Source organism: Lutibacter sp. A64 (assembly GCF_022429565.1).
Lineage (GTDB): Bacteria > Bacteroidota > Bacteroidia > Flavobacteriales > Flavobacteriaceae > Lutibacter.
Map to the genome: position 1 here is coordinate 438,358 of NZ_CP092487.1, position 115,343 is coordinate 553,700.

The 115,343-nt window shown below is 30.1% G+C and carries 85 protein-coding genes, 1 tRNA gene and 1 pseudogene (2 of these 87 only partly in view); 60 read left to right on the forward strand and 27 right to left on the reverse strand.

The features are described 5' to 3' along the window. The 14 genes from MKD41_RS01605 to MKD41_RS01670 all read left to right on the forward strand — a co-directional run. Positions 1–976, forward strand: the 3' portion of a protein-coding gene (locus MKD41_RS01605) for a type IV secretory system conjugative DNA transfer family protein (RefSeq protein WP_240243704.1). It extends 464 nt beyond the left edge of the window; the window shows 976 of its 1,440 coding nt (coding positions 465–1,440); the start codon falls outside the window, past its left edge; it ends in the stop codon at positions 974–976. A 306-nt stretch (positions 977–1,282) separates the two neighbouring features. Then, positions 1,283–5,464, forward strand: coding sequence for a hybrid sensor histidine kinase/response regulator transcription factor (locus MKD41_RS01610; protein ID WP_240243705.1), 4,182 nt, complete (start codon positions 1,283–1,285; stop codon positions 5,462–5,464). A gap of 209 nt (positions 5,465–5,673) precedes the next feature. After that, the gene (locus MKD41_RS01615) at positions 5,674–8,733 is read left to right on the forward strand and encodes a SusC/RagA family TonB-linked outer membrane protein (RefSeq protein WP_240243706.1); all 3,060 of its coding nucleotides are present in this window, start codon (positions 5,674–5,676) and stop codon (positions 8,731–8,733) included. An 18-nt stretch (positions 8,734–8,751) separates the two neighbouring features. Next, entirely contained in the window at positions 8,752–10,239 is a 1,488-nt protein-coding gene (locus MKD41_RS01620; protein ID WP_240243707.1) for a RagB/SusD family nutrient uptake outer membrane protein, read from the forward strand. Positions 10,240–10,475: 236 nt separating this feature from the next. Beyond that, positions 10,476–11,765: a hypothetical protein gene (locus tag MKD41_RS01625; protein ID WP_240243708.1), complete on the forward strand. Its 1,290-nt coding sequence runs from the start codon at positions 10,476–10,478 to the stop codon at positions 11,763–11,765. A 58-nt stretch (positions 11,766–11,823) separates the two neighbouring features. After that, on the forward strand, positions 11,824–12,873 hold the full coding sequence (locus MKD41_RS01630) for a glycoside hydrolase family 130 protein (protein ID WP_240243709.1): 1,050 nt from the start codon (positions 11,824–11,826) through the stop codon (positions 12,871–12,873). 2 nt (positions 12,874–12,875) lie between these two features. Further along, on the forward strand, positions 12,876–14,150 hold the full coding sequence (locus tag MKD41_RS01635) for an MFS transporter (RefSeq protein ID WP_240243710.1): 1,275 nt from the start codon (positions 12,876–12,878) through the stop codon (positions 14,148–14,150). Between the two features lies 1 nt (position 14,151). Beyond that, positions 14,152–15,882 carry a hypothetical protein gene (locus tag MKD41_RS01640; protein ID WP_240243711.1) on the forward strand — a complete coding sequence of 577 codons (1,731 nt, stop codon included), beginning with the start codon at positions 14,152–14,154 and terminating at the stop codon, positions 15,880–15,882. Positions 15,883–15,915: 33 nt separating this feature from the next. Then, positions 15,916–17,544 carry a glycoside hydrolase family 13 protein gene (locus MKD41_RS01645; protein ID WP_240243712.1) on the forward strand — a complete coding sequence of 543 codons (1,629 nt, stop codon included), beginning with the start codon at positions 15,916–15,918 and terminating at the stop codon, positions 17,542–17,544. A 929-nt stretch (positions 17,545–18,473) separates the two neighbouring features. Next, positions 18,474–18,677: a helix-turn-helix transcriptional regulator gene (locus MKD41_RS01650; protein WP_240243713.1), complete on the forward strand. Its 204-nt coding sequence runs from the start codon at positions 18,474–18,476 to the stop codon at positions 18,675–18,677. A 1-nt stretch (position 18,678) separates the two neighbouring features. Then, complete coding sequence (locus MKD41_RS01655) at positions 18,679–21,222, forward strand: ATP-binding protein (protein WP_240243714.1); 2,544 nt, start codon at positions 18,679–18,681, stop codon at positions 21,220–21,222. Positions 21,223–21,288: 66 nt separating this feature from the next. Further along, the gene (locus MKD41_RS01660; protein WP_240243715.1) at positions 21,289–21,963 is read left to right on the forward strand and encodes a hypothetical protein; all 675 of its coding nucleotides are present in this window, start codon (positions 21,289–21,291) and stop codon (positions 21,961–21,963) included. Next, positions 21,953–22,519: a hypothetical protein gene (locus tag MKD41_RS01665; RefSeq protein WP_240243716.1), complete on the forward strand. Its 567-nt coding sequence runs from the start codon at positions 21,953–21,955 to the stop codon at positions 22,517–22,519. Before MKD41_RS01660 ends, MKD41_RS01665 begins: the two co-directional genes overlap by 11 nt. Before the next feature lie 4 nt (positions 22,520–22,523). After that, positions 22,524–24,368, forward strand: a complete 1,845-nt coding sequence (locus MKD41_RS01670; RefSeq protein ID WP_240243717.1) for an Eco57I restriction-modification methylase domain-containing protein — start codon at positions 22,524–22,526, stop codon at positions 24,366–24,368. A gap of 189 nt (positions 24,369–24,557) precedes the next feature. On the opposite strand, the gene MKD41_RS01675 is transcribed toward MKD41_RS01670, so the two are convergent. Then, complete coding sequence (locus MKD41_RS01675) at positions 24,558–24,800, reverse strand: helix-turn-helix domain-containing protein (RefSeq protein ID WP_240243718.1); 243 nt, start codon at positions 24,798–24,800, stop codon at positions 24,558–24,560. A 989-nt stretch (positions 24,801–25,789) separates the two neighbouring features. Here MKD41_RS01675 and MKD41_RS01680 point away from each other — a divergent pair. The 3 genes from MKD41_RS01680 to MKD41_RS01690 all read left to right on the forward strand — a co-directional run bounded on the left by MKD41_RS01680 (position 25,790) and on the right by MKD41_RS01690 (position 33,099). After that, positions 25,790–28,810: a SusC/RagA family TonB-linked outer membrane protein gene (locus tag MKD41_RS01680; protein WP_240243719.1), complete on the forward strand. Its 3,021-nt coding sequence runs from the start codon at positions 25,790–25,792 to the stop codon at positions 28,808–28,810. 87 nt (positions 28,811–28,897) lie between these two features. Then, entirely contained in the window at positions 28,898–30,259 is a 1,362-nt protein-coding gene (locus MKD41_RS01685; RefSeq protein ID WP_240243720.1) for a RagB/SusD family nutrient uptake outer membrane protein, read from the forward strand. Then, a complete protein-coding gene (locus MKD41_RS01690) occupies positions 30,259–33,099 on the forward strand; it encodes an alpha/beta hydrolase family protein (RefSeq protein WP_240243721.1) in 2,841 nt (946 codons plus the stop codon). The genes MKD41_RS01685 and MKD41_RS01690 overlap by 1 nt, the downstream gene beginning before the upstream one ends. Positions 33,100–33,155: 56 nt before the next feature. Here MKD41_RS01690 and MKD41_RS01695 read toward each other — a convergent pair whose 3' ends face one another. The 5 genes from MKD41_RS01695 to MKD41_RS01715 form a co-directional block, all read right to left on the reverse strand. Continuing rightward, positions 33,156–33,404: a hypothetical protein gene (locus tag MKD41_RS01695; protein WP_240243722.1), complete on the reverse strand. Its 249-nt coding sequence runs from the start codon at positions 33,402–33,404 to the stop codon at positions 33,156–33,158. A gap of 108 nt (positions 33,405–33,512) precedes the next feature. Continuing rightward, positions 33,513–34,607 carry a hypothetical protein gene (locus MKD41_RS01700; RefSeq protein ID WP_240243723.1) on the reverse strand — a complete coding sequence of 365 codons (1,095 nt, stop codon included), beginning with the start codon at positions 34,605–34,607 and terminating at the stop codon, positions 33,513–33,515. Further along, a complete protein-coding gene (locus MKD41_RS01705) occupies positions 34,604–35,053 on the reverse strand; it encodes a MauE/DoxX family redox-associated membrane protein (RefSeq protein ID WP_240243724.1) in 450 nt (149 codons plus the stop codon). Before MKD41_RS01705 ends, MKD41_RS01700 begins: the two co-directional genes overlap by 4 nt. Before the next feature lie 168 nt (positions 35,054–35,221). Next, positions 35,222–36,151, reverse strand: a complete 930-nt coding sequence (locus tag MKD41_RS01710; protein WP_240243725.1) for a helix-turn-helix domain-containing protein — start codon at positions 36,149–36,151, stop codon at positions 35,222–35,224. A 34-nt stretch (positions 36,152–36,185) separates the two neighbouring features. Beyond that, positions 36,186–36,563 carry a DUF7793 family protein gene (locus tag MKD41_RS01715; protein WP_240243726.1) on the reverse strand — a complete coding sequence of 126 codons (378 nt, stop codon included), beginning with the start codon at positions 36,561–36,563 and terminating at the stop codon, positions 36,186–36,188. Positions 36,564–36,803: 240 nt separating this feature from the next. On the opposite strand from MKD41_RS01715, the gene MKD41_RS01720 reads away from it, so the two are divergent. From MKD41_RS01720 to MKD41_RS01740, 5 genes are all read left to right on the forward strand, one after another. Further along, positions 36,804–39,227 (forward strand): aminotransferase class I/II-fold pyridoxal phosphate-dependent enzyme, encoded by a 2,424-nt coding sequence (locus tag MKD41_RS01720; protein ID WP_240243727.1) that lies wholly within the window; start codon positions 36,804–36,806, stop codon positions 39,225–39,227. Positions 39,228–39,317: 90 nt separating this feature from the next. After that, positions 39,318–40,157 (forward strand): RteC domain-containing protein, encoded by an 840-nt coding sequence (locus MKD41_RS01725; RefSeq protein ID WP_240243728.1) that lies wholly within the window; start codon positions 39,318–39,320, stop codon positions 40,155–40,157. A gap of 276 nt (positions 40,158–40,433) precedes the next feature. Beyond that, complete coding sequence (locus MKD41_RS01730) at positions 40,434–40,712, forward strand: helix-turn-helix domain-containing protein (protein ID WP_240243729.1); 279 nt, start codon at positions 40,434–40,436, stop codon at positions 40,710–40,712. Positions 40,713–40,719: 7 nt separating this feature from the next. Further along, positions 40,720–41,259, forward strand: a complete 540-nt coding sequence (locus tag MKD41_RS01735; protein ID WP_240243730.1) for a hypothetical protein — start codon at positions 40,720–40,722, stop codon at positions 41,257–41,259. Positions 41,260–41,295: 36 nt separating this feature from the next. Further along, on the forward strand, positions 41,296–41,958 hold the full coding sequence (locus MKD41_RS01740; protein ID WP_240243731.1) for an ATP-binding protein: 663 nt from the start codon (positions 41,296–41,298) through the stop codon (positions 41,956–41,958). 311 nt (positions 41,959–42,269) lie between these two features. On the opposite strand, the gene MKD41_RS01745 is transcribed toward MKD41_RS01740, so the two are convergent. Beyond that, positions 42,270–46,229, reverse strand: coding sequence for a hybrid sensor histidine kinase/response regulator transcription factor (locus MKD41_RS01745; protein WP_240243732.1), 3,960 nt, complete (start codon positions 46,227–46,229; stop codon positions 42,270–42,272). Positions 46,230–46,686: 457 nt separating this feature from the next. Here MKD41_RS01745 and MKD41_RS01750 point away from each other — a divergent pair, with 457 nt between their 5' ends. From MKD41_RS01750 to MKD41_RS01805, 12 genes and pseudogenes are all read left to right on the forward strand, one after another. After that, entirely contained in the window at positions 46,687–49,617 is a 2,931-nt protein-coding gene (locus MKD41_RS01750) for a SusC/RagA family TonB-linked outer membrane protein (RefSeq protein WP_240243733.1), read from the forward strand. A gap of 16 nt (positions 49,618–49,633) precedes the next feature. After that, the gene (locus MKD41_RS01755) at positions 49,634–51,163 is read left to right on the forward strand and encodes a RagB/SusD family nutrient uptake outer membrane protein (protein WP_240243734.1); all 1,530 of its coding nucleotides are present in this window, start codon (positions 49,634–49,636) and stop codon (positions 51,161–51,163) included. Between the two features lie 90 nt (positions 51,164–51,253). Beyond that, on the forward strand, positions 51,254–52,384 hold the full coding sequence (locus MKD41_RS01760) for a cellulase family glycosylhydrolase (protein WP_240243735.1): 1,131 nt from the start codon (positions 51,254–51,256) through the stop codon (positions 52,382–52,384). Positions 52,385–52,469: 85 nt separating this feature from the next. After that, a complete protein-coding gene (locus tag MKD41_RS01765) occupies positions 52,470–53,474 on the forward strand; it encodes a glycoside hydrolase family 43 protein (protein WP_240243736.1) in 1,005 nt (334 codons plus the stop codon). Between the two features lie 3 nt (positions 53,475–53,477). Beyond that, positions 53,478–55,241, forward strand: a complete 1,764-nt coding sequence (locus MKD41_RS01770) for a sugar-binding protein (RefSeq protein WP_240243737.1) — start codon at positions 53,478–53,480, stop codon at positions 55,239–55,241. A 6-nt stretch (positions 55,242–55,247) separates the two neighbouring features. Next, positions 55,248–56,282: a glycoside hydrolase family 43 protein gene (locus MKD41_RS01775; protein WP_240243738.1), complete on the forward strand. Its 1,035-nt coding sequence runs from the start codon at positions 55,248–55,250 to the stop codon at positions 56,280–56,282. A gap of 4 nt (positions 56,283–56,286) precedes the next feature. Then, positions 56,287–57,342 (forward strand): glycoside hydrolase family 2 TIM barrel-domain containing protein, encoded by a 1,056-nt coding sequence (locus tag MKD41_RS01780; protein ID WP_240243739.1) that lies wholly within the window; start codon positions 56,287–56,289, stop codon positions 57,340–57,342. Between the two features lie 8 nt (positions 57,343–57,350). Further along, positions 57,351–58,547 (forward strand): aldose epimerase family protein, encoded by a 1,197-nt coding sequence (locus MKD41_RS01785; RefSeq protein ID WP_240243740.1) that lies wholly within the window; start codon positions 57,351–57,353, stop codon positions 58,545–58,547. Continuing rightward, positions 58,547–59,602 carry a glycoside hydrolase family 43 protein gene (locus MKD41_RS01790; protein ID WP_240243741.1) on the forward strand — a complete coding sequence of 352 codons (1,056 nt, stop codon included), beginning with the start codon at positions 58,547–58,549 and terminating at the stop codon, positions 59,600–59,602. The genes MKD41_RS01785 and MKD41_RS01790 overlap by 1 nt, the downstream gene beginning before the upstream one ends. A gap of 87 nt (positions 59,603–59,689) precedes the next feature. Then, positions 59,690–60,550 (forward strand): glycoside hydrolase family 43 protein, encoded by an 861-nt coding sequence (locus MKD41_RS01795; protein WP_371824277.1) that lies wholly within the window; start codon positions 59,690–59,692, stop codon positions 60,548–60,550. A gap of 250 nt (positions 60,551–60,800) precedes the next feature. After that, positions 60,801–61,007 (forward strand): annotated as a pseudogene (locus MKD41_RS01800) (ATPase); the annotation flags it as partial. Positions 61,008–61,276: 269 nt separating this feature from the next. Continuing rightward, positions 61,277–62,395 (forward strand): ATP-binding protein, encoded by a 1,119-nt coding sequence (locus MKD41_RS01805; RefSeq protein ID WP_240243743.1) that lies wholly within the window; start codon positions 61,277–61,279, stop codon positions 62,393–62,395. Positions 62,396–62,481: 86 nt separating this feature from the next. Here the strand turns inward: MKD41_RS01805 and MKD41_RS01810 are convergent, their stop codons facing one another. Next, positions 62,482–63,066, reverse strand: a complete 585-nt coding sequence (locus tag MKD41_RS01810) for an N-acetylmuramoyl-L-alanine amidase family protein (protein WP_240243744.1) — start codon at positions 63,064–63,066, stop codon at positions 62,482–62,484. Between the two features lie 237 nt (positions 63,067–63,303). Here MKD41_RS01810 and MKD41_RS01815 point away from each other — a divergent pair, with 237 nt between their 5' ends. The 8 genes from MKD41_RS01815 to MKD41_RS01850 are packed head-to-tail and all read left to right on the forward strand — an operon-like array spanning position 63,304 to position 70,151. Next, positions 63,304–63,591: a hypothetical protein gene (locus MKD41_RS01815; RefSeq protein ID WP_240243745.1), complete on the forward strand. Its 288-nt coding sequence runs from the start codon at positions 63,304–63,306 to the stop codon at positions 63,589–63,591. 37 nt (positions 63,592–63,628) lie between these two features. Continuing rightward, positions 63,629–63,907 (forward strand): hypothetical protein, encoded by a 279-nt coding sequence (locus tag MKD41_RS01820; protein ID WP_240243746.1) that lies wholly within the window; start codon positions 63,629–63,631, stop codon positions 63,905–63,907. Continuing rightward, positions 63,900–66,305, forward strand: a complete 2,406-nt coding sequence (locus MKD41_RS01825) for a TraG family conjugative transposon ATPase (protein ID WP_240243747.1) — start codon at positions 63,900–63,902, stop codon at positions 66,303–66,305. The genes MKD41_RS01820 and MKD41_RS01825 overlap by 8 nt, the downstream gene beginning before the upstream one ends. Positions 66,306–66,332: 27 nt before the next feature. Continuing rightward, a complete protein-coding gene (locus MKD41_RS01830; protein ID WP_240243748.1) occupies positions 66,333–66,920 on the forward strand; it encodes a conjugal transfer protein in 588 nt (195 codons plus the stop codon). 9 nt (positions 66,921–66,929) lie between these two features. Beyond that, positions 66,930–67,760 carry a hypothetical protein gene (locus MKD41_RS01835; RefSeq protein WP_240243749.1) on the forward strand — a complete coding sequence of 277 codons (831 nt, stop codon included), beginning with the start codon at positions 66,930–66,932 and terminating at the stop codon, positions 67,758–67,760. A gap of 21 nt (positions 67,761–67,781) precedes the next feature. Further along, positions 67,782–68,408: a conjugal transfer protein TraK gene (locus tag MKD41_RS01840; RefSeq protein ID WP_240243750.1), complete on the forward strand. Its 627-nt coding sequence runs from the start codon at positions 67,782–67,784 to the stop codon at positions 68,406–68,408. After that, entirely contained in the window at positions 68,389–69,327 is a 939-nt protein-coding gene (gene traM / locus MKD41_RS01845) for a conjugative transposon protein TraM (RefSeq protein ID WP_240243751.1), read from the forward strand. The genes MKD41_RS01840 and traM overlap by 20 nt, the downstream gene beginning before the upstream one ends. A gap of 11 nt (positions 69,328–69,338) precedes the next feature. Then, positions 69,339–70,151, forward strand: coding sequence for a DUF4138 domain-containing protein (locus MKD41_RS01850; RefSeq protein ID WP_240243752.1), 813 nt, complete (start codon positions 69,339–69,341; stop codon positions 70,149–70,151). On the opposite strand, the gene MKD41_RS01855 is transcribed toward MKD41_RS01850, so the two are convergent. Together MKD41_RS01855 and MKD41_RS01860 are read right to left on the reverse strand one after the other, a co-directional pair. Continuing rightward, a complete protein-coding gene (locus MKD41_RS01855; protein ID WP_240243753.1) occupies positions 70,148–71,401 on the reverse strand; it encodes a site-specific integrase in 1,254 nt (417 codons plus the stop codon). The two genes, MKD41_RS01850 and MKD41_RS01855, sit on opposite strands and share 4 nt — an antisense overlap. Positions 71,402–71,641: 240 nt before the next feature. Further along, a tRNA-Ser gene (locus tag MKD41_RS01860) sits at positions 71,642–71,726 on the reverse strand. Positions 71,727–72,057: 331 nt separating this feature from the next. On the opposite strand from MKD41_RS01860, the gene aroC reads away from it, so the two are divergent. The 5 genes from aroC to MKD41_RS01885 all read left to right on the forward strand — a co-directional run bounded on the left by aroC (position 72,058) and on the right by MKD41_RS01885 (position 77,217). Further along, a complete protein-coding gene (gene aroC, locus MKD41_RS01865; RefSeq protein WP_240243754.1) occupies positions 72,058–73,107 on the forward strand; it encodes a chorismate synthase in 1,050 nt (349 codons plus the stop codon). Between the two features lie 105 nt (positions 73,108–73,212). Further along, positions 73,213–73,695: a MarR family winged helix-turn-helix transcriptional regulator gene (locus MKD41_RS01870; RefSeq protein ID WP_240243755.1), complete on the forward strand. Its 483-nt coding sequence runs from the start codon at positions 73,213–73,215 to the stop codon at positions 73,693–73,695. A gap of 728 nt (positions 73,696–74,423) precedes the next feature. Continuing rightward, positions 74,424–75,230, forward strand: coding sequence for a pyrroline-5-carboxylate reductase (proC, locus tag MKD41_RS01875; protein WP_240243756.1), 807 nt, complete (start codon positions 74,424–74,426; stop codon positions 75,228–75,230). 1 nt (position 75,231) lies between these two features. Continuing rightward, positions 75,232–76,002: a glutamate 5-kinase gene (proB, locus tag MKD41_RS01880; RefSeq protein ID WP_240243757.1), complete on the forward strand. Its 771-nt coding sequence runs from the start codon at positions 75,232–75,234 to the stop codon at positions 76,000–76,002. A gap of 15 nt (positions 76,003–76,017) precedes the next feature. Next, complete coding sequence (locus tag MKD41_RS01885) at positions 76,018–77,217, forward strand: glutamate-5-semialdehyde dehydrogenase (RefSeq protein WP_240243758.1); 1,200 nt, start codon at positions 76,018–76,020, stop codon at positions 77,215–77,217. Between the two features lie 93 nt (positions 77,218–77,310). Here the strand turns inward: MKD41_RS01885 and MKD41_RS01890 are convergent, their stop codons facing one another. The 4 genes from MKD41_RS01890 to gltB all read right to left on the reverse strand — a co-directional run bounded on the left by MKD41_RS01890 (position 77,311) and on the right by gltB (position 84,610). After that, positions 77,311–77,868 (reverse strand): PepSY-associated TM helix domain-containing protein, encoded by a 558-nt coding sequence (locus MKD41_RS01890; RefSeq protein WP_240243759.1) that lies wholly within the window; start codon positions 77,866–77,868, stop codon positions 77,311–77,313. Between the two features lie 10 nt (positions 77,869–77,878). Continuing rightward, a complete protein-coding gene (locus tag MKD41_RS01895) occupies positions 77,879–78,406 on the reverse strand; it encodes a hypothetical protein (protein WP_240243760.1) in 528 nt (175 codons plus the stop codon). 230 nt (positions 78,407–78,636) lie between these two features. Beyond that, positions 78,637–80,097 carry a glutamate synthase subunit beta gene (locus tag MKD41_RS01900; protein WP_240243761.1) on the reverse strand — a complete coding sequence of 487 codons (1,461 nt, stop codon included), beginning with the start codon at positions 80,095–80,097 and terminating at the stop codon, positions 78,637–78,639. A 4-nt stretch (positions 80,098–80,101) separates the two neighbouring features. After that, entirely contained in the window at positions 80,102–84,610 is a 4,509-nt protein-coding gene (gltB, locus tag MKD41_RS01905; RefSeq protein ID WP_240243762.1) for a glutamate synthase large subunit, read from the reverse strand. A gap of 497 nt (positions 84,611–85,107) precedes the next feature. Between gltB and acs the strand changes: the two genes are divergently transcribed. Then, on the forward strand, positions 85,108–88,932 hold the full coding sequence (gene acs, locus MKD41_RS01910) for an acetate--CoA ligase (protein WP_240243763.1): 3,825 nt from the start codon (positions 85,108–85,110) through the stop codon (positions 88,930–88,932). 59 nt (positions 88,933–88,991) lie between these two features. Here the strand turns inward: acs and MKD41_RS01915 are convergent, their stop codons facing one another. After that, entirely contained in the window at positions 88,992–90,020 is a 1,029-nt protein-coding gene (locus tag MKD41_RS01915; protein ID WP_240243764.1) for a putative manganese transporter, read from the reverse strand. A gap of 12 nt (positions 90,021–90,032) precedes the next feature. Further along, positions 90,033–90,971: a radical SAM protein gene (locus tag MKD41_RS01920; RefSeq protein ID WP_240243765.1), complete on the reverse strand. Its 939-nt coding sequence runs from the start codon at positions 90,969–90,971 to the stop codon at positions 90,033–90,035. Positions 90,972–91,209: 238 nt separating this feature from the next. On the opposite strand from MKD41_RS01920, the gene MKD41_RS01925 reads away from it, so the two are divergent. From MKD41_RS01925 to MKD41_RS01940, 4 genes are all read left to right on the forward strand, one after another. Further along, positions 91,210–92,061 (forward strand): PPK2 family polyphosphate kinase, encoded by an 852-nt coding sequence (locus MKD41_RS01925; protein WP_240243766.1) that lies wholly within the window; start codon positions 91,210–91,212, stop codon positions 92,059–92,061. Between the two features lie 123 nt (positions 92,062–92,184). Further along, positions 92,185–93,003 carry a 3'-5' exonuclease gene (locus MKD41_RS01930; RefSeq protein ID WP_240243767.1) on the forward strand — a complete coding sequence of 273 codons (819 nt, stop codon included), beginning with the start codon at positions 92,185–92,187 and terminating at the stop codon, positions 93,001–93,003. Between the two features lie 2 nt (positions 93,004–93,005). Then, positions 93,006–93,494, forward strand: a complete 489-nt coding sequence (locus MKD41_RS01935) for an ABC transporter ATPase (protein WP_240243768.1) — start codon at positions 93,006–93,008, stop codon at positions 93,492–93,494. A 30-nt stretch (positions 93,495–93,524) separates the two neighbouring features. Continuing rightward, positions 93,525–96,443 (forward strand): glycoside hydrolase family 3 N-terminal domain-containing protein, encoded by a 2,919-nt coding sequence (locus MKD41_RS01940; RefSeq protein ID WP_240243769.1) that lies wholly within the window; start codon positions 93,525–93,527, stop codon positions 96,441–96,443. Here MKD41_RS01940 and MKD41_RS01945 read toward each other — a convergent pair. From MKD41_RS01945 to MKD41_RS01975, 7 genes are all read right to left on the reverse strand, one after another. Beyond that, a complete protein-coding gene (locus MKD41_RS01945) occupies positions 96,433–97,485 on the reverse strand; it encodes a lysophospholipid acyltransferase family protein (RefSeq protein ID WP_240243770.1) in 1,053 nt (350 codons plus the stop codon). The two genes, MKD41_RS01940 and MKD41_RS01945, sit on opposite strands and share 11 nt — an antisense overlap. A 4-nt stretch (positions 97,486–97,489) precedes the next feature. After that, positions 97,490–98,395 (reverse strand): bile acid:sodium symporter family protein, encoded by a 906-nt coding sequence (locus MKD41_RS01950; RefSeq protein ID WP_240243771.1) that lies wholly within the window; start codon positions 98,393–98,395, stop codon positions 97,490–97,492. 1 nt (position 98,396) lies between these two features. After that, entirely contained in the window at positions 98,397–98,978 is a 582-nt protein-coding gene (locus tag MKD41_RS01955; protein ID WP_240243772.1) for a DUF4159 domain-containing protein, read from the reverse strand. Between the two features lie 153 nt (positions 98,979–99,131). After that, complete coding sequence (locus MKD41_RS01960) at positions 99,132–99,338, reverse strand: hypothetical protein (RefSeq protein ID WP_240243773.1); 207 nt, start codon at positions 99,336–99,338, stop codon at positions 99,132–99,134. Between the two features lie 26 nt (positions 99,339–99,364). Continuing rightward, the gene (locus tag MKD41_RS01965) at positions 99,365–100,075 is read right to left on the reverse strand and encodes a 16S rRNA (uracil(1498)-N(3))-methyltransferase (protein ID WP_240243774.1); all 711 of its coding nucleotides are present in this window, start codon (positions 100,073–100,075) and stop codon (positions 99,365–99,367) included. Then, on the reverse strand, positions 100,075–101,193 hold the full coding sequence (locus tag MKD41_RS01970; protein WP_240243775.1) for a GTP cyclohydrolase: 1,119 nt from the start codon (positions 101,191–101,193) through the stop codon (positions 100,075–100,077). The genes MKD41_RS01965 and MKD41_RS01970 overlap by 1 nt, the downstream gene beginning before the upstream one ends. Positions 101,194–101,208: 15 nt before the next feature. Further along, complete coding sequence (locus MKD41_RS01975; protein WP_240243776.1) at positions 101,209–102,141, reverse strand: transporter; 933 nt, start codon at positions 102,139–102,141, stop codon at positions 101,209–101,211. A gap of 103 nt (positions 102,142–102,244) precedes the next feature. On the opposite strand from MKD41_RS01975, the gene MKD41_RS01980 reads away from it, so the two are divergent. Both MKD41_RS01980 and MKD41_RS01985 read left to right on the forward strand, forming a co-directional pair. Continuing rightward, positions 102,245–102,508, forward strand: coding sequence for a DUF4834 domain-containing protein (locus tag MKD41_RS01980; RefSeq protein WP_240228077.1), 264 nt, complete (start codon positions 102,245–102,247; stop codon positions 102,506–102,508). Positions 102,509–102,593: 85 nt separating this feature from the next. Then, positions 102,594–105,023, forward strand: a complete 2,430-nt coding sequence (locus tag MKD41_RS01985) for a YfhO family protein (RefSeq protein WP_240243777.1) — start codon at positions 102,594–102,596, stop codon at positions 105,021–105,023. 40 nt (positions 105,024–105,063) lie between these two features. On the opposite strand, the gene MKD41_RS01990 is transcribed toward MKD41_RS01985, so the two are convergent. Further along, a complete protein-coding gene (locus tag MKD41_RS01990) occupies positions 105,064–106,110 on the reverse strand; it encodes a glycosyltransferase (RefSeq protein WP_240243778.1) in 1,047 nt (348 codons plus the stop codon). Between the two features lie 150 nt (positions 106,111–106,260). Here MKD41_RS01990 and MKD41_RS01995 point away from each other — a divergent pair, with 150 nt between their 5' ends. From MKD41_RS01995 to MKD41_RS02020, 6 genes are all read left to right on the forward strand, one after another. After that, a complete protein-coding gene (locus MKD41_RS01995) occupies positions 106,261–107,421 on the forward strand; it encodes a polysaccharide pyruvyl transferase family protein (protein ID WP_240243779.1) in 1,161 nt (386 codons plus the stop codon). Further along, positions 107,418–108,689 carry a glycosyltransferase gene (locus tag MKD41_RS02000; protein ID WP_240243780.1) on the forward strand — a complete coding sequence of 424 codons (1,272 nt, stop codon included), beginning with the start codon at positions 107,418–107,420 and terminating at the stop codon, positions 108,687–108,689. Before MKD41_RS01995 ends, MKD41_RS02000 begins: the two co-directional genes overlap by 4 nt. Before the next feature lie 76 nt (positions 108,690–108,765). After that, the gene (wecB, locus tag MKD41_RS02005; protein WP_240243781.1) at positions 108,766–109,845 is read left to right on the forward strand and encodes a non-hydrolyzing UDP-N-acetylglucosamine 2-epimerase; all 1,080 of its coding nucleotides are present in this window, start codon (positions 108,766–108,768) and stop codon (positions 109,843–109,845) included. A 3-nt stretch (positions 109,846–109,848) separates the two neighbouring features. After that, positions 109,849–111,300 carry a lipopolysaccharide biosynthesis protein gene (locus tag MKD41_RS02010; protein ID WP_240243782.1) on the forward strand — a complete coding sequence of 484 codons (1,452 nt, stop codon included), beginning with the start codon at positions 109,849–109,851 and terminating at the stop codon, positions 111,298–111,300. 102 nt (positions 111,301–111,402) lie between these two features. Beyond that, positions 111,403–112,017 (forward strand): hypothetical protein, encoded by a 615-nt coding sequence (locus tag MKD41_RS02015; RefSeq protein WP_240243783.1) that lies wholly within the window; start codon positions 111,403–111,405, stop codon positions 112,015–112,017. Between the two features lie 35 nt (positions 112,018–112,052). Continuing rightward, positions 112,053–112,544, forward strand: a complete 492-nt coding sequence (locus MKD41_RS02020; protein WP_240243784.1) for a DinB family protein — start codon at positions 112,053–112,055, stop codon at positions 112,542–112,544. Here the strand turns inward: MKD41_RS02020 and MKD41_RS02025 are convergent. The 3 genes from MKD41_RS02025 to MKD41_RS02035 form a co-directional block, all read right to left on the reverse strand. Beyond that, complete coding sequence (locus tag MKD41_RS02025; protein WP_240243785.1) at positions 112,537–113,592, reverse strand: D-alanine--D-alanine ligase; 1,056 nt, start codon at positions 113,590–113,592, stop codon at positions 112,537–112,539. The two genes, MKD41_RS02020 and MKD41_RS02025, sit on opposite strands and share 8 nt — an antisense overlap. Beyond that, positions 113,593–113,817 carry a DUF6095 family protein gene (locus MKD41_RS02030; RefSeq protein WP_240243786.1) on the reverse strand — a complete coding sequence of 75 codons (225 nt, stop codon included), beginning with the start codon at positions 113,815–113,817 and terminating at the stop codon, positions 113,593–113,595. A 113-nt stretch (positions 113,818–113,930) separates the two neighbouring features. After that, positions 113,931–115,343, reverse strand: the 3' portion of a protein-coding gene (locus MKD41_RS02035) for an NADP-dependent isocitrate dehydrogenase (protein WP_240243787.1). 813 nt of this gene lie beyond the right edge of the window; the window shows 1,413 of its 2,226 coding nt (coding positions 814–2,226); the start codon falls outside the window, past its right edge; it ends in the stop codon at positions 113,931–113,933.

The window sequence follows — 115,343 nt, forward strand, 5'->3', positions numbered from 1 at the left end:
GTCAGAAACAACAGGAAGTTCTAAATTTTTCACCGATGCAGTAGAAGGTTTACTAAGTGGACTTATTTGGAAACTCAAAACCAGTCATCCCAACTATTGCACACTACCACATTTAATTGCTTTATTTCAACAGATGGATACAAAAAAAATAGTAAAATTTTTAAGTACAGATTTAACTTCTAAAAGCATGGCAAGTGCTTTTATAAATGGGATTGATTCTGAAAAGCAAACAGCAGGAGTGAAGAGCACATTGGCCAATGCGTTTAAGAAAATTGGTTCTCAAAAAATATTTATGGCATTGTCAAAAGATGAAGTACCACTCAATATCAACCACAAAGAAAACCCAGCTGTAATTTCTATAGTCAACAATCCTAAATACGAATCGGCATATTCACCTATTGTAGCTATGATAATGCATACAGTTATTAAGCAAATGAGTGACAGAAATCAACTAGCATCTTTTATATTGATGGAAGAAGCACCCACTATAAAATTACTTAACATGCATCGTATTCCTGCAACATTAAGAAGCTATGATGTTACAACAATTTATGTAATGCAAGATAAAATACAGAATGATATGCTCTACGGTGAAAAAGCAAGTAAAGCAATTTTGAGTAATCTATCCTATCAGTTTTTTGGAAAGGTTAATGATCCAGATACAGCAAAATATTATGAACGCTTTTTTGAGCTCATAAAAATGAAAACGACAAGTATCAACAAAGGGTTTAATTTAAATTTTGACACGAGAGTTACCAAAGGAGAAAAAGAAGTTTCAAAACGAAGAGCAGACGTTTTTTTTAGATTAAAGCAAGGAGAATTTATTGCTTTTGCTGATGGCAAGGATAGAAGGATACAATTCAAATTACAAGCTATTAAAAGGGAAATACCTAAAAAAAACTATAAATACTCAGATGCCGAATTACGATTGAATTTTGAACGAATCTATAGGGAAGTTAATACTGTATTTTGGTAATTGTTATGATGGCCTTTCTCTTAGTAAATAATTTGGAATACATTTTTTAAAGTGTAAAAATGATATCTTATTTTAAAGAGTTAAAGATACCATAGAATTTGAATGAAATAAAGTCGTTAATGATAAGTTTATAAATTTGACAGAATGTTATTATCTTAAAAATTTCTTTACGACATAATATAAATTTAGTTTAAAACTTTAAATTATGTTTCTTAATTGAAAGATTAAAAAAATATGAAAGTAAATTTAAAAGTTGATTTATTCTAGAAAAGGGAATACATTTAGGTCATCTTAAAATTTAGAAAATTGAAAATAAATTTATTCCTTTTAGTAATTATATTAGTAATTATTAGTTCTTGCGGTGAAAAGAAAGAATCATTTCCTTTTGTTAAAAATACAGAAAGTTTAGAAACTAATAATGATAATTTAAAATCTACTTCAAATAACGGTGATGAAAAATATTTTATTGAACAATTAGATAATACTATTGGACTTTCCAATAGTTCTATAAATACAATCTTTCAAGATTCAGATGATTTATTATGGATAGGTACTTGGGATGGGTTAAATAGGTATGACGGAACGAGTTTTAAAATTTTTAGACCAGAACTAAATAATGAAAATAGTTTAAGTAATCAGGTAATATTGAAAATAGGTCAAGATTCCATTGGAAATCTATGGATTGTAACGATGGGAGGTATAAATAGTTATAATAAAAATGAAAACAGTTTTCAGCGCTATGAATTTTCAAACAAAAACGAATTTACCTTATCTGAAAATGAATTCAATATGGCTATTGATACTTCTAAAGTTGTTTATTGTTCAGTTAAAGGATGGGGTTTAGGTTATTTTAACGGAAATAAATTTAAAAAAATTATAAATAAAAATATTCCTGAGTTAGCGGCAAAGGAAATGATCTTTTTAAACTCTGGTGAATTATTAATTTTGTACGAAAATGATGAGTTATATTCAATTACTTTCGAATCAAACAAGTTAGATGAAGAAATTATATCTAAAACAAAAGTGATTGCAAAAAATATTAAAACTTTTAAAAAGTATACAAAACAAATAGCGTATTTAATAACAATTGAAAATAAAGTTTTAACATATAATGGTCAAAATGATAAAATTAATAAAGTTGAAAATTTTAAAGCTACTAATATTATCGGTAATACTTCAAGTGATTTAATTTTATCAAACAATGCTACTTATACAAGTATATCTTCTAGTGGTGAGTTTTCATCAAAGTCATATTTTTCAAATTTTGAAAAATATAAAATTACAACAATAGTTCAAGGTATTGATAATGTAATTTGGGTTGGAACAGATGGTGATGGCCTTATTAAAATGTATCCATTTAGAAAAGCATTCAATTTAGTTTCTATTGACAAAGTTCCAGAGTTTGAAGGCGGAATTGTAAGGTCTTTTGCAGAAACTGATGATGGTGATTTATTTGTAGGTACAAAAGGAAAAGGATTGTTTCAATTCAAATCAACATTTAGCAACGAAATTGAAGAAAAGCTAACATATAATATTTATGATGAAGAAAATAGCGAAATTAACAATGCAGTTTTTTCTTTATATAATGGGAGTAACAAATTAATTTTTATAGGAACAGATGGAGAGGGTTTAAGTATTTTTGATGAAGAAAATTCAAAATTAACTAATTGGAAAAATATTAGCAATGCAAAAGATTACCCATTATTTAAATCAATTTATGCAATTTACCAAGATAGTGATGATTATATTTGGTTAGGAACAAATGGATATGGATTGATCCGCTTAAAAATTAAAAGAAAACAAAATAGATTTTACATATCTGATTTTAAAAATTATGTTGCAGGTGGGGGGGGGAATAAGGCATTAAGTAGTAATATAATTTTTTCTATAATTTCAAAAAATGAACAAGAATTATGGATTGGAACAAGATTAGGAGGGCTTAATCTATTTGACAAAAAACAAGAAACTTTTACGATTTTTAAAAATGATAAAGAAAACATTAATAGTTTGTCAAATAACGATATTTTAAGCCTATACAATGACGAGTATAATAAATTGTGGATTGGAACTAGTTTTGGATTGAATGTTTTAGATAGTTATAATAAAAATGAAGCTGTATTTAAAAACTTTACTGTAAATGATGGGTTACCAAATAATACAATTCACGGAATTATTGGAGGATATAATGAAACACTTTGGCTAAGTACAAGTTTTGGAATTTCAACTTTTGACACAGTTAAAAATAAATTTGTCAATTTCACAAATCAAGAAGGACTTCAAAATAATGAGTTTTCTGATGGTTCATACTATGAATCTAAATTCACAAATAGTGCTTTTATGGGAGGGATTAAGGGGTTTAATTATTTTTCTCTCGAAAAAATTAATGAGTCAAATAAAATACCGAGTCTCCTTATTAATAAAATAAGTGGTCAAAATCAAGAAAAACCTTATTATCAGAATCTTGTTATAACACCAAATTCAAAAATAGCTCCTAAAATTATATTAGACCACAATCAGAACTTTATAGATATAGAATTGGCAGCCTTAACATATATAAATAGTGAAAAATGTAAGTATGCATATAAACTAGATAATTTTGATAAAGAATGGAATGAGATAGATAATAGAAGAATTATTTCATTTACAAATATTCCTAATGGTTCTTTTTCATTATGGGTTAAATGGTCTAATAGTGATGGAATATGGAGTAATCCTGTACATGCAATTGATATTAGAATTAAACCTGTTTTTTGGCAATCAAATGTAGCTTTTATAATTTATGCTGTATTATTTTCGCTTTTTATTTTATTTGTTTGGAGTTATTACAAAAAGCAAAATTCATTAAGGCAGAATATTATTTTTAGAAAACGAGATGAAAAGATTCATCAAAATCGTCTTACTTTTTTTACAAATATTGCACATGAATTTCAAACACCTTTAACTTTAATTGTTGGACCAGTTCAAAAACTTACTGAATCAGTAAACCTTGACGAAAAAAATCAGAAGTTTATTAATATGATTCAAAGAAATTCTTCAAGATTGCTTTTTCTAACGCAACAATTATTAGAGTTTAGAAAAGCCGAATATGATCATTTGGGAGTTTCTGTTAAACAATTTGATCTTGTTAATTTAATAGAACAAATTGCTGAGCTTTTTGATGAATGGGCATTGGATAAAAATATAGAGTTTAATGCAGAGTTTCCTTCGGGTTTGATAGGTTGGTTTGACAAAGATAAAATTGAAAAAATTATATTTAACCTACTGTCAAATGCATTTAAATATACACTTCCAAAAGGGAAAATTAAACTACAATTTGGTTTTGTAGATACTAATAATAATTTACTTTATATTAAAGTTTCTAATTCAGGAAAAGGTATCTCTAAAGAAAAGTTAAATTCTTTATTTGATCGTTTTTTTCTTGCTGACGGCGGAGAAAAAGCTGATACAGATTTGTTTAGGACAGGAATTGGATTGGCATATATTAAACGACTGGTTACAGTATTAAAAGGTGAAATTGAAGTTTCAAGTAAAGCTAATAAATTTACAACGTTTACAATAATACTTCCTTGTAGCAAAGAATCATTTAATGAAAAAGAATTGGACCTAGAGGGTAGTCAAGTTTTAATTTCTCATCACCTTAAAAATATATTGAATGATATAGAGAATAAACAAGAAAATACTCCAAACAAGATGTCTTCAATTGAAGAACTTTTAGATAAACGTAAGGTTATATTAATTGTAGAGGACGAAAGAGAAATACAACTATTTCTAGATGAATTATTACGAGAGAATTATAAAATTGTTACTGCAAGTAACGGTTTAATAGCTCTAGAAATTATGAAAAAGATGATTCCAGATTTAATTATTACAGATGTAATGATGCCTGAAATGGACGGAATAGAACTATGCAAAAGAACTAAAAGCGATAATAAAACATGTCACATACCTGTAATAATGCTTACAGCAAAAAGCTCAATTTCACATCGAATTGAAGGATTAGAGAGCGGGGCAAATTCTTATATCCCAAAACCGTTTTATCCAGATCATATTTTAATTAGAGTTCAAAAGCTTTTAGAAGAAAGAGAATTGATATTAAAACATTTATCACAAGATACTTTTGTAGAAAATTTAACAAGTCTACCTGTAGATAATGATGAGAAGGAATTGTTGAGAAAAGTAATTGAATTAATACGCAATAATATAGAAAATGAAAAATTACAAAGTTCGTTTATAGAAGAAAAACTAGGAATTAGTAGCTCTCAATTATATCGAAAAATCAAACAAATTTTCGGCTTTTCTCCTGGAGATTTAATACGAACTATTAGGTTAAAGCATGCAGCCGAATTATTGCGCAAAAGCAATTTTACAGTATCTGAAGTATGTTACCAATCTGGTTTTAATAACCGTTCTTATTTTTATAGGGAATTTAAAAAGGTGTACGATAGTACTCCTAAAAATTATCAGTTAAAATTTAAACAGAGTAATTAAAATATTTAAAAAACTTAATTACAGTGGTTTAAAGTTGAGTGTACACTTTTGGTTAAATAGTGTACACAATTCATTGTATTGCTTAACTACCTTTATAATATGGTTTTCGAATCATAGAAACTTAATCAAATCTTATTAACTTATTTAACTCAATTATTTAGTATCATGAAAAAAAACACTCAAATTACTAACAATTTTAATTCTTTATTATGATGAAAAAAAACATTCTTTATAACTTATTTTTAGTTTGGACACTGTTAGTAGGAAGTACTTTATTTGCTCAAACTATAACTGGTGTTGTTTCCGATGTTAATGGAGTATTGCCAGGCGCAAATGTTATTGTTAAAGGAACTTTAACTGGTACTTCAACAGATTTTGATGGAAAATATACTATTGAAAATGTAGATTCAGAAACCATTTTGGTTTTTAGCATGATAGGGTTTACATCAAAAGAAATTTCTGTGAATGGTAAGAGCATTGTAAATGTTGTATTGCAGGAAGATGCACAAACCTTAGATGAAGTTGTGTTGGTAGGATATTCATCTAGAAAAAAATCTACCTTAACAGGTGCTGTTTCTGTTGTAGATATGGCAGATTTGGAAAAAACAAGAGTGACCAATGTTTCTCAAGCTTTACAAGGTCAAATTGCAGGTGTACAAGTTACATCAAGTACCGGTGCACCTGGAGATCCTATTGAAGTACGTATTCGTGGAGAAGGAACTATAGGGAATAACAATCCACTATATGTTGTTGACGGGATCCCTTCAAGAGATATCACCTTTTTAAATCAAGCGGATATTAAAACAATGACCGTTCTTAAAGATGCATCAGCTGCAGCCATTTATGGTTCTAGAGCTTCTGGAGGTGTTGTTTTAATTACAACCAAAAGTGGTGTAAAAGGAAAAATTAGTTTTGATATAAGCTATTATACAGGGATTCAAAAAGCTACAAATTTACCTAATATGTTAAATGCAGAGCAGTATATGAATACAGTAGAGAAAGCTTGGAATAATTCAGATAGATCGGGCTCAAACCCATATACTGCAGATAAAGGAAGATCTGATTTTTCAGATACAGATTGGCTTGATGAATTATTTGAAGCAGGAAAATCTCAAAATTTGCAATTAACAGCAAGTGGAGGAAGTGATAAAGTTCAATTTTTAATGTCATTGGGTTATTATGGTCAAGATGGGATTGTAATATTTGACAATGATAAATATCAAAAATTAAATTATAGAACTAATATCAATGCTGATTTAACAAATCGTTTAAAAATTGGAACAAATCTTCAATTATCGTATGCTACTCAAGATAAATTATCGTCAAAAGGAGATGCGCCTGGTATTATCAGACATGCATTATTAAGGTCTCCTGTAATTGGGGTTTTCAAAGATGTTAGTGATCCTACATATTCTTCACAGGATCCATTCACGGATTTACCATTTTATGTACATAATAATAGAGATAATGGAGGCTGGGAAAGCGATAAATACGAATGGACTTCTAATCCAATAGCTCTGGCATATTTTACGGATGATGTAAGGAAAGATTTTAGAACGTTTGGAAATGTTTATGCAGAATATGCTTTTTTGAAAGATAAAGAATTAAAATTAAGAACCAATGTTGGAGTAGATTTATCATTTATTCATAATAAAGCTTTTGGAGAAAATTTTGGAGATGATGATGGTGGAGGTAATGAGACAGACAAAGGATTAGGAAGGCAAAATAGACCAAATAGTTTGAATGAGGAAAGAGGTGAAACACGGACAATAACTTTTAATAATACGCTTAACTACGTTAAAAATATTAATGATTTTCATGATGTTAGTTTTTTAGTTGGTACAGAGTTTATAGATAATTATAGTTCTTCAGTTGGAGCAAGTAGAGCACGTTTTGCTATTACAGAAGAGACTTTTAGATATATAGATTATGGAGGGACAGAAGTTGATTTATGGAATGGAGGAAGTGCGTCGGAATGGTCATTGTTCTCTTTATTCGGGTCTGCATCTTATGTGTTTAATGATAAATATATGGTAACAGCAAATGTAAGAGCTGATGCTTCATCACGTTTTTCAGAAAAAAATCGTTGGGGTTATTTCCCTTCTGTTTCTGCAGGTTGGAAAATTTCTGATGAGGATTTCTTGAAAGACGTAAAATGGTTATCTAACTTGAAATTAAGAGCTGGTTGGGGAAAATTAGGAAATCAAGAAATTGATAATTATGCCTTTTTAACACTAATTAGCCAAACAGATGGTAAAGTTGTAGTAAACCGCTATGGAAATGAAGATCTAAAATGGGAAAGTTCTGAATCCACAAACATTGGAGTTGATGTTGGTTTAATGGATAATAAATTGGCAATTTCAGCCGAATATTTTGTTAAAAACACTTCAGATATATTATTACCCATTGGACTGCCAAGTATTGTTGGTAATGTTGCTCCAACAATTGTAAATGCAGGAGAGGTAAGTAATAAAGGTTTTGAACTATCTTTAAATTATAGAGAGTCGAGTAACGAATTTAAATACAGCGTAAACGCTAATATTGGAACGTTAACAAATAATGTCGAGAAATTACATCCAAATGTGCCAAATTTAATAGGGTCAGTAACTCGGACAGAGGTTGGACAATCATTAAACGCTTATTATGGTTATAAAATGATTGGAATTTATCAAAATCAAGGAGAAATAAGCAGTCATTTAAGTAATACTCCAAATCCGAGTGTTAAACCTGGAGATATTAAATTTGATGATATAAATAATGATGGAATCGTTAATTCTGATGATAGAACATTTATTGGAAGTCCAATACCAGATTTTACGTATGGACTTTCTTTTTCATCGTCTTATAAAAACTTTGATTTTTCAATTCTTTTTCAAGGAGTTGAAGGAGTTGATAGATATAACGAAGCTAAAAAAATTCTTGACTACGACACACGTCCATTTAACTATACTACAAATGTTTTAGGAGCCTGGGACGGAGAAGGTAGTAGCAATACAATACCTAGAGTTGCTTTTGAAGACAATGGAAGTAGTAAAACATCAAGTGTTTTTGTTGAAGATGCTTCTTATTTTCGTCTTAAAAATGTAGAAGTAGGATATTCTATAAACTCCATAAAAGGAGTTAATGACGTTCGTCTATATGTATCGGGGCAAAATTTATTTACAGCAACAAATTATACAGGCTTAGATCCTGAATCTACAGACCTAATAGATATGGGAACATACCCATTATCAAAATCAGTTTTATTTGGTGTAAATGTTAAGTTTTAAAATTTAAAAACATTATTTATGAAAACAATATATAACAGTATAATAATAGTATTCTTGATTGGAGCTTTTGTAAGTTGTAATGATGAATTAACACAAGAACCTATTGGTCTTCTTACTTTAGATCAAATCGATACAAGTCCAACAATTAACACTTTAGAATCATCGGTAAGTTCATCATATCAGTTACTTGCAAGTAGTTTAAACCTTATTGGAAATTGGGATTGGACTGGAGGAACAGTACTAAGAAACGATTTCATTTTGCAAGATATTGCATCTAATGATATGAATAAGAAATGGAATCCAGATGGTGATCAAGCTTGGATAGATGAATTAGGAAGTTTTAATTTTACACCTTCAAATGGAGCTTTTAATGGAATATGGCTTTACAATTATGAAGGTATAAATAGAATAAACCTTGCAATTAGTTATTTAACAAATAGTGAGATAACTCAAATGATTGGAATTAGTGATTCTCGAAAAAATCAATTATTAGGTGAAGCTTATTTTTTAAGAGCATTTTATTATTTCGATTTGGCAAATAATTTTGGAGATGTACCATTATTGCTAACCCCTCTAAAGTCTTTTGAAGAAGCTTTTGATGTTGCCATTAGAGTTTCTAAAGATGAAATATATAACCAAATAAATTCAGATTTATCTGAGGCAAAAACATTACTTCCTAATATAAAATATTCAAATACATCCGAAAAATGGAGGGTTTCTATAGGTGCAGTAATTGCTTTACAAGCCAAAGCAGCTTTATATGCTGAAAATTGGAGTATGGTAACTAACTACATATCAGAATTAGAAGGGTTAGGGTTTTATAGTTTAAATTCTAACTATTTTGATAGTTTTGATGTGACCAAAGAGTTTTCTGAAGACGAAGTAATTTTTGCTTATGATCATATTTCAGATCAAAATCCTAGAAATGGAAATGGACTTTGTGCATTGATAGGCTGGGGTTTTATAGCTCCAAGTTCAGACTTTATAAGCGCGTTTGAAGCAAATGATCCAAGATTGCTTTATACTGTAGATGTACCTAATCAAAATGTTTCAAAATTATTAGGAAATACAAAAGGAGATTTTAAAGGTAATGATGATTCTCCAAGTAATAAAGTTTTTATCCGCTATGCAGATGTACTACTTTGGAAAGCAGAAGCTTTAAATGAAACTGGAGATTATGCTGGTGCAATTGCCATAATTAATCAAATTAGAGAAAGAGCTAGAACAAGTCCTACTGCAGATGGTTCTGTTACGCCTATTGGAACACTTCCAAATAGAGGGAGTTCTACTAATTCTGAAGAAATTAAAGGTTGGATAATGTCTGAAAGACGCGTTGAATTAGGTTTTGAATCTCAAAGATTTAACGATTTAAAAAGATGGGAAACGGCTAAAACAGTACTTACAGGACTAGCAAGAAATTTTCAAGATTATAATTATTTATACCCAATTCCTCAAGGAGAAATTGATAAATCTGGAGGGACAATTACACAAAATACAGGATATTAAATTCTTTTAATAACATATTTATTTGAGTTTGTTTTATGTTAATTGATAGAGAAGTAGTTATTTATTTGCTACTTCTCTTTTAATCAATTTGTTAAAAGAAATATTCTTCAACGTAAATAATTTATCACAATGTACTTAATGCAAATATATGAACCTTTCTGAATTTTAGAATAGTATTAATTATTACCAAAAAAATGGCAAAGATGTTGTTTGTAATTAGAAAAAATATAATTTTTTTGATAGTATCATTTTTATTATTTTCATGTAATAAAAGTGAACACATATTTCCTGATAAAATCCAAGAAGAAACCACTTTACCTCCAAACGAAGAGATTATTCAATCTCCTCCTATTGAGAATGAAGCTATAAATTTTAGTCATTTTAATCATCTTTATAAAGAAATTATTTTTAATGAAAAAAAAGTTGGAATAGTTCATATCTATAGTGAATATCCAAGCTATAATTATGCAATAGAGCCTAATGAAGGTTTTACTTGTGTAGATGATGTGGCTAGGGCAATTGTAATGTTGTCAAAATATTTAGAAGTATTTGGTACTGATGAAGTTGCTTTGAGAAAGATAGAAAACCTTACTGAATTTGTATTGCAAATGCAAAATGAAAATGGGTATTTTAATAATTTTTTATGGGGAGACCTCTCTATAAATAAAACATATTCCACTTCAATTGCAATACTTGATTGGTGGTCTCTCAGGGCTTTATGGGGGTTAGAAATGGTATATCCATTTTTAAAATCCAATAAAGAAATAGCTGATAGAATTGAATTAGCTATTGAGAGATTAATAATAAATATTAAACGAGATCTTCCTATGACGGCTTTAAATACTGAATTTATTGATTCTATAGAGTTTCCTACTTGGTTAGTAGGAAGAAATGCTTCAGATAAATCGGCGTTGTTGATACTAGGACTCTTAAAAAATATTGAAAGAACAGCAGACAATGATGTTAAATTAATGATTGATGGTTTGGCAAAAGGAATAATGATTATGCAAAAAGGCGATAAAGATAATTATCCATATGGAGCTTTTTTAAGCTTTGAAAATTTATGGCATGCTTGGGGAAACAACCAGGCTTATGCATTATTAAAAGCAGGAAAAGAATTTAACAATCAAGAATATATTGATAGTGCGTTAAATGAAATTGAAAATTTTTATCCTAAGATGATACAAAATGGTTATGCTGAAGCTTTTTGGATACAAAAATCAGATGATTCTTTTATTGAAAAAGAAAGAAATAAGTACCCTCAAATTGCGTACGGAATAAGACCTATGCTTTGGGCAGCATCTGAAGCATATAAGTATTCGAATGATGAAAAAAATTTAATTATTGCTAAACAGTTAGGGGCATGGTTGTCTGGTATAAATGATGCTAATAATACCATTTATAACCCAAGTAACGGAGTTTGTTTTGATGGTGTTACAGGTCAAAATGAAGTGAATAAAAACTCTGGGGCTGAATCAACCATAGAAAGTTTATTGATTTTACTGGAACTAGAAAAAGTTAAATAATTCTTTAAAAATAAATTAGAATTACAATTAAAAAAATTAATTAATATAAAATAGGAATATGGCAAATATTGCAAAAAGATATAAACACAATCCTTTATTAGCTCCAAAAGATTTGAAACCTAGTAATAAAAGCATGATTATTGAGTGTTTATTAAATCCTGGTGTGTTTGAATTTAACGGGAAAATAGGACTTCTTGTTCGTGTCGCAGAACGAACAATTCAAAAAGAAGGAATGTTATCTGTTCCTATTTATAATAGTAAAGGAACTGTTGAAATTATAGATTTTAAACTAAATGATCCCAAATTAGATGCCTCAGATGCTAGAGTGATTAATTATGATGGAATGGATTATTTAACAACAATTTCTCATTTAAGATTGCTTTTTAGTGATGATGGAATAATTTTTAAAGAATCTAAAGAATATCCTTCACTTTTTGGAGAAGGTGAATACGAATCTTATGGGATTGAAGATTGCAGAGTTTCAAAAATTGAAGACATATATCATTTGACTTATACAATGGTTTCTGTTAATGGAGTTGGAGTAGGTTTAAGAACCACAAAGGATTGGAAAAATTTCGAAAAAAAAGGAATGATTTTCAGCCCGCACAATAAAGATTGTGCCATTTTTGAAGAAAAGATAAACGGTAAATATTATGCTTTACATAGACCTAGCAGTCCTGAATTGGGCGGTAATTATATCTGGTTAGCTGAGTCTCCGGATGCTATTCATTGGGGTAATCATAAGTGTATAGCAAAAACACGACAAGGAAAATTTGATAGTAAACGTTTAGGGGCAGGAGCAGCACCTATAAAAACTGAGAAAGGTTGGTTAGAAATTTATCATGGGGCAACAGAAAAAAACAGGTATTGTTTAGGCGTGATTTTATTGGACTTAGAAGATCCTTCTAAGGTGATTTCAAGATCTGAAGAACCAATAATGGAACCATCAGCAGTATATGAATTAACAGGCTTTTTTGGAGAAGTAATTTTTACAAATGGTCATAAAGTTAACGGAGATTTAATTAATATGTATTACGGAGCTGCAGATGAATTTGTAGGATTGGCAACTTTCTCTATTAAAGAAATTTTAAAAACACTAGGACAATAATTATGGATTTAGCTAAAGTAGGTTTAAGAGATTTTACAAGAAGTGCAAAAATATTAATAATTACCAATACAATTTATGCGTTTGTACTACCAGTCATAGATATTTTTGTAGCTTCATATATTATGAGGAATTCAAATGATCCATCAAAAGTTATTTTATATCAATTGGCTATTTATATTGGAATTCCAATTACATTTTTAATTAATGGGTATTTGTTAAATAAAATTAATGTAAAAAGATTGTTTTCATTAGGTATGTTACTTAGCGGAGTTTCAATGGTATTTATGATGTCTCTAGATGAAATTAGTTATTTTGGGTTGATGTCTGCTGGTTTAATTATGGGAATGTCTTTTGGATTGTATTGGGCGAATAGAGATTATTTAGTACTTTCAACTACAAAAGATAGAACCCGGAATTTTTATTATGGGTTAGAAACCTTTATTTATACAATTATTGCATCAACAGTACCTGTTTTAATTGGGTGGTATTTAATGAAAGGTAATAGTGATTCTGGTATTGGTTCAAATGAAGCCGTAAATTCTGGCTACAGAGTTATAACAACTATTGTTTTTATTATTACTATTATTGCTTCCATAGTATTTCATTTTGGAACTTATGAAAAACCAAAGAGCGAGAAGTTTCTATATTTTAAATTTCATAAACTTTGGGGAAAAATGCTTCAACTATCTGTTTTAAAAGGGTTAGCCCAAGGTTTTATAGTAACTGCACCGGCTATGTTAATGATGAAATTTTTTAATTCCGAAGGAGCATTAGGTTCGGCTATTTCGATAGGGGCAGTTATTGCAGCTGTAATAATGCTTATTTTAGGAAAACTATCAAAACCCAAACACAGATTAGTTATTTTTTCAGTTGGTTTAATTTGCTTTTTTATGGCTTCATTTTTTAATGGATTACTTTTTAACTCAACAGGGGTCATCCTTTTTATGTTCCTTTTGTTAATAGCGAGACCAGTTTTAGATATTGCCTATTTTCCAATTCAGTTAAAAGTAATTGATGTATTGTCAAAAATTGAAAATAGAAATGAATTTTCTTATATCTTGAATCATGAATTTGGATTATTTGTCGGGCGTTTTATTGGTGCAGGTACTTTTTTGATAATTGCTTTTTTTATAAATGCAGATATAGCATTAAGGTATGCTTTATTAATTATTGGGGTACTTCAGTTGTTTTCAATAATTATAGCAAAACAACTTTTAAAACAACAAGAAACTTTGGAAAAAGAAATAGTTATAACAGAAAATAAAATCACTCAGTAAAATGTATAAAATAATATATATAGTAATTTTAGTACTTAGTTTAGGTCTTAATTCTTGTACAACTAAAGAGTCTAAATTAAAAATAGAGAATCCAATTCAACAACTTACATTAGATCGTGTTGATGCGATGCCTGACATTCCACAACCTTTTAAAATAATTGACTTTAAAACTTTAGCAAAAGGTTATGATTCTTTGGTCTTCGATGATACTCAGATAGGAGATTATTGGCCATTAATTTGGAGTGATAATACACGAAAAAATTTCAATCAAGAAACTTTTGGAATATACACAGCTATGGGAGATTTAAGACAAGGACCCGAAAATAATAATGGTATTTTTCACGAATCGCTAGCAACTATTGGTTCTGTGTTTGGAGCATCACTTGTTGGAATTGATAAATCAAATCAAAATGGTAAAAATTATGTAGGTATGTTAAAGAATTATTTTAATTCTGAAACAGGTTGGGATATTGTAATGAATAATACCAGTCCAGAAGTAGCTTTATTAGGTGGTGGTTATGCAAGAGATTGGTGGTATGATGTATATCCAAATGTTTTATTTTACGGAGTAGCTAATTTTTATCCTGAAGAAAAAGATTATACAATTATTATGAAATCTGTTGCAGATAAATTTTACAAGGCAGATTCTATTTTAGCTGGTAATTATCAACATTCCTTTTTTGATTATTCAACTTTAGAACCTAAGGATAATTGGATTTGCAAGCAAGAGGATGCAGCAGCAGGTCATGCGTATGTTTTGTATGCAGCGTATCAGAAATTTCAAGATCCTAAATATTTAGAAGGAGCTAAATCATCTTTAGAAGCACTTTTAGCTCAACAAGACAATAGGTTTTATGAAATTTTAATGCCATTTGGAGCTTATGTTGCAGCACGTTTAAATGCTGAGGAGGGAACTAATTATGATTATACCAAAATTATTGAATGGACGTTTAACGGAACGCCAGATTGCAGAGAAGGTTGGGGAGTTTTAGCCGATAATTGGAATGGATATGATGTGTCTGGAATAGTTGGAAGTACAGTTGATCACGGAGGATTTGGTTTTTTAATGAATACGTATGATACCATGTGGCCAGTGGTTCCAATGGTTAGATATGATTCGAGATATGCCAATATTATTGGAAAATGGATGTTAAATGCAAGTAATGCTTTAAAACTTTTTTACCCTTATGAAATTGCAGATGAACATCAATCAATTCCAGAGCTTAAACATCATACAAAAGGTGTAATAGCTTATGAAGGTATAATAAAAGAATCTCATTTTGAAGAATATGAAAATTTGAAAGCTCCAATAGCTATTGGTGATGGGCCTCATTGGGTAGAAGGAAACCCAGATGTTTCTCAATTTAGTGTTTATGGAAGTGGACATGTAGGTATTGCAGGTGCAATAATTGAAACAACTAATGTGCCAGAAATTTTAAAATTAGATTGTTTGGCAACTGATTTTTACCGTAATGATGCCTATCCTACATTTTTACTTTACAATTCTAACCAACAAGAAAAGATAGTAACTTACACAACTAAAAATACTAAAAAAATAGATTTATACGATGCTATATCTCATCAAGTAATTGCTAAAAATGTGTATAAATCTATGGAAATAACAATACCACTAAAATCTTCAAGGTTAATTGTTGAAATTCCAACCGGTTCAAAAGTAGTAGTTAAAAATGGAAAATATTATGTAAATGAAATTATTGTAGCATATATGTAAACATTTTTTCTAAATCATTAAAATTATAAATAAATGAAATCATTAAAATTATCCATATTTACATTGTTCTTATTTATAACATTTTCTTGTAGCACAAAAAAAGCTGAAAGCACTAAAGAAACTTGGTGGAAAGAAACGGTCTTCTATGAAATTTATATGCCGAGTTACAAAGACAGTAACGGAGATGGTTATAGCGATTTTAAAGGAGTAACTTCAAAATTAGATTATATTCAAAATTTGGGAATTAAAGGGATTTGGTTAACACCTTTCTTAAAATCTCCAATGGTAGATAATGGTTATGATATAAGTAGTTATAAGCAAATAAATGAGACGTATGGTGATTTAAATGATTTTAAGAAATTTATTTCTGAAGCGCATAAAAGAGATATTAAAGTAATAATGGATATGGTTGTTAATCATACTTCTACGGAACATAAATGGTTCCAAGAATCCAGAAAATCTAAAGATAATTCTTACAGAGATTATTATATTTGGAAAGATGCACCCAATAATTGGGAATCTTTTTTTGGAGGTTCAGCTTGGCAATTAGACAGTGTTACAAATCAACATTACTACCATCAATTTGATGTAAAAATGGCTGACCTTAATTGGCAAAACCCGAAGGTTGTAGAAGAAATTCAAGATGTTTTTAGGTTCTGGTTAGCGTTGGGTGTTGATGGATTTAGATTGGATGTAATTAATTTTTTAACTACTGAAGGCATTACTCTCGACAATCCAACAGATGAAAATGGAAATCAAAAACACCTGTATGATATTAATCAGAAAGGTGTTAAAGAAGCTATGAAAACCATTAAAAAAACTATTAATGAATTCGATAATCGTTTTATTGTTGGTGAAATTGGAAGTGATAAAATTGAAGTGCTAAAGCAATACCAAGGTACAGAATTATTAGATGTAGTATTCAATTTTAATTTTGGAAGTATTTCTGAATTTTCAGCGCAACGGATATTTGATGAATTACAAAGTATGGAAAATAATATGAGCAATTATCCAACGTTGTTTTTCGGAAGCCATGATATGCCACGTTTAATAAGTCGTTTAGCTAATAATAATTTAGAAAGAGCTAAAACTTTAGCAGCATTAATGCTTACGGCAAAGGGAGTTCCTTTTATATATTATGGAGAAGAAATTGGAATGAAAAGTATTAATGCCAATTCATTAGAAGAAATGATGGATGTTCAAGGTCGTACACACTTTAATTTAGCTATTAATGAAGGGAAAACTAAAGATGAAGCATTGAAAATTGGAAATGAATTCAATAGAGATAAATCTAGAAGTCCAATGCAATGGGGTAGTGAAAAGTATGCTGGATTTTCAATTAATAAACCGTGGATTAAGGTTCATGAAAATTACACTTACTTAAATGTTACTACTTTAGAGAAAAATAGAAATTCGTTGTTAAATGAGTATAAGAAACTAATTTTATTGCGAAATTCAGAGCCAGTTTTACAATACGGTACGTATGAACAATTGTCGTTTTCAAATAATTTGATTTTATTTAAAAGAGCATATAATGGTGAAACTATTAAATGCTATTTCAACTTTAGTGAAAACAACGTGGAAATTAGTTTAGAAAAGAACGAAAAAGTTTTACTTGGAGCAATAACAATTGAGCCTAATAATTATGTAATTATTAAATAGTTAAAAATAATAATTATAGAATTATATGCATTAAAACTAAATAAGTAAATCCTTATTTATTTAGAATTTTAACAAAGTTGAAATAGTTGTAAGCGAGAGGGAAAGAAAATATTAAAGATTTTGATCAATCGATTTAATGAGGAGTTTGTTGTTAATAGGGTATATGAAACCTTCTGTGTTAGTTTTCTGCAATTGATTAAATTTATCTATGCTGATAAATCATTCTAAATTAAATTTCTTAACATCAATGAATTAACAATAACGTTAGAGTTCAATTGGGAGAAATGGAAGTTTGTAGGTTGTGATTACAGAAGGAATTTATCGCTTTTACTGATGGTAAAGGTAAAAGGGTACAATCTAGATTACAAGCTGTTAAACGGAAAATGCCTGAAAAAAATACAAACTATTCAGATGTAGAATTACGATTGAATTTTGAACGAATTTATAGGGAAGTGAACTCTTTATTTGGGTAATTATAATAATGAAAATAGGTGTTTAGTGACAATCAATATCTCATACAGTTAATTTTTTTTATCAACAGTTCTATGTTAAATTTAAGTTACATACCGTAATATGCCTTTTTATTTCTGACTCTTTTTTTAGCATAACAATTTAAATTAACTATCCAGTATCTAATTATTATATTATATTTGATTTATAGAGTTTAAATACTCTATCTTTTTCATAGCAATTTTTTAAAGGCTTTCATTAATTTGAGAGCCTTTATTTGTATAGAAAATAAAGAAATGTTGATTGGATTTTTTATTGTAGCAATCTGTAAAAGTTTTAAAAGGTTGCTCTAATTTTTTTCTTTCTTTTAATGCGTTAAATAAAGTTTTGGTTCTTAATTCGAAAATAACATAATATATCTTTGAAAATGTAAATATTATTAGCAATAAGTTAATATATTTACACAATATGCAATTTATATGAGTAAAAAAGTCAATATCAATCGATTAAAAGTTGTACTAGCTGAAAAAAACCTAAGTAGTAAATGGTTAGCTGAACAATTGGAAAAAAATGAAGCTACTGTGTCTAGATGGTGTACTAACGATGTTCAACCACCAATCAAAACTTTTTTAAAAATAGCTGAAGTTTTAGATATTAAACTAACTAATCTATTCAACGAATAAAATGGATAATCAGAACGCAAATAGAATTCCATTTAAAGTTTCTGCAAGAACCGCTAGGTTGATTGGGCGAGAAAATATTGCTAATTCAAAAGGAGCCATTATTGAATTAGTGAAAAATGGATATGACGCAGACAGTAAAATTTGTATCGTATACTTTGACAATAAATATTCCACATTATTAAATGAAATTGATGAAGCACATTTTAATGAGCTTATAAATAAAGGAATAGAAGAATCTTTAATTTCAGATATTTACGAGTTTCAAGAAGATTTTGAATTGTATTCTATAAAAAATGATGTTGATGATAATAAGAAAAGTCAATTCAAAACTTTAATTTCAAAATTCTCCTCTCTTTATATAATTGATGCAGGAGAAGGAATGACTCAAAATATTATACGTGATCATTGGATGACTATTGGTACGGACAATAAGGCAAATAGCATCTTCACTAAATCAGGCAGAGTAAAGGCAGGTGCTAAAGGAATTGGGCGTTTTGCACTAGATAGATTAGGAGGTAAATGTGAAATGACAACCATATTTAATTCAAATCCTGAAATACAAGCACCTGACACTGATATTGATGGAAATCCCACAGATAACAATGGTTATAAATGGATAGTAAACTGGGAAGATTTTGAAGGGGATTATAAAACAATAGACTCAGTAGGAGCAATTTTAATAGGATTGGATACTGACAACTTGAAAGAGGAATTATTAAAAGTGATTCCTGCAGAGTATTTGTCTAAGATTGAATCAGAAGAAGAATTTAAATTCGGAACAATATTAAAAATCAATGACTTAAGAGATAACTGGGAAGATTATTTTGTTGACCAAGTATATTCTGATTTAGAAGTTCTAGTTCCACCAAAAGAAAGTGGAGGTTTTGAAATTTATGTTTTTAGTTCTTTACTTCCTGAAAAATATGGAGAAGTTCTAGGTTCAATTTGTGATGATTTTGATTACAAATTGGTTGCCTCAGCTGATGAAAATCAAAATGTAAAAATAACAGTTTATAGAAATGAGTATAATGTAGAGTTGATTCCAAACGGTTTTTTCCAAAGGGAAGCGATGCTAAAAGAAAATTACAAAAAATCAGATTTTATTAAGGGATTTTGGTCTAAAACAACAACTTTTTCAAATTTACTAAAAGGCTTTAAAGAAATTGATGAGGATAATATCTTTGATAACATTGGTCTTTTTGACTTTACTTTTTATTTTTTAAAAAGAGCAACTAATTCAGTTGATTCCAAACGTTTTTTTAACAGAAACTTTATGTCTCACAATAGAAAAGATTGGCTGAATAAATTCGGAGGAATTAAGCTTTTTAGGGACAATTTCAGAGTAAGACCTTATGGAGAAGTTAATAATGTAGCTTTCGATTGGTTAGGTTTAGGTAATAGAAAATCAACAAGTCCAGCAGGTATAGCAAAAAAAGAAGGCGGATATAAAGTTGAACCAGAAAATGTTGCTGGTGCAATAAGTATTTCTAGACTAACAAATGTAAACTTCGAGGACAAATCAAGTCGTGAAGGGCTTCAAGAAAATAAAACATTTAAAATTTTCACATTATTGATTGCAGAAATTATTTCCGAATTTGAAAAAGACAGGTCATATATTGCGAGAGAAATGGATGAGTATGACAATATTTTATATGGTCCAGAACGAGACAGAGAGAAAGCTGAAAAACTCAAAAATGAAATAATCGCAAAAAGTAGAGCAAAAAAAGAATCAAAAGATAATAACTCTACGGAGAACAAAGCACAGGAAGAACCTCAAACAGAATCAGATAAAGAAAAAGAAATTCTTGCAAGTGAATTAAATAGAAAAGAGGAAGAAATTGAAAAACTAAAAGACGAACAAAAAATTCTAAGAGGATTAGCCAGTAGTGGAATTGTTCTTGCTTCTTTTAGTCACGATTTAAGCAAATTAAATGATGTTTTAGCATCTAGAACAGAAAAGCTTAAAACTCTGATGTTGGAAAAAATATCAGAATCAGATTATACAGAAATTAGAGATAGTAAAAATCCATTCAAACAAATTGAAAGGATAAAAAAACAAGATTTAAAACTCCAAAACTGGTTGAATTTTTCGTTAGGTGCTACGCGGAAAGACAAAAGAAAACGAAAACAATTATTCTTAAAACCTTATTTTTTAAATTTTAAAAATGACTGGGACACAGTTTTAAGTGACAGAGGGATTTCTATGGATATTACCGAAATCGAAGATCTCGATATGCGTGTATTTGAAATTGATATAGATAGTATTTTTAACAATTTGTTTGTGAATTCCATTGACGCATTTATAATATCGAAAGAAGAAAGAAGTAGAGTAATTAAAGTTAAAGTTTCGAGCACGTCAAAAGAAATAATAGTAGATTATTATGATAACGGTCCTGGATTATCAAAGGATATTAGCGAACCTGAAGTTATCTTTGAACCTCTTTATACAACAAGAAGAAATCTACACACTGGAGAAGAAGAAGGAACTGGTTTAGGAATGTGGTTAATAAAATCTATAGTAGAAGAAAATGATGGCAAGACTTAACTTTTATACCCAGAGATAGGGTTTGGCCTTAGAATAACATTTCCAATAAAATATAAAAGATAGATTATGTATAAATTATTGTTTATCGATGAAGAAAAAGAAACTTTGGAGGACTTCGAAGATTTTGTAGAAAATTTTCCAGCGAAAATAGAACTACAAGCTATTACACAACTTCCTTTAGCGGATAAAGAAGAGATGATTGATTATATCATCAAATTAGCACCAGATGCGCTCATTTCGGATTTTCGATTAAACGAAATGAAAACAGATATTGATTACAACGTTCCTTATAACGGTGTTGACTTAGTTGAAGAATTTGAATCAATTAGAAATCATTTTCCTTGTTTTGTTCTAACGGCATTAGATGATGAAGCTGTAAACCAAAGTGATGATGTAAATATTGTATACGTTAAAAACATTCTTTATAAAAAAGAAGAAGGAGAAGGAAAAGCAAAAGCTCAATTTCTAGACAGAGTAATTAGCCAAATAGAACATTATCAGAAGAGAATTGACAATTCAAAAAATGAATTAACGGAGTTAGTAAAAGTAAGAGAAGCAGGCGAAGCTGATATTGAAATCGAAAATAGAATAATTTTTCTTGATGATTTTCTTGAAAAATCAATTGACGCGAGAAATTCAATTCCTAGCGAATTTAAGACATTATCTAACTCAACGAGATTAGATAATATTTTGAATAAAGTAGATACATTATTAAATAAGCTAGGAGACAATGCCAAATAAATTTAGAAATATAAGCCCAAAAAGAACTTGTTCTAAAGTTTATAAAAGCTACAGAAGTTTTAAACCTTTTTTAGCAGATGATTTTAATAAAAGATGTGGTTATACTGATTGTCCAGATTTTTGGTTCGGAGGCAAAAATAACTTTCATATAGACCATTTTAAACCATTTTCTAAAAACCCTAAATTAGCAACTGAATACTCGAATCTTGTATATTGTTGTTCTTATGTTAATATACTAAAATCTGATGATGAAGGTGATTATATCGACCCTTGTGATGTAGATTTTAATGACCATTTTAAAAGAGGCAAAGGTGGCGAAATTTTGCCTAAAGACAGTTCCAAAGAAGCATTATATATGCATTCTAAACTTAATTTAGGCTTATCTAGATATAGCCTAATTTGGAAATTAGACGAAATTTATGACAGGTTATTTAAACTCCAAAATGAAATAAAGAATCCTAAAAATAAAGATATAAAAAACGACCTAAGAATAATACATAGTGAACTAGCAGAAGAGTTTATTACTTATTTGAAATATCTAAAAGTAAACCAATAATTAAGTGAAACAACAAGTTTTTAAATATTTAAAATCCTATTCCACTACTCCAATTGATGTGGACAGGCTTATTGTGTCTGCTTTTTTAAAAATAAATAAAATTAATGTTCTTAAAAATTCATTTATAAAATCATTGATAATAACTAATGAGAACATTGATGAATACAAAAAACTAAACAATTTTATTCTAGTTATAAATACTGAAATTCCAAAATTTGATTTAGAAGCATTGATTGAGTTATTTGAATTTGTGATTTCTCCATCAGACAGAATAATTAATGGAGCTATTTACACTCCAAAATACATAAGGGAATATATTACAAATCGTGCTTTTTACACTTCAAAAAGTAATATTAATAACTTGAAAATTGCTGATATTTCTTGTGGTTGCGGAGGATTTCTTCTTACTGCTGCCAAAAAACTAAAAAAAATCACCAAGTTGTCATATAAATCAATATTTGAAAATAATATTTATGGCTTAGATATTCAAAATTATTCAACTACAAGAACAAAAATTCTTTTGTCTGTTTTGGCTCTTTCTGAGAAAGAAGATGAAGAATTCTCACCAAATCTATTTACTGATGATGCACTAACATTTAATTGGAAAAATCAATTAGAAGATTTTAATGGATTCGATATAATTTTAGGAAATCCTCCATATGTCTGTGCAAAAAATATGACCAGAGAAACAATTGATAAAATTCAAAAATTTGAAGTTAGTAATTCTGGTAATGCCGATTTATATATCCCGTTTTTTCAATTAGGAATAGAAAACTTAAATGAGAATGGAGTTCTTGGTTTAATTACAATGAATACTTTTTACAAGAGTTTAAATGGTAGAAACCTTCGAGAGTACTTTAAAACTAAAAGTTTAAGTTTCAAAATTATTGACTTCGGTACAGAACAAGTTTTTAAGTCCAAAAACACCTATACTTGTGTTTGTCTTATTGAAAATAAGACTAAAAACTATATCAAATATTACAAGGGAGAAAGTAAGTCTCTTCCAACTAGAGAAAAAGAATTTAATAAAATTCCATATTCAGGACTTGAATCAAAAAGTGGTTGGAATCTTAATGATTTTGAAACCATTTCTAAAATAGAATCAACAGGCATTCCATTTGGAAACTTATTCAATACAAGACACGGAATAGCTACACTTAAGAATGACATATTCATATTTAATCCTGTAAGAGAAGATGAGGATTATTATTATCTTCAAAATGGAAGCTTATTTCAGATAGAGAAAGGGATTTGCAAAGATATTATCAATGCTAATAGATTAAGTCGAGCTGTTGAGTTAGAGAATTTAAAAGAAAAGGTGATATTTCCATATGACAATAATACCAAACCAAATTTACTAGATGAAGATTATGTTAAGGAAACCTATCCAAAAGCTTATAATTATCTCGAACAGAAAAAGAAAATTCTAGCTAGTCGAGATAAAGGAAAAGGAAAATATGAAAATTGGTTTGCTTTTGGAAGAACCCAGTCATTAGAAAAAGTTGAAAACAAATTGTTTTTCCCGAAAATGTCAGATAGAATTCCAAGTTTCGTAATGGAATCCGATGAAAATTTACTGTTTTACAATGGACAGGCTGTAATTGGACATACTGGTAGAGAAATGGTTTTTGCAAAAAAAATAATGGAATCAAAACTTTTCTGGTATTACATCAAAACTACCAGCAAACCTTATACTTCGGATTATTATTCATTTAATGGCAATTATATTAAAAATTTTGGTGTTTGTGATTTAAATGAAACGGAATTAGAATTTGTTATCAATGAAAATGACAAAGCTGAATTGGATAAGTTTTTTGAAGAAAAATATGATATTATTATTGCTAAATAAAAAAAGCTAATGCAAGTTCAAGCACATTTAAAGTTTGCTCGTGTTTCACAAATTTAAAAGAGTTTTCACGCCAACTCTTCTTCTGAACTAATTTATAACTTGAATGACAAGTTAATTTATTTATATCAGCTAAAAAAACGTTCATTTAAAATAAATAATTTCTATATAAGTTAATCTATGTTTGGTTTCTCATTTTTTTGACTTCAATTCATTTATAAAAAAATATTTTTCTTCAAGAATTGGTTTGTCTGGCCAAAAATCTTTTGAAGAACATCCAAGCGCCATAGCAATAATGTTTAAATGGATAACGTTGTATTTAGCTTTTTTTGAAGGAGCCTCAATATCAGATATAAATGTAGTTCCTTTGCCAATGGCTAGAGATAAATCAACTTGGGTAAGTCCTTTCTTTTCTCTAGTTTCCCTTACCTTCATTATTATAAATCGTTCTATTTTATCAAGTGAATCATGCATATGAACAAATTGAGTTAAAAAGCAAATAAAAAACTAAGGACTATAGTCCTGTATTTAAAATATTTTATTATATTAGCCTAAGAAATATTAATTTTGCAATTCTTCATATAGAAAATATTTGAAGCTGTTGCTTTGAATCTCGTATCAGAAAATTGGCGTTTTTAAAACCACGAGACGATAAGTAAGATGCTCGCGACCTAGGCGTGGGCTCTCTTATTCGTGGTAAGGTATGCCAATACCTCTGATACAATAAGTTGAGTTCCATGTCTTTTTGTTTTATGAAGGCAACTACTTCGCTTTTATTCTTAGCATTGTTTAAATTGTTTTTATTTTTTGAATTACATGGTTTAAAAATTAATTAGCATGCAACAAGCATTTTGTACATCAAAACATTTAATAACCTATAGGTATATGCATATACTTGAGGTTTCTGTGTTCGACATTCTTTTTATAAAAAAACCAAAGAACCCAATATAGGCACTTTGTTATGAGATTGACGTTATACACAATTTCGGATTACGCAATCATTTTTATCTCATAACCACACGAATCTTCATTTTTAAATTGTATCCGAGCAAATCACGTTTTAAAAGCCTAATATATAGATGCTTTAAGGCAGTCTATTGTCTAATCTGATTATATCAGATAGTACAAATACTAAATAATTAGTAGTAAAAATAGATTGTTAAAAGCTATTTCTAGAGTTAAACTAACAAACAAAATATGCCAATGAATACATAAAATTCATAAATACCACCAAACTAATATAGTTCAAAATCACAAACTAAATACCTGAACTACCTGCTATAAAAAACAGTTGTTTTTCATAGAAATTGAAACAGTCTTTTGCAGTATCAACTACTATAAAAAGGCTGCACAATCCGCTGTACGCTTAATTCAGCGAATTAAAATACTAAAATGAATTGTTAAAAACAACAAAATAGTTACAAATGAAAAATAGATTAATAAATAAACTAATACAAATAGTTGTATATCCCCTTATTTTTGGATGCTACTTATATTTTGGACCAATTCAGGCTCACAATAATAAGTTAGTTTCAAATTTACAACAACAATCCTTAAAAGTAAGTGGTACTGTAACCGATGCAAATGGAGTGTTGTCTGGAGTCTCTATACTTATCAAAGGAAAGGCTATTGGTGTTAGCTCTCATTTTAATGGGAATTATACCATAGAGGTTGCTCCAAATGATACCTTAGTCTTTTCTTTTATGGGGTATAAAACAATAGAAATTCCCGTTGAAGGACGTACCGAAATCAATGTGCAATTACACGAAGATACTACAACTTTACAGGAAGTACAAATAAATGCAGGTTATTATTCCGTAAAGGAAAGTGAGCGTACTGGGAGCATTGCAAAAATAAAAGCTACAGCTATAGAAAAACAACCAGTAACCAATGTGTTAGCTAGCATGCAAGGGCGTATGGCAGGTGTAAATATTACACAAACAACTGGTGTACCTGGTGGAGGTTTTGAAGTTCAAATTCGTGGACAAAATAGTTTAAGATTCGATGGAAACAGACCTTTGTATATTATTGATGGAGTTCCTTATGCTTCAGACCCAATAGGAACTGGAATCAATTCTCCAGTATTACCAACGCAACCTTCACCACTTAGTAGCATTAATCCGAGTCAAATAGAAAGTATAGAAGTATTAAAGGATGCAGATGCAACAGCCATTTACGGTTCTCGAGGTGCTAATGGAGTGGTATTGGTAACAACTAAAAAAGGAAAAGAAGGTGAAATGCGATTTTCAACGAAGTTTTCTCAAGGAGTTGGTAGGGTAACTCAATTTATGGAGCTATTAAAAACCCCAGAATACATTGCAATGCGAGAAGAAGCTTATGCAAATGATGGAGTTACAGAAATCCCTTATTCTGCTTATGATATAAATGGCACTTGGGACAAAACCAGATATACCGATTGGCAAAAAGAGTTATTGGGAGGTACAGCATTAATTACGGATATTCAATCTTCAATTTCTGGAGGTTCAGCCCAAACACAATTTTTATTAAGTGGTAACTATAACAAGCAAACAACAGTTTTCCCAGGGGATTTTGGGTATAAAAAAGGCAATGTATTGCTAAATATAAACCATAAAACCAAAAATGAAAAGTTTACTTCTACAATATCTGTAAGCTATACCTCGCAAAAGAACAATCAGCCAAGAATGGATTTAATGAGAGAAGTGGTAAGTATTCCACCCAATGCTCCAGCATTGTACAATGAAGATGGTACGCTTAACTGGGAAAATAATACGTTTAACAACCCATTAAGAAATCTGGAAGGTTTATATGAAGTAAAATTCAATGATATGGTTGCCAATACCGTGCTGTCATATCAGTTTACCGATGATTGGCGATTAAGAGTAAGTGCTGGATATACAAATCTTATTAATAAAGAAACAACTACTATTCCATCTACTGAATACAATCCTGCCTGGGGTTTAGGATCGGAATACTCAAGCCTTATTGCAAGTCAAGCAACCCGAGAATCATGGATTGTTGAACCTCAATTAAATTGGAGTAAAACAATAGGAAATGGGAAGTTAACAGCCTTGCTAGGAAGTACATTTCAATCACAAAAAGGAGATCAATTAGTACAGTATGCATATGGATTTACAAGTAATAGTTTGATTTATAACCTTGCATCAGCTTCTGATGTGTATTTACTCACAAGTGAAGAATCACAATATAAATACCAAGCCTTTTTTGGGCGATTGAATTACAATTGGAAGGAAAAATATATTGTGAATCTTACTGGAAGAAGAGATGGGTCTAGCCGATTTGGTCCAGGCAAACAATTTGCCAACTTTTGGGCTGTAGGTGCAGCTTGGCTATTTTCAAAAGAAAAGGTTTTAGAAAATAGTAAAATCTTAAGTTTTGGAAAGTTAAGAGCAAGTTATGGAGTTACAGGAAGCGATCAAATTGGTGATTACCAATATTTAAACAACTATGTTTCTACAGGAGTAAATTACAATGGCGCTATTGGATTGCAGCCAGCAAGATTGTTCAATCCTGAATTCGGATGGGAAACAAATAAAAAAATGGAGCTTGCTTTAGAAACAGGGTTTTTCAAAGACCGTATCTTTTTAACCGCAGCATGGTATAATAATCGCTCTTCAAATCAATTGTCAGGAATGCCACTGCCAGGAACTACAGGTTTTTCATCCTTACAATCCAATTTGGATGCAACTGTTCAAAATAGGGGAGTAGAACTCACTCTTCGGACAATAAATATTCAAAAAAATGAATTTAGCTGGATTAGTAATTTCAATAGCACATGGGCGCAAAACAAGCTTATAGAATACCCAGACCTTGAAAGTTCCACGTATGCAAATCAATACGTAATTGGACAACCTTTAAATATTCAAAAAGTGTATCACTTTACAGGTGTAGACCCTCAAACAGGAGTCTATACTTTTAAAGACGTGAATGATGATGGAATGCTCACTGGAATTGAAGATAAAACAACCATCAAAGATTTTAATCCTAAATATTATGGTGGGTTGCAAAATCAACTAAAATACAAACAATGGCAACTAGATTTTTTGTTTCAATTTGTAAAGCAAATTAATTATAATGAAGCAATTTATTTTGGGCTTCCAGGTTCACAAGGGAATCAAACAGTTAATGTGTTAGATCATTGGCAAGAGCCAGGAGATAATGCCTCTTATCCAATTTTTACTGACGGAAGCAACAGTGAAGCTGTAGCCGCATATTACAAGTATTTTGAAAGTGATGGGGCGATTAGTGATGCTTCTTATATACGTCTAAAGAATATTTCAATTTCTTATGAAGTACCACTAAAACAGTGGCAATGCAGATTCTTTTTGGAAGGTCAAAATGTACTAACCTTTACAAAATTTGAGGGTGCTGACCCAGAATTCAAGTCAGCAGGATTTTTACCACCCCTACGTATTCTTTCTGCAGGTGTAAAATTTAGTTTTTAATTTAAAAAAGAAGAAACAATGAAAAATAACAATAAATATAGTCTTAATAAATTATATGATACTAAAGTCATTTGGAGATTAATCATATTGGGAATATTGATAGTAATTGCATTAATATCATTCTACTCATGTGATGATTTTGTAGATGTAGAGTTGCCGAATTCTCAACTTACGGCTCAAGGAGTTTATGAAGAAAAGACAACCGCCAATGCGGCAATGACAGCTATTTATTCGAAAATTAGAGATGAAGGATTGTTGACAGGAGGCTCGACTGGCTTGTCTCATTTATTAGGAAATTATACTGATGAACTAGACTTTTATGGAAGTTCTCAAAATGAAACAACCGCATTTTATAACAATACTCTACTTGTATCAAACACCGATGTAAGGCAATTATGGAATAGCAGTTATAACCAAATTTATGCTGCCAATGCAGTTTTTGAAGGTGTAGAAAATTCGATTCATTTGCCAGTAAAGGATCGTAATCAATTAAAAGGAGAAGCTTTGTTTGTAAGAGCATTAATTCATTTATACCTAGCAAATATATTTGGAGATGTTCCATACATCACTACTACTGATTATGTTAAAAATAAACAAGCTAAAAGAGCACCCTTAAACACTATATACGAACGTATTAAGACTGATTTAGCAGATGCATTATTGCTTTTGCCTGAAGATGATATTTCCTATACGCGAGTGCGTCCTAATAAATATGCCTGTTATGCACTACTTGCAAGGGTAAATTTATATGCTGGATATTGGGAGGAGGCTGTCAATGAAGCATCTATAGTACTCAATAAAACAAGTACGTATGTTTTTGAACAAGACCTCGATAAAGTTTTTCTAAAAGAGAGTACAGCAACAATTTGGCAATTGAGCCCAGCTTTTGACAGTGGGAATACATTGGAAAGTGAGACTTTTAATTTTACAGTAGGTCCACCACCTTTGTCTGCACTAAGTACACATTTTATAGATGCCTTTAATGCCGGTGATCAGAGAAAAACCCATTGGATAAAAACAGTTAGTGATGGTACTACAAATTGGATGCATCCTTATAAATATAAATACTCTAATACAGGTTCATCTGTTGAGAATTCTATTGTGTTCCGTTTAGGAGAATTATATTTAATAAAGGCAGAAGTACTGGCACATTTAGGAGAGTTATCAAGTGCCAAAGAAGCCTTAAATCAAATAAGAAATAGAGCAGGGCTAAATAATACAACAGCACAAACACAAGATGAACTTTTAGAAGCTATTTTACAAGAACGAAGATTTGAATTGTTTACGGAATTCGGACATCGATTTTTTGATTTAAAACGATTTGATAAGATTCAATCTGTTTTGTCTGAAGTTAAGCCAGGTTGGGATGCAAATGACATATTGTTCCCTATACCAGAAATAGAACTCAATCTAAATACAAATTTAACTCCCCAAAACCCAGGTTACTAATGAATTTCATAATAAACAACTGTAAAATTATTTGGATTAATTGTATGTTGTTTTTGTTAGCCTGCCCGGTATCAGGGCGGGTTTTCAAAGCAAAACAAATTAAAATAACATGTAGAATTATGAGTCTCTTACTTTTAATGATAAACATTCAAAGTTGGGCTCAATCATCTACAAATAATAGTCACATTAATAAATTGGAAAAAAAAGCAATTACTGAAAAGGATAGTTTAGAAAAGAAACTATTAACTCCCGAAGATTATAAATTGTGGAGTACAATGCATAGTAGAAATATTTTTATATCAAGCGATGCACGTTGGTACTCCTATAAACTTAACTATGAAAATAACATAGATACAATGTTTGTTGCAGCTGTTAAAAATGATAGAAAATTTAGTTTTCCCTCAGGGTCGAATTCTCAGTTTAGTAATGATGGAAAATGGTTTAGCTGTATTGTTCGGGATAAAGGATTAGCAATTTTGAATTTAAAAAATGGCAATCTGCAATGGGTTAAAGGTATTGAAAGGTTTAATTTTTCTAAGAATAACAAGTTTTTGATAGGTGTTAGAAAGAGTATGGATTCCGATACGAAGAATTCAAGTTTATGGGTGATGGATCTGGAGCAAGGAAAACATGAGATGATTCCAGGAGTAAGTGAATACCTGTTAAACCCCACGAATTCTAATATGGTATATATAATAGATACAGAAGTAAAAAAAGCAGTTGTAGTGCGTACGTTGGAAAAATATCCTGCTTCACATACAATTATAGAGAATGGTTCGAACAGCTATAAAAAATTAATTTGGAGTTCAAAAGGAGCTGATTTGGTTTTTTTAGAGGAGTTGCCATCAAAAGAGGAAAAGCAAAAAAAATATAAGATTATCTATTATACGAATAAAGGAGGCAAGACAAAAATAAGAAGTTTGAATCCTTCTATGGATAGTAACACATTAAAGGGGATGCATATAACTCAAACATTTTGGTTAGATGAGCTAAGAATAACAGATGATGAAGCTGCAATTTATTTTAATGTACAGAGTCAGGAGGAACCCGAAAACATAACAGATAAAGATTCAGAGGTTCCTGTTCAGGTTTGGAAGGCAAGGGATAAAATTATTTATCCAATGCAAAAGTTCACGATGTATAACCCTATAACATTAGCAGTTTGGTGGCCAGAGAAAGATAAAACAATGCTTTTGGAAACCCATGACCTACTTTCAGCAGCACTATTAGGAGATCAAAAACAGTTTTTGTCTTATAATTCTTTAAAAAATGCACCACATTTTAGCAACTCACCAAAAATAGATTTCTATCTCACTGATATGGAAACTGGGGAAAGCAATCTTTTTTTAAAGAATCAAGTAAATAACGAGTCTAATATGGTTAATTCATCCAGTGGAAAGTATATTAGTTATTTCAAAGACAAGAATTGGTGGGTTTATGATTTGAAAAAAAAGACGCATACAAATCTTACCAAGAATATAGGAGTTGGATTCTATCAAAGAGAAGAAGACAATGCCCATTCTGGTGCGATTATGGCTTATGGTTCTCCAGGATGGACAGAGCAAGACAGAGAATTTATAGTTTATGATAAATATGATATTTGGTTGCTTTCTCCAAATGGTACGTCCCCTCAAAAACTGACAAAAGGAAGGCAAAAACAGATACAATATAGAATATATAAACCAACTTCTCATGCATTTAAAGTCAACACATCTAATAGTGAAAAATATAGATTTGAACAGAGTACGCTCAAACCATCTGAAGGCGTTTTAATTAAATCCATAGGTGAAGATATGGCGTCAGGATTTAGTCTTTGGAAGCGAGGAAAAGAACTAAAACATCTGGTTTATAAAGATATGTATGTAAGCAATATGAAAAAAGTCCACAACAAGGACGGATTCATATATCTAGAACAATCATTTAGCACGCCTCCTAGATTACGATATTGGGAAAAGGGCATGTCTGACCATAGAATTATATTGGAGACCAATTTACAACAAAAGCAATTTCAATGGGGTTATTCAGAATTGATTCATTACAAAGGGCCAGATGGTCAAAAACTACGCGGCGCTTTGTTTTATCCTGCGAATTATAAATTGGGGGAAAAATACCCCATGATTGTTAATATATATGAACTAAAATCGAGAGACTTGCACCACTATAAGAATCCTTCAGAGTTTTTAGGAGCTGGATTTAGCCATACAAATTATACTGCAGACGGGTTTTTGGTGTTTATGCCAGATATTTGGTATCAATTTAGTGACCCGATGATCTCTGCTCTAAATTGTATAGAGGCAGGTGTGAAAGCGGTAGTCAAAAAAGGGATTGTAGAAGAAGAGCATATTGGCATAACTGGCCATTCCTTTGGAGGATATGAAACTGCATTTGTTATTACGCAAACCAATTTGTTCGCAACAGCAATAGCTGGTTCTGGAATAACGGATCTTGTAAGTTTTTATCATACCATGAATGGTCAGTATTTATGGCCACAAATGAATTCGGTTGAAAGTATGCAATTCCGTTTTAATGATTCTTTTTATGAGAATCCAGAAGCTTACTACCGTAATTCTCCAATAAATTATGCCTCAAATATTAATACACCATTATTGTTAATGACAGGAGAGGAAGATCATCATGTAAATTGGCAACAAAGCGTTGAATTGTATTTAGGTTTACGCCGTTTAGATAAAGAATGTGAGATGTTAATATATCCAGGTGAAGGTCATGTATTGTTGAATCCTAAAAATCAGGTGGATTTCACAAGGCGAATGAAAAAATGGTTTGATAAATATTTGAAACCAGATAAAAATCAGACTGGTTTGAATCTCAATAAAAATTAAATAAAAACAATGCAGTTCTTCGAGAAAGAACTGCATTGTTAAATTAATAACTAATTTTAGTTATTAATTTTATACAATGGCACATTACATACATTGACACTTGGATTCACCTTTCCCCATAATCTGCTACTTCCAGAAGTACAGATAGTTGGTTGATAGACTGTAGTACACATCTGTTCTGCATGACAAGGGTCTGCTTGTGAAACAAATCGATAGCCTTGTGTTGTAGAAAGTGATTCTGTACTACCCATAGACATAGTAACAAAAGCACCTGCGATTCCTAAAAAAACGACTGCCAATGGCATCATAATTTTTTTTAAAATTTGTGTTTTCATAATATTAAATATTTAAAATGATGACTTACTCTTTTTTACAGGTTTTCAGTCTTACCCCTGATATCGGCCGATATATTTTTAATTAGTTTTTGTGTAAGAACTTGCTGCTTTATTTTGACTTAAATGTTCCAGAAGTTTATAGCACACTATGTTATTTTCAATCAAGGCATATAAAAAATTTCCTGCTACAAGCATACTTTTCATTTTATGATTGTTGATATCATAAACTGGAAAACTAGATCGATAGGAGGCACTGGTAAGGTCATAGACATCAACAATACTCGCAATCTTCCAAATGTTTTCTTCTTCATATAAGCCAGGCAATGCTGAATTTACATAGAGTAAATTATCGGAAACAGCACTTGTTTTATTAACGACTAAAGGAGGTTCAGCAAAAGTTTTAAGCGTGCTGTTTTTCTTTTGTATTAAACTTATTTGAGCTGTACTCACAGTATCAATGGTATTTCCGCGATACATTAATTGAAGAGAAGGGGTTGCAACAATAAATTCGTTTCGATAGCGATACATGTAAATGATACGATTGAGTTCTTGATTAAAATGAAGACTGCCATCAGTATCAAAGATACCATCAAACTGTTTTTCTAAGAGATTAGAACCATAAGCTACTTTTGCGGTGTCCGTAAGGTTAAGAGTACCAATAAGACTTTCTCCACTTTTAGGTGTTAAATACCGCACAGCCATGGTAACAGAATCCACAGGCTCCAATTGAGAAAAATAATAGCCACTATTAATTTTTAACGAAGCCTTCCAATCTTTTATGTTTCCTTTAAACACATAAGGAGCAATTCCTTCAAAAACAAAAAAGTGAGTATCTTGTACTCTAATTTGTGGAGAACGGAAGGGAAGCTCATTTTCTTTCAGTTCAATATTATAAGTGGTTCTTTTTGTTAAAGTGCTGTCCAATTTCATTATTTGCAATGGCGCTGTATAATTACCGAGATAGATGTTGCCATTTCCATTTCCCGCAAAATAATAGGAGTTATAAATCAAGTCAGCTTGATAAATTTCTTGAGCAACATGTGGTGGATACCTACGGGTAAATTTATTTTTATAATGAGTGATGTTTTCCGATAAGCGAAATAGTTGAAAGATTATAACAACACAAAACACACCACCAATCAATAGCAAAAGAAGTTTTATTTTATTGTTCATAATTTCAGATTTTTATGTTTAAAAAATTGGGGATGTTCTGTTGTTAGTAGAAAGGCAATTATTGCAAAGACAATAAATATGATATTAAAAACTAGATGTTGGTTCCACGTCATTTTTTCCAGTATTCCTCCACAAGAGCAGGGAACAAAGGCGCTGTAGTTTAATATAATGTAGATATAAGCTGTAAATAACACCATTAATAAGTATGACGTAAACAAACCAATAAACCGAAACCGTGGAATAAGCAATAGTGCAGCTATACTAAATTCAGAAGCAGGAACTATTATAGCAATCCAATCTGTAAATGAACTTAATAGAGGTGATTGCCCTAATTGAATTTTGAAGGTCTCAAAATCTAACAATTTACTTGTTGCAGCATATACAAGCATAAGAACATACAAATAACAAATGGCAAGTATTATATTTTTTCTAAAGCAAAATTTCATATCAAAATAATTATAGTTTTAATTTGATATAAAATTCGCCTAAAACAAACTTATAAGTGTTATCTAATCAGTAGATTGACTTATTGATAAAGTATTGGTTTTTCTATTTGAGATTCTATGGATTTGATGTCTTTAAAAATACCTTTTTAATGGAAGGTAGTTGTGTTTTTATGGATTGGTAAAATCAGTATATTTTCTCGAAACATTGTTAGGGGAATAGCCAAATAACTTTTTAAAGGCTTTAGAAAAATTAGGATATGTAGAAAAACCACACTTAGAAGCAATTTCTTTAAGAGGAATTGTTGTTTGTTGAATTAACAAATGGGCTCTTTGTAGTCTTTTATTATTATAAAATTTGTAAATACTCGTTTTAAATAAGTATTTAAATCCATACTTGAGTTTGTATTCATTTGTTCCAAACATACGTGATAATTCTTTTATGGTTGGAAGTGGTTTGTCCAAATTATTTAAAATATAGTCATAAACGCTCTGTATCAATTGTACATCTGATAAGCGGTACAGTCCTGCTGGTTTAATAGTGTCTGTTGATGAAATTAGTTTGGCTGGGAGGCTAGTTTCTTCAACGATATTGCACACTGAACTAATCAGAATATCATTATTATGAAAAAGCCGAGAGATATTGCAAAATGATGGTTTGTGTAACTGTTTTTTTGTGATGTAAGTTAGTTGTTGAGCGGATGCTTGTATAAAATTTCGTCGTAAATCTTCTTTTATGTGATTCCATACCTGAAGAGATTCTTTCGTTAAGATTGAGGAAAATTGAGTATTTATTAAGTCTTCAGGGGTATATCCTAAATTATTGAAGACATCTGAATTGAAACTTTTAATGATAAAATTTGAATCTAAAATAAAAGAATTTTGAACAAGGTATTTGCTAGAATGATGTGGGTTAACATATCCTTTATGTGAGATTAAACCATTCAACTCTTCAGCTAACATATTAACTAAAACAGTTATAATTTCAAGATTATCATCTTCTCCTGATTGTTTAATCCGATGTGTAAAATTTCCTTTACCCATCAGAAGTAACATTTGATAAATTTTTTCAAAACGAATTTGATTTAAATCTGAATCCATAAGATTGAAAATTTGGTTCTAGCTAAAAATATATTTAACTATAGTTTGAAAGGAATTCTAATGCTTTAGTTGTATCATCAAACATTTGAGAGGGAACAGTAGGCTTACTGATAGTAACATAGAATGTTGTCATTGCCTTTAAAACTCTTTTATCAACAAGGAAACTAACAGCCTTGGTTAACACTGATCCAGATTGTGCTAAATAATCTCTAGCAGTTTTATCGATGTTTTTAATTCCTCTAACATCACAAAAAATAGGATAAGAAATTTCATTTTGGAATTGAATTCGATCAGCAACGATACATTGAGCAGCGGCTAAATCAATGACTACATCCTGTTTATATTCAAAAAAAAGGATTTGATCACTAATCCAAAATTTGGCAAATTTATTTTCAAATAATTCGTGTTCCATTTTATATTTTGTATGACTAAAATACTACAAATTTTATTGATCTGTCAATTAATGTAATTTTTAATGATTTAATTTATAGTGAATTAGCTATGTTTTTGTCAAATTAGTAGTTTAAGTTGTCATAAAAGTATTTTTATTGGAAAACACGTATTAGTATTTTTTATTTATAAAATTTTAGGGGTATACTTCTGAAATAAAAAGAATTATAATTTAAAAATCACATATAAATACTTTTAAGTTATGGCAAAAATTAAATCAAATAATTTTTTAGATACAGTAAACGACGTTTTTATTGATGCGAGGAAAGCAGGAGTAATACACTTGTATGCCGAAGATGAATCATTCTCAGGAAGAACATTGCAAATACATAATAAAAAATTATTTCATTTTGGAACAACGGGGTATTTGGGATTGGAGCAAGATGCTCGATTAAAAAAAGCTGCAATTAATGCTATAACAAAATATGGAACGCAATTTCCACTTTCCAAATCTTATATTTCTCATCCATTATATAATATATTAGAACAACTAATAAGAGAAATGTATGGGACTAATATTATTATCACCAAAAATAGCACATTAGGGCACCTTGGGGTTATTCCAAGTGCAGTAAATGATCAAGATGCAATTATATTGGATCATCAAGTTCATTGGAGTGTGCAGAGTGCAGCCAAAACATTGAAGTCTAGAAGTGTTACTATAGAAATGATTCGACATAATAACTTGCAGATGTTGGAAGATAAAATTAAAGCCTTGTCTTCAAAGCATAAAAGAATATGGTATATGGTTGACGGTATTTATTCTATGTATGGAGATTATGCACCTATCAAAGAATTATTAGAATTATGCAATAAATACCCTCAATTATTTTTGTATTGTGATGATGTGCACGGAATGAGTTGGATAGGGAAGAAAGGGACAGGTTTTGTACTTAGTCAACTAAATGAACTCCCAGAAAATATATTAATTTTTGGGACTCTTAGTAAAACTTTTGGGGCTAGTGGTGCTTTTTTAGCGTGTTCTGATACTAAAATGTATCAACGTATTAAAACCTTTGGAGGGCCACTAACTTTTTCTGCACAATTAGAACCAGCTTCAGTTGGTGCAGCTATAGCTTCTGCTAGAATTCACTTATCTCCTGAAATCTATACGCTTCAATCAGAATTAAAAGATCGCATTGATCTATTTAATGATTTACTGAGTCATACAGACTTACCATTGGTACATGAAAATAATTCCCCCGTTTTTTATATTGGGACTGGAATGCCAAAAACAGGGTACAATTTTGTTAATAGATTGATGAATGAAGGCTTTTTTGTAAATTTAGGACTTTTTCCAGCAGTACCTGTAAAAAATACGGGTGTGCGCATCACTATTTCAAGGCATAACCAGAAAGAGGAAATAAAAAGTTTGGTAGAAGCAATGGTTTATCATTTTCCAAAAGCTCTAGCTGATACCAATACGACTAAAAAAAGTGTATTTAGCGCATTTAAAATAGCAACTCCATCATTAACTGATACTGAAAGTTTAAGTACATTATCTGTTCAAATGGTAGATACGATTAAGAAAATTCAAAAAGAAGAATGGAACGCATTGTTGGGGAAACATGGTATATTTGATTGGGATGGATTATTGTTTTTAGAAAATGTTTTTAACAATAATGCAGCAAAAGAGCATAATTGGAAGTTTTACTATTTTATAATTAGAGATGCTAAAAACAAACCAATTTTAGCTACTTTTTTTACGTTTAATATTTGGAAGGAAGACATGCTTGCATCAGAAAAGGTTTCTATCAAATTAGAAGCACAAAGAGTGAAAAATCCATATTTATATACCTCCTATGTACTTAGTATGGGATCTCTTTTTACTGAAGGTCAACATTATTATTTTGATAAAACCCATCCCAAAAGTAAGCTCGCTTTTAATATGATGTTTCAAAAATTAGAAGGATTGGATGTCGAGTTCAACCCATCTATGTTAGTGTTACGGGATTTTGAAATTGATGCTGATTTAAATCAAAAATTTCATCAACAAGGTTTTATAAAAACAAATATGCCAGATTCTTGTATTATTGAGAATTTAGCGTGGAAGAGTACAGATGAGTATATAGCTACCTTATCATCAAGAAATCGCAGACATTTTAGAAAAGATATATTGCCCTTTGAATCCTGTTTTGAAATAACAATCAAATCAGAATTGAATTCTCAAGAATTATTTGATTTATATGAGCTGTATGAAAATGTACGAAAGAACAATCGTGGGTTAAATACGTTTTCATTTCCAATAAAAATGCTTAAAAATATGTCAAATCATCCAAACTGGGAATTTATTATTCTAAGTCTTAAAAAGGAGTTAAACTCACAAAACAATCATCCCGTAGGTGTTATGTTTTGTTATAAAAATGGAAATTATTCATATACTCCAGCTTTTGTAGGATTAAATTATAAATATTTGAAAAAGTATCAAATTTATCGTCAGTTATTATTTCAAACCATAAAAAGAGCTGGTGAGCTACATTTTAAAAATATAAATTTTGGAATGACAGCTGCTTTTGAAAAGAAAAAATTAGGTGCTAAAATCACATCTAAAATAGCCTATATTCAAGCAAAAGATAACTTTTCAATGGAAATGATGGATGCCATTAGTAATGAAGATTCGTATTAAACTTATATAGGTTGGCCAATTGAATTTTTTAAATAAATATTTTCCCCATGTTATAACTTGAATTTTAAACATGTTTACAAGTATAATTAAATGTTTTATAATAGTATCATATCAGAATTAGATAAAAAGCTTGAAGTTTTAGAAACGGAAAATGATGATTCCCTTTATAAATCTGAAGTAGGAATAACCTATACAGAAAATAGTATTAAAAGGTTGCAAAAACTAGTTATTGATAATGGTTTTAAAAATTTAAAATCAGAAATTTATTTCTTTAAGCATGTTAAACCTTTAGTATTTAGTAAGTTGATATATTATGTTAAACTTATTAATATTGAAAGTAAGAGGCCAAGAAGTCGTTCAAAATCCCAAATAAATTACCTCAATAATCATATAGATAAATTACAAATCTATTTTAATGATAACTTAGAGTTTTATCATTATTACCGAAGAGGGGCAACATTTTTAGATGAACAATATTTTGTCCGTGGAAAAGCTGATTTAAGATTGCATCCCGATTCTTTTCATTTTTTTACAGATGACCAGTTTTCTACGAGTCAAGATATTACGGTTGCAACTATAATGGCTTATGATATGCTTATTGTATACCTTCAACAAGAAATAGAAAAATTAGAAAACAAAACCGAAACCGTGATATCAAAATCTATGAAAAAACAATCTAAACTATTTTGGACAGGAAGTAAAACAGATCTTATTGAACTTATCTATGCACTTCAATGTAGTGGAATGGTTAATAGTGGGACTGTTGATATTAAAGAGTTAGCATCTGTATTTGAGCAAATTTTTAATGTTGAATTGGGTAATTATTATCATACTTTTATTGAAATACGCTCTCGTAAATGTAATACTACAAAGTTCTTAGATAAAATGAAAGAATCGTTGTTGAAACGGATTATAGAATTAGATGAATAGAAATTCATAGTTGAACCCAACTTGGGAAATTTAAAAAGATGAGTTCTGTTCTATAATTTGTGTTCATTTGTGAGAATGCTACTCTAAAAAAAACTATAACTTAAAGCAAAATAATGTATTTATTATTAATTAAAAAAACACCCACCTTGGGAGTAACTATAGATAAAAATCTAATATACTGTTTCAACTTTGTAGAACGAAAGTTAAATTAATACAAAGTGGTCACTAAATAAATGAAATCATTTGACGGCTTTGTTTCTAAAAAAAGTTTTACAAATGGCAGCAACAATTATTACCACAGAAGATCTTAGAGAATTTAAAATGGAATTACTCGATGACATTAAGCAATTATTACAAACAAATAGTGGACAATCCATAAAAAAATGGCTAAAATCACCTGAAGTAAGAGATTTACTTGGAATTTCTCCAGGGACGCTACAAAACCTTAGAATTAACGGAACATTGCCTTATACTAAAATAGGAGGTGTATTGTATTATGATTATCAAGAGATTTTAAAAGTATTGGAAGAGAATCGAATTCATAATAAATTTTAGGTTAGTTTTGGAAAATATAAATTATATCAAACATCTCAATGCTGTATTTATGCTATTTTCTAAAGACAAGCGTTTAAACCCGACACACATCAGTTTGTATGTGGCATTATTTCAGCTATGGAACACTAATTTCTTCAAGGGTGAATTTTTCATCAATCGAGAAGAAGTCATGTCCTATTCCAAAATAGGCTCAAAATCTACGTACCATCGTTGCATCAAAGAACTGCATTATTGGAAATACCTTTTGTACCAACCTTCACATAATCCCTTTAAAGGTAGCCAAATCAAGATGTTCAATTTTGGGACAAGTGATGGACAAGCTCTGTACCTAAGTCGTACTGATATCGAGACAAGCGATGGACAAGCATTGGTATCTATAAACAAACATATACAAACTATAGAAAACAATAAAAACAAAAACAAACCGATTTTTTTAAAAAATTTAAATTCCAATAATTCTAAAATAGCTAAAAAACAAAAATCAACTGTCCCATATCAGGACAACTTAAAGACAAGTACCGATAAAAATTATGACGAACCATTGTAACCATCGGATTTATAACTCAGAAGTTGAAAATGAAAAATGAATTTAAAAACACCACATATCATCAATGAAGGAATAGAGCAATATTCTTTGGGCGTGCTTCGAGGAAATCACATCCATTATGATTTTGAGAAGATTTTAATTTATTTGGATGTAAAAGGGAAACTGTTGTTTGGGGAAAAGTTTAAAATTTACAAAGAAGATCGAGAAATTCTTTACAAGCTTTGCAATTATCAAATTCGAGATTGGCAGAATTGCAGAAAACTCAATATAGACATTAACAAAGGAATTTTACTTTCCGGACCTGTTGGATGTGGGAAAACTTCCTTGATGAAATTGATTCGATATATTACACCCCAATATCCCACATTTGAATTAATTCCAACACGAAATGTCACTTTTGCATTTAATCATGTAGGCTATAAAATAATTGAAGAATATGGCGATAATCGATTTTATTGTTTTGATGATCTAGGGATAGAACCCATAGGTCGCTTTTTTGGAAAAAATTGTAATGTGATGGGTGAAGTTTTACTTTCTCGCTACGAGTTGTTTTCAAAATACAGATTTAAAACACATTGTACTACCAATTTAAATGCTCAAGAATTAGAAGAATATTATGGAAATCGTGTACGATCAAGAATGCGACAATTGTTTAATTTGATTGCTTTTGATAAAGGGAATACTGATAAGAGAAGATGATATAAGCTATTAAAATTTTAAAAGTCTTTAAAAATATATAATCAATTTTCCTTTCAATACAAATGGTTATTTAAAATATACTGTTCATGTATATTTAATTATTTTTAATTTATCTTAAATTAATATTAATGTAAATTAATTGTAAAATGATATTCTTAGTTATGTTGAAATTTAGATTTAAAATCAAATAAACTATAGGGGGAATTGGTTTAAAGGTTTTTATATATTGAAATTTAGCATTAACTTAAAAAATATAAATTATGTGAAAATTAAGAATATTTGATTGACACTTTTTAAAGATATATATAGGTTTAATTTTCTTCATTACTGTTTAAAAAATCTGAAGGTGTCATATTAAATTCTTTTTGAAAATTACGACCAAAACTTGTTTGAGATCGGTAACCAACTTTTTCTGCAATTTCAAAAATCTTATTATTTGTTGTTTTTAATAGATAAGCGGCCTTTTTAAGTCTGCTAATATTGATCAATTCATTTGGAGAAAGATCAGATATTTCTTTAATTTTTCGGTACAAAGTGGATCTACTCATGTTCATCATTTCAGCTAATGACTCAACATTTAAATCAGGATCCATTAAATTTTTTTCAATGATTTTATCTAATTTAGAAAGGAATTTATGGTCTATCTCAGATAACGAAAGAGATTTTAAATGTGCTAGAGGAGAGTTACTATAGTGCCCCAAAATAGTACGTCTATTTTCTAATAGATTTGAGATTTGAACTAACAAGTGTCCCATGGAGAATGGTTTGGAAATATAAGCATCTGCACCCGCTTCTAATCCTTCAATTTTGGAATTTAGAGTACTTTTTGCTGTTAAAAGAATTACAGGAACATGGTTAGTATTTATATCTTCTTTTATTTGTTTACAAAGTTGAATTCCATCTTTAACAGGCATCATCACGTCGCTAATAACTAATTGAATATCAAAGTTTAAAAAATAATCCCATGCGTCTTGACCATTTGAAGCAATAAGTACATTATAAGTTTCGGTCAACTCTGAGTAAATAAAGTCTGCTAATTCACTGTTGTCTTCAGCAATTAAAATTACGGGGACATTTTTTTTAAAACTAGTAATAACAGTTTTTTCACTATAAACTTCTTCGTTAAATGATAATTCTTGCTTAACCTCAAACTCTTCAGTTTGTTTAATTGGTATTTCTAAAATAAAATTATTCATTTCGTTTTTTATATTACAATACAGTCCGCCGTGATGTAAATCTGTAAGAGAATACGCAAGAGATAGTCCAATACCGGTACCAAGATTATGACTATCACCTTGAATTCTATAAAAGGGTTCAAATATTTTTTTCTGGAGTTCAAAAGGGATTAATTCACCATCATTCTTAATAATAATTTGAAAATTATAATTTAATTCGAAAAGTGATATTTCAACTTTAGTCTTAGAGTATTTAATAGCATTATTGAAGAGATTGCTTAGTATTTTTCGAATAGCTTCTTCATCAACAAAGGCTAAGATATTTTTTTTCGGTTTGATTAACTTAAAACTTAAGTTTTTTTCATTAATCATCTGGCTAAACCTTAAATGCGTTTCTTCTAATAGGTTATTTATATTAATTTTTTTAAAAGTGAGTTTTATGTGTTTCATTTCAGTTTTACGAAAATCTAACAGTTCATTAACAAGATTGAGTAACCTTGTCGTGTTTTTTTCCATAATTTCTAGATTCCTTGGGATTTCTGGAGATTTATAAGTGCTTTTTAAAAGTTTTTCCAACGGACTCTTGATAAGTGTCAATGGTGTCCGAATTTCATGAGCTATATTGGTGAAAAACTCAATTTTAGCTTTATAAATTTCTTTTTCTTTTTTGTTTTCAAGTTGTTTTATTTTTCGTTTTCTTTTGGCTCTGTTATACCTATGATCATATCGAAGCAATAAAAATAAAAAAAGCAGAAAAAAGATTGTATATAAAATATAGGCTATTCTACTTTTTGAAAAAGGTGGTAAAATTTTGATATTTCTGTAATTATGGCTCCATATACCATGGCTATTTAGGGCTTTAATTTTAAAGAGATAATTACCTGGGGGTAACTCGGTAAAAGCAATTTCAGGGTTTTTACCAAGACTTATCCAATTATTATTATTATTATTATTATTATTATTTAGTTCTTCTAATTTATACCAATATTTCGTCATTTTTGGAGCAGTATAACTTAAAGAAGCAAACTCTAAATTGAAAGTTGATTCTTTATTGTTCAATTGAATTTTATCTGAAAAAAGAATTGATTTTTCTTTAGAAGAGTACTCATCTACAGGCATCACTTCTTTATTGTGTATTTGAATATTTGTGATATAAATTGGTGGATGATATGTGTTTTTGATAAAAGTTTCAGGATTAAAACTTATCAATCCATTCACGCTTCCAAAATACATTTCACCTGATTCATCTTTAAAAGAAGAACTATAATTGAATTGATCACTTAATAATCCGTTAGATTTAGTAAGGGTTTTTATTTCTTCTGTATCGGGATTATATTCTACTAATCCCTGTGAAGTAGATATCCAAAGTTTTTTATTTTTATCTTCAAGAATTGAATAGATAACATTGCAAGGGAGATTATCTTCTTTGGTAATTCGGGTAAAGTTGTTTTTTTTAGGATCATACAAGTTTAAGCCATTTTCTGTGGTAATCCACAATCTTTTATTAGAATCCTCAAAAATTCCATTGATGACATTAGAACTAATACTATTGGGATCATTCTGGTCATATTTAAAAAAGTTTTTTTTACCACTATTAGGATCATAGGAGTAAAGACCATCCCAATATGTACCTGCCCATAAAACACCTTTTATGTCTTCTATTAAATAAGTATAATGATGAACTTCGGGAAACTCAGATACCACTTGAAATGAGTTGGAATATTCTAGGTATCTAAAGATACCTGAAGATGTCAAAACATAAATATCTCCATTTTTGGTTTCTTTGATATATAAAATGAAATCACTTTTTAAACCTCCCTCATTCTTACGAGTACCATAGTGATTGATGATTTTTCCAGTTTTGATATTCATTACATCCAAACCATGCTCAAAGGTACCTATCCACAGTTCATTTCCTCGAGGAAGTAGTCCATGTATATTGTAATGAGAAATATTCCCATTATTATTAATTGAAGGATAGTTTTCGAACTTCCCTGTGGATAAATTCAATTTATTAAGTCCAGCATCTTCAGTTCCTATCCATAAATCGCCATATTGATCTTTTTTAATTTCCCTCACAGCATTTCCACTAATAGAATTTTCACCCACTTTTGGAAAATACCGTTTAAAGGGGGTATACTGTTTGGGATAATAATTAACACCTCCAAAATACGTTCCTATCCATACTCCTTCTTCCTCATCTAGAACTAAAGAATAGATTGCATTATCTGAAATGGAATATGGGTTATTATAATTTTTCTTAGAATTTTTATATTTACCAGTTTTGAAATTGTAAATAAATATTCCGGATTCACTGGCTATCCATAGCTCTTTATTGTTCTTTTTTAAAAATTTTCTTACAAATAGAGGGTTCTCTTTTTCATTTAACAAAGAAGATGACTTTCCTTCAGATAACTGGTGAATTAAAGCTCCATTATTTTTTGTACCTATAAAAATTGTGTCATCTGAAATATTAGCCGCAATTTCAGTAATAATTATAGATTCATTATTTTTATAACTTAAATCAATTTTTTGGAATGAATTATTGCTTTCTATGTATTCAAATAAAATTTCTGATGAAGAAACATATATTTTTCCAGATTTACTTGTAGAGATAAATGAAAAATATGATTGCTTATAAATATCTTCCTTACCGGTGTGTAATGATCGTTTATGGAGATTTCCTGATGCAACGTACCAAATGTTTCCTTTTTTATCATTTTCAATATCAAGTATGGGCTGGTTTTTAGTGCTTTCAATTAGACTAAAAGACTCCATTTTTTCATTATACTTAAAGAGACCAGTATCTGTACCGACCCATATTACATTTTTGTATTCGTGTAAACACCGTATGAAATTACTTCCAAGACTATTAGTGTCTCCTGGTTTATGCTGAAATATTTTATAATTATATCCATCAAATCGATTTAATCCATTCTTTGTTCCAAACCAAATAAACCCCCGATAATCTTGGAGCATACTTAACACAGAATTATGGGATAATCCATCTTCTACACGATAATGATGGAATGATAAACCTTGGGCATTAACACTAAAAAACTTCAGGAATAATATAATAATTAATAAGTGTCTCATTGTTACAAATCTACATTAATTAATTAATAATTTTAAGCATCAATTCGTCTCATTGTTCAACAATTTGTATCAAATTTATGGCGAGAATTATCTTTTGTTAAAGTTGAACGATATTGTAGAATAATTGAAACCATAAATATATTAATAATCGAAATAAAATAATTTTCTTTGAAGAATAATGAATTGATGTTTATAGGTGTGTAAAATTATTTATATAATAAATTTAAACTGATTTATTTGATAAATTAAAAAAGTATAAACATAAGATAAGAGCTCTTAAAATTTATATATGAATAAGTTTGTTAGTCAATTCGTTTCACTAAACCATTCATTAACTTAAAAAATTTCTAAATGAAATTCTATTATGAGAACTAAATTACTATTTAATTTTAAGTCATTTTTTATTCTGACTTTTATTCTTCTTTGTGTTCAGCAAACCTTTGCACAAAGAATTGAAGTGACAGGAACAATTACCAGCATTGATGGAGAACCCGTTCCATTCGTAAATGTTGTGGTAAAAGGAACATCTCTGGGAACCTCAGCAGATATTAATGGAAAGTATTCCGTTATGGCTGATGGGGATCAAATTTTAGTTTTTAGCTACATTGGCTATAAAACTATTGATGTCCCAATTAACAATCAATCGATTGTAAATGTTTTTTTACAGGAAGATATTGCTGCATTGGATGAAGTTGTTGTTGTGGGGTATGGGACTCAGAACAAAAAAGATCTTACCAGTGCGGTTTCTATTGTAAAATCTGATCAAATTCAGAAACGACAATCTACTACAGTTGCAGAAAGTCTTCAAGGTCTTGCTGCAGGTGTAAATGTAAGAGGAGGAGGACAGCCCGGTCAGGAAGCAAAAATAGAGATTCGGGGATTGAAAAACCTTCAGAATGCGAATCCGTTATATGTAATTGATGGATTAATTACTACTGCAAATAGAGATTTTAATTCTAATGATATTGAGACTATTCAGATTTTAAAAGATGCTGCAGCTGCGGCAATTTATGGATCTCGAGCTGCAAATGGAGTTATAATTATCACAACTAAAAAAGGTAGAGAAGGACCTCTTAAAATAACTGTGAGCTCAAAATTAAGTGTTACCGAGGTACCACGTTATGATCTTGCAGGTCAAGAAGAATTTGTTCAACTAAACAATATGGCATATGATAATGCTGGAATACCAAGACAAAATTTGAATCTTGATGTAAATACTGATTGGCAGGATGAAGTATTCCGTACTGGACTTATTCAGGATCAAAATGTTAGTTTTTCTGGAGGAGGAGAAAATTCTTCATATTTTATGTCTGGAAATTATTTAGGGAATAAAGGAACCGTAATCGATACAAAATTTGAAAGAATCTCTTTTCGTGTAAATAGTAGTGGAAAGAAAGGAATTTTCAGTGTAGGTGAGAATCTTGCTTTATCAAATTCCAAGAATAATGAGATTGGTGGACCAGAATCAATGCGTGGAAATCCATTTATTGATGTATTAAGATTATTTCCTACGATACCAGTATATGATGAGAGCAATCCAGGAGGATATGGTTATGGAAAATCAGGTGTAGCAAATACTTTTGGCGCAAACCCAGTTGCGATATCAAACCTTATAGATCAGACTAACGAAAATTTTAGAATTAGAGGTAATGTATGGGCAGAGCTTGATCCATTCCCATTCTTAAAATATAGAATAAGTTTTGGTTATGAAACGAGTTTTGATAGTTTTAAGTATTTGAGAAAAGAAGGAAGTTGGACATTAAACCAACCTTATGATCCTTCTTCAACAAGTCAAAATAGAGCCCAGTCTCAATCAAAAATACTTGAAAATACTCTTACTTTTAAGAAAAGATTTGGTAAACACAATCTTACGGTATTAGCAGGTACAACTTACCAAAAGGACAGTTATGAACAAATAAATGGATTAAAAAGAAATCTTTTGATTAATCCAAATACAGGTGAATATTTTGATGTTCTTGATCTAGGAGATCAAGCACAAGTTGGTGGTTTTAGAAATGAAGCAACATTACTTTCTTACTTAGGTAGGCTTGAATACAATTTTGATGATCGTTATTTATTAAATGCCGTATTTAGAAGAGATGGTTCTTCAAGGTTTAGCGATGAAAATAAATGGTCAAATTTTCCTTCGCTTTCATTAGCATGGAGATTAAATAATGAATCTTTTTTTAATTTAGAAAGTATTAATGATATTAAATTAAGAGCGAGTTATGGTGAACTAGGTAGTGGAAATATAGGTAACTATGAATATCAAGGCTTTATTAATACATTTGGAGGTGCTGTATTTGGAGCTGATCAAGACCTAAACGCTTCTGCAACACAAGTAAGGCTCGCAAATTCTGAACTTAGATGGGAAACATTAAAGCAAACAAATATAGGTGTGGATTTTGGAGTGTTTGATGATAAGTTTCGGGTAACTGCAGATTATTTTATTGCAAAAACCGAAGATGTATTATTTGGATTCCCAATTCTTCTTTCAACAGGGAATGATGGTGGCAATCCAATTGCGAATGCAGCAACCGTAGAGAATAGAGGTTTTGAATTTAACGTAGCTTATAATAAGGTAATTAACGATGACTTTAGTTTTAATGCTTCGGTAAACTTTACAAAACTTAATAATAAACTTATAGAGCTGGGGAATGGTTTAAATGAAAGCATTCAGGGGAATACAATTACTCGTGCAGGAGAACCCGTAGGGATGTGGTATGTTCTACAAACAGATGGGTTATTCCAAAGTCAGGAAGAAATTGAAGGTTATACAAATTCTACTGGAGATGTGATACAACCTAGTGCGTTACCTGGAGATATTCGATTTGTTGATGTGAATGATGATGGTGAGATTACCAATGAAGATAAAGCAATAGTTGGCAGTCCTTGGCCAGATTTTGAGATGGGGCTAAATGCAGGAGTAAACTACAAAAATTTTGACTTCTCAATGAACTGGATTGGATCTTTTGGTGCAACTGTTTATGATGGTTATAGAAGTATTGTGGATCGATTTGATGATGATAGTAACTATAGATCTGGTGTACAGCCTTGGACTCCCGAGAATACAAATACGGATTTCCCAAGAGTAGTTAAAGGGACAACTCTTAACTCCAGAGGTGATAGTGACAGGTGGTTAGAGGATGGTGATTTTGCAAGACTAAAATATATAGGATTTGGATACAATCTTCCAAAAAAAATTCTTGATAAAATTGGTTTTTCAAAAATGCGTCTAAGTCTTTCAGCTCAAAATGTTATTACAATTACTGGTTATAAAGGTTTAGACCCTGAATTCAGTAATAGTAATATTTTTCAGAGAGGTGTGGATTTTGGATCTTATCCGAATGTTCAAACATATTCTTTAGGAATAGAATTTGGTTTTTAAACAAAATATAACAAAGATGAAAAAAATACTATTAATAATTACAGTTATCTGTTCGCTCGCAGCAGTAGTTTCCTGCCAAAAAGACGAACTAGATCTTAATAATCCGAATGCTCTTACTACAGAGCAATTTTGGGCAACTCCAAATGATGCCGAATTGGGGGTAAATTCCATATACGCCATGTTTTATAAAGATGGGATGTGGTCACGGTGGATGGCTTTTAGGTTAGATTTAACATCCGATGAAGGATTTAGTCAAAGTCCTTGGGTAGAACTTGCAGACTGGACAAGATTTAATTATATCAACTATAACTTTTGGGAAGGTAATTCTGTAACTTGGAGAGATTCGTACAAGGCGATTTTTAGAGCTAATCAAGTATTGGCGAATGTTCCTGATATTGAATTTGAAAATGAATCTAGGAAACAATCAATTTTAGCAGAAGCTAAATTTTTAAGAGCTTATAATTACTACTTTATTGGGTTACTTTGGGAAAATGCACCAATTATTCTTGCGCCTTCAAAACCGAACGATCTTCCTTTACAGTCAACACAGCAGGAAGTCTATGAACAGGTAGCATTAGATTTAGAAGATGCTTTTGCTAATTTACCAGTTCAATGGGATAATGAGAATGTGGGAAGACCAACAAAAGGGGCCGCTAAGGCAATGTTAGCCAAAGTTTATATGCAACAAGAAAAATGGAATGATGCAAAACTAGCTCTTGACTTTCTAGTTATTGGAGACGGAGCTAATTACAGTCTTGTAGCTAACTATAAAGACAATTTTACCGATCTAAATGAGAATAATTCAGAATCTGTATTTGAGATTCAGTTTGGTGATCAGCGTCGAGGAGGAACAGGTGAAGATGCTAATGCTTCAGTATCGAATACAAGAGCTCAATTCTTTGCACCACGAGGAATTGGATGGTCAGATGGACAAGCAAGATTCTGGTTAGTAGATGCATTTAAACAGGAAAAAACAGTTGATGGTGAAATTGATTCAAGATTAAGACATACATTATTTTATCCAAGTCTTTTTGAAGATTTTGGAGATAAAACCTATGGAAGAGATTGGGAATGGGGTGAAGAAGAAGCTTGGTTTAGAAAGGGAGCAAGAGATTATAAGAGAGATAATGAAGATTATTATTCTGCAGTTAACCTCAGAGTTATTAGATATGCAGATGTATTACTTCGTTATGCTGAAGTTTTAAATGAACTTGGAATGACCTCAGAGGCCTATCAATATGTTGATATGGTAAGAGCACGATCGAATATGTCCCCCTTAGCAGAAGCTTATCCTGAAATTGGAAATAATCAAGATAAATTTCTTGAGCGTTTAAAAATGGAAAGAGTTTTTGAACTTGCAGGAGAAAGTGTAAGATGGGAAGATTTAAAAAGATGGGGAGATTTAGATACTCAAGAATCTGTAGACGAGATTATTGAAAGAGATCCAGATTTCAATAATTTTGAAATAGGAAAGGATATTAGATTGCCTATTCCTCAAGTAGAAGTTGAAAATAATCCAAATCTGGAACAAAATCCTCAGTATTAATATTTATTCCCTGAAGCTTTTGAATTAAGTGCTTCAGGGATTTAAAAAAAAAGATAAATGAAAAAAATAATTTTATTTTTTGCAATGGTAATGGTATGTACTTTTTTCTCTTGCAAAGAATCCAATCAGAAAAATGAAAATCTAATTGTTGACACTTCAGGATCTAGAGATATATGGAGTAAGGATAAAGCAAATGCTTGGTTCGGTGAACAACCTTGGTTAGTAGGTGCAAATTTTAATCCAAGTACAGCAATCAATCAATTGGAAATGTGGCAAGAAGATAGCTTTGATTTGGAGACTATTGACAAAGAACTTGGTTGGGCAGAAGGTATAGGTATGAATACCATGCGGGTTTATCTTCACGACTTACTTCATAAAAATGATCCTGAAGGATTATATAGTAGAATGGATAAATTTCTTGAAATTGCTGATAAACATGGGATTAAAACCTTATTTGTTCTTTTTGATTCTTGTTGGGACCCTTTTCCAAAAGCAGGAAAACAGAGAGAGCCAAAACCTCATGTACACAATTCAGGATGGGTTCAAAGTCCTGGACAAAAAGTTCTTCAAGATAGTACTCAATATGGGCGTCTTGAAAAATATGTTAAAGAAACTATAGGTAAATTTAAGGATGATGATCGTATTCTCGGATGGGACATTTGGAATGAACCGGATAATATGACCGGACCATCTTATGAAGATGTTGAAATTTCAAATAAAGCTGAACTGGTGATTCCTTTATTAAAAAATGCGTTCGTTTGGGCACGATCTGTAAATCCTATACAACCATTAACATCGGGAGTATGGGTTGGAGACTGGAGCAATCCTGAAAATATGCTGCCAATGCATAAAATACAGTTGGAAGAATCGGATATCATAACTTTTCATAATTATAATACGCCAGCAGATTTTGAGAAAAACATAAAAGAATTACAGCGTTATGGCAAGCCTATTCTTTGTACTGAATATATGGCCAGACCAAACGGAAGTACTTTTCAAGGGTTCTTGCCAATTGCGAAAAAGTACAATGTAGGAATGTTTAATTGGGGGTTTGTAGATGGAAAAACTCAAACAAAATATCCTTGGGATAGCTGGACTAAAACCTATACTTCCGTGCCAAATATATGGTTTCATGAAGTTTTTAGAAATGATGGGGAACCTTATAAAAAAGAAGAAACTGATTTAATCAAAATGCTTACTTCTGAAGTAAATAAACATTAAAAAAAAATATCCCGCCATTTTATGTAATGTGGATGGCGGTTTTTTACTTATGAAAAAATATTTCATATTATTACTTTTTGTCAATATGATGTTTATGCCCGTTTTTGCGCAACAACCTAATCCTCCAGGACAGGTGAAAGAAGGAGGAAAACCTAAAAATGAGGCCTACTTGTTTGCACATATGACAAATCAGGACTATGGAAGGCTATATTATTCTGTATCCAAAGATGGTTTGCATTGGCAGAACTTAAATGATGGAAAACGAGTTTTTGAAGATTATCAAGGACATCCTGATATTGTAAAAGGACCACAAGGAAAATACTATATAGCTGGGAATACTAGTGATTCTTCACCAGACATAAACATTTGGGTTTCTGAAGATCTGATCTCTTGGAAAAAGTATTCAGTTTACACGCCAGATCTAAAGGCAACGTCTGGCTATGCAGAAGCATTACAGCGCATTGGCGCGCCAAAACTTTTTTATGACGATGACTCTTCTCAATTTATTATGACCTGGCATACACCTCATAAAGAAGGATCTAAAGAAGATCCTGAAAGTTACTGGGCAAGCCAACGTACACTTTATGTTTTGTCTAAAGATCTTAAGACTTTTGAAGGGCCTCCTCAGCGACTTTTTGATTGGGATTTGGGTACTATTGATGTTATTATCAGAAAAATTGATGGTAGTTATTATGCGATTTTAAAAGATGAAACCTATCCTACACTTTATTGGCCAACAGGAAAAACAATTCGGATTGCCAGATCTGGTTCTTTATTGGGACCATATTCCCTTCCTCAAGATCCTATAAGTCCAAATTTTAGGGAAGCGCCAACCTTAATTCCTTCACCAGATGGAGATAATTGGTATTTATATTATGAGCAATATCCAGGTGTGTCTTATGGACTTTCGATCTCAGATAACTTAAATGGCCCGTGGTATCAGGCATCAGGTTATACTTTTTTTAGTGATTGGGATAAATATAGTTTACCATCGAAAGTTAGACATGGTTGTATGATTACGATTTCAAATGAGGAATATAATAGTTTGGTTAGTGAATTTGGAATTTCACAAGAAATAGAAAAAAATTAGCTTATGAAATATCTACAAAAATCAATAATAATTATGTACGGTATTTGTGTTCTCAGTTGTTCTGCGGATCAATCTCTTGAGTCAGATAATCCTATTGATCCTGAAAATCCTTATTCAGAAATCGAAACAGAAGATCCTGTTCCCGGAATTAGAATTGCGTGGGATTATACTACACAAACACAAATATCTAAAGAGAATGAACTGAGTTACAACGGTTATGCAAGACTTATTCAATTAAGTGATGAGTCGCTGCTCGTAACTTATGAATCTAATGGAAATGTGTTAGTAAAAAGGAGCAATGATCTTGGTAGTTCTTGGTCAGAAGCTATATATGTAGCTACTTATAACGAAGGGGTTAATATGGCAACACCAGATCTTCTACTACTGGAAAATGGGAATGTTTTACTGTGTTATAATCCCCGTCCTGGTGAAACTGCTGCCATTTCTAAGAGATTTTTGATTAAAACAATCTTAAGTACAGATGGTGGAATGACTTGGGATGATGATCAAATAGTTTATGAGGGAGATACCAAATTTGAAAATGGTGTTTGGGAACCCACTTTATTACAATTACCCAGTGGAGAAATCCAGTTATTATTTTCAAATGAAAATATTTATCAAAGTACTAATGAGCAAAATATTTCTGTGCTAAGATCTACAGATAACGGAATTACGTGGACCAAAGAACCCGAAATCGCCAGCTTTAGAAGTGGAAGTCGGGATGGTATGCCTTCTCCTATTTATCTTCAAAATAAAAATGAAATTGTTTATTCTATAGAAGATAATGGTAGTAATAATGAATTTAAACCTTACATTATTAGAAATTCAATTTCTGAGAATTGGTCTCAAATCGTTGGAGGAAATAGTGAAAATAGAAGTTATGCATTAAAGGAGCCCATTGAAGATTCTGAACACGCAGGAGCTCCATATCTAGCACAATTGCTTACCAGTGAAACCCTTCTTTCTTATCAAGGAACTGAAAATAGAAACGGAAATAGTCTTAATAATGCTGAAATGAGAGTGGCAATTGGGGATGATAGTGTCAAAAATTTTGATAGAATTACAACTCCATTTATTATTCCTGAAAATTCTTCTTCTCTATGGAATAGCATTGCCGTACTTAAAGATAACTCAGTTGTCGCTTCAACGACTACGAATGCTTTTTCAAGCACTAAAAGCGCTGAAGTATGGATGATTAAAGGTTTTATCATTCCCGAATTAGAAGTTGAAAATGCATCCGTTTTAATAGATGGTGAAATTTTAGAAGATGTATGGTTATATGATTTTCCTATTTTAATTGCTCATAAAGGGGAAACCCAATTGAAGGCTAATATTTTGAGTGATGCTAATTATTTGTATGTTATCACAAAAGTTTTAGATAAGGTTATTTCGAGTACATCGGCAAATATTAATAATAATGACGGAAGTATTATTTATTTGGATCCTTTAAATAAGAATTATAAGAAACCAGAGATTGGTGTATTTAAAATAAATATTTCTGCTAATAATGAAATTCAAGCTTTCGAAGGGAATAATTCAGAATGGATAGAAATCGAAATACCTGGAATAAAAACTGCTGTAAGTAACATTGATGGATACATTCAGGAAATATCCATTCCGTGGAATTCTATTGGTGGGAAGCCTGATTCAGATTCCAGAATTGGTTTCAGTATGGAACTTATTGAAAAAGGAAATGCAAGTTATTTTGAAATGATTTCTACAACACAAGCAAATTCGCCATATACATGGTTAAGACTAAAAATATAAACAAATATGAAAAAAATCTATAATCTTAGCTTGCTACTTTTGCTCGCAAGCGTCACTACTTTTGCACAGTCGGGCAAATTCACAAATCCAATTTTAAGTTCTGGAGCAGATCCATACAGTACTTTTTATGATGGTTACTATTATTATACAAATACGCTTCAGAACAGATTAGTGCTTTGGAAAACAAAAAATTTAGCGAATATAAAAGACGCTGAAAGTAAAACAATTTGGATTCCACCCGAAGATACAATGTATTCCAAAAATATTTGGGCTCCTGAGTTTCATATAATAGATGGTAAATGGTATGTATACTTTGCTGCGGATGATGGGGATAATAAGAATCATCGTATGTATGTTCTGGAAAATAAATCTAAGGATCCATTTAAAGGTGAATGGAAGTTTAAAGGGAAAATTGCTGCTAATCCTGACCGTTGGGCGATTGACGGAAATATTTTTAAATATAAAGATGAACTTTATATGGTTTGGTCAGGATGGGAAGGTGACATAAACGGCCAACAGAATATTTACATTGCTAAAATGAAAAATCCTATAACAATAGAAGGTAATAGAGTTTTAATCTCAGAACCTTCATACATTTGGGAGAAGCAGGGTGATCTAGATGATGAAATAAATCCACCACATGTTAATGTAAATGAAGGTCCCCAATATCTAGAACATAATGGAAAAATATTTATTGTTTTTTCTGCAAATGGTTGTTGGACAGATTATTATTCTCTAGGGATGTTGAGTTTTACAGGTGATGATCTTTTGGACCCAGCTTCATGGGAAAAACACTCGAAGCCTATTTTTACCAAATCTGAAGAAAATTTGGTCTATGCACCTGGACATAATTCCTTTTTTAAATCTCCGGATGGAACAGAGGACTGGATATTGTATCATGCAAATTCTAATCCTGGAGATGGTTGTGGAGGAAAGAGATCTCCAAGAATGCAAAAAATAAATTGGAATAAAGATGGAACTCCAAATTTTGGAATTCCAGTATCTGAAGAAACTATTTTAAAAATACCGTCACAAAAATAAAATTATGAAAAAAACATTATATACTTTAATAGTCTTAGTATTATTTTTTGGGAGTTTAAGCGCTCAAGATCGATGGAGTAGGAAAAAGGCGAAGGACTGGTACGAAAAGCAAGATTGGCTAACAGGTGCTAATTTTATTCCGAGTACTGCTATCAATCAATTAGAGATGTGGCAGGAAAATACTTTTGATCCTAAAACAATTGATAAAGAACTTGGTTTTGCTGAAGGTATTGGCTTTAATATTATGCGTGTATATCTTCATAGTTTGGTATATAAAGCTGATAAGGAAGGATTCAAATCACGAATTAAAGAATACCTAGAAATAGCTGATTCTCATAATATTCAGACTATTTTTGTTTTATTTGATGATGTATGGGATGCCAGCCCTAAAATCGGAAAACAACCTGATCCAAAGCCAGGTACACACAACTCCGGATGGGTTCAGGATCCAGGATATCCTCAATCTGTAGATATGTCAAATTCAAGAGATCTAGAGGTATACGTAAAAGATATTCTCTCTACGTTCGGAAATGATATTCGAATTTTGTTTTGGGATCTTTATAATGAACCAGGGAATAATGATAAGGGAAATGAATCTATGGCACTTTTAGAAAATGTGTTCAAATGGGCTCGTGAAGTAAATCCTTCTCAGCCTATATCTGCAGGATTGTGGAAGTGGAGCCTTAAAGATCTTAATACTTTCCAAGCATTACATTCAGATATTATCACTTATCACTGTTATGATGAACCACAAAATCATAATAGAATTATTGAGCTTTTAAAAACTCATGGTCGCCCAATGATTTGTACAGAATATATGGCACGTACAAGAAATAATACTTTTGCCAATACCCTAACTTTACTTCATAAAAAAAATATTGGAGCAATTAACTGGGGGTTAGTAAAAGGGAAAACAAATACTATCTATGCATGGAATACTCCTATTGAATCTGGTGAAGAGCCGATAGAGTGGTTTCATGATATTTTTAGAAAAGACGGAACACCTTATCGTCAAGATGAAGTAAATCTTATTAAAAAACTGAATTCAGAACTTAAATAATATTTTCGATGAAACATTTAAAAATCACTAATATTCTTGTTGTTCTTTTTATTTTTACGTTGAACTCGTGTAAGGATAGTTTAGCAAAAAAGGGAAAATCTGTGAAAATTAAAACAGAAAAACAAAGTTTCAATAAAGAAACTTATTTAAATTCCAAAGAGTTTGACACTCTAATAGATGGTAAACAGGTTAAATTATATTGGATCGAAACTGATAGTATGAAAGCAGCTTTCACGAACTATGGAGGGCGAATTGTTGGTTTATGGGTTCCAGATGTAAATGGTAAAATGATAGATGTGATAACTGGAATGGGTAATGTGAAAGCTTATGCAAATTCAACCGAACCCTATTTCGGTGCAACCATCGGTCGAGTAGGGAACAGAATTGCCAAAGGTAAATTTCAAATTGATGGCAAGCAGTATACTATTCCTTTAAATAATGGAGAAAACAGTTTGCACGGTGGTAAAAAAGGTTTTCAATATGTGGTTTGGAATGTAGAGCAACCAGATGCAAAAACACTGAAATTAAACTATACTTCACCCGATATGGAAGAAGGTTTCCCAGGGGATTTGGAAGTGCAAGTAACTTATTCTATTACGGATATGCAATCGTTAAAAATGGAATATCATGCTGTTACTAATAAGGAAACACCAGTAAACCTTACCAATCATGCTTTTTTCAATTTGAATGGTGAAGGTAGCGGGACTATTTTAAATCATCGAGTTAGGTTTTTTGCAGATAAATTTACACCGGTGGATGAAGGACTTATACCGTTTGGACAGCATAAGGAAGTTAAAGGGACTCCATTCGATTTTACTGATTTCCATACTATAGGTGAAAGAATAAAATTTGAAAATGAACAGTTACAATTCGGAAAGGGTTATGATCATAATTTTGTATTGAATGGAACTAAAGGAAGAGGCATGGATCATGCAGCGACCATAATTGGAGATGAATCAGGTATTATAATGGATGTATACACACAAGAACCTGGAATTCAATTTTACAGTGGAAACTTTATGGAGGGGAAAAACAGATTCAAATCAGGTGTTAAAGATAAATATAGAACAGCATTTGCTTTAGAAACACAGCATTTTCCAGATGCTCCAAATCAGAAGAGTTTTCCTTCAATTATTCTCAATCCTAAAGATGAATACCATACGGTTTCTTTATATCAATTTTCTGTGGAAAACAATAAAAATTAATGATTAGGTTATCTAAAATATTATTTGGTTTACAATTTATTTTTTGCTTGTTAGGCTGTCAGGATTATCAAGAGAAATTATCAACAAAACTGGAAGTTCAAAATGAAAATAAATTTTATACAAATCCAGTTGTAAAGAGGGATTTCCCAGATCCTACAGTTATTAAAGCTGAAAATGGAACATATTATGCATATGCTACTAATACTAAAATTGATGGGATTCAAATAAATATTCAAATCTTAAAATCATATGATCTTTTACAGTGGAAAACGTTACCAGATGCGCTTCCTGAAAAACCCATATGGGCGGATAAAGATTTTTGGGCACCACATGTAGTTTATAATGAAAACACACGAAAATATTACCTTTTCTATTCTGGGGAATCTAAAGGTCAAAATATTGGGAAATGTTTAGGAGTAGCTGTTTCGGATTCTCCTGAAGGTCCATTCAAAGATAAAGGAGAACCACTGTTATGTGGGGAAGGTTTTAAAAATATAGATCCAATGGTTTATTGTGATAGGACTTCTGGTAGAAATTATCTGTATTGGGGATCTGGATTTGAAAGTATAAAAGTTCAGGAACTTTCAGACAATTTTTTAAGTTTTAAAGAAGGTAGCAGACCTAAGAATTTGATTTTTCCTATATCTGAGGATAATTCTGAAAACTATGAGAATTTAGTGGAAGGTGCGTGGTTACAAAAGCATTTAAATTTCTATTATTTATATTATTCTGGCGATAATTGTTGTGGTGAAAACGCTCATTATGCAGTTATGGTAGCAAGATCAGAAAGTCCTACAGGACCATTTGAAAAGTTTAAGAATAATAATGGGAAGCCCTATATATTGAGCAACAATGATCACTGGCGTGCACCTGGTCATAATTCTGTAATAACAGATGAAGAAGGGCAAGACTGGATAATGTATCATGCGATTGACCTTCAAGATTCTGAGAAAGGGCGTTTTTTTTTGATGGATAAAATTTATTATAAAAATGGATGGCCTATAATTGGTAATGGAACACCTTCTATTTTAAAAATCGATATACCTAAAACATAAAATATGAAACTAAAATATATTCTTATCCTCATACTTTTAAGTAATATAAGTTGTACTGCTCAGAATTTAGAACGAGATCAAATTTATTTGGCAGATCCGACGATTTTTAAAGATAACGAAATATACTATATATATGGAACAAAAGGTGATCCCAATATTAATGGTGAAGGTTTTCTGGTATACTCATCAAATGATTTAAAGCGATGGGAAGGACCTTTAGGAGCCACAGATGGGTTTGCCTTAAAGAAAGGTGATGCTTTTGGAGATCAAGGCTTCTGGGCACCACAGGTCTTTAAATATAATTCAAAATATTACATTGCTTATACAGCTAATGAACATATTTCGATTGCTACTTCTGATAATCCTCTAGGACCATTTACTAATAATATGAAGGCTTTGGATGCTCCGGTGAAACAAATAGATCCGTTTATATTTTTTGATAAAGGGAAGGCTTATTTATATCATGTGCGTTTGCAGAATGGGAATAGAATCTTTGTAGCAGAAATGAATGAAGATTTTAAAAGCATTAAGCCTGAAACTTTAAAAGAATGTATTAATGCCAAAGAGAATTGGGAAAACACTGAAAAGGTGGAGTGGCCAGTAGCAGAAGGACCAACAGTTTTTAAACATAACGGACTTTATTACCTGCTTTATTCCGCAAATGATTTTAGAAACCCAGATTATGCAGTAGGATATGCTACTAGTAAAGAACCTATAGGACCTTGGGAGAAAAGCAAAGATAACCCAATAATTTCTCAATCTAATACGAATTACTCTGGGTCAGGACATGGAGATGTTTTTTACGATAAGAATGGAAATATGAATTATGTTCTACACACTCATTATTCAGAAGAAAATGTTCAGCCCCGTAAAACAGCTATTCTAAAACTTTATTTTAAAGGAAAACAATTAATGGTGGATGAAAATAGTTTTAATTGGGTTGAATAATAATCATATATGTTTATAATAAGGAAACTAATTTACAATCAGTTTTAGATTTAATAGTAAGTAATTGATTAGCCATAAGTCCATGCTAAAAGCATTTTATGTGATGTATAATATATAATCATTGAATATAATCTTAAATTTTTTAATTTTTATTAATAACGTGTAGCACATTTTATGATAAGGTTTAATACTGTATTTAGAATTATATTTATATTAAGATATAACTAAATAAAATATATTAGTATTAGTGTTTTTTGGGAAAGACTGCAATGTAATGGGCGAAATTTTACTTTCTCGCTACGAGTTGTTTTCAAAATACAGATTTAAAACACATTGTACTACCAATTTAAATGCTCAAGAATTAGAAGAATATTATGGAAATCGTGTAAGATCAAGAATGCGACAATTGTTTAATTTGATTGCTTTTGATAAAAAAAGTTCTGATAAAAGATACTAGCCAAAGTTTTGGCACTAAAATAATATATTGCAGAATTTTTGAATTATGATTAATGAAGACTCATTAAAATATAAATGATGAATATCCTGATGCTATTTCTGGAACTTAGAAAGGGTTTTTATATATTAAATAAAGTGTGTAATTGGGTGGTTATCGGTTTAATTAGTCATTAGAGAGAGATTTATACAAGAGGGTAATTTAAAATTTATCTATATTTACGGAATATAATCCCTGAAAAATAGTATATTTGGGGATTATAATCACTAATTATGATAAAAAGAGACTTAGAAAAACTAATTGTTAATCGTTTTGGTAAAGGTAAAGCTATTCTTTTAATTGGTCCTCGCCAAGTAGGGAAAACGACTCTTTTTAATAAATTATTAGAGGGTAAAGAACATCTATTTCTTAATGGTGATGATCCAACGGTTAGAAAACTACTTACGAACCCTAATATAGAGCAGCTTAAAAATATTATAGGAAACTATAAAATTCTTTTTATTGACGAAGCACAGCGTATTGAAAATATTGGTTTAACATTAAAGTTAATTACAGATCAGTTTAAATCTGTACAACTATTGGTTAGTGGCTCGTCTGCTTTTGAACTCAATAATCAAACTCAAGAGCCTTTAACTGGAAGAAAATGGGAATATCAATTATATCCTATTTCGTGGTCTGAGTTTGAAGGTGACGTTGGTTATTTAAAAGCTCAGCAGCAATTAGAACTTCGAGTTGTATACGGAATGTATCCAGATGTTATCAATAATTTTGGAGATGAAAAAGATGTTCTAAAGCAATTAACAGATAGTTATCTTTACAAAGATATATTGAGCTATGGTGGTATTCGTAAACCTGAAATTTTAGAAAAGTTATTGCGAGCCTTAGCATTTCAAATAGGTAGTGAAGTGAGTTATAATGAACTGGCGCAATTACTAGGTATCGATAAAAAAACCGTGTCTAATTATATTGATTTGCTTTGTCAAGCCTATGTCGTTTTCAAATTACCTAGTTTCAGTAAAAACTTACGAAATGAAATAAAAACCAATCAAAAAATATATTTCTATGATACAGGTGTTAGAAACATGATTATTGGTGATTTAAATTCGTTAGAAGTGCGTCAGGATAAAGGCAGTCTTTGGGAAAACTTTTTAATTGCGGAACGATTAAAACACAACGCATATACTAGTTCATTAGCTAAAGGCTATTTCTGGCGAACCGTACAGCAACAAGAAATTGATTATGTAGAGGAAGAAGCAGGAATAGTTACTGGAATTGAAATAAAATGGAATCCAAAAAGTAAAGTTAAAATTCCTAAAACGTTTGTGAATACGTACAATACAAAAGTAAAGGTGATTACAAATGAGAATTTTAGGGAGTTCTTAAAAGAATAAACAATATTTAAAGAATCTTTTAATTTCTGAAATAAGCACTGCTAATAGTTGCTTTAAACTTTTCCCAATCTCTACAAAAAACATTTTCATAATCTAGTATTTAAATAATTAGTAATTCCCAATAAAACCGCCAATGCCATAGCTCTAATATTTTGAGACTTCAAAAAATAATCCGCTTCATCCAAATTTGTGACAAAACCTAATTCTACAAGAATTGCAGGACAAAAAGTAGTTTCCCTTAACACTTGAAAATTTGCAAATTTCACACCTCGCTTTTTAAAACCTAACTTTTGAGTGCTTTCATCAAGAACGGCTATACTAAGAGCAATTGATTTTTTGGTGTTTTGGTTATTCCAATTATGTACATAAACCTCAATTCCTTTTGAAGGCAAATTAGAAGCATTACAATGCAATGAAACAAATACGTCTGCTTTTAAGTTTTTAGTTAATTTACTTCTATTAGTTAAAGAAATCAAAGTGTCTTTATATCTAGTAAGATAAATATCCAATTTATTATCTAAAACCGTTTTATTCAATCTTAAAATTTCTAATCCAACATCCAACACTACATCTTTCTCAGAAACTCCATTTACACCAATTGCTCCAGAATCAATTCCACCGTGTCCAACATCAATAACAATTACTTTCTGCTGCCCAAAAATGAAACACATTTGCAGCATCAAAATCACAAAACTGACGTTTTTTAGCTTCAGGTACTTCCAAAATTTTAGACTTATTAACATAGGTGTTTTAAATATTCATACAATTTGATGTCAATTCACATCAAAAAAATACAATCTAGTTTAGAGTTTATTTTATTAACAAAAGACTGTTAATCAGTATTTTGAATAGTAATATACGTTATTTTTCCAATATCAAAATCAAACAAAATTTAAAACTATTTAGACATGAAAAAATCACATTATGTAACCGCCTTATTACTACTTATTTCAAATGCACTATTTGCACAAATTGGAGGAATAGAGGATTCTGTAAATGATGTTTCGGATACTATCCGAGCCATTTTCCCTATTATTTTGGGAGTTATCTTTTTAATAGGATTCCTTTTTAATGCAGGACATTTCTTTGGTGAAAATGCCGATTTAAAAAAAGGAATTACACGTGTATTAGTTTTTGTACTAATTGCAGGAGCAGTGGTAGGAATTTTCACATACTTAATTGGAATCGTAGTCTAGTCGCTAAGCGACATTAGGCAATTAATCAATAATGATTATGAAAAAGTTTGAAGTTTATAAAGATATTAGAAAGCGTGCTGAGATAATGGGTTTACCTATAGCACTATTTGCACTGATGATGATAGCTATTATTGGCTCACTACTTTTAATCATCTTTTCGTTCAGCTTTACAGTCATTATTTCAGTGTTTGTATGCAATGCAGGACTTTATATAGCTTTAACGCATATCACAAAACATCCATACATACTGCACATTCAAAAAGTGTTTCCACAGGCTATTAGTAATAAAAAAATAAGCTATTTATATTATGAATAAAATTAATTTATCCGCTTATCATCCTATTTTAGATATTCAGCAAAACATAGTATTTGCCAGTAATGGTAATATTATTTTAGGTTATAAAAGTAACTTGCCAGAGGTGTATTCTCTGTCTGAGTCAGACTTTGAAGATATTCACGGCTTATGGTTTCAAGCTTTTAAATCGTTGCCAACCAGTACAGTAATTCAAAAGCAGGATATTTATAAGAAAGCAGTCTATAATGCTAAAGACATTTCTAATGGTAGCTTTTTAGAAAAGGCAACACACAACTATTTTAAAGGACGTGATTACTTACAGCACAATAGCTACCTATATTTTATCCTTCCTCAAAATAAGGCATTAAACGCTTCTAAGTTTACCAATCCATTTCGTAAAGTTGAAAAGGGTATTCATAAGAAATTAGATCATACTGTTACAGAATTTATAGCCTCAGTAAATGATGCTGTTTCTTATATTAATAATAGCAGAAAGGTGTCAATGACACCGATAGGTAAAGATGAAATTTTGAGATTAACCAATACCTACTTCAATGGATTTAATGAAGGGTTCGACACAGATATTCAACTCAGCAAATCAGGGATTGAAATCGGCGAGAATCATTTTGATGTATTGGCAGTCAATAGTGAGCTTTGTTTTGGAGAACACCTACAAAGCAGTAAAACCAATGATAAATTCACATCAGATGATTTTGTATTTCATCAAGGGTTTATTGACGGATTGGGACTAAATCTCAATGAGAACCATATTGTCAATCAAATTATATACCTAGATGACAAACATAAATGGAGAAAATTATTAGAAAAGAGGATAGAAGAATTGAACAAAAGCTCCAATTTTGGGACACAGAACAAGGTCATTTTAAAGAAAATAGAAAAGATTGTAACTCAGATAAATCAAGACGATTCTTCCAGAATTATTAGAGGACATCTCAATATTGTTTTCTGGTCTCAAGAAGCTCAAGAGCTAAGTAGTATTGCTTCAAAAATAAAAACGGAGTTTAAGGAATTAGACATTGTTCCCTATTATCCAAAAGGGGAAGAGCGAAAAAACTATTTTTTGAATTCTTATTGTTGTTTTGCATCCAACTTTTCCAATGAAGATTTATATGTAACAGATTTAAAACATTCTCTTTGTTTATTCATAAACAATACAAATTACTTGTCAGACGCCACTGGCGTCATCTTTAATGATCGGCAGCACAACATTCCAGTACTCAAAGATGTTTGGGATGAACAGAAGAAACGCATTAAAGCACGCAACTTTGCCATTTTTGCACCCACAGGTGAAGGAAAATCCTTTTTGGCAAATAATATTCTTCGTCAGTATTTTGAGCAAAATGTACGACTCGTAATTATTGATTTAGGAGGTTCATATTCGAAGTTTGCAAAATTATATCCAGATAATCATATTATTTTAAGATACGAACAAGGAAAGAATTTAGGAATCAATCCTTTTTATATTTCTGATGAAACAGATTTAACACCAGAACGACTAGAAGATTTATCCATTTTTATATTGGAATTATTAGCATCTGGTAAAAAGGCAACCAAAGCAGAAGAAGTTGCTATCAAAAAAGTACTGCTTTACTATTATAAATTTATTCGAAAAAATCATTCCTTGGAAAGTTTATATCAATTTGTAGATGATCGGAAAGATACCTTGATTGAGGAGCTCAAAATACAGGAATCTTATTTTAGTATCTATAACTTTTTACATATCCTTTCAGAATATGTAGACGATGGTTTGTATAGTTTTTTATTCAATGTAAGCGGAGATCAAACCTATAAGATTGAAGACAAGCGATTGATTGTTTTTGAACTAGATGAAGTAAAAGACAATAAGGAAATTCTATCAGTTATGCTGAAGCTTATTAAATCAGCCATTCAGCGTACTATATGGAGAAATAAATCTGAAAAAGGAATCATTCTTTTTGATGAGTTTGCCAAACAACTCAAATTTGAAAATGTACTAGAAAGTGTTGAATTTTACTACCAAGCTATTCGAAAACAAAATGGAGCGATTGGAATTATTTTACAATCCATAAATCAATTACCAGATAATTCCACATCGGCAAGTATTCTAGAAAATACTCAAGTAGTTTATAGTCTAAAAAATGAAAAGGGCTATGAAGAACTTCAAAAGAGGCTTAGTCTCTCTAGTCACGATTTAAACCAATTAAAATCAATTCGCAACAATCTTACAGGCCCAAGAAAGTATACAGAAATGTTTATCAAGATAGGTCAGGAGAGTAATATTTTCAGGTTAGAAGTTCCTAAAGAAGTGTATGCAGCGTATCTCACAGATGGAAAAGAAAGCGACCGCATAATGCGGATTTATAAAGAAACAAACAATATGGAAGAAGCTATTAACACTTTTGTGAAACAGCAATTATAAAAATATGAACCATTAAAAACAAAGCATATGAAAGCCAAAAGAAACATCAAAATACTAGCCTTAGCGCTTATCATAATTTTATTATCGCCTATACGCGCTGCGTGTCAGGGGATGCCAGTTTACGACAATACAAATTTTATCAGTTTTGCTAAATCTTTGGTAGAATCGGCAAAACAAACTTCTCAATTATTAAAAACGGTACAGTTTTTAAAACAGCAAAAAGAAAATATTGAAAAAGTCAATAATGTAATTAAGCAGTTAAATGCAGTAAGAGCATTGGCGAAAAATAACCAACGACTGTTTGATATAGTACAACACGATTTACGAGAGATTTTGAATTCACCTTATATTAAACAAAGTGAAGTCAATAAAGTATCCCAATCCTTTAATGCCATTATAGAAAACTCTTTAGAGAGTTTGGATTATATCGACCAGATTTTAAGCAGTAATAGTCTTAAAATGACCGATGCCGAACGCGCAGCAGTTTTAAAAGAAAAGGAATTAGAATCCAAAGAAATGGTTGCAGAAATTGAGTCAAAGACAAAACGTTATCGAGAAATCATTGCTTTTAGAGAAATGCAAGCCGTTATCAACGGCAGGAAAACAACATATTAATAAATAAAAATGATACTAAGCATAGGATTAGAATATGTAGATGCAGTCTTTACTACCATTAAAAGTAGTGAATTTTCACAGTACACTATTACTGGAATGAAAACACTGGCTATTTTACTGTTTTTGATTAATATTTTAAAAAAGTATAATGAAGGAGTTGCTAATAATGAAGGTTATACGTGGGGTTTAACATCTTCAGAGCTGGCAAAAAACTTTGCAGTGATCATACTGGTCATTTTCTCAACACAAGTATTGGGCGTATTTGATAGTATACTAGTGGCAATTGAATCACAATATAGAGATACAGCTCCAGCACTCCTTCCATTACAAATGCAAGACATAGATTTAGAACAAGATGTTGGTGCAATTGAAGCTGCTAAAAAAGCAATGGCAATGTTGTATGAAGCACTCGTAACACCTTTGTATGGGCTTAAAGTATTGTCTTTTATCATAGCACTATTTTTATGGCTCTTAGACTTGTTTATTTATCCACTATTCTTAGCAGAACGTTTTTTTTTGTTAGGAATTATGCAAGCCTTTTTCCCTTTAGTAATTAGTTTGGCAGTATTTGAAAAATTTAGATCAATGGCGTATAATTTTTTTAAGCTCTATGCAGGCGTATATATGTTAGTACCCGCATTTTTCCTGGTGAATGTATTTGTTAATCATCTCTACACTGAAATCAATACTAATTTTTGGAGCAGTCTATTTGGAACAGATTGGGGTAGTAATACTTTTGCTCCATTATTACAATTGGGATCCATAGGATTTGTTGTACTCCTAAAATTCACACTCTATCGAAAAGCGACCTCATTTACGTTTAGACTCTTTACTACCTAATACAGATTTAATAATAGAATAATGAAAACACCATATAAAAATATATACAATGTGCTTAGATTAAATCGTTTCATTGTATTAACGGTCATTATTGGCGCAGTCATAACAAGTATTGTTTCAGTAATCTTAGTTGTAAAACTTTACAATGAAACTGTAAATAATGCTTTTGTAGTGAATACAGATGGAAGTGCAATACCTATAAAACTGGTTTCACAACAAGAAAATTTAGAGGTAGAAGTATTGGCGCATTTAGAACTTTTTCATACCTATTTTTATCATATAGATGCTAGTAATTATGAAAAGCATTTGGAGAAAGCCTTATGGCTTGGGAATAGCTCAATTGATGGTTTATATGGACAAAAGAAAGCGGATGGAGTTTACAATCGCTTATTACAATATTCTTTGGTTCAGAAGGTAAAAAAAATCACATCAAAAATAGACATTCAAACAACTCCCTATAGATTTGAAACAACGACTATTTTTGAAATAAACAGAGGGTCGGTAACCGATACTTATGAGTTAATAACAACAGGGAATCTCATAAAGGTAGATAGAAACTTTCCAAACAATACCCATGGTTTATTAATTACCAACTTTTTTGAAAACCAACTTAAAAAGATAGAAAGCTATGAAGATAGAAAAGAATAAAATAGTATTTGTAGCGATCATTTTATGTGTGTTGCTTTTTATAGGTTCCTATGCGGTTATTCACTTTTCAGAAGATGAGGCAGCTACTATTGAAAGTAATCAAATTCCAATACCAGCATTAAAAGATGAACAAAAGCAGTACGATTCAAAATTAGAGGCATTGAATGATTTAATAGAAGTAAGAGAAACCAATGCGCCAAGTATTTATGATGAGCGATTATTAGATTCCACAGGTGTTTATGATCCAGATTTATTAAGCAAAGAAAAGATGCGAATAGTAGATAGTATCTATAATCAAGGGCGGATTAATTACTCAGATAAGAGCTATAGAAAAAATGCTGCCGATTTACCAGAAAAGATAATTATAAAAGACACGATTGGAATTCTAAAAACTGCCAAAACAGTAATTGAAAACAAACAATTAGCTCTAGAGCATCAATTATTTTTTGCATCAGACCCAAAAAGCAATCAAAGTTTAAATATTCAAAATTCAGACTCCGAAATTTATGTAGTAGTGAATGGAGCACAAACCGTAAAGAAAAATTACCGTTTGAAAATGCGCCTAATAAATGATGCAATTATAAGCGGTAATAGCATTCGAAAGAATACAGAAATATATGGTTTTGTCAGTTTTAAACCCAACCGGGCAATAATTGCCATTACAAATATCAACCACCAACCATTTAAACTTAAGGCGTATGACCTTCAAGATGGAAGTGAGGGGATTTATATAGAAAATAGTTTTCAAGATGAAGCAAGACAAGAAGTAGTAGGAGATGTAATAGATGATATCAATATTTCTGGAGTACCACAAATAACCGGTATCAAAAAAATATTCCAACGCAACAACAAAAATGTAAAAGTTACCATTGCTGATAATTACAAATTAATCTTAAAGCCGCTAAAAGAAACTAATTAAAATAACGACCTATGAAAACATATCTAACATTACTAATATTGATTCAGTCAATTTTGACAACTGCACAACAAACACTAGACACCATTTATGCAAACGAACAAATGAATGTAGCACTATTTTTTCCAAATCCAATTCGTCAAGGAATAACTGGAGCTGATCATTTTGTTTTTTCATACAATAGGGAAAAAGAACAATATTTTGGATTGCTACAAGCAACGCCAGGAACTGAGAGTAATTTGTTAACTATTACAGATGATGGACAAGTATATAGTTATATCTTAAAATATAATGAAGAACTTAAAAAGTTAAATTATTTTGTTTCTGAAGAGGAAAGTATTGGAAATGAAAAGCCTAAGAAAATTAAACAAAAACCAATATTAGAAACAGTAATAAAGTCTAAAAATGAAAAGGAAAACAGAATTAGATATTTCCAAAGGTTTAGTGAATATTTATTGAATTCAAAACTGGAACATATTGCAATCAAACGTAGAAAAGGAATACAATTACGATTGCAGAAAGTAGCTTATAATGCTTCGGAGGTGTATTTGCTTATTGAAATTAAAAATAAATCTAAAATTGATTTTGAGATTGATTATTTGAATATTTACAGAATCAATGGAAACAAAAAAAGAAAAGCATCTTATCAAAGTTTACAACAAAAACCAGTTTACAAATACAATATGCCTGATATCATTAGAATTGGACAAAGCCTAAGGTTTGTTTATGTGCTACCAAAATTCGTATTAGGAGATAATGAAAAATTACAAATTGAATTGCAAGAGTTGAAGGGGAATAGGAAAGTGGTTTTGGAAGCTAAAAACTAGTTAACGAACACTTTATTTGTATCATCTGAGTTCCTATTAAAGTTTAGTTTATCTCTTAAAATCTTCATATCATCGCTAACCTTTCTATCTAAAATTTTGGCATAATGTTGTGTAGTTCGTAAAGATTTATGACCAAGCATTTTACTCACTGACTCAATAGGTACACCATTTGTAAGTGTAACTGTAGTGGCAAAAGTATGGCGTGCTAAATGAAACGTTAAGTTTTTATTGATTTCGCATAAATCAGCTATCTCTTTCAAATAGGCATTCATTTTTTGATTGCTGAGTACAGGTAGAAGTCTATTATCGTTTTCGATATCAGGATGATCAGCATATTTTTCAATTAATGACTGAGCTGTAGGAAGTAATGGAATATTACTACGAGTATCTGTTTTTGTTCTTTTTATTTTTATCCAGCGTTCACCATCAATACCTATGACAATATTATCTTTTGAAAGTTTTTTCACATCAGAATATGCTAATCCAGTAAAACAGCAGAAAATAAAAACATCCTTTACATGATTAAGTCGCAATGTATGTAATTGTTTATCGACCATTTTTTGAATTTCTCCTTCAGATAAAAATTCTCTATCAACCACTTTTAATCTAGATTTCCAATTAAAGAAGGGGTCTTTTCTTATCCAGTCATTTGCATAAGCAATACGTATGATTTTTTTAAAATTAGTAATGTATTTAATAGCAGTATTGTGAGCGCAATTCCGTTCAGTTTTTAGATAATATTCAAAACCAGTTATAAATTTGTGGTCAACATCTTTAACTGGGATATCTTCGAGATTGTATTCTAATTTAATGTAATCTTCTGTATGTTTTTTAGCTGTTCTATAACGTTCTGCTGTACCAGCTGCAAAACCGTTGCCTATTAGTTTTTCAACTTGGTCATTGTGATTTTGAAAAATTTCCAGTAACATTTTATGTTTCTGATCCTTTCCTAAAAAGATGTTTTTGATTATTTCAGCAGTAATTGTGCTTTCACTTTCACTAAGCTTATCATGGATTCTATAAACTCTATTTCTAATACCATCCATATATCTATTTAGTTCTCGTGCATTTGAGGTTGTCCCTCGTATTTTACCAGCTTTTGTATTCCATTTTTCTAAAAGGACTTTTCTTTTAATACTTAATTCACTACGCTTGCCATCAATTGTAATTCTTAAGTAAATAGGAGCTCTACCATTTTTGTTTGTATCGTTACCTCTTGGGTAAAATAATATTGAAAATCTATTTTGCATCGGTGCGTATGTATTAAAATTATATTTAAAGATACAAAAAAATAATTAATTAATTTACTGCAACATTTTGATTAGTAGTGTTTTGAGGTGAATTCGGTGCGTAATTTAATAAAAAATAATGCGCACCGAATACCGCACCTTTTATTTAATATTTTATGGTTTTAATTGATGTTTTAGAAAATTAAAAACCCTGTAATCATTTGATTTACAGGGTTTTGTTAGAATTTGATAAATTCTCAGCGGAGAAAGAGGGATTCGAACCCCCGGAGGTGTGACCCTCAACAGTTTTCAAGACTGCCGCATTCGACCACTCTGCCATTTCTCCTTTAGCGGTTGCAAATATAGAAACCTTTTTTGGTTCTCTCAAATTTTTTTTAGATTTTTTTTGAATATTTTTATTTAATTTTTAAGTGTGTTTGAAATTCAGTTAATTAGATAGGTTCTAAGAATAGAAATATTGGTTTTATTGTAGATGTAATTAATATAATAGTCAGAAAATGTACTCTGGTAAGTGTTTTGTGAAAAAAAGGTACCCTTGTCAAAAAGTTTTTAATTGTTATTATGGTAATAAAATTATGTTTTTTTAAATTTATTTCAATCACTAAATTAGTCTTCTCTAAAATTCTTTTTTAAATTTGCCGACTAATATTATATGTATGTCTAATTCATTAGGAAAAATATTTACAATTACCACTTTTGGAGAATCTCATGGTGAAGCTATTGGTGGTGTAATTGATGGTTGTCCAGCAGGTATAGAACTTGATTTTGAGGCTATTCAAAAAGAAATGGATAGAAGAAAACCTGGGCAATCTAAAATTGTAACTCAGCGTAAAGAACCAGATGAAGTTCAATTTTTATCAGGTATTTTTGAAGGGAAAACAACGGGTGCTTCTATTGGTTTTGTTATTAAAAACGTTCATCAAAGATCGAATGATTATTCGCATATAAAAGATTCTTATCGTCCTTCTCATGCCGATTATACGTACGATAAAAAGTATGGAAATCGTGATTATCGTGGTGGAGGTAGAACTTCTGCAAGAGAAACTGCCAATTGGGTAGTTGGTGGTGCGGTAGCAAAACAAACTATTCCTTCAATAAAAATAAACGCATACACTTCTTCCGTTGGAGATTTGTTTTTAGAGAAACCATATCAAGCGTTAGATTTTAGCAAAACAGAAACAAATATTGTACGTTGTCCTGATGAAGAAGTTGCCGAAAAAATGATTTCTAAAATAGATCAAATTAGAAAACAAGGTGATACTATTGGAGGTACTGTAACTTGTGTTATTCAAAATGTGCCAGTTGGTTTAGGTGAACCAATTTTTGATAAGTTACACGCGCAATTAGGTAAAGCAATGCTTTCTATTAATGCAGTTAAAGGTTTTGAGTATGGAAGTGGATTCTGCGGTGCAAAGATGACAGGAAGTGAGCATAATGATCTTTTTAATAAAGATGGTTCTACTAAAACCAATCTTTCTGGAGGGATTCAAGGAGGAATTAGTAATGGGATGGATATTTATTTTCGTGTAGCTTTTAAACCTGTTGCAACTATTATGCAAAAACAACAAACCATAGATAAAGATGGAAATATTGTTGAAATGATGGGGAAAGGACGTCACGATCCTTGTGTGGTTCCTAGAGCTGTGCCTATTGTTGAGGCTTTGGCTGCAATGGTATTAGCAGATTTTATGTTATTAAATAAATAATATCTATCAATTCAAATATAGAGTAGTTGTTTTAACTTATTTAGAAATAGTATCTTCTATATTTCTAAATAAGTCTTAATTTGCTATTTATTAAAATTATTTATATTGAAGTATATTGAAATTCTTGTAAAACTCAGAAGAATTATTCGTTCTATAAATCTTGAGAGTAAAAAAATTGAAAAAGAATTTGGGATAAGTATTCCACAACTTTTAGTGCTTAAATATTTATCAGATCAAAAAGATTATAGAGCTTTTGCTAAAGATATTAAAGCGTATATAAATTTAAATGCAAGTACAGTTTCGGGAATTATTTCTAGGTTAGAAGGAAAAGGGCTCTTGGCTAAAACTATGAGTTCAAGCGATAAAAGAGCAATATATATTGTTTTAACAGCCAAAGGCGCAGATTTACTAAATAATTCACCTTCAACACTTCAAGAAAAACTATCTAAGCGCTTGTTAAAACTGAGTACAGCACAGATAGAAGAGCTAGATAGAAATATAGAGTTGTTGACTACGATAATGGATGTTGAAGATTTAGATGCAGCTCCATTGCTTACTATAAAGGAAATAACTAGTCAATCAGATTAGTTATTGTTTCATCATATTTTTAATTTAACCTAGTGTATAAAGGCTTATTTTCAGGTTTTTATGGATGTGTGTTTATGTTGATATTTAAAAATAGTTTCTATAAGAACTATTTTTTTGTATATTTGCAAAAGTTCCTTTAAAAATAAAGGTTTTAACTATAGTTTCACTAGAACAAGTATATGTATATTGAAAAGAATTCAGAAAAGAGTATTGTGTGTACAAATAATAAAACTTCATTTTCGCTAAATTCAATTTTATTAAGTTGCGAAAATTCTAAAACAACTACAACTATAGCTACGTAGCGTTAAATTATAGATTACCTCATCCTTTGTTCTTAATTAAAGGTTTGACTACTATTATTTAGCAAATATTTACAACCAAAAAAACAACAAAATTGGCCTAAAATAAAAACTTATTAAAGTTTTTGTTTAGATAGTTACGTGTGTTGTTTTTAGAAATGTGTAAAGTTAAAAATCAATTATTAAGTACTAAGGTTTTACAGGTGTTGAATTTATGAATTATAACATTAAAAAATATAGATGTTAATACAATAATAAAAATGAAAGAATAAATAAAATTAAGCAATAAAGTAACTAAGTATTTTATAGTTTTTAAAGTTAAAAGTTACTTCAATTTAAGAAAAACTAAAAGAGAAAAGATTGAGTTATAGATTGTATGAATCTAAACTTCAATTAATTTTAATTAAATAATTTATAGAATAAAAAAGAATGAAAGTACTAGTAATTGGAGCAGGAAATATGGGGTTAACTTATGCAGAAGGAATGTCTAAATCTAAACTCCTAAAGAAAAAAAATATAATGGTAATTGATAAGTCTGATGAAAAATTAGATGAGATTCGTCAAATTTCACATTTTGATGCTTATAATAATTTAGAAGACTGTATTCCAAATGCAGATATAATTTTTGTAGCCGTTAAACCGTATCATGCGGAAGAATTATTTAAAACAATTCAACCTTTGGTTTCTTCTGATCAAATCATAATTTCTATTATGGCGGGTATCACCATAGATGTTATTCAGAATCTTTCTGGAATAACAAAAGTAGTGCGTGCAATGCCAAATTTACCAGCAAGTGTTGGGTTGGGCTTAACTTCTTACGTGGCATCTTCTAATGTTTCTAGAATAGAATTGTTAACGGTAGAAAGTCTGTTAAGTACAACAGGAAAGTCTATTTTGGTTAGTTCTGAAAATTTAATTGATGCATCAACAGGTATTTCTGGAAGTGGACCTGCTTATGTGTTTTATTTTATGCAAAGTATGATGGAAGCAGCATTGCAAATGGGCTTTTCAAAAAACGATTCTAAATTATTGGTAAGTCAAACTTTTACAGGGGCAATAGAACTTTTTAATCAGTCTAACCTTTCTCCAAATTCTTGGATGCAAAGAGTAGCTTCAAAAGGAGGTACAACACAAGCAGCATTAGATTCTATGGACGATAATAATGTAAATGAATTAATTAAAGAAGCGGCATTTGCGGCATTTGCTCGTGCTGTTGAATTGGGAAAATTAGGTTAATATGTATAAAGAAATAATTGTTATTAAGGTTGGTACTAATGTAATGACCAATAAAGATAATAGAATTGTAAGAACAGTTTTAAGAAACTTAGTTAAACAAATTGCCGAACTTTATGAACGAGGTATAATTACGCTTTTAGTTTCATCGGGCTCTGTAATTGCAGGAAAGGAAGTTTTAGGAGAATCAAGCATAGAAGATAAAACACAAAAAAGGCAAGTGTATTCATCTATTGGACAGCCTAGAATGATGCGACTGTATTATACAATTTTTCAAGAGTACGGAATGAAATGTGCTCAAGTACTTCCTACTAAACGAGATTTTAGTCCAGGAATTCATCGTGAAAATATGATAAAATGTTGTCAAGGTTTACTTTCTGAAGGCGTAATTCCTATTGCAAATGAAGATGATGCCGTATCAATTACAATGTCTATGTTTTCCGATAATGATGAGCTTGCAAGTTTGCTTGCTCAATTAATAAATGCAGATAGATTAATTATTCTTACAGATATTGATGGATTGTATACTGGGCACCCAGATGCTGATAGTAGTAATCTTATTAAAAATGTAGATCCAGATGATAATCTTGATAAATATATTAAAGATAGCGGTAAATCAGAAGGAGAAGGTAGAGGAGGAATGGGATCTAAGTTAACCTATGCGCAAGAAACAGCATCACATAGTATTCCTACCTTTATAGCTAATGGAAAAAAGAAAAATACCATTATAGATATTATAGATGGTAAAAATGTTGGGACAAAAGTGTCCTTGTAATAAAATAGAATTATAATGAAAATATTAACTACAGAAATAAAAAATAAAGTATTAAAAAGTATGGAGCAAATCCTAGATAAAAATAGGGTAGAATTGCTTCAAGCTAATAAAAAAGATTTAGAAGCATTTAATAAAGATGACCAAGCAATGTACGATCGTTTATTAATAAATGATGAAAAAATTGATGGTATGATTACTGCTATTTCTCAGGTTCACTCGCAAGAAGATCCTATAAATAAAATAATTACCAATAAAACTTTAAAAAGTGGGTTGCAGGTTGTAAATAAAACAGCACCTTTTGGAACTATTATGATTATTTATGAATCTAGACCAGATGTAACTGTTGAAGCAGCAGTATTGGCCTTTAAAGCAAATAATAAAATTTTACTTAAAGGAGGAAAAGAAGCTGTGTTTAGTAACAAGATACTTGTAGATTTTTGGCATAAATCTTTAAAAAAAAACGGATTGAGTACGGCATATATTCAGTTGTTAACTCTAGATAGAAATGAGACGCAACAATTTTTAAAAAATCCGACAGAGTCTTTAGATTTAATTGTTCCTCGTGGAGGTGAAAAATTAATTGCTTTTGTAAAAGAACATGCTAAATGTGCTGTGTTGGTTAGTGGTAGGGGTAATAATTTTGTATATGTAGATGAACAAGCGGACTGGGAAAAAAGTATTGCTGTAATTCTTAATGCTAAAACTAGTAAGATATCGGCCTGTAATGCTGTTGATAAAATATTGATTAATGCCAATATTGAAGATTATCATCAAAAGATCACAGAATTAAAGGATATTTTAAAAGAAAGCGGAGTATCGATTTGGGTAGATTCAGCTGCTAAAAATGTTTTAAATGAAGAGTCTCTTATTACTGAAGAATCTATGTGGAGTGAAGAGTTTTTAGCAATGAAATGCTGTATAGGAATTGTGGATTCTACAAAAGAAGCTATTGAAAAAATTAATAAATATTCTGGTGGACATTCTGCAACAATTATGACTACTAATAACGAAACTTCTTCATTTTTTATGGAACAAGTAGATTGTGCCGCTGTATATCAAAATGCTTCAACAAGGTTTACTGATGGAGGTCAAATGGGAGTAGGAGCAGAACTTGCAATTAGTACAGATAAATTACATCATAGAGGTCCTCTAGGTCTTAATGAATTAGTTACTAATAAATATTATGTTTATGGAGATGGTCACATACGTGATTAGTTTTTTGTAGAATATTATTTTGTAAATGTGTGTTTAGTCTGCACTTAAAAAATTCATTAAGTGCAGACTAATTTTTTTATATTTTATAATGTGTTATATATAAAAGAATAAGAAAAGTAAAGGTATTAAAATACCTAAAGCGGCATAAATTCCACCTCTTCCAGTAATTCCTTTTTTACCTTTTACCATAAAAAATGATGTTACTGCAAATAGAATTAATGCAGCGGCATAAAGGTCAGAAAACCAAGTCCAAATTCTATTTGGGTTGTAATGAAGATAATTTACTTCATAAAAAACGGGCCTTTTTTTTAAGTACTCAGCATATCCTTTTCCGTTCTTAATATTTACCATAATAGAAGATCCGCCTTTTAAAAATATTTTTAATTGGTTTTTATTTTTATAATAATGCTTTTTGTAATTCTTACGATTATCAACTTCATCTAATAATTTAAAAATATTCTCTTTAATTGTAGGTGTTTTTTCTAAATTAATAGGTGTTTCAAAATTTTTAATTTCAACAGAATAATTAGGATTCCAATCACTCATATGGTTTAATGCTATACCAGATAAGCCATATATTAAGGTTGTTCCAATAAAAAAATAACCAATATCTCTATGAAGAATTCTACTCCATTTTCGCAGTTGTTTCATTTGAAAATATTTATTCTGTAGCTACATTTGTGTGAGAAACATATTGTAAAGAGTAATTTGAAATATGATTAATTCCTTCTTTTTTCATTTTATCTCTATACTGTTGAAGGTGTTTCTGTTTGTTATTAAACTGCTCTTCACTAGATGCTCCTTCAGAGTGACTTTTAATATTGTCTTTTTCCATTTTTAGAAGGTATGCTTCATCTATTCTTTCTTCAAGAACAATTCCAACCACTTTAATTTCATCTCCCATTAAGGCTTCGTCAAATCTTTCATCGGCAACTACATGTGCATCACCATCATCTGTTACTAAAAGTATTTTTTTTCCACCGTGTTTACAAACATGGTCAACAATGCCAGTAACTTCAATTTTTTTGCCTATAAATTCACCTGCTTTTGTGTCAAATTCACCTAAGGTTATTTTTGGTGTATTTAGAATTTCAATAGTTTCTTCTTTATTTTGAACTTCAGATTTTTTATCAGATTTACAAGAAAAAGCAAGAGAGCTAATAATTATTAAGAATAATAAATTTTTCATATTGTTTTTTAATTTGATTGGGTTAATTATAAAATTTACAACATCTAAATTATATTAGTTTTAAGTTTTATAGTATGATTAAAATCAGTTAATTATGATTTTTTTATATTTTTTTAATAGTTGCTTGTATAAAAATAAAAGGAATGAATTTTAAAAAAGTTATAAAAAAAAGATGCTGTCTAAATTTTAGACAGCATCTTTTAAATACAATTTTTAGTTAAAGTTAATTATTACATAGCAGGTAAATCTCCATCTCCTTTTGTAGGTAAATTACTATAACCCATTAAATATTCATCAACTTTTCTTGCAGCTTCTCTTCCTTCAGATATTGCCCAAACTATTAAGCTTTGACCTCTACGCATATCTCCAGCAGTAAATACTTTAGGTATATTTGTGCGGTAATCTACATTTGAAGCTTTATAGTTACTTCTAAAATCTGTTTTAATTCCAAGTTGGTCGCTTAATGTTGCTTCTGGTCCGGTAAATCCAAGAGAAAGTAAGACTAATTCACAAGGCCATGTTTTTTCAGTGCCTTCAATTTCAATTAATTCTGGACGTTGACCAGGAACCATTTTCCATTCTACATTTATAGTTTTTAAAGCTGTTAGTTCGCCTTTTTCGTCAACAATAAATTCTTTAGTGTTAATTAGCCAGTTTCTATCACAACCTTCTTCATGTGAGGAAGATGTTTTTAGCTTTAAAGGCCAATAAGGCCAAGGTGTTGATGGGCTTCTTTCTCCTGGTGGTTTAGGCATAATCTCAAAGTTAGTAACCGATTTAGCGCCTTGTCGGTTTGAAGTTCCAACACAATCAGAGCCGGTATCTCCACCACCAATTACAATTACATTTTTATCGGTAGCAAGTACTTGATCTTTAATTTTTTCACCAAAAACAACTTTTGTTTGTTGTGTTAAAAAATCCATAGCTTGTACAACATCTTTATGATCTCCACCTTTAATTGGTAAACCTCTTTTTTGTGTTGCTCCACCACATAAAACTATTGCATCAAACTTTTTTAAGTCTTTTACATCGTAATTTACACCAACATGTACATTGGTTTTAAATTCTATACCTTCTTTTTCAAGAATGGCAATTCTTCGGTCTATAATTCCTTTTTCTAATTTAAAATTTGGAATACCGTAGCGTAATAAACCACCAACTTTGTCATCTCTTTCAAAAACAGTTACAGTATGTCCAGCTCTATTTAATTGTTGGGCAGCAGCTAAACCAGATGGTCCAGAGCCCACAATAGCTATTTTTTTACCAGTTCTTGTGCTAGGTGTTTGCGGAACTATCCAGCCTTCTTTAAAAGCTCTTTCAACAATGTTTTTTTCAATATTTTCTATTGAAATTGGATCGTCTATAATACCAAGTACACATGCTTGCTCGCAAGGCGCAGGGCATAGTCTCCCTGTGAATTCTGGAAAATTGTTGGTTGAATGTAGTATCCAAGAAGCTTTTTTCCATTCGCCTTGATGTACCATATGGTTGAAATCGGGAATTAAATTACCAAGCGGACATCCACTGTGGCAAAATGGAATTCCACAATCCATACATCTTGATCCTTGTTTAGTGATTTCAGCCTTACTTAATGGTTGTGTAAATTCATTATAATGAGTTACACGTTCTTTAACTGGCTTATATTTTTCGTCTTTTCTTTCGAATTCTTTAAATCCTGTTATTTTTCCCATATTTTTATGCTGTTAATTCTTCAAACATTTCTTCTTCAGTCTCTAAACGCTTTAAAGCGCGTTTGTATTCTATAGGCATTACTTTAACAAAGTTGTTTAAAGTTTTTGCCCAGTCTTTTAATAATTTTTTACCTAAACCACTATTAGTGTAGTGTACATGTTTTTCAATTAATGCTTTTAATTCAGCAGCATCTTCTTTTTCAATAGCTTCAAATTCTATTGTTTCGGTATTACACAATCCTTTAGTGAATTTATCATTTGGATCGTAAACATAAGCAATACCACCACTCATACCAGCAGCAAAGTTTCTTCCAGTTTTACCAAGAACAACAACTTTTCCTCCGGTCATATATTCACAGCCGTGATCACCAACACCTTCTACAACAGTTGTGGCTCCTGAGTTTCTAACAGCAAAACGTTCACCGGCAATTCCGTTTATATAAGCTTCACCTTTTACGGCTCCAAATAGGCAAACATTTCCAACTATAATATTTTCTTCAGCTATAAAGTCTGCTTTTTCAGGTTTTTTAATAATTAGTTTAGCTCCAGATAATCCTTTTCCTAAATAATCATTGGTATTACCTTCAATAGTAAATGTTAAACCTGGAGCTCCAAAAGCACCAAAACTTTGTCCGGCAGATCCTGTAAAGTTTATATTTAAAGTATCTTCTGGTAAGCCTAAATGACCATAAATTTTAGAAATTTCGTTACTTACAATAGCACCAGTAGATCGGTTCATATTACAAATAGGGTAACTAAGTGTGGTTTTTTCTTTTCTATAGATGGCTCTGTGAGAATCTTTTAGAAGTGTAAAATCTAACACGTTTGTTAATTCGTGATCTTGTTTTTCAGTATTTTTTAAAGGCATTTTACTATAGCCTTCAGGTCTATGTAGTATAGATGTTAAATCTAAGCCTTTTGCTTTGTAGTGTTGTATGGCTTTATTTGCATTAATTTTTTGAGTTTTACCAATCATTTCATCCATGGTTCTAAAACCTAACTGAGCCATAATGCCTCTTAATTCTTCAGCAACATAATAGAAAAAATTAATAACATGTTCTGGTGTTCCTTTAAAGTTTTTACGCAATTCTTTGTCTTGAGTTGCAATACCTACAGGGCAAGTGTTAAGATGACATTTACGCATCATAATACAACCTGAAGCTACTAAAGGAGCGGTTGCAAAACCAAATTCTTCAGCTCCTAATAATGCTGCAATTGCAACATCGCGTCCAGTTTTTAATTGTCCATCACATTCAACAACAATTCTAGAACGTAAATTATTCATTACTAAGGTTTGTTGTGCTTCTGCTAAACCAAGCTCCCAAGGTAAACCGGTGTGTTTTAATGATGTTAGGGGAGATGCACCTGTTCCACCATCGTAACCAGCAATTAATACAACGTCGGCTTTAGCTTTTGCTACACCAGCTGCAATTGTACCAACTCCAACTTCAGAAACTAATTTTACATTTATACGTGCTTCTCTATTAGCATTTTTTAAATCGAAAATTAATTGCGCTAAATCTTCAATTGAATAAATATCATGATGTGGTGGTGGTGAAATTAAACCAACAAAAGGAGTTGAATTTCTGGCTTTAGCAATCCAAGGAAGTACTTTTTCACCAGGTAATTGACCACCTTCTCCTGGTTTTGCTCCCTGTGCCATTTTAATTTGAATTTCTTCAGCATTTGTTAAATAATGCGAAGTAACTCCAAAACGACCTGATGCTACTTGTTTAATTGCAGAATTTCTGCTATCACCATTAATATCTTTTTGGAAACGTTTTCTATCTTCACCACCTTCACCAGAATTAGATTTTCCTCCAATTCTGTTCATTGCAATGGCTAAATTTTCGTGAGCTTCTCTAGAAATTGACCCATAGGACATTGCACCGGTTTTAAAACGTTTTACAATTTCGGTCCAAGGTTCTACTTCATCTATTGGAATTGGGTCGTAGTTGTTAAATTCGAACAAACCTCTAATAGTCATTAAACGTTCAGCTTGTTCGTTTACGGTTTTAGCATATACATTATAGCTTTTTTGATCGCTTAATCTAACTGCTTGTTGCAATTTAGCAACAGTTGTTGGGTTAAACATATGTTTTTCACCACCACGTCTCCAGCGGTAATGTCCTCCAATATTTAAACCGAGTCTATTTTTAATTAATGTTTTAGGGTATGCATAGTTGTAACGTGCTGAAATTTCTTTTTCAATTTCATACAATCCTACACCTTCAATTCTAGAAGTTGTAAAAGGAAAATATTTTTCAACAAATTTAGAGTTAAAACCAACAATTTCGAATATTTGTGAACCTCTGTAAGAATGTAATGTAGAGATTCCAATTTTATTCATAATTTTTAACAAGCCTTTACCAATTGCTTTATTAAAATTGTCAACGGCTTTTTGTTCATCCATACCAGTAATAAATCCTTCTTTTACCTGATTACGGATAATTTCGTTTACCATATAAGGGTTAATAGCACTTGCTCCATAACCAAATAAAGTAGCAAATTGATGAGGTTCGCGTGGTTCTGCAGATTCTATAATAATATCAAAATAAGAACGTTTACGCATTCTATTCATTTGATGGTTAACATAAGAACAAGCTAATAAAGCTGGTATTGGAGCCATTTCTTTATTTGCACCTCTATCAGATAAAATAATAATATTATTTCTATTTCTAACGGCGTCTGCAACTTGTTTAATTATATTTTCTAAAGCATCTTCTAAGCCATTTACACCTTTTTCTTTTACGTAAAGCATTTGAATTGTTATTGCTTTAAAGTCACCAATTTTAATGTTTCTAATTTTTTCTAAATCGTTATTAGAAATAACTGGGTTTTGAATTCTTAGTTTTTTACACTGTCGTTTAGTGATGCTAAAAATGTTTCTATCTTTTCCTAAGGCAAGGCTAATATCTGTTACAATTTCTTCACGAATTCCGTCTAATGGAGGGTTGGTTACCTGTGCAAATAATTGTTTAAAATAATTAGATATAAGTTGAGGCCTGTCTGATAAAACAGCTAAAGGAGTGTCAATACCCATAGAACCTAAGGCTTCTTTACCATTTTGAGCCATAGGTGTAATAACTTCTTGTATATCTTCAAGAGTATAATTGTATAACCTAGAGCGTGTATTAATATCTAAGGTTTCAATAGGGCATTCTTCATTATTATTAGGAACGTCTTTTAAAAAAACTCTTGTTTCATCTAACCATTTTTTATAAGGTCTTTCAGAAGTAATTCTAGATTTTATTTCTTCATCATTAATAATTCTACCTTCATTCATGTCTACTAAAAACATTTTACCAGGTTCTAGTCTACCATGTTTTTCAATATCTTCAGGGGCGATATCTACAACACCAATTTCTGAAGACATTATTAATTTACCGCTTTTTGTTACGGTATACCTAGAAGGTCTTAATCCATTTCTATCTAATAATGCGCCAATATAGTCACCATCTGTAAAAGGTACAGAAGCGGGGCCATCCCAAGGTTCCATTAGGCAAGCATTGTATTCGTAAAAAGCTTTACGTTCTTTAGACATTGTTTGGTGTTTTTCCCAAGCTTCAGGCATTAACATCATCATAACTTCAGGTAAAGATCGTCCGCTTAAAGTTAAAAGCTCAACAACCATATCCATAGAAGCTGAATCGGATTTTCCAGGTAAAATTATAGGGAATAATTTTTCTATATCATCACCAAAAAGTTCACTTTTCATAATTTCTTCACGTATACGCATTCTACTAACGTTACCACGCAAGGTGTTTATTTCACCATTTTGACACATATATCTAAATGGTTGGGCTAGTTCCCAAGAAGGCATTGTATTTGTTGAAAAACGTTGATGTACAAGTGCAAGTCTAGTTACTAAATCTGGTTGTTGTAAATCTGTATAATATGGGCCAATATCTTCTGGCATAATTATACCTTTATATATTAAGGTAGTATTTGATAAACTAGATACGTAAAAATAGGAAGCTTCAGACATTTTTGAACCAGCAATGGTATGTTCTGTAATTTTACGTGCCGCGTATAATTTTGCTTTAAAATTAAGTTCTTTTAAATCGGGATCTTTACTTATAAATATTTGTTCAATAGTTGGTTCAGAATTTAAAGCAATTTCACCAAGTTGTGTAGAATCTACAGGAACTTTTCTCCAACCTAATATATTTAATCCTTGATTTTTAATTTCTTTTTCAAATTCTTCTTTACAAAAGCGGTATTGATTTTTATTTTTTGGAAAAAATACCATTCCAACAGCATATTCTCTTTGCTCAGGTAATTCAAATTCACAAACTCTTTGAAAAAATGTATGCGGAATATCTATTAATAGCCCAGCTCCATCACCTGTTTTTCCATCTGAACTAACCCCTCCACGATGTTCTAATTTTACTAAAATCTCTAGAGCATCATGTATAATTTGGTTTGTTTTTTGTCCTTTTAAGTTGCATATAAAACCAGCTCCACAGTTTTCATGCTCAAATTCTGGTAAGTATAGTCCTTGTTTTATCATATAGAATATTATTATTATAGAATGTCTACAAAAATAGTGAAAAATTGTTGTAGTTTATTTGATAAGTTCGAAAACGTTGTAATTATTATAATAAAAGAATTTAAACGTTGAAAATAATTAAATCTGTAATTTATGCTTTAATTATTAAGAAATTGTTAAATGTAATTCGCTTTAAAATTTGAAGTCGTTTTATAAAATGACAAGTTTTAGTGGTTTTTGATTATAAAAATGAAAGCATTTTAAACTTGAAATTTGATTTTTTATGGTAAATAAGTATATTTATGTGGAATATGTACCGATAAATGTATAAAATTATTAAATTTCAATCTTATTAGCATTATTTAGAAATATTCTTTAAAAAATATGAAGTAGAATTAGGCTTTAAATTAATTAGCTAAAAATATATTTGAAGCCCTTTTTTAATAAAAAACATATTATTAATATAACTACTAATCTCTGAAGAAATTCAGAATAAAAACCAAATAAATAAATAAAAAATGAATTATCAAAAGCATTACAATTACAGTATTGAAGATCCTCAAAAATTTTGGAAAGAACAAGCTAATGAATTAAAATGGTTTAAAAATCCGGAGACAATCTTATCAAAAGATGAATTTGGAATTGATCGTTGGTTTGTCGATGGAAAATTAAATATGTGTTATTTAGCGGTAGACAAACACGTTGAAGATGGTTTTGGAGAACAAGAAGCTATTATTTACGAATCTCCTGTAACACAACAAAAAGTATCTTATTCTTATAATGATGTAAAATCACAAGTGGAGCGTTTGGCTGGTGGATTACGTGATTTAGGTGTTCAAAAAGGAGATACTGTAATTATTTATATGCCAATGATTCCGCATGCGGTTTTTAGTATGTTAGCTTGTGCGCGTATTGGTGCAATACATTCAGTAGTTTTTGGTGGTTTTGCACCACACGAATTAGCGATTAGAATAGATGATTGTAAACCAAAAGCTATTATTACAGCTACTTCTGGAATGGAAGTTGACCGATTAATTGCGTATAAACCTATGGTTGATGAAGCTATTCAATTAGCAAAACATAAACCAACAAAAGTAATTGTTTATAAACGTAATTTGGGTGCTGTAAATCCTAAAACAGATCGTTATATTAGTTATAAAAAGTTAGTTAAAAAATCGAAACCCGTGGCTTGTGTAGAAATGAATTCTACCGATCCTTTATATATTTTATACACCTCAGGAACTACCGGGAAACCAAAAGGAATTATTCGAGATACTGGTGGTTATGCAACAGCTTTAAAATATTCAATGAAAAATATTTATGGTGTTGAAGAAGGAGATGTTTTTTGGGCAGCTTCAGATGTTGGTTGGGTTGTAGGGCACAGTTATATCGTTTATGCGCCTTTATTGAATAGAAATACAACAATCGTTTTTGAAGGAAAACCTATTAGAACACCTGATGCTAGTACTTTTTGGAGAATCATTAGTGAAAATAATGTAAAAGTGATGTTCACTGCTCCAACGGCAATTCGTGCAATTAAAAAGGAAGATCCAGATGGAGAATTGATGAAAATGTACGATTTAAGTTGTTTGAAATATCAATTTTTAGCAGGTGAACGTTGTGACGCTGCAACATTACAGTGGTTAGAAGAAAAATTAGAAATTCCAGTTATTGACCATTGGTGGCAAACAGAATCAGGTTGGCCAATGGTATCAAATATGATGGGAATAGAACCATTACCAGTAAAACCAGGTTCAGCAGCTAAACCAGTTGGTGGATATAATATTCAAATTTTAAGTGCGGACGGAAAAGAGTTAGGCGCAAATGAAGAAGGATTGGTTGCTGTAAAGTTGCCAATGCCTCCTGGAACGTTAACAAATATTTGGGGAAATACAGATCGTTTTATTGATGGTTATTTAAAAAAGTTTCCGGGTTATTATTTCTCAGGTGATGGTGGTTACAAGGATGAAGATGATTATGTGTTTATTACAGGTCGTGTAGATGATGTAATAAATGTTGCGGGTCATAGATTGTCAACGGCTGAAATGGAAGAAGTAGTTTCTTCAAATCCATCGGTTGCTGAATGTGCAGTTTTCGGAATTGAAGATCAATTAAAAGGACAAGTTCCTTTGGCGTTAGTTGTGTTAAAATCGGGTGATTATGTTTCTAGTTTTGAATTAGAATATAATATTGTTAAAGAAGTTAGAAGTCAAATTGGACCGGTTGCTTCATTAAAAAAAGTATTACTTGTTCAACGATTACCTAAAACACGTTCAGGAAAAATTCTTCGAAAATTATTAAGAAATATTGCCGATGGTGTTGAATATACAATTCCTTCAACAATAGATGATCCTGAAATTGTAAATGAAATTACACACGAGTTCAAATTACATAAAATTGGAATTTACGAACATGCAACGGAAGAAGAAAAACAAACTTTAGCCGATTTAAAAGTTGATTCATTCATAAAATATTACAAATCGTATCAACATAGTGTGAATGATCCTGAAGGTTTCTGGGCACAAATTGCAGAAACTTTTACATGGCATAAAAAATGGGATAAAGTGGTGGAGTTTGATTGGGAAAAACCAAAATTTGAATGGTTTAAAGGAGCTAAATTAAATATTACTGAAAACTGTTTAGACCGTCATTTACCAAAAAGAGGGGATGATATAGCCATTCTTTGGGAACCAAATAATCCAGATGAAGCGAATAGAAGTTTCACTTATAGAGAATTACATGCCGAAGTTTGTAAATTTTCAAACGTATTAAAAAATAACGGTGTAAAAAAAGGAGACAGAGTTTGTGTGTATATGCCTATGGTTCCTGAATTAGCAATAGCATTGTTGGCTTGTGCTAGAATTGGAGCAGTGCATTCAGTTGTTTTTGCCGGATTTTCAGCAGTAGCACTTTCAACAAGAATTAATGATTCAGAATGTAAAGTATTGCTAACTTCTGATGGTGTGTTTAGAGGAAGTAAAGCGGTTGACTTCAAAAAAATAGTTGATGAAGCATTAGAAACTTGTCCAACTATTGAAACTGCAATTGTATTGAATAGAGTAAACGGTGATATAAATATGCAAGAAGGTCGTGATATTTGGTGGCATGATGAAATTGCAAAAGTAGATGCTGTTTGTGAAGCTGAAGTGATGGACGCCGAAGATATGTTATTTATTTTATATACCTCAGGATCAACAGGTAAGCCAAAAGGAATGGTGCATACTTGTGCTGGTTATATGATTCATACAGCATATAGTTTTAAAAATGTTTTCCAATATACGCAAGGTGATGTTTATTTCTGTACTGCAGATATTGGTTGGATTACAGGACATTCATACATTGTTTATGGACCTCTAGCTGCCGGAGCAACAACCTTAATGTTTGAAGGAGTTCCTTCATACCCAGATTACAGTCGTTTTTGGCAAATTGTTGAAAAATACAAAGTGAATCAATTCTATACAGCTCCAACTGCAATTAGAGCATTGGCTGCTCAAGGAAATGAGTTAACTGAGCGTAACGATTTAAGTTCTATAAAAGTATTAGGTACTGTTGGAGAGCCAATTAATGAAGAGGCTTGGCACTGGTACGATGAGAAAATTGGAAAACAAAAATCTCCAATTGTAGATACTTGGTGGCAAACTGAAACAGGTGGAATTATGATTTCTCCTTTGGCTGGAGTAACACCAACAAAACCAACTTTTGCTACACGTCCATTACCAGGAATTCAACCTTGTTTGGTTGATGAATTAGGTGAGGAAGTAAATACAAACCCTGCTGAAGGTAGACTCTGTATAAAATATCCTTGGCCATCAATTGCGCGTACTATTTATGGAGATCATAAACGCTATAAAGAAACGTATTTTACAGCTTTTAAAGATAAATATTTTACAGGAGATGGAGCCTTTAGAGATTTAGAAGGAAATTACAGAATTACGGGTAGAGTAGATGATGTTGTAATTGTTTCTGGTCATAACTTAGGAACTGCACCAATTGAAAACGTGATTAATGAGCATAGTAATATTGTAGAATCAGCAGTAGTTGGTTTCCCTCATGACATTAAAGGAAATGCATTATATGCTTATGTTATTGTATATGAACTTCCTGAAAATGAAGATTTCTTACGTCGTGAAATTAACGATTTAATTGCTCGTTCTATTGGGCCAATCGCCAAATTAGATAAAATTCAATTTGTTTCTGGATTGCCTAAAACTCGATCAGGAAAAATTATGCGTAGAATTTTACGTAAAATTGCTGAAAATGAAACTTCAAATTTAGGAGATATTTCAACCTTATTAAACCCAGAAGTAGTGAAAGCTGTGATGGAAGGTTCTTTGGTAAAATAGAATTAATTAAGAGTAAATTTTAAAACCATTCTCATCAGTTGAGAATGGTTTTTTTTAGATTAAAATCCTAATAAAAAAGTTGATGCTCCTACAATAAAAGCATAAATTATATTTACAATTTTTACAGATAAAAATGTTCTTCTAGATTCCGCAAGCATAGGAAGCATTCCATGTCCATCTTGTGATATTGAACTAGCTAATAAAATACTAAAAGGAATACTACCTTGAGCAAAAAGAGTAACAAATATTAGATGAGGTCCAGATTCTGGAATTAAACCAACTAAAATTGCAATAATTAATACCACATACATATTAGATGTTATCCAAGCTTGTACATCTATATAATTCATTAAAAAATGCATTAATAAAAGTGTTCCAAATACCCACAAGAAAATTCGTGGAAGATGTTTTTTTACAATATGTGCCCAAATATGCTTTTTAAGAAAATGATTAGGTACAGTAATTACAATAAATAACGAAAATAGAAATGCCAGTAGTACTGAAATTTTCATCCAAATTTCTAAACCACCAGCTATTATTCCGGTTGAAACACCTGTTATGAGTATTAAAATTATAATGCTTGTTATAATTCGGTGAAAAGATGGATGAAATAAATTGAACCAAATTTTATCTTTTTCAAAACATTTGCAATCGGGTTCGTTGTGTAAAGAAAGCTTATGTGTTGAAATTTGTTCAAGTGCTTTGGTTGGTTTATAAAGTTTATCTGTAATATAACCTGCTAATACTCCAACTACAAAAATAATTAAGGTTAGTAAAATGGCTTTTTTAGGAATTAATGCAAACATAACAAAAGATTCATCTCCACTTGTTGCAATCATTGTTGTAACTAAAGCTCCAAAAGAAACCAGCCTATGTGAATACATAGCAACCATTGTAAATGCACCAAGGCAACCAGGAATTGCGCCTAAAAGACCTGCAATTAAGTATTGACTCCATTTGTTTTTTGCAAGGAATTTTTGCCATAAACCTTTTGATTGTACATTTATATATTCTATAACCAGCATCATAACAAAAACAAATCCAGTTATCATGATGGTGTGTAGCAGTGTTTTATAAACTAATTCCATATGTTGTTCAATTTATTTATGTTTTAATTCATAAAATACGCCTCTTTCAAGGTGAACATTTTTAATTTTATCAAGAGCTTCCAATCCTGCTAAATATTTATTTATTTCGTTAATATGGATGCCTAAAAAAGTATGTAAATCATCTAATGTACAAGGTCTTCTTGCAATTGTTTCTAAAATGGCTGTTTCAATATTGCCGTTATACGATTCAATATTTGATCGTTTATCTGGAGAGGCTATTATTTCAACATTTGGTAACTTCCAATAATCACTAATTTCTTGTAATTCCATTTTTGTTAATGGAATTAAGTCTTGTCTTGTTCCTGGGCGGTCTAAAGTGTTTAATTGAATACTATCGGGTTTAATTTTAAGAATTGCTTCCTTCATTAAAGTTAGCTCCTTTTTAGAATCATTGTATCCTTTTAAAAAAAGTATTTCGAGCCAAATTTTGCCTTTGTATTCTTTTCGTAAATCTACTAATCCTTGTATATGTGATTCAATAGTTAATTTTTTAGAAGGTCTGTTAATTTTTAAAAACACCTCTTTACTAGCAGCATCTAATGATGGTAGAATAACATCAGCATCCATCAATTCCTTTCTTAAGTTTTTATCATAAAGCAAGGTTCCGTTTGTTAAAATTGCAGTTTTAATTATTGGGTATTTTTTTTTGATAAATTTTAATATAGCTCCAATTTTACTGTTTAAAGTGGGTTCTCCAGATCCTGAAAAAGTGAAATAATCAATTTTAGGATTGTTGCTCATAAATTTTTCTAACTCAGTAATTACACTGTTATATTTCACATATTCTAATCTTTCGGTTGTAAGATTAGTGGTTTTTCCTACTTCGCAGTAAACACAGTTTAAGGAGCAAACTTTTTTAGGTATTAAATCAATTCCTAAGGACATACCCAACCTACGCGATGGTACTGGACCAAAAAGATGTTTATACATAAGTTGATTTTTTATGTAATTATTGTTTTACTTAGTTGCAAGCTAAAACAAATGATTGTTACAACGAAGTTACAAAGGATTGTAGTAATTAAGTGTAATGTAAATTACCAACCAATTTTTTTATTTAATTGAAAGTATGAGTTTTTACTGAAATTTTTTTGAAATTATTGCGTTATTCAAAGTCATAATTAAATAATTTCATAATTTTATTGATTATTGATAAATTAAAAACAAACAAATGAATAAATATAAAGTTACAGGTACTATAAAATTAAATGAACTAGAAACTAAAGAAGTTGAAAAAAAAGCTAAAAAGAAATTAAAAGCCATAAGAAAAAAAATAAGTGAAATTCAAGAGGCAATGTATGCCGAAGGTGAATATGCCGTTTTAATTTGTTTACAAGGCATGGATACTTCAGGAAAAGATAGTTTAATTCGTGAGGTTTTTAAAAATGTTAGTGCACAAGGTGTTGTGGTGCATAGCTTTAAAGTACCAACGGAGTTGGAGTTAAAACATGATTATTTATGGCGTCATTATATTGCATTACCAGCTAAAGGTAAAATAGGTGTTTTTAACAGAACACATTACGAAAATGTATTGGTAACACGTGTGCATCCAGAATATATTTTTGGAGAAAAAATTCCTTCAGTAAAAAGTTTAGACGATTTAAATGATGATTTTTACAAAAACAGAATGGAAGAAATAAATAATTTCGAAAAATTTATTTCTGATAATGGAACTATTATTTTAAAATTCTTTTTAAACCTTTCAAAAGAAGAGCAAAAAAATAGATTACTGCGTAGGTTACGCCTAAAAGAAAAAAACTGGAAATTCTCTCCCTCAGATTTAAAAGAGCGTAAACTTTGGGATAAGTATCAGTTTTGTTACCAAGATTTATTAAATAAAACTTCTAAAGAAAATGCGCCTTGGTATGTAATTCCTGCAGACGATAAACCAACAGCTCGTTTAATTGTTGCGGAAACTATTTATAAAACTTTAAAACAATACAATTTTAAAGAGCCAGAACTGCCAAAAAAATATAAAATTGAAATTGAAAATTATAAAGCTCAGTTAGAAGGAGAAAAGTAACTTAATAGTTGTTTTAAAACTCGTTTAAATATTTGTTAAAAAGTTTAAAAAAACGGTGCAGGTATTCCTAAAATCGTAAATTACAAATTGTATATTTACAACTTAATATTTTTTAAGATAACTATGGAATTAAAGCTAACAAAACCGATTATTTTTTTCGATTTAGAAACAACAGGAATCAATATTGCAAAAGATAGAATTGTAGAAATATCTATTTTAAAAGTGTTTCCAAACGGAAATAAAGAAAGTAAAACTTGGTTGGTAAATCCTGAAATGGAAATACCTAAAGAGTCTTCAGATATTCACGGAATTACTAACGAAAAAGTAGTTACAGAGCCTACTTTTAAAGAATTAGCGGGCGAGGTGAGTAAAATGATTGCTGGTTGCGATTTAGCAGGTTTTAATTCTAATAGATTCGATATTCCATTGCTTGCTGAAGAAATGCTAAGAGCAAATGTTAATTTTGATATGGAAAATAGAGTTGCAATAGATGTACAAGTGATTTTTCATAAAAAAGAAGAAAGAACATTAAGTGCTGGTTATAAATTTTATTGCGGTAAAGATCTAGAAAATGCACATTCTGCAGAAGCAGATACAATAGCAACTTACGAAATTTTAAAAGCGCAGTTAGATAAATATGATGACCTTGAAAATGATATTAAGTTTTTAAATGAATATTCAACACATAAAAAAAGAGCTGATTTTGCTGGGTTTATTATGTATAATGATAAAGATGAGGAAATATTTACTTTTGGAAAATATAAAGGTCAGAAAGTTTCTGATATTTTAAAGAAAGACAAAGGTTATTATTCTTGGATTCAAAATGCAGATTTTCCATTATACACTAAAAAAGTATTGAGTCAAATTAAAGAAAAAACATTTGTTAATAAAAAAGAAAGTACTTTGGAAGATTTGCAAAAAAAATTCAATCAAAAAATTTAAATATGTTCGTTAATTTTGAAGATTTAGATAAAAATGCTAGAGTTTGGATTTACCAAGCAAATAGAGCGTTTACTAATAATGAAGTTGAAATTATAAATGAAAAAACAGCCGATTTTGTTCTAGGCTGGCAACGACATGGAGAAGATTTAAAAGCTTCTTTTTGTATTAAATACAATCAATTTATTGTATTGGCTGTAGATGAAGAATTTAACAACGTTTCAGGTTGTTCTATTGATGCATCTGTAAATTTAATTAAGAATTTTGAAAAGATTTTTTCAATAGACTTAACAAATAAGTTAAATGTTTCTTTTAGAGATGGAAATGCCATTAACATAGTTAGTATGGCAGATTTTCAAAAATATGCCAAAGAACAAAAAATTACTGCAAACACAATTGTTTTTAATAATTTGGTGACAACTAAAGAGGCTTTTGAAAATAATTGGGAAGTAACTGCAGATAAAAGTTGGCATAAACGCTTTTTGTCAAGCTAATTTTATAAATATTTACATCTATTTTTAGGAATGATAAAAAAAACAGTTTTAATAGCTTTATTTTTTTGTGGAACTTTTTTAAATGCTCAAAGTATAGATCCTTTGTTGGTTAAAGATACCTTGGCGCAACAAAAATGGGTAGATACCTTATTAAATAATATGACGATTGATGAAAAAATTGGTCAATTATTTATGGTAGCTGCATATTCTAATAAAGATGAAAATCACGAAAAATTTATTTCTAATTTAATTGAAAAATATCATATTGGTGCGCTTATCTTTTTTCAAGATGATCCATTAAAACAAGCGAGGTTAACAAATAAATACCAAGCGCAATCTAAAATTCCATTGTTAATTGGTATTGATGGTGAATGGGGTTTAAATATGCGTTTGAAAGAAACCTATCGTTTTCCTTGGAATATGACATTAGGGGCAGTTCAAAACAATTCGTTAATAACAGCTTTTGGTGTTCAAGTTGGAAAACATTGTAACCGTTTAGGAATTCATATGAATTTTGCGCCTGTAGTAGATGTAAATACAAACCCAGAAAACCCAATAATTGGAAATAGATCTTTTGGTGAAAATCCAGTAAATGTGGCAAATAAAAGTACGGCATTTACATTGGGAATTCAAAGTCAAAAAGTGCTTGCAAGTGCAAAACATTTTCCGGGGCACGGAGACACAGCAACAGATTCACATCATACTTTACCAACGGTAGATTTTACAAAACAACGTTTAGATTCTGTTGAATTATTTCCTTATAAACAAAATTTTGAAGCAGGTTTAGCAAGTGTTATGGTTGCACATTTAAGTGTGCCAGAATTAGAGCCAAATCAAAATTTACCTTCATCGCTATCAAAAAATATAGTAACAGGTCTGTTAAAAGAACAAATGGGTTTTAAAGGCTTAATTATTACCGATGCGCTTAATATGAAAGGTTCGGCTAATTTTAATTCGCCACAAGAAATTAATTTGGCAGCCATACTTGCAGGTAATGATTTGTTAGACGTACCTTTAAATATTCCAGAAACAGTAATTAGGTTTAAAGAAGCGTTAGAATCTGGAGAATTAACCGAAGAACGTTTAGACGAGTCTGTTAGAAAAATATTAAAAACAAAATTTTGGGCCGGATTAAATAACTATAAACCAATAGAAACTAAAAATTTAATAGAAGATTTAAATACTGTTGAAAATGAATTAATTCATAGAAAATTAGTAGAAAATTCAATTACATTATTAAAAAATGAATCGCTGGTTTATCCTATTCAAAATTTAGATAAAAAAAGAATTGCTTATGTAAAACTAGGTGATGGAGATAATAAAGATTTTGTAGAAATGTTAAAAAACTACACTAATGTAGATGTAGTTTCGGCGTCTAATCTATACGATTTAATCACAAAATTAAAAAAGTACAATTTAGTTATTGTAGGCTATCATAAATCCAATACTAACCCTTGGAAGAGTTTTAAATTTAAAGAAACTGAGTTGGTTTGGTTACAAGAAATTGCTCGTACCAATAAGGTTATTTTAGATGTTTTTGCAAGCCCTTATAGTTTATTACAAATAAAAACTTTTGAAAATATTGACGGACTTTTACTGTCGTATCAAAACAGTAAATTGTCTCAAGAGATTTCTGCACAAATGATTTTTGGAGCTCTTGAAACTAAAGGAAAATTGCCTGTTGCTATAAATAAATCTTTTTCTGAAGGTCACGGGTTACATTCAAATTCATTAAAAAGATTGACTTATTCTATACCAGAAGAGGTTGGGTTAAGTAGTAAAGTTTTAAAGAAAATAGATTCCTTAGCCGCAATTGTAATAAAAGATAAAATGGCGCCTGGTTTACAGGTTTTAGTAGCAAGAAAAGGTGCTGTAGTTTATAATAAAAGCTATGGTTATCATACAGATCAAAAGAAAACAAAAGTTAAAAATAGTGATATTTATGATGTAGCTTCAATGACAAAAATATTAGCTTCGTTACCATTGATTATGGAGTTAGAAGAGCAGAAGGTATTGCAGTTAGAAAGTACTTTGGGTTCTTTATTTCCTCAATATCAAGGAACCAACAAAGATACTTTAACTGTAAAAGAATTGTTATCGCATTATGCAAGGTTAAAAGCTTGGATTCCTTTTTATTTTAATACTTTAGATAGTGTTACAAGCAAGCCTTCAAAAGAATATTATAGTGATACTTGGTCAGAAAATTTTCCTTTTGAAGTAGCTGATAAATTGTATTTAACTAAAAGTTATAAAGATTCTATTTTTACTAAAATAGCCACAGCAGGACAACGTTCAAGGCCAGGATATAAGTATAGTGATTTAACATTTTATATCTTTAAAGATATTATTGAAAATTATTATGGTAAAGATTTAGATAAACTAACACAAGAACGTTTTTATAAAGCTATTGGAGCAAATAATACTGGGTATTTGGCGATTCATAAATTTCCAAAATCTAGAATTGTTCCTACAGAAAAAGATACGTATTATAGAAATCAATTAGTACAAGGTTATGTGCATGATATGGGAGCTGCAATGCAAGGAGGTATTGGAGGTCACGCAGGTTTATTTGCTAATGCAAATGATGTTGCTAAGTTAATGCAGTTATTTTTGCAGAAAGGTTTTTATGGTGGTAAGCGTTATTTTAAGTCTGAAACTATGGATAAGTTTAACCATAGGTATTATGAGGATTTAAAAGTTAGAAGAGGTTTGGGGTTTGATAAGCCTCAACTTAATGAAAAAGTAAAAGCAACTTGTGGTTGCGTTTCAGAAGAGAGTTTTGGACATAGTGGATTTACGGGGACTTATACCTGGGCAGATCCAGAATCTGAAATTGTGTATGTGTTCTTATCAAATAGGGTATATCCAACAATGGATAATAAAAGTTTGGTACGTTCTAATATTAGAACACAAATTCAACAAGTAATACAAGATGCAATTATGGAGTAACTGTAGTTGTTTTAGTTGTTATTATTCCTGTAATTATACAAAATAATAAATATGCTAGTCCGTATTTATAATTAAAAATAACACTTATTATGCCTGCTTGTATGGTGTAAAATAGAGGGAAAACAGTCATAATTAAAGCAAATCTATAAGTGTTTGTAAATATAATATCTTTTATTTTTGGTTGTAAATATCTCCAAATTAATAAGGGGAAAAAACTGTTTATTTTTGTTAAAATATGAATAGGAGTGAACCAATTAATTTTTTCTTTTTTAACTTTTTTAGTTGGGATTATAGAGCTTAAGTTTTTAAGGGTATTGTTGGTTTCAATAGGATTTAAAAAATCAATATTTAAATCTGTTAATTTTTTAATAATTTCATCATGTTTTTTAACATCTTCTATATGAGTTGTAAGTTGTTTTAATTCAGAAGAAACCTTATTTATAATATGTTTAAATGTAATATCTGGATTTTCTACGTTAAAATACGGGTTGGCAAGTATTGGTTTTCCGTAATATATAGAAACACTTGAAGGAAAATTTAAATGAGAATCATAATTAATACCAACAGGAACAATTTTTATTTCTAAATCTGGATATTTTTGTAGTGTTCCTAAAATTATACGGGCAAACCCTTTTTTTAAGGGTAAAATACGTCTAAATAGGTGGTGTTCACCTTCGGCAAATATTTGTATCGCTTTTTTAGCTTTTAAATATTCAAAACATTGGTTAAAAACGGCTATATTTTTTTCCATATTTTCTTTTCCATCTCTTAATCTATAGACAGGGATGAGGTTTAAAGATCTTAGAATTTTATCAACTATTTTAGTTTTAAATACACTTGCTCTAGTTAAAAAATGAATATTTCTGGAAGTTGTGGTTGGTATTAAAATGGCATCAATTAAGGCATTTTGATGATTTCCAATAAAAATAATGGCACCTTCTTTTGGAATGTTTTCTGTACCAAAAACTTTAATTTTTTTATGGGTGAAAAAAAGTCCAACCTTAACAATAGATTTTACAATATTATACCAAAGATATTTCAAAATATTACGCTTTAATTTTTTGTTTAGACCAATAACTAGCTAGAATTAGACCAGATACAATATCCCAAATAGCCCAAAAAGCAACCAATAAAGCCATACCACCTAAACCGTGGAAAAAGCTAAATATTAATAATAAGCCTAGTCCAGAATTTTGTATTCCAGTTTCTATAGATAATGTTTTTTGATTTTTATATGAAAGACGCATAGCTTTTGCAAAATAAAAACCAGTTAATAGAGCAAGAATATTGTGTGCAATTACAATTAATAAAACGTAATGTATATAGTTTATAAAAATGTCAAAATTATCATAAAAAGCAATAACAATAAAACTTAAAAATATTAGTAATGAAACAGGTTTTAATATTTTTGAAAGTTTAGTGGCCCAAGCAGGTTTGCGGCTTCTAACCCACATGCCTAATATTAATGGTACTCCTAAAATTAATGTAACAAGTTTTACCAACTCTAAAGGATCTAATTCTACTGTTTGAAGAATTGAAGCTGTTGGCGCATATAAATTTCCCCAAAAATGTAGGTTAAAAGGAGTCATAACCATAGAGATTAAGGTTGCAAATGCAGTTAAACTTACAGACAGAGCAGCGTTTCCTTTTGCCATTTGGGTTAAAAAGTTGGATATATTACCTCCTGGACAGGCAGCAACCATCATTAAACCTAAAGCAATACTTGGCATGGGGTTTAATAATTTTATAAAAATAAAAGTTACTAAAGGAAGTATAAAAAATTGAGAAATAATTCCTGTAATTAAAATTTTTGGTTTGCTAAATAAACGCTTAAAATCTTCTAAAGTTATACCAAGTGCTACGCCAAACATTATAATGGCAAGTGTAATATTTAAAACCCAAAGACCTTCGGTGTCAAAATTTATTTCTAATGAATCTAAATTTTCTGTCATATTAATTTTTAAAAGCGTATTCAATAATATTAGCACCCATTTGTAAAGCTTGTTCTCTTATTTCAAAAGGATCGTTGTGTACTTCTTCATCTTCCCAACCATCGCTTAAATCTGCTTCATAATCATAAAAACAAATCAATCTTCCTTCATAAAACAACCCAAAACCTTGTGGAGTTTTATTGTCGTGTTCATGAATTTTTGGCACACCTTCCTTAAAATCAAATGTTTGATGATAAATAGGGTGGTTGTATGGAATTTCTTGAAAATCTAAAGTAGGAAAAATTTTTTTAATTTCTCTTCTAATAAATTTATCAAGCCCATAATTATCTGAAATGTGTAAAAACCCTCCAGATATTAAATAGGTTTTTAGGTTGTCAATTGCTGCTTCAGAAAACAGTACATTTCCGTGTCCGGTCATAAAAATAATTGGATAATTAAATATGTCTATACTTGCTGCTTCAACAGTTTCTGGGTTGGTTTTTATGTTTGTATTTATTGCATCGTTACAGAATTCTATTAAGTTTGGTAATGCGGTAGGGTTGGCATACCAATCTCCGCCACCATTGTATTTTAAAGTAGCCACTTGTTGTGCGTTTAGATTGGTAAAGTATAAAAAGCAAAGTACGATAGTAAAAATAAATATTTTTAACTTTTTGATTTTTGATAATATTTTAGAAGCTTGATTGTTTTTCATACTACTTTAAATATGTAAAGTTTCTTTAGTTTTGCTTTTATACTAATTGATTTTATTTTTTCTGTTGTATATAATTAATCTTATAAAAAATAAAGACATCGTTCCAAAACCAATAACACCAAATGTTTTATCTAGTTGATTGTTAACTATTGGAAAACCAAAAATTCTAATAATTAAACAAATTATTCCAATCCAATAAATAATCTTCAAAAAAAGTGGTTCATTTTTTGGATAAGAATTTATACTCATTTTTAAGTTTTTTAATTTGAAGTCACTTACAATTCATTAACAAAAGCAACACTATGCGTAGCAACTACACCAGCTGTTTCTGTGCGTAATCGACTTTTTCCCAAAGATACTGGAATAAAAGAATGCTCCAAACTTTTAGTAATTTCTTTGGTAGAAAAATCACCTTCAGGGCCAATAAGTATTGTGGTGTTTAAGGTTGTTTTTAAAGCCGATTTTAATGTTTTTTTTGAAGTTTCTTCACAATGGGCAATAAATAATTGTCCATTAAACTTAGATTGTATAAATTCATTAAAAGATATAGGAGAATTTAGTTTTGGAAAATGAAATTTTAGCGATTGTTTAGCTGCAGCGTGTACAATTTTCTCCATTCTATCTATTTTCAATACTTTTCTTTCAGAATGATCACAGATAATTGGTGTAATTTCATCAATACCAATTTCGGTTGCTTTTTCTAAAAACCACTCAAAACGATCATTTAATTTAGTTGGAGCTATGGCAATATGTAAATAATAATTCCAAGGTTTTTTGTGTGTTTTACTTTCTAAAATTTTTACCAGACATCTTTTATCGTTTGCAATTTCTATTTCAGAAGTAAAAAGTTCTCCTAATCCGTTAGTGATAAAAATTTTGTCTCCTTCTTTTTTGCGTAATACACGCACTATATGACGACTTTCAGTTTTGTCGAAAGTAAATTGTTGGTTTATGGTGTTTATTTCAGAATTGTAAAATAACTGCATTATAAATCTTTTTTATACGTACATCTTCTTTTGTAAATAACGGGATCAAAATTTTTCCATACAGCTGCAATTGCTTTATTACTTGCTAGTTCTGGAGTTCTAATGCAGGTTTCAATTCCTATTTTTTCAAAAGATTTTTGATATTCATTAAAAATTAAAGCGTGAATCCCCTTACTTTGATATCTTGGATGCACACCAATTAAATAGAATATTGCGTCTTTACTATTATTTTTAGCTTTTAATAAGTGAAAAACACCAAAAGGAAAAAGTTTTCCTTTAGCTTTTTGTAAAGCCGAAGAAAATGAAGGCATTGTAATAGCAAAAGCAACCATTTCATCTTTTTCGTTCATTACAAATTTTATATATTCAGGATTGATAAATGTGATGTATTTTTTCTTAAAATAATCAATTTCTATTTCAGAAATAGGAACAAAAGAAGGTAATGCGGCATAACTCTTATTAAACAAATCGAACATTTTATCTACATAAGGCATAATATCCTTTGTTCTTGTAAAATTTAACGGAGTTAAGTTATAGCGTTTTTCTAAAATTGTACTAATTCTTTGTAATGGTGCTGGTTTTACATTTTTAAAGGGGAATTTATTTTCTAAATATTCTTTTCCAACTTCAAATCCTAATTTTTCGAAATGTGTTTTATAATACGGATAATTGTACCAAGTAACCATAGTGCCAATATGGTCGAAACCATAGGTTAACACGCCAACTTTATCTAAATTAGAAAAACCTACAGGGCCTTCCATAAATTCTAAATTATGTTGAAGTCCTATTTCTCTAACCTTTTCAAGTAGCATTTTAGAAACTTCAATATCATCTATAAAATCGAACCAACCGAAACGCATTTTTTTTACTTTTTGTTCATTTATTTCGGTGTAATTAATAATTGCGGCAATTCTGCCTACAATTTCGTCGTTTTTAATAGCTACAAAAAAACGGGCTTCTGCATGTTCAAATACAGGGTTAATTGTTTTGTCAAAAGATTCGAGTTCTTCTTTAATAATAGGAGGAACCCAATATTCATTATTTTTATAGAGTTTAAAAGGAAACTTTATGTAAGTTTTTAGCTCCTTTTTAGAGGTCATTTCTTTAATTGTAATCATAGGTGTAAGTTGCAATTAGTTTCTTTTTTTACCAAACAATTTACTAAAAAATCCTGTTCTTTTTTTCTTTTTTCCAATAGTTTTTTTAGAAGTCTTTTTTAGAGTTAAAGTATCGTAATGTCTGTCTAACCTCCAAGAAACACCAGTTGAAAAATAATAGTAATCATAGTTATCGAAAAAGTTGGTTCTAGCAGAAGCATCTACCTGTAAATTTTCATTAATTAAATAAGCTAAACCAGTGCCAAATTGGTATTTTGGAGAAAAATTTTCTTGATATTGACCTTGATTTTCAATGAAAAACGACCAATCTTGGTCTATTGCATAGGTCATAGTTACAATATATTTGTAAAAAGAGTCATCTGTTGAAAATTTATCGTTAATTAAATTGGTTAAAATAACCAATCTATCAGTAATGTCATTTTGAAGTAATACTGCAAGCTTATAGCTAAGGTTATCGTCTTTATAATCTTTACTAACAAATTTAGTGTGTACACCTGCATAAATACCAATTGAAGGAATTAAACGTTTCCAGTCAAAAGCATATCTTTTTTTAAAACTTCTAACTTCTTTAGATCTATCGGCATATTCTTGTTGTCTAATTAAATATTTTGCCCCAACAGTTAAATCGCTAATTCCTTTTATATGTCCGTTTGGATGATGCGATAAATCATCAATTTGATAGGCTAAATTTAAATCAAACTCTAATTTTTCAGAAAATTTTCCATATCTAAATAATAACTCACCGCCATAGGTGTCTGAAGGTACCGTATAAAGTGGGTTATCACTATTTCTATAAAATAAACCAGTTTCAAATTGATAAACATTTGTACCAATACTGTATGGACTTTCCGATAAACCTGGTCGTTTAGAGTTTATTATTTCTGTATATTGTGCTTTAGCAATTTGAATGCTAAAAAAAGCCAAAAAAAGTAGCAATACTCTATTCATAAGTTTTTGTTAATTGTGGTGTCAAATATAAGATTTTATATATTTAAACGTTTTAGTTACTTGCAAATTGTTATTTTTGAAAATTATATAAAAAATGAATTAAATGGGTATATTAAAAACTATAGCTATTATTGTTATTATTTATTATGTTCTCAAGTTTTTTAGTAGGTATATTGCGCCTATTTTCTTGAAAAAAGTAATTACTAATGTTGAAAAGAAATATAAAGAACAACAACAAAGTTACCAGCAACAAGAAGAAGGTAAAGTAGGTGAGACTGTGATAGCTAAAAAACCAGCAGAACCAAAAGAAAGCAATAAAAATGTAGGTGATTATGTGGATTACGAAGAGGTTAAAGATGATAAATAGTTAATTTCTTTTAACTAAAACTTTAATTTTAATGGGGATTCTAATGAAGAATTTCTACCTAACCTAATGATAAATAAAAATACAAATGAAATTTTCTCTAAATAAATTTGCACCATATTTAATAGCTATAATTGTGTTTATGGTGGTTTCTATTGCATATTTTTCTCCAGTTTTAGAAGGAAAAAAAATTCAACAAAGCGATATTACACAATTTAAAGGGTCTTCTAAAGAAATTGCAGATTTTAGAGCAGAAAATAATGCAGAACCTTATTGGACAAATGCAACATTTGGAGGAATGCCTGCTTATGTGGTAAGTGCATATTATTCGTACGATTTTATTAATAAATTAGATAATCTAATTCGTTTTTTACCAAGACCAGCAGACTATTTATTTCTATATTTTTTAAGCTTTTTTATACTATTATTGGTTTTAAAAATAGATTGGAAACTAGCAATTATTGGAGCCTTAGGATTTGGACTTTCTACTTATTTAGTTATAATTTTAGGAGTTGGACATAATGCAAAAGCACACGCAATAGCTTATTTTCCTTTAGTATTAGCCGGAATTTTATTAGTTTTTAATCGTAAATATTTACTTGGTTTTATTGTAACCGCATTAGCAATGGCTTTAGAATTAAGTGCAAGTCATATTCAAATGACCTATTATTTACTGTTTTTGGTGTTAATTTATGGCGTTGTTCAATTGTTAGAATCTATTCAAAAAAAAGAAATACCTCACTTTATTAAAAGTATTGGAATTTTAGTAGTTGCTGTAATTTTAGCAGTTGGAACAAATGCAACGCATTTAATGGCAACAAGCGAATATTCTAAAGAAAGTACACGTGGTAAAAGTGAATTATCTATAAATACAGATGGTTCATTAAAAGAAGCAACATCGGGTTTAACCAAAGATTATATTACCGAATATAGTTATGGAATAGCAGAAACTTTTAACCTTTTTATTCCAAGATTTATGGGGGGAACTTCTCACGAAGAGGTTGAAAATAGTGAACTTCAAAGTTTTTTACAAAATGCAGTAAATAAAGGTTTAGATGTAAATGATGCTAATTATTTAATGCAAATATCTTCTATGTATTGGGGAGATCAACCAATTGTAGCTGCACCTGCTTATGTTGGGGCTTTTTTTATTTTCTTATTTGTTTTAGCCTTATTTTTAGTAAAAGGAAAATTGAAAAATTGGTTAGTTGCGGCAACCATATTTTCAATTTTACTAAGTTGGGGTAAGAATTTTTCTATTGTAACAGATTTCTTTATCAATTATATGCCTTTATACAATAAATTTAGAGCAGTTTCATCTATACAAGTAATTGCAGAATTAACCATACCATTATTGGCAATTTTAGGAGTAGCTAAATTATTATCTTCTGAAATTAAATTAGAAGCGAAATTACAAGCCTTAAAATATGCAACAATAATAGTAGGTGGTTTGGCATTAATTTTTACAGTAGGTGGTTCAGGTTTATTTTCTTTTGAAAGACCTATTGATCTTCAAATAGACGAACAAATTGCTGGATATTTAGATGCAATTACAGCAGATAGAAGAACCTTATTTTTTAACGATAGTTTACGTTCTTTAGTTATTGTTTTAATAGTTGCAAGTGTAATTTGGTTGTTTTTAAAAGAGAAAATAAATAAAAATATTGTGTTAATTGGCTTTGTTGTAGTACTGCTTTTTGATCTTGTAAATGTTGATAAAAGATATGTTAATAACGATTTTTTTGTTAGTGCTAGAAAGGTAGATAAACCTTTTCAGGCTTCAGCAATTGATAAAGAAATAATGAAAGATAAAAGCTACTATCGCGTAGCTAATTTTACAAAAAATATAATGGCAGATGGAACAACTTCTTATTTTCATAATTCAATAGGAGGATACCATGCCGCAAAACCAAGACGTTATCAAGAACTGTACGATTTTCAAATTTCAAAAGGAAATGCAGAAATTTTAAATATGCTAAATACTAAATATATTATTGGTGCGGATGAAGCTGGGAAAGTTGGATACGAATTAAATAAAGCTGCTAATGGAAATGCTTGGTTTGTAAATGCTATTTCTGTTGTAAATAGTGCAAATGAAGAAATTAAAGCCTTGGATAGTTTAAATACTAAAACAGTAGCTGTAATTGAGTCTAAAGAGATTTCAAGCGATTTTAAAACGCAATATCCAATAGATTCTTTAGCTAATATTCAATTAACTTCATACAAAGCAAATGAGTTAGTTTATGATGTAAATACTACTAAAAATCAGTTTATAGTATTTTCTGAAATGTATTACAAAAATGGTTGGAATGCCTATGTTAATGGTGAGTTAAAACCTCATTACCGAGTGAATTATGTGTTGCGTGGAATGGAAATTCCTGCAGGAAAACATACTATAGAATTTAAATTTGAACCAACAGTAATTAAAACAGGAAATAGTATTACACTGGCTTCTTATTTATTATTGTTACTTATTCCAGTAGGTTGGTTTTTTATTGAAAAGAGAAAGAAAGCATAGTTGTTTTAGAAGGTTGCTAAAAGAGTTTATTTGTTAACAACTATAAAACGTGTTTTAGAAATTCATTTTCCCTTCTTTCTAAAGGAAAATTAGTGCTTATTTGATTTCTAACATCGTTAGGTGTAAGCTTATTATTTTCTAATTTTAAAATTAATTGTTTTAGTAATTCAGTATTTTTTTTCTTTAAAACATACCCTTTTTGTCCAATTATATCTGGAATTCCTGCAACATCACTACCAATAGGAATACAGCCACATAGCATAGCTTCACAAAGAGCATTTGGAAAACCTTCGAACATAGAAAGTTGAAAATAATATTGATGTTTGTTGTAAATTTCTAAAAGTTCTTCTTGCTTTACATTATCTATTAAATGTAAGTTTTTAGGGCAAGCTCCTTTTAAATATACTTTACCAACAATAGTAAAATAATAATCTGGAAATAAATTTGCAGCTTTTACAATTAAATCAATCCCCTTTCTATAATATCCAATTTCATCAACAGCAAAAGTTACAGATAAAAAAGAATTTTTAATTCGATCTAAATTTTTATTTTGCCATTTAACAGTGTCGTAACCGTTAACCATTTCAATAATTGGTGTTTTAATAGTTGGTTTAAAAGATCGAATTCCTTGATTTGGAAATTCTACGTCCATATAACTATAAAAACTCTTTTCTAAACTTTTATGAACAGGTAAAATTAACGAGGCATTTTTAAACGAAAAATTAGTAAACCAAGCCAGTATTTTTTTAGTGTGTGCACCGTAATTTATTTCGGGTAATTTTGCGCAATCTGTACCAATTGCAATAATTATTATTGGTTTTTTTACAATTTTGCCTAAAATTACTGGAAAAAATGAAAGATACCCCGATGATTGAATTACAATTGCTTTGTATTTATGAATATTAAAAAGCAAAAAGAAAAATTGTTTGATGAATGCATAAAACAAGTAGATTTTTTTTGAAGTATTAAATTGATATAAATCTACTTGGTATTTTTTTTCTAAAATAGCAACATCTCTTTTTACAAATGTGGCATATAGTACAAAAAGCATTAAAACGGATTCTTTTTGTTGTTTTTTTGTGTTCATTTAATGCTTTTTATGAATTATTCTTCTTTATAATTATAGCTTTATCTAGCTACGAATTTAATGAAAAGTTATAAATTAGCAATCGAGATTTTGAGTTTGTTTTTTTATTAAATAAAATGAATTTCAAATAGAACAAGCGACTAAAACTACATGGTTAAACATAAAAATACAGATAAAATAAAATTGTTAATAAACAACGTTGTTCCCTTAAATAATGGAGATGTTGCTTTGTTTTATGCCTTGTATAAAAAATTAGAAGGAGCTGGTTTTCAGGTTAAAATAGCTACATATTATTATAAATTGGCTAAAGAATTGTATCCAGATTTACCATTTGTAGAGGAAATTGGTCAGTATAAAATTTATATGAAGTTGCCCTTTTTAAAACCGTTGTTACTTTCTTTGTTATTTTTATTTTCAAAACATTATAGAGAAGCTGACGTACTTGTTGGAACTCCTGGTGGATATATTAACTCTAACTACAATATTAAAAATAGTCTATCAGTTTATAAAGTAGCAAAATATTTTGGTAAAAAATCACTAATTTATTCGCAATCGGTTGGGCCATTAAACAAAAAAGATGCTTTGTTTTTTCAAAAATTAATGGATACATCTATTTCGTATATATTTGTTAGAGATCAGTTTTCTTTTAATATTTTAACAAATTTAAATATCTCAAAACAGAAATTTAAGTTGACTAAGGATGCTGCATTTTTACTTGATTTTAAAGAACAAGCTTCTAAAAATTTAAAGAAAGTTGGCGTTTCAGTTAGGGAATGGAATTACGACGGGAGAAATAAAGAATCTTATATAAAGCTAATAAGTGCATTTATAAAAGAATCTGTAAATAGAGGATATACTGTGGAGTTTATATCAACCTGTCAAGGGCTAGCTAATTATAAAGATGATGCTAAATTAGCACAAGAAATTTACGATAATTTAGATATAACATTACAGGTTAAAACCACAGTATTAGCAGATTATTTTAAGTTTGAAGATTTTTATAAAAAAATAGAAGAGTACGATTTTGTAATTGGTACAAGATTACATATGTGTATAACGTCTTTAACTAAAAATATTCCGGCTTTTAATATTAGTTATGAAGTAAAAGGTAAAGAATGTTATAATTATTTAGAACTTTCGGAATATTCTATTGATTATAATGAAGGCAGTGAAAAAGCAATGCAATCGTTTACTAATTTTATTACAAATACAGATGGAATTAGAGCGCATTTAAAAAATATAATGCCTAAAATAAATAAAGAATCTAATGCGGATTTTAATTTTTTTAAGCAAAAAATAACAGAATTTTGAAAGTTTTAATAATTACATATTATTGGCCACCAGCAGGTGGTTCTGGAGTACAACGATGGTTAAAATTTGTAAAATATTTTAGAGATTTTGACGTAGAACCAATTGTTTATACGGTTGAAAATCCAAAATATCCAATTTTAGATGAAAGTTTACAAAGTGATGTTCCTAAAAATATAGAGGTATTAAAACAACCAATTTTTGAACCTAATAGTATATTGTCTTTTTTTGGGAAAAAGAAGTCTGAAAGTGCAGGTTTTTTAAATCAGAAGCCAACTTTTTTTGGTAGAATTTTGCAGTATATTAGAGCTAATTATTTTATACCAGATGCAAGAAAATTTTGGATAAAACCATCTGTAAAATATTTAAAAAAATACATTTCAACACATAAAGTTGATGCAATAATTACTACAGGTCCGCCACATAGTATGCATTTAATTGGGTTAAAATTAAAACAGCAATTAGGTGTGAAATGGATTGCAGATTTTAGAGACCCTTGGACAGAAATTGATTATTTTCATCAATTACCATTAACCAAAAAAGCAATAAATAAACACCATTATTTAGAACAAGAAGTGTTGTTAAATGCAGATAAAGTATTGGTTGTTGGAAATACAATGAATAAAAATTATGCAAAATTTAGTAATAATGTTGTCACTATAACTAATGGTTTTGATGGTGAGGTATTAACTTCAGAAAATAATTTAGATTCAAAATTTACAATTACACATATTGGTTTAATGAATGCCGATAGAAACCCAAAAATGTTATGGAATGTATTGGCTGAAATTATATTTGAAAATACAGATTTTAAAAACGATTTTATATTAAAATTAATTGGTAAAGTTGATGCTTCTGTTGTTGATGATATTGAAAATAAAAAACTTCAAGAGCAGGTAGAAATTGTTAACTATGTGTCGCATGATAGTGTTGTAGAGTATCAAAAAAAATCTCAAGTTTTATTGTTATTATTAAATAATGTACCAAGCGCAAAAGGAATAATAACCGGTAAAATTTTTGAATATCTAATGGTAAATCGGCCAATTTTGGCAATTGCACCAGTAGATGGTGATTTGGCTGAAATTTTAAACGAAACAAATGCAGGTGTTGTAGTTGATTTTGAAGATAGAACTAAACTAAAAAATTCCATTTTAGAATTGTATTCAAAATATAAAGATTGCAATTTGAGTGTTAATTCAAAAAATATTGAAAAATTTCATAGACGAGAATTAACAAAACAAGTAGCTAAATTGTTAAAAGAGCTTGTTTAAAAAATAATTTAATTGATTTTCTGTAAAGTTAACGTCTAATTTGAAGTGAGCAGAATTCAAAAAGAAAACACAAAGAATGAAAAAAATAGTTACAATTTTAGGCGCACGTCCTCAGTTTGTAAAAGCAGCAGTATTGAGTCGTGTAATTTCTAAGAATAATGAAATAGAAGAAGTTATAGTGCACACAGGGCAGCATTATGATGCAAATATGAGCAACATTTTTTTTGATGAAATGGATATTCCTAAACCAAAATATAATTTAGCTATAAACGGATTGAGTCACGGAGCAATGACAGGGCAGATGCTTATTAAAATTGAGGAAGTTTTAAAGGATGAAAAACCAGATTTAGTAGTTGTTTATGGAGATACAAATTCTACGCTAGCAGGAGCGTTAGCTGCAAAAAAAATGGATATAAAAGTAGCGCATATAGAAGCTGGTTTACGTTCTTTTAATATCAAAATGCCAGAAGAAATTAATCGTATTTTAACCGATAGAATTTCCGATATATTATTATGTCCTACAGATACAGCTATTGAAAATTTACAAAACGAAGGTTTTGATAATTTCCCTCCAAAAGTTATAAAAAGTGGAGATATTATGAAAGATGCTGTAGAATTTTATAGTGAATTTTCAGCTGATAAATCATCAATAATTAAAAATCTTAAACTTCAAAAAAATGAATTTGTATTGGCTACAATTCATAGGCAAGAAAACACAGATAATATTGAGAGTTTAAAATCTATTTTTCAAGGATTAGAGGAAATAAATAAACTTAAAAAAGTTGTAATTCCATTGCATCCAAGAACTAAGGCTATTTTAGAAAATAATAATTTAAAATATAATATAACTTTTATAGATCCTGTAGGTTATTTTGATATGCTAGAGTTACTTAAAAATTGTAATTTGGTGGTAACTGATAGCGGTGGACTTCAAAAAGAGGCTTTTTTTAATAAAAAACATTGTATTATTGCGCGTGAAGAAACCGAATGGGTAGAGTTAGTCACAAATAATTTTGCAAAAATTGTGGGTAGTAATTCAGTAAAAATGGTAGATGCTTATAACTATTTACAGAATTCGAAAGCAGATTTTTCAATTAATTTATATGGTTCCAATGTTGGTGAACATATTTATAATGAACTATTAAAATTACTATAAATTATGGGTATTGTTTTAAAACAGTCTTTTACAAATACATTAATACTTTTTTTAGGTTTTGCCATTGGAGGAATTAATGTGCTGTTTTTATATACTCATTTTCTACACGAAGATTATTTTGGTTTAATAACCTTTTTATTATCGGCGGCAAATATAATTTTGCCTTTGTTGGTTTTTGGAATGCAGCATACTATTATAAAGTATTATACATCTTACAAAACTAAAATAGAACAAGATGGTTTTTTAATTACAACTCTAATTCTACCTTTAGTTGTAATAATTCCATTAGCCTTAATTGGTGTTGTTTTTTATCAATCTATAGCTAGCTGGCTGTCTTCAGAAAACATTTTAATTAAAGATTATACTTATTTAATTTTTATTACAGCCGTTTTTATGGGCTATTTTGAAGTGTTCTATTCTTGGACAAAAGTGCAATTTAATTCAGTTTTTGGTAATTTTATTAAAGAAATTTTTACCCGTATCTGTACCTCATTCTTATTAATTGCTGTTTATTTTAATTGGATTACTAACGAACAGTTTATTTATGCAGTTGTAATGGTTTATGGTGTTAGAACACTTATAATGAAGCTATATGCTGTGTATGTTTATATGCCAAAATTGGTGTTTAAATTACCTGCCAATTTAAAAGAAATACTTTCATTTTCAGTGTATATTATTATTGCTGGTTCGGCTTCGGGAATTTTGTTGGAAATCGATAAATTTATGATTCCACAAATAGAAAAAATAGCTGAAGTAGCATATTACTCTGTTGGTATTTATATTGCAAGTGTAGTCGCAATTCCTACACGCGCAATGCAACAAATTACAAATCCGATTACGGCAAAAGAAATGAATTCTAATAATATAGTAGAAGTAGAAAAACTCTATAAACAAAGTTCTATAAATTTATTAGTTGTTGGTGGTTTGTTGTTTTTATTAATCAATTTAAATATTACTGATGTTTACCAAATTATTGATAAACCACAATACACAAAAGGAATTTGGATTGTGTTAATTATATCAATTGCAAAAATAATGGAATTAGCATTGGGTACTGGAAATGCAATTTTGGTGAATTCTAAATATTATAAAATATTCTTTTATTTATCATTAGCAATGGCAATTAGTGTAATTGTTTTAAACCGTTGGTTAATTAGTTTAATAGGAATAAATGGAGCTGCTTTAGCTACTTTAATTGTGGTTTTAGTGTATGGTGTTATTAAAATTATGTTTATAAAATCTAAATTAAATATTCAGCCTTTTAGTAGAAATACCATAAAAGTTTTATTTGTAATTGCAGCTGTTTATTTTATTATTGATTTTTGGGATTTTGGTTTAAATCCAATATTGAATATACTTTTTAAAGGTATTTTAATCACTACTGTTTTTTTAGTAATAATTAAAAGATTAAATATTTCAGAAGATTTAAATAAGTTGTTTGCAAAGTATTTTTAATTATTGAAAGATTCTACAATTAATTTCTCTGTAATTTTTGTTGCAATTTAAATTCATTTTAAATTAATATATTCGCTTTTTAATAAAATCTAATACCTTTTTATGGATTATTTTTATCATATTTTATACGGAATATTTATGGCATACTTTGGTTTAATTTCACCAGGAATGTTAAATATGACGGCACTTAAAATAAGAATTAATACCGGAAAATATGAAAGTGTAAAATTTGCCATTGGAGCCTCAATTGTGGTTTTTTTACAAGCGGGTATTGCATTGTATTTTGCGGATTATTTTTTAAATAATCCAGCGATAATTACAAAATTAAAAAAAATAGCAATTTTTGTGTTTTGTGCACTTTCAATATTCTTTTTTTTCTTATCAAGAAAAGAGTTAAATCCTAAAGAAACTAAAACAAACGGTAATTTTCTTATAAAAGGAATGGGATTATCGGCAATTAATATGCTAGCAATTCCTTTTTATTTAGGTTTAAGTATTTATTTAACTTCTATAGATAGATTAATAATAGCGCAACCTTATATTATGTTATTTGTCTTTGGAGCTGGTTTGGGGTCGTTTTTAATTTTTTATACTTATATAATATTTGCCAATTTTATTATTAAAAAAGTTAGGTTTATAGCTAGAAATATAAACTTAATATTAAGTTTACTTTTTTTAGTTTTGGCAATTTATACATTGATAAAGATTTTAAACTAAAATATTTTATATTTACAACCATAAAAAATATACATATGATTGAAGCTATTGAGAAAAATTTACAAAGAGGTATTCAACTTTTACAAAATATTTCTGATGAAGATTATCGAAATACTTCTATAGCTCCATATTATTCAAGTATTGGAACACATACACGTCATATTTTAGATGTTTTTGATTGTATTTTTGAAGGTTTACCTGTTGATGAAATTAATTTAGTTAACAGAAAACGAAACAATTTAGCTGAAAATTTTACCGAAAAAGGTATTGATTATTTTAATACAATACTTAAAAAATTAAAACAGTTAGATCAATCTGAATTTGATAGAATAGTAAAAGTAAAAGACGATTTAGGTTTAGGTATAGTTACTGCTAATTATACCTTAGGTAGTATTTTAATTCAAGCTCATAGCCACGCAATTCATCATTTTGCAAGTTTAGGATATGTAATATTTCAGTTAGGAATAGAATTGCCAGATGAAGATTTTGGATTCAATCCAACCACTCCAAAATCTAAATCTAATTAGCAGCCAATTTTTTAACTGTTTTTAAATATTTTTTATATTTAAAATAAACATTTATTAAATATTTTAAATTGGTAAAGTTACCATTGTTTAATTGTTTGTTTTTAACACCAATTTTGTAGATAATTTTCCAGTGTTCTTTTATTGATTTTAGGGCTTTGTAATAAGTTCCTTTTGAAGCGTCATAAATATGGGTAGGTTCTGCAATTACACCGTTAATTTCTAAAATTTTTAAATTTTTTCCTTGTAATAATTCTTCAAAATTTTTGAATTTCACATCAATTCGGCCATAATACCAACCGTTAATACTTGAGTTTATAGTATCTAAAGTTTTTTCTAGTTTTTTGGTTATTAAATGATTACCGTTTATAAATTCAGTTCCTTTAGAATGATTTCCAATAACGGTTAAAATTATTTTTTCACCTTTTTTAGGAATAGATTTAAGCTTATCTGTATTTAATGCTAGTACCAGGTCTAGATAGTTAGTTGCTCTTTCATTATTTTTTATAAGCGTTGAAAGATTTGATGTGCCATCTCCAGTTACAGCTAAAAACTTTTTTAAAGTAATAGAGGTGATTTTGCCCTTAGCTTCATTTGGAATTCTATGATAAAAAATACCGCATTCATTTTTATAGCTGATAAATTCTTGGATAATTAAATTTATAGTATTGTATTTTTTAAGATAATTTTGAAGCTCAATTTCAGTGTTTATTTTTTTTACAAGCAATCCTCTAAATCCAATATCGGGTTTTATAATTAAAGGAAATTCAATATTTTTTTGTTTTAAATTGTTTAAAATTTCTTCTAACTTTTGATTTTTAGCAACAAACATACTTTTTGGTTTATAAGTATCTGGAACTAATTCTATAGTTTTAAATTTAGATTCTAATCCATTTCCAGAACCTTCAATGCTTGGGTTTACAGCTGAAAAAAAACCAAAACTTCTCGATTTTAAAGCTAAGTAAAAAGCGTAGGGTACTACAGGAACATAAAATAAGTAGGATGGCCAATATTCCCATTGTAAACTTTTTTTAAAGTTGTGAACCTTCATTTATTTAGAATTAAATAATGCATTTAAAATAATTTTAATTCCCATAAATCCGATTATTATTGCTGCAATAGCAAATACTATACCTACAATTAGCCAAATATAATTGTTCTGGTGTTTTATAGCTTTAAAACCCATGGTTATTAATACTGGGGAAATTAAAAGTAGTGGAAGGGCAGCAGCTTCATATTTTAAGCCTCTAACAAGTTGGTTTTTATCTGTTCCCATAAAAAATAAAATTAAAAGAGGTTTTCTAAACGAAAATAGTGCGTATAGAAAACCTCTTGAGTAATGATTATAGTAATGAAATAGAATAAAAATTTTTGTGAATTTTTATTTTATTATATAGTATCTATAATTTTATTAAAAGTTTTACTTGGTCGCATTGCATTAATGGTCAAAGTTTTATTTGGCTTATAATAACCACCAATATTAACTTCTTTTTCTTGTGCATTTACAAGTTCAGAAACTATTGAAGCTTCATTTGTTTTTAATTCTTCAGCAACTTTTGTAAATAACTCTTTTAAAGTAGTATCTTCATTTTGAGCAGCCAACTCTTCGGCCCAATACATTGCTAAATAAAATTGACTACCTCTAGTATCTAATTCTCCAACTTTTCGAGAAGGTGATTTTTTATTATCTAAAAATTTATCAGTAGCATCATCTAAAGTTTTACCTAAAATAAGCGCTTTTTTGTTGTTTGTTGTTTCTCCTAAGTGCTCTAAAGATACCGCTAAAGCTAAAAATTCACCTAAAGAATCCCATCTTAAATGACCTTCTTCATTAAATTGTTGAACGTGTTTTGGCGCAGAACCACCAGCACCAGTTTCAAACATTCCACCACCATTCATTAAAGGAACGATAGATAACATTTTAGCACTAGTACCAACTTCTAAAATTGGGAATAAATCTGTTAAGAAATCACGTAAAACATTTCCTGTAACAGAAATTGTGTCTAAACCAGCTTTTAGTCTTTTTAAAGTAAACAACGTAGCTTCATAAGGAGGTAAAATTTGAATATCTAATCCAGTTGTATCGTAGTTTGGTAAATAGGTATTTACTTTTTCTATTATTTGTGCATCATGTGCTCTGTTTTTATCTAACCAAAATATTGCAGGAGTATTTGTAGCTTTTGCTCTATTTACAGCTAATTTAATCCAATCTTGAACAGGAGCATCTTTAACCTGACACATTCTCCAAATATCTCCAGCTTCAACAGTGTGCTCCATTAATAATGTACCTTCAGCATCTACTACACGTACAGTTCCGTTAGATTTAATTTCAAATGTTTTATCGTGAGAACCATATTCTTCAGCTTTTTGAGCCATCAATCCTACATTTGGAACAGTTCCCATTGTAGTTGGGTCAAAGGCTCCGTTTTCTTTACAAAAGTTTATAGTTGCGTCGTATATACTTGCATAACTACTATCTGGAATTACAGCTTTTGTGTCTTGTTGTTTTCCTTCTGCATTCCACATTTGACCAGAAGTACGAATCATAGCAGGCATAGAAGCATCAATAATAACATCACTTGGTACATGTAAATTTGTAATACCTTTATCAGAATTTACCATGGCAAGGCTTGGACCATTTTCAAAGCACGTTTTTATGTCGGCTTCAATTGCTGTTTTTTCGTTTTCAGGTAAATTTTGAACTTTTGTTAATAAATCTCCAAATCCATTGTTTACGTCAACTCCAATTTCGTCTAAAATAGCGCTATGTTTTGTAAAAACATCTTTAAAAAATACTTTTAC

Excerpts from the sequence above, each read along its gene's own strand:
- MKD41_RS01930 (WP_240243767.1), top strand. The coding sequence starts at position 92,185 with ATGGAATTAAAGCTAACAAAACCGATTATTTTTTTCGATTTAGAAACA.
- MKD41_RS01895 (WP_240243760.1), bottom strand. The coding sequence starts at position 78,406 with ATGAAAAATTTATTATTCTTAATAATTATTAGCTCTCTTGCTTTTTCT.
- MKD41_RS01765 (WP_240243736.1), top strand. The coding sequence starts at position 52,470 with ATGATGTTTATGCCCGTTTTTGCGCAACAACCTAATCCTCCAGGACAG.
- MKD41_RS01675 (WP_240243718.1), bottom strand. The coding sequence starts at position 24,800 with ATGAAGGTAAGGGAAACTAGAGAAAAGAAAGGACTTACCCAAGTTGAT.
- MKD41_RS01920 (WP_240243765.1), bottom strand. The coding sequence starts at position 90,971 with ATGTATAAACATCTTTTTGGTCCAGTACCATCGCGTAGGTTGGGTATG.
- MKD41_RS02020 (WP_240243784.1), top strand. The coding sequence starts at position 112,053 with ATGATTGAAGCTATTGAGAAAAATTTACAAAGAGGTATTCAACTTTTA.
- MKD41_RS01990 (WP_240243778.1), bottom strand. The coding sequence starts at position 106,110 with ATGAACACAAAAAAACAACAAAAAGAATCCGTTTTAATGCTTTTTGTA.
- MKD41_RS01950 (WP_240243771.1), bottom strand. The coding sequence starts at position 98,395 with ATGACAGAAAATTTAGATTCATTAGAAATAAATTTTGACACCGAAGGT.
- MKD41_RS01915 (WP_240243764.1), bottom strand. The coding sequence starts at position 90,020 with ATGGAATTAGTTTATAAAACACTGCTACACACCATCATGATAACTGGA.
- MKD41_RS01630 (WP_240243709.1), top strand. The coding sequence starts at position 11,824 with ATGGCAAATATTGCAAAAAGATATAAACACAATCCTTTATTAGCTCCA.
- MKD41_RS01970 (WP_240243775.1), bottom strand. The coding sequence starts at position 101,193 with ATGATTACAATTAAAGAAATGACCTCTAAAAAGGAGCTAAAAACTTAC.
- MKD41_RS01935 (WP_240243768.1), top strand. The coding sequence starts at position 93,006 with ATGTTCGTTAATTTTGAAGATTTAGATAAAAATGCTAGAGTTTGGATT.
- MKD41_RS01635 (WP_240243710.1), top strand. The coding sequence starts at position 12,876 with ATGGATTTAGCTAAAGTAGGTTTAAGAGATTTTACAAGAAGTGCAAAA.
- MKD41_RS01890 (WP_240243759.1), bottom strand. The coding sequence starts at position 77,868 with ATGAAACAACTGCGAAAATGGAGTAGAATTCTTCATAGAGATATTGGT.
- MKD41_RS01830 (WP_240243748.1), top strand. The coding sequence starts at position 66,333 with ATGAAAGCCAAAAGAAACATCAAAATACTAGCCTTAGCGCTTATCATA.
- MKD41_RS01995 (WP_240243779.1), top strand. The coding sequence starts at position 106,261 with ATGGTTAAACATAAAAATACAGATAAAATAAAATTGTTAATAAACAAC.
- MKD41_RS01700 (WP_240243723.1), bottom strand. The coding sequence starts at position 34,607 with ATGAACAATAAAATAAAACTTCTTTTGCTATTGATTGGTGGTGTGTTT.
- MKD41_RS01780 (WP_240243739.1), top strand. The coding sequence starts at position 56,287 with ATGAAAAAAACATTATATACTTTAATAGTCTTAGTATTATTTTTTGGG.
- MKD41_RS01715 (WP_240243726.1), bottom strand. The coding sequence starts at position 36,563 with ATGGAACACGAATTATTTGAAAATAAATTTGCCAAATTTTGGATTAGT.
- MKD41_RS01825 (WP_240243747.1), top strand. The coding sequence starts at position 63,900 with ATGAATAAAATTAATTTATCCGCTTATCATCCTATTTTAGATATTCAG.
- MKD41_RS01770 (WP_240243737.1), top strand. The coding sequence starts at position 53,478 with ATGAAATATCTACAAAAATCAATAATAATTATGTACGGTATTTGTGTT.
- MKD41_RS01900 (WP_240243761.1), bottom strand. The coding sequence starts at position 80,097 with ATGGGAAAAATAACAGGATTTAAAGAATTCGAAAGAAAAGACGAAAAA.
- MKD41_RS01925 (WP_240243766.1), top strand. The coding sequence starts at position 91,210 with ATGAATAAATATAAAGTTACAGGTACTATAAAATTAAATGAACTAGAA.
- MKD41_RS02030 (WP_240243786.1), bottom strand. The coding sequence starts at position 113,817 with ATGGGAACAGATAAAAACCAACTTGTTAGAGGCTTAAAATATGAAGCT.
- MKD41_RS01965 (WP_240243774.1), bottom strand. The coding sequence starts at position 100,075 with ATGCAGTTATTTTACAATTCTGAAATAAACACCATAAACCAACAATTT.
- MKD41_RS01820 (WP_240243746.1), top strand. The coding sequence starts at position 63,629 with ATGAAAAAGTTTGAAGTTTATAAAGATATTAGAAAGCGTGCTGAGATA.
- proB (WP_240243757.1), top strand. The coding sequence starts at position 75,232 with ATGTATAAAGAAATAATTGTTATTAAGGTTGGTACTAATGTAATGACC.
- MKD41_RS01665 (WP_240243716.1), top strand. The coding sequence starts at position 21,953 with ATGCCAAATAAATTTAGAAATATAAGCCCAAAAAGAACTTGTTCTAAA.
- traM (WP_240243751.1), top strand. The coding sequence starts at position 68,389 with ATGAAGATAGAAAAGAATAAAATAGTATTTGTAGCGATCATTTTATGT.
- gltB (WP_240243762.1), bottom strand. The coding sequence starts at position 84,610 with ATGATAAAACAAGGACTATACTTACCAGAATTTGAGCATGAAAACTGT.
- MKD41_RS01755 (WP_240243734.1), top strand. The coding sequence starts at position 49,634 with ATGAAAAAAATACTATTAATAATTACAGTTATCTGTTCGCTCGCAGCA.
- MKD41_RS01615 (WP_240243706.1), top strand. The coding sequence starts at position 5,674 with ATGATGAAAAAAAACATTCTTTATAACTTATTTTTAGTTTGGACACTG.
- proC (WP_240243756.1), top strand. The coding sequence starts at position 74,424 with ATGAAAGTACTAGTAATTGGAGCAGGAAATATGGGGTTAACTTATGCA.
- MKD41_RS02015 (WP_240243783.1), top strand. The coding sequence starts at position 111,403 with ATGGATTATTTTTATCATATTTTATACGGAATATTTATGGCATACTTT.
- MKD41_RS01740 (WP_240243731.1), top strand. The coding sequence starts at position 41,296 with ATGAATTTAAAAACACCACATATCATCAATGAAGGAATAGAGCAATAT.
- MKD41_RS02025 (WP_240243785.1), bottom strand. The coding sequence starts at position 113,592 with ATGAAGGTTCACAACTTTAAAAAAAGTTTACAATGGGAATATTGGCCA.
- MKD41_RS01650 (WP_240243713.1), top strand. The coding sequence starts at position 18,474 with ATGAGTAAAAAAGTCAATATCAATCGATTAAAAGTTGTACTAGCTGAA.
- MKD41_RS01710 (WP_240243725.1), bottom strand. The coding sequence starts at position 36,151 with ATGGATTCAGATTTAAATCAAATTCGTTTTGAAAAAATTTATCAAATG.
- MKD41_RS01810 (WP_240243744.1), bottom strand. The coding sequence starts at position 63,066 with ATGTGTTTCATTTTTGGGCAGCAGAAAGTAATTGTTATTGATGTTGGA.
- MKD41_RS01805 (WP_240243743.1), top strand. The coding sequence starts at position 61,277 with ATGATAAAAAGAGACTTAGAAAAACTAATTGTTAATCGTTTTGGTAAA.
- MKD41_RS01725 (WP_240243728.1), top strand. The coding sequence starts at position 39,318 with ATGTTTTATAATAGTATCATATCAGAATTAGATAAAAAGCTTGAAGTT.
- MKD41_RS01775 (WP_240243738.1), top strand. The coding sequence starts at position 55,248 with ATGAAAAAAATCTATAATCTTAGCTTGCTACTTTTGCTCGCAAGCGTC.
- MKD41_RS01985 (WP_240243777.1), top strand. The coding sequence starts at position 102,594 with ATGAAATTTTCTCTAAATAAATTTGCACCATATTTAATAGCTATAATT.
- wecB (WP_240243781.1), top strand. The coding sequence starts at position 108,766 with ATGAAAAAAATAGTTACAATTTTAGGCGCACGTCCTCAGTTTGTAAAA.
- MKD41_RS01785 (WP_240243740.1), top strand. The coding sequence starts at position 57,351 with ATGAAACATTTAAAAATCACTAATATTCTTGTTGTTCTTTTTATTTTT.
- MKD41_RS01840 (WP_240243750.1), top strand. The coding sequence starts at position 67,782 with ATGAAAACACCATATAAAAATATATACAATGTGCTTAGATTAAATCGT.
- MKD41_RS01960 (WP_240243773.1), bottom strand. The coding sequence starts at position 99,338 with ATGAGTATAAATTCTTATCCAAAAAATGAACCACTTTTTTTGAAGATT.
- MKD41_RS01645 (WP_240243712.1), top strand. The coding sequence starts at position 15,916 with ATGAAATCATTAAAATTATCCATATTTACATTGTTCTTATTTATAACA.
- MKD41_RS01620 (WP_240243707.1), top strand. The coding sequence starts at position 8,752 with ATGAAAACAATATATAACAGTATAATAATAGTATTCTTGATTGGAGCT.
- MKD41_RS01850 (WP_240243752.1), top strand. The coding sequence starts at position 69,339 with ATGAAAACATATCTAACATTACTAATATTGATTCAGTCAATTTTGACA.
- MKD41_RS01730 (WP_240243729.1), top strand. The coding sequence starts at position 40,434 with ATGGCAGCAACAATTATTACCACAGAAGATCTTAGAGAATTTAAAATG.
- MKD41_RS01835 (WP_240243749.1), top strand. The coding sequence starts at position 66,930 with ATGATACTAAGCATAGGATTAGAATATGTAGATGCAGTCTTTACTACC.
- MKD41_RS01745 (WP_240243732.1), bottom strand. The coding sequence starts at position 46,229 with ATGAGACACTTATTAATTATTATATTATTCCTGAAGTTTTTTAGTGTT.
- MKD41_RS01660 (WP_240243715.1), top strand. The coding sequence starts at position 21,289 with ATGTATAAATTATTGTTTATCGATGAAGAAAAAGAAACTTTGGAGGAC.
- MKD41_RS01640 (WP_240243711.1), top strand. The coding sequence starts at position 14,152 with ATGTATAAAATAATATATATAGTAATTTTAGTACTTAGTTTAGGTCTT.
- MKD41_RS01705 (WP_240243724.1), bottom strand. The coding sequence starts at position 35,053 with ATGAAATTTTGCTTTAGAAAAAATATAATACTTGCCATTTGTTATTTG.
- MKD41_RS01975 (WP_240243776.1), bottom strand. The coding sequence starts at position 102,141 with ATGAATAGAGTATTGCTACTTTTTTTGGCTTTTTTTAGCATTCAAATT.
- MKD41_RS01655 (WP_240243714.1), top strand. The coding sequence starts at position 18,679 with ATGGATAATCAGAACGCAAATAGAATTCCATTTAAAGTTTCTGCAAGA.
- MKD41_RS01680 (WP_240243719.1), top strand. The coding sequence starts at position 25,790 with ATGAAAAATAGATTAATAAATAAACTAATACAAATAGTTGTATATCCC.
- MKD41_RS01695 (WP_240243722.1), bottom strand. The coding sequence starts at position 33,404 with ATGCCATTGGCAGTCGTTTTTTTAGGAATCGCAGGTGCTTTTGTTACT.
- MKD41_RS01940 (WP_240243769.1), top strand. The coding sequence starts at position 93,525 with ATGATAAAAAAAACAGTTTTAATAGCTTTATTTTTTTGTGGAACTTTT.
- MKD41_RS01760 (WP_240243735.1), top strand. The coding sequence starts at position 51,254 with ATGGTATGTACTTTTTTCTCTTGCAAAGAATCCAATCAGAAAAATGAA.
- MKD41_RS01690 (WP_240243721.1), top strand. The coding sequence starts at position 30,259 with ATGAATTTCATAATAAACAACTGTAAAATTATTTGGATTAATTGTATG.
- aroC (WP_240243754.1), top strand. The coding sequence starts at position 72,058 with ATGTCTAATTCATTAGGAAAAATATTTACAATTACCACTTTTGGAGAA.
- MKD41_RS01720 (WP_240243727.1), top strand. The coding sequence starts at position 36,804 with ATGGCAAAAATTAAATCAAATAATTTTTTAGATACAGTAAACGACGTT.
- MKD41_RS01885 (WP_240243758.1), top strand. The coding sequence starts at position 76,018 with ATGAAAATATTAACTACAGAAATAAAAAATAAAGTATTAAAAAGTATG.
- MKD41_RS01815 (WP_240243745.1), top strand. The coding sequence starts at position 63,304 with ATGAAAAAATCACATTATGTAACCGCCTTATTACTACTTATTTCAAAT.
- MKD41_RS01980 (WP_240228077.1), top strand. The coding sequence starts at position 102,245 with ATGGGTATATTAAAAACTATAGCTATTATTGTTATTATTTATTATGTT.
- acs (WP_240243763.1), top strand. The coding sequence starts at position 85,108 with ATGAATTATCAAAAGCATTACAATTACAGTATTGAAGATCCTCAAAAA.
- MKD41_RS01855 (WP_240243753.1), bottom strand. The coding sequence starts at position 71,401 with ATGCAAAATAGATTTTCAATATTATTTTACCCAAGAGGTAACGATACA.
- MKD41_RS02010 (WP_240243782.1), top strand. The coding sequence starts at position 109,849 with ATGGGTATTGTTTTAAAACAGTCTTTTACAAATACATTAATACTTTTT.
- MKD41_RS01790 (WP_240243741.1), top strand. The coding sequence starts at position 58,547 with ATGATTAGGTTATCTAAAATATTATTTGGTTTACAATTTATTTTTTGC.